General features: G+C 34.9%; 89 protein-coding genes (2 of these 89 running past the window's edge). 35 read left to right on the forward strand and 54 right to left on the reverse strand.

What is annotated here, in order from left to right:
- Both GQ45_RS18235 and GQ45_RS07820 read left to right on the forward strand, forming a co-directional pair.
- Positions 1 to 300, forward strand: the 3' portion of a protein-coding gene (locus GQ45_RS18235) for a putative quinol monooxygenase (protein ID WP_052188156.1). The gene continues 420 nt to the left of window position 1, outside the view; 300 of the gene's 720 nt are visible here — the last part of the coding sequence; the start codon falls outside the window, past its left edge; its stop codon occupies positions 298 to 300.
- Positions 301 to 375: 75 nt separating this feature from the next.
- Positions 376 to 1239, forward strand: a complete 864-nt coding sequence (locus tag GQ45_RS07820) for a helix-turn-helix domain-containing protein (RefSeq protein ID WP_047416503.1) — start codon at positions 376 to 378, stop codon at positions 1237 to 1239.
- Between the two features lie 706 nt (positions 1240 to 1945).
- On the opposite strand, the gene GQ45_RS07825 is transcribed toward GQ45_RS07820, so the two are convergent.
- From GQ45_RS07825 to GQ45_RS07895, 15 genes are all read right to left on the reverse strand, one after another.
- Positions 1946 to 2506, reverse strand: a complete 561-nt coding sequence (locus tag GQ45_RS07825; protein ID WP_156125304.1) for a hypothetical protein — start codon at positions 2504 to 2506, stop codon at positions 1946 to 1948.
- A gap of 255 nt (positions 2507 to 2761) precedes the next feature.
- Positions 2762 to 2926, reverse strand: coding sequence for a hypothetical protein (locus GQ45_RS18010; protein ID WP_156125377.1), 165 nt, complete (start codon positions 2924 to 2926; stop codon positions 2762 to 2764).
- Positions 2916 to 3332, reverse strand: a complete 417-nt coding sequence (locus tag GQ45_RS07830; protein ID WP_047416504.1) for a DUF4288 domain-containing protein — start codon at positions 3330 to 3332, stop codon at positions 2916 to 2918. Before GQ45_RS07830 ends, GQ45_RS18010 begins: the two co-directional genes overlap by 11 nt.
- 325 nt (positions 3333 to 3657) lie before the next feature.
- A complete protein-coding gene (locus GQ45_RS07835) occupies positions 3658 to 5265 on the reverse strand; it encodes a class I SAM-dependent methyltransferase (protein WP_047416506.1) in 1608 nt (535 codons plus the stop codon).
- On the reverse strand, positions 5265 to 5582 hold the full coding sequence (locus GQ45_RS07840) for a helix-turn-helix domain-containing protein (protein WP_047416508.1): 318 nt from the start codon (positions 5580 to 5582) through the stop codon (positions 5265 to 5267). The genes GQ45_RS07835 and GQ45_RS07840 overlap by 1 nt, the downstream gene beginning before the upstream one ends.
- Positions 5583 to 5651: 69 nt before the next feature.
- A complete protein-coding gene (locus GQ45_RS17545; RefSeq protein ID WP_052188157.1) occupies positions 5652 to 6836 on the reverse strand; it encodes a phospholipase D-like domain-containing protein in 1185 nt (394 codons plus the stop codon).
- The gene (locus GQ45_RS07850; RefSeq protein ID WP_047416509.1) at positions 6833 to 7063 is read right to left on the reverse strand and encodes a helix-turn-helix domain-containing protein; all 231 of its coding nucleotides are present in this window, start codon (positions 7061 to 7063) and stop codon (positions 6833 to 6835) included. Before GQ45_RS07850 ends, GQ45_RS17545 begins: the two co-directional genes overlap by 4 nt.
- 308 nt (positions 7064 to 7371) lie before the next feature.
- Positions 7372 to 8052 carry a hypothetical protein gene (locus GQ45_RS07855; RefSeq protein WP_052188158.1) on the reverse strand — a complete coding sequence of 227 codons (681 nt, stop codon included), beginning with the start codon at positions 8050 to 8052 and terminating at the stop codon, positions 7372 to 7374.
- A gap of 621 nt (positions 8053 to 8673) precedes the next feature.
- On the reverse strand, positions 8674 to 9273 hold the full coding sequence (locus GQ45_RS07860) for a hypothetical protein (protein ID WP_156125379.1): 600 nt from the start codon (positions 9271 to 9273) through the stop codon (positions 8674 to 8676).
- Positions 9274 to 9420: 147 nt separating this feature from the next.
- Complete coding sequence (locus GQ45_RS07865; RefSeq protein WP_047416512.1) at positions 9421 to 10119, reverse strand: hypothetical protein; 699 nt, start codon at positions 10117 to 10119, stop codon at positions 9421 to 9423.
- Between the two features lie 259 nt (positions 10120 to 10378).
- Positions 10379 to 10735 carry a type II toxin-antitoxin system HigA family antitoxin gene (locus GQ45_RS07875; RefSeq protein WP_047414143.1) on the reverse strand — a complete coding sequence of 119 codons (357 nt, stop codon included), beginning with the start codon at positions 10733 to 10735 and terminating at the stop codon, positions 10379 to 10381.
- 1 nt (position 10736) lies between these two features.
- A complete protein-coding gene (locus GQ45_RS07880) occupies positions 10737 to 11030 on the reverse strand; it encodes a type II toxin-antitoxin system HigB family toxin (protein ID WP_047414146.1) in 294 nt (97 codons plus the stop codon).
- Positions 11031 to 11783: 753 nt separating this feature from the next.
- The gene (locus tag GQ45_RS07885; protein WP_047416515.1) at positions 11784 to 12116 is read right to left on the reverse strand and encodes a helix-turn-helix domain-containing protein; all 333 of its coding nucleotides are present in this window, start codon (positions 12114 to 12116) and stop codon (positions 11784 to 11786) included.
- Positions 12117 to 12127: 11 nt separating this feature from the next.
- Positions 12128 to 12460, reverse strand: coding sequence for a type II toxin-antitoxin system RelE/ParE family toxin (locus GQ45_RS07890; protein WP_047416516.1), 333 nt, complete (start codon positions 12458 to 12460; stop codon positions 12128 to 12130).
- Between the two features lie 772 nt (positions 12461 to 13232).
- A complete protein-coding gene (locus GQ45_RS07895) occupies positions 13233 to 14411 on the reverse strand; it encodes a tyrosine-type recombinase/integrase (protein ID WP_047416518.1) in 1179 nt (392 codons plus the stop codon).
- A gap of 84 nt (positions 14412 to 14495) precedes the next feature.
- Here GQ45_RS07895 and GQ45_RS07900 point away from each other — a divergent pair, with 84 nt between their 5' ends.
- The gene (locus tag GQ45_RS07900; protein WP_052188159.1) at positions 14496 to 14903 is read left to right on the forward strand and encodes a hypothetical protein; all 408 of its coding nucleotides are present in this window, start codon (positions 14496 to 14498) and stop codon (positions 14901 to 14903) included.
- Between the two features lie 1286 nt (positions 14904 to 16189).
- Here GQ45_RS07900 and GQ45_RS18365 read toward each other — a convergent pair.
- The 4 genes from GQ45_RS18365 to GQ45_RS07915 form a co-directional block, all read right to left on the reverse strand.
- A complete protein-coding gene (locus GQ45_RS18365; protein WP_369798282.1) occupies positions 16190 to 16360 on the reverse strand; it encodes a DUF6747 family protein in 171 nt (56 codons plus the stop codon).
- A 253-nt stretch (positions 16361 to 16613) separates the two neighbouring features.
- A complete protein-coding gene (locus tag GQ45_RS07905) occupies positions 16614 to 17009 on the reverse strand; it encodes a two-component system response regulator (protein WP_047416520.1) in 396 nt (131 codons plus the stop codon).
- Positions 17010 to 18219: 1210 nt separating this feature from the next.
- The gene (locus tag GQ45_RS07910) at positions 18220 to 18570 is read right to left on the reverse strand and encodes a hypothetical protein (protein WP_156125381.1); all 351 of its coding nucleotides are present in this window, start codon (positions 18568 to 18570) and stop codon (positions 18220 to 18222) included.
- 12 nt (positions 18571 to 18582) lie between these two features.
- Positions 18583 to 19464 carry a hypothetical protein gene (locus GQ45_RS07915; RefSeq protein ID WP_156125383.1) on the reverse strand — a complete coding sequence of 294 codons (882 nt, stop codon included), beginning with the start codon at positions 19462 to 19464 and terminating at the stop codon, positions 18583 to 18585.
- 46 nt (positions 19465 to 19510) lie between these two features.
- Here GQ45_RS07915 and GQ45_RS07920 point away from each other — a divergent pair, with 46 nt between their 5' ends.
- Positions 19511 to 19783, forward strand: coding sequence for a helix-turn-helix domain-containing protein (locus tag GQ45_RS07920; RefSeq protein WP_231555170.1), 273 nt, complete (start codon positions 19511 to 19513; stop codon positions 19781 to 19783).
- Positions 19784 to 20144: 361 nt separating this feature from the next.
- Here the strand turns inward: GQ45_RS07920 and GQ45_RS07925 are convergent, their stop codons facing one another.
- Positions 20145 to 21479, reverse strand: coding sequence for a phage integrase SAM-like domain-containing protein (locus GQ45_RS07925; RefSeq protein ID WP_047416528.1), 1335 nt, complete (start codon positions 21477 to 21479; stop codon positions 20145 to 20147).
- 926 nt (positions 21480 to 22405) lie between these two features.
- On the opposite strand from GQ45_RS07925, the gene GQ45_RS07930 reads away from it, so the two are divergent.
- The 11 genes from GQ45_RS07930 to GQ45_RS07980 all read left to right on the forward strand — a co-directional run bounded on the left by GQ45_RS07930 (position 22406) and on the right by GQ45_RS07980 (position 37298).
- On the forward strand, positions 22406 to 22999 hold the full coding sequence (locus GQ45_RS07930) for a hypothetical protein (protein WP_047416531.1): 594 nt from the start codon (positions 22406 to 22408) through the stop codon (positions 22997 to 22999).
- Positions 23000 to 23297: 298 nt separating this feature from the next.
- Positions 23298 to 23717: a hypothetical protein gene (locus GQ45_RS07935; RefSeq protein ID WP_047416532.1), complete on the forward strand. Its 420-nt coding sequence runs from the start codon at positions 23298 to 23300 to the stop codon at positions 23715 to 23717.
- A gap of 119 nt (positions 23718 to 23836) precedes the next feature.
- Positions 23837 to 27625, forward strand: a complete 3789-nt coding sequence (locus GQ45_RS07940; protein WP_047416534.1) for an efflux RND transporter permease subunit — start codon at positions 23837 to 23839, stop codon at positions 27623 to 27625.
- Positions 27626 to 27628: 3 nt separating this feature from the next.
- On the forward strand, positions 27629 to 28861 hold the full coding sequence (locus tag GQ45_RS07945) for a TolC family protein (protein WP_047416535.1): 1233 nt from the start codon (positions 27629 to 27631) through the stop codon (positions 28859 to 28861).
- A gap of 11 nt (positions 28862 to 28872) precedes the next feature.
- Positions 28873 to 29136: a heavy metal-binding domain-containing protein gene (locus GQ45_RS07950; RefSeq protein WP_047416536.1), complete on the forward strand. Its 264-nt coding sequence runs from the start codon at positions 28873 to 28875 to the stop codon at positions 29134 to 29136.
- A 104-nt stretch (positions 29137 to 29240) separates the two neighbouring features.
- Positions 29241 to 29717, forward strand: coding sequence for a hypothetical protein (locus GQ45_RS17550; RefSeq protein WP_052188160.1), 477 nt, complete (start codon positions 29241 to 29243; stop codon positions 29715 to 29717).
- A gap of 274 nt (positions 29718 to 29991) precedes the next feature.
- On the forward strand, positions 29992 to 32520 hold the full coding sequence (locus GQ45_RS07960; protein WP_047416537.1) for a heavy metal translocating P-type ATPase: 2529 nt from the start codon (positions 29992 to 29994) through the stop codon (positions 32518 to 32520).
- 21 nt (positions 32521 to 32541) lie between these two features.
- Positions 32542 to 33030, forward strand: coding sequence for a DUF305 domain-containing protein (locus GQ45_RS07965; RefSeq protein WP_047416539.1), 489 nt, complete (start codon positions 32542 to 32544; stop codon positions 33028 to 33030).
- Between the two features lie 10 nt (positions 33031 to 33040).
- A complete protein-coding gene (locus tag GQ45_RS07970) occupies positions 33041 to 33832 on the forward strand; it encodes a cation transporter (RefSeq protein WP_047420190.1) in 792 nt (263 codons plus the stop codon).
- Between the two features lie 6 nt (positions 33833 to 33838).
- Positions 33839 to 35563, forward strand: a complete 1725-nt coding sequence (locus tag GQ45_RS07975; RefSeq protein WP_047416541.1) for an efflux RND transporter periplasmic adaptor subunit — start codon at positions 33839 to 33841, stop codon at positions 35561 to 35563.
- A 958-nt stretch (positions 35564 to 36521) separates the two neighbouring features.
- Positions 36522 to 37298 (forward strand): hypothetical protein, encoded by a 777-nt coding sequence (locus GQ45_RS07980; RefSeq protein ID WP_052188161.1) that lies wholly within the window; start codon positions 36522 to 36524, stop codon positions 37296 to 37298.
- A 770-nt stretch (positions 37299 to 38068) separates the two neighbouring features.
- Here GQ45_RS07980 and GQ45_RS07985 read toward each other — a convergent pair.
- The 10 genes from GQ45_RS07985 to GQ45_RS08030 all read right to left on the reverse strand — a co-directional run bounded on the left by GQ45_RS07985 (position 38069) and on the right by GQ45_RS08030 (position 52478).
- Positions 38069 to 41035 (reverse strand): type I restriction endonuclease subunit R, encoded by a 2967-nt coding sequence (locus GQ45_RS07985; protein WP_047416543.1) that lies wholly within the window; start codon positions 41033 to 41035, stop codon positions 38069 to 38071.
- Positions 41036 to 41722: a hypothetical protein gene (locus tag GQ45_RS07990; RefSeq protein WP_052188162.1), complete on the reverse strand. Its 687-nt coding sequence runs from the start codon at positions 41720 to 41722 to the stop codon at positions 41036 to 41038.
- Positions 41723 to 41762: 40 nt separating this feature from the next.
- Entirely contained in the window at positions 41763 to 42284 is a 522-nt protein-coding gene (locus GQ45_RS07995) for a hypothetical protein (protein WP_047416545.1), read from the reverse strand.
- Positions 42285 to 42382: 98 nt separating this feature from the next.
- Positions 42383 to 42745: a hypothetical protein gene (locus GQ45_RS17555; RefSeq protein ID WP_052188163.1), complete on the reverse strand. Its 363-nt coding sequence runs from the start codon at positions 42743 to 42745 to the stop codon at positions 42383 to 42385.
- 155 nt (positions 42746 to 42900) lie between these two features.
- Positions 42901 to 44859 carry a hypothetical protein gene (locus tag GQ45_RS08005; protein ID WP_047416547.1) on the reverse strand — a complete coding sequence of 653 codons (1959 nt, stop codon included), beginning with the start codon at positions 44857 to 44859 and terminating at the stop codon, positions 42901 to 42903.
- Positions 44856 to 46577, reverse strand: coding sequence for a hypothetical protein (locus GQ45_RS08010; protein WP_047416549.1), 1722 nt, complete (start codon positions 46575 to 46577; stop codon positions 44856 to 44858). Before GQ45_RS08010 ends, GQ45_RS08005 begins: the two co-directional genes overlap by 4 nt.
- Before the next feature lie 3 nt (positions 46578 to 46580).
- A complete protein-coding gene (locus GQ45_RS17560; protein WP_197056930.1) occupies positions 46581 to 47705 on the reverse strand; it encodes a restriction endonuclease subunit S in 1125 nt (374 codons plus the stop codon).
- A 9-nt stretch (positions 47706 to 47714) separates the two neighbouring features.
- Entirely contained in the window at positions 47715 to 49175 is a 1461-nt protein-coding gene (locus GQ45_RS08020; protein ID WP_047416551.1) for a class I SAM-dependent DNA methyltransferase, read from the reverse strand.
- Position 49176: 1 nt separating this feature from the next.
- Positions 49177 to 50997, reverse strand: coding sequence for a DUF262 domain-containing protein (locus GQ45_RS08025; protein ID WP_052188165.1), 1821 nt, complete (start codon positions 50995 to 50997; stop codon positions 49177 to 49179).
- Positions 50997 to 52478 carry a class I SAM-dependent DNA methyltransferase gene (locus tag GQ45_RS08030; RefSeq protein WP_047416553.1) on the reverse strand — a complete coding sequence of 494 codons (1482 nt, stop codon included), beginning with the start codon at positions 52476 to 52478 and terminating at the stop codon, positions 50997 to 50999. Before GQ45_RS08030 ends, GQ45_RS08025 begins: the two co-directional genes overlap by 1 nt.
- Positions 52479 to 52896: 418 nt before the next feature.
- Here GQ45_RS08030 and GQ45_RS08035 point away from each other — a divergent pair, with 418 nt between their 5' ends.
- Positions 52897 to 59337: a papain-like cysteine protease family protein gene (locus GQ45_RS08035; protein ID WP_047416555.1), complete on the forward strand. Its 6441-nt coding sequence runs from the start codon at positions 52897 to 52899 to the stop codon at positions 59335 to 59337.
- Positions 59338 to 60256: 919 nt separating this feature from the next.
- Positions 60257 to 60820, forward strand: a complete 564-nt coding sequence (locus GQ45_RS08040) for a DUF6642 family protein (RefSeq protein WP_047416558.1) — start codon at positions 60257 to 60259, stop codon at positions 60818 to 60820.
- 72 nt (positions 60821 to 60892) lie between these two features.
- Here GQ45_RS08040 and GQ45_RS08045 read toward each other — a convergent pair whose 3' ends face one another.
- The gene (locus GQ45_RS08045) at positions 60893 to 62344 is read right to left on the reverse strand and encodes a cryptochrome/deoxyribodipyrimidine photo-lyase family protein (RefSeq protein ID WP_047416560.1); all 1452 of its coding nucleotides are present in this window, start codon (positions 62342 to 62344) and stop codon (positions 60893 to 60895) included.
- Positions 62345 to 62793: 449 nt separating this feature from the next.
- On the opposite strand from GQ45_RS08045, the gene GQ45_RS08050 reads away from it, so the two are divergent.
- The 3 genes from GQ45_RS08050 to GQ45_RS08060 all read left to right on the forward strand — a co-directional run bounded on the left by GQ45_RS08050 (position 62794) and on the right by GQ45_RS08060 (position 66493).
- Entirely contained in the window at positions 62794 to 65142 is a 2349-nt protein-coding gene (locus GQ45_RS08050) for a PAS domain S-box protein (protein ID WP_081980906.1), read from the forward strand.
- A 5-nt stretch (positions 65143 to 65147) separates the two neighbouring features.
- Entirely contained in the window at positions 65148 to 65564 is a 417-nt protein-coding gene (locus GQ45_RS08055; RefSeq protein WP_047416564.1) for a response regulator, read from the forward strand.
- A gap of 512 nt (positions 65565 to 66076) precedes the next feature.
- Positions 66077 to 66493 carry a two-component system response regulator gene (locus tag GQ45_RS08060; RefSeq protein ID WP_047416566.1) on the forward strand — a complete coding sequence of 139 codons (417 nt, stop codon included), beginning with the start codon at positions 66077 to 66079 and terminating at the stop codon, positions 66491 to 66493.
- A 187-nt stretch (positions 66494 to 66680) separates the two neighbouring features.
- On the opposite strand, the gene GQ45_RS08065 is transcribed toward GQ45_RS08060, so the two are convergent.
- The 6 genes from GQ45_RS08065 to GQ45_RS08090 all read right to left on the reverse strand — a co-directional run bounded on the left by GQ45_RS08065 (position 66681) and on the right by GQ45_RS08090 (position 73643).
- Complete coding sequence (locus GQ45_RS08065; RefSeq protein WP_047416568.1) at positions 66681 to 67154, reverse strand: Dps family protein; 474 nt, start codon at positions 67152 to 67154, stop codon at positions 66681 to 66683.
- A 6-nt stretch (positions 67155 to 67160) separates the two neighbouring features.
- Entirely contained in the window at positions 67161 to 68489 is a 1329-nt protein-coding gene (locus tag GQ45_RS08070) for a rhodanese-like domain-containing protein (protein WP_047416571.1), read from the reverse strand.
- 67 nt (positions 68490 to 68556) lie between these two features.
- Positions 68557 to 69222, reverse strand: coding sequence for a peroxiredoxin (locus tag GQ45_RS08075; RefSeq protein ID WP_052188166.1), 666 nt, complete (start codon positions 69220 to 69222; stop codon positions 68557 to 68559).
- Positions 69223 to 69424: 202 nt separating this feature from the next.
- Entirely contained in the window at positions 69425 to 71770 is a 2346-nt protein-coding gene (locus GQ45_RS08080) for a DUF2309 domain-containing protein (protein ID WP_047416574.1), read from the reverse strand.
- On the reverse strand, positions 71770 to 73254 hold the full coding sequence (locus GQ45_RS08085; protein ID WP_047416576.1) for a proton-conducting transporter membrane subunit: 1485 nt from the start codon (positions 73252 to 73254) through the stop codon (positions 71770 to 71772). The genes GQ45_RS08080 and GQ45_RS08085 overlap by 1 nt, the downstream gene beginning before the upstream one ends.
- A gap of 83 nt (positions 73255 to 73337) precedes the next feature.
- A complete protein-coding gene (locus GQ45_RS08090; RefSeq protein ID WP_047416578.1) occupies positions 73338 to 73643 on the reverse strand; it encodes a hypothetical protein in 306 nt (101 codons plus the stop codon).
- Positions 73644 to 73737: 94 nt separating this feature from the next.
- Between GQ45_RS08090 and GQ45_RS08095 the strand changes: the two genes are divergently transcribed.
- Positions 73738 to 74664, forward strand: coding sequence for a LysR family transcriptional regulator (locus GQ45_RS08095; RefSeq protein WP_047416580.1), 927 nt, complete (start codon positions 73738 to 73740; stop codon positions 74662 to 74664).
- On the opposite strand, the gene GQ45_RS08100 is transcribed toward GQ45_RS08095, so the two are convergent.
- Positions 74655 to 77687 carry an aminotransferase class III-fold pyridoxal phosphate-dependent enzyme gene (locus GQ45_RS08100; protein ID WP_047416582.1) on the reverse strand — a complete coding sequence of 1011 codons (3033 nt, stop codon included), beginning with the start codon at positions 77685 to 77687 and terminating at the stop codon, positions 74655 to 74657. The genes GQ45_RS08095 and GQ45_RS08100 overlap by 10 nt on opposite strands.
- A gap of 221 nt (positions 77688 to 77908) precedes the next feature.
- Here GQ45_RS08100 and GQ45_RS08105 point away from each other — a divergent pair, with 221 nt between their 5' ends.
- The 6 genes from GQ45_RS08105 to GQ45_RS08125 all read left to right on the forward strand — a co-directional run bounded on the left by GQ45_RS08105 (position 77909) and on the right by GQ45_RS08125 (position 86769).
- Complete coding sequence (locus GQ45_RS08105) at positions 77909 to 78742, forward strand: universal stress protein (protein ID WP_047416585.1); 834 nt, start codon at positions 77909 to 77911, stop codon at positions 78740 to 78742.
- A gap of 329 nt (positions 78743 to 79071) precedes the next feature.
- Positions 79072 to 80529: an NAD(P)/FAD-dependent oxidoreductase gene (locus GQ45_RS08110; protein ID WP_047416587.1), complete on the forward strand. Its 1458-nt coding sequence runs from the start codon at positions 79072 to 79074 to the stop codon at positions 80527 to 80529.
- A 53-nt stretch (positions 80530 to 80582) separates the two neighbouring features.
- The gene (locus tag GQ45_RS18130) at positions 80583 to 80735 is read left to right on the forward strand and encodes a hypothetical protein (RefSeq protein ID WP_197056932.1); all 153 of its coding nucleotides are present in this window, start codon (positions 80583 to 80585) and stop codon (positions 80733 to 80735) included.
- A 66-nt stretch (positions 80736 to 80801) separates the two neighbouring features.
- Positions 80802 to 81206, forward strand: coding sequence for a hypothetical protein (locus GQ45_RS08115; protein ID WP_047416589.1), 405 nt, complete (start codon positions 80802 to 80804; stop codon positions 81204 to 81206).
- 78 nt (positions 81207 to 81284) lie between these two features.
- Positions 81285 to 85613, forward strand: a complete 4329-nt coding sequence (locus GQ45_RS08120) for a CusA/CzcA family heavy metal efflux RND transporter (RefSeq protein WP_047416591.1) — start codon at positions 81285 to 81287, stop codon at positions 85611 to 85613.
- 10 nt (positions 85614 to 85623) lie between these two features.
- Positions 85624 to 86769, forward strand: a complete 1146-nt coding sequence (locus GQ45_RS08125; RefSeq protein WP_047416593.1) for an efflux RND transporter periplasmic adaptor subunit — start codon at positions 85624 to 85626, stop codon at positions 86767 to 86769.
- 108 nt (positions 86770 to 86877) lie between these two features.
- On the opposite strand, the gene GQ45_RS08130 is transcribed toward GQ45_RS08125, so the two are convergent.
- The 7 genes from GQ45_RS08130 to GQ45_RS08160 all read right to left on the reverse strand — a co-directional run bounded on the left by GQ45_RS08130 (position 86878) and on the right by GQ45_RS08160 (position 97269).
- Entirely contained in the window at positions 86878 to 87060 is a 183-nt protein-coding gene (locus GQ45_RS08130) for a CPXCG motif-containing cysteine-rich protein (protein ID WP_047416595.1), read from the reverse strand.
- A 21-nt stretch (positions 87061 to 87081) separates the two neighbouring features.
- Positions 87082 to 88428, reverse strand: a complete 1347-nt coding sequence (locus GQ45_RS08135; protein ID WP_047416597.1) for a TolC family protein — start codon at positions 88426 to 88428, stop codon at positions 87082 to 87084.
- Complete coding sequence (locus tag GQ45_RS08140; RefSeq protein ID WP_047416599.1) at positions 88425 to 91652, reverse strand: efflux RND transporter permease subunit; 3228 nt, start codon at positions 91650 to 91652, stop codon at positions 88425 to 88427. The genes GQ45_RS08135 and GQ45_RS08140 overlap by 4 nt, the downstream gene beginning before the upstream one ends.
- A complete protein-coding gene (locus GQ45_RS08145; protein WP_047416601.1) occupies positions 91652 to 92782 on the reverse strand; it encodes an efflux RND transporter periplasmic adaptor subunit in 1131 nt (376 codons plus the stop codon). The genes GQ45_RS08140 and GQ45_RS08145 overlap by 1 nt, the downstream gene beginning before the upstream one ends.
- 571 nt (positions 92783 to 93353) lie before the next feature.
- The gene (locus GQ45_RS08150; RefSeq protein WP_231555171.1) at positions 93354 to 94277 is read right to left on the reverse strand and encodes a leucine-rich repeat domain-containing protein; all 924 of its coding nucleotides are present in this window, start codon (positions 94275 to 94277) and stop codon (positions 93354 to 93356) included.
- A complete protein-coding gene (locus GQ45_RS08155; protein WP_047416603.1) occupies positions 94270 to 95154 on the reverse strand; it encodes a hypothetical protein in 885 nt (294 codons plus the stop codon). Before GQ45_RS08155 ends, GQ45_RS08150 begins: the two co-directional genes overlap by 8 nt.
- 189 nt (positions 95155 to 95343) lie before the next feature.
- Positions 95344 to 97269: an ABC-F family ATP-binding cassette domain-containing protein gene (locus GQ45_RS08160; protein WP_047416604.1), complete on the reverse strand. Its 1926-nt coding sequence runs from the start codon at positions 97267 to 97269 to the stop codon at positions 95344 to 95346.
- A 219-nt stretch (positions 97270 to 97488) separates the two neighbouring features.
- On the opposite strand from GQ45_RS08160, the gene GQ45_RS08165 reads away from it, so the two are divergent.
- Positions 97489 to 97875, forward strand: coding sequence for a DUF983 domain-containing protein (locus GQ45_RS08165; protein WP_047420205.1), 387 nt, complete (start codon positions 97489 to 97491; stop codon positions 97873 to 97875).
- A gap of 137 nt (positions 97876 to 98012) precedes the next feature.
- Here GQ45_RS08165 and GQ45_RS08170 read toward each other — a convergent pair whose 3' ends face one another.
- From GQ45_RS08170 to GQ45_RS08210, 9 genes are all read right to left on the reverse strand, one after another.
- Positions 98013 to 99095, reverse strand: a complete 1083-nt coding sequence (locus tag GQ45_RS08170) for an FAD-binding oxidoreductase (protein ID WP_231555172.1) — start codon at positions 99093 to 99095, stop codon at positions 98013 to 98015.
- A gap of 62 nt (positions 99096 to 99157) precedes the next feature.
- On the reverse strand, positions 99158 to 100060 hold the full coding sequence (gldN, locus tag GQ45_RS08175) for a gliding motility protein GldN (RefSeq protein ID WP_047416607.1): 903 nt from the start codon (positions 100058 to 100060) through the stop codon (positions 99158 to 99160).
- 96 nt (positions 100061 to 100156) lie between these two features.
- Entirely contained in the window at positions 100157 to 101716 is a 1560-nt protein-coding gene (gene gldM / locus GQ45_RS08180; protein WP_047416609.1) for a gliding motility protein GldM, read from the reverse strand.
- Positions 101717 to 101771: 55 nt separating this feature from the next.
- Positions 101772 to 102422, reverse strand: a complete 651-nt coding sequence (gene gldL / locus GQ45_RS08185) for a gliding motility protein GldL (RefSeq protein ID WP_047416611.1) — start codon at positions 102420 to 102422, stop codon at positions 101772 to 101774.
- Between the two features lie 92 nt (positions 102423 to 102514).
- A complete protein-coding gene (gene gldK / locus GQ45_RS08190) occupies positions 102515 to 103876 on the reverse strand; it encodes a gliding motility lipoprotein GldK (RefSeq protein WP_047416613.1) in 1362 nt (453 codons plus the stop codon).
- Positions 103877 to 103995: 119 nt separating this feature from the next.
- Positions 103996 to 105153, reverse strand: a complete 1158-nt coding sequence (locus GQ45_RS08195) for a formimidoylglutamase (protein ID WP_047416614.1) — start codon at positions 105151 to 105153, stop codon at positions 103996 to 103998.
- A 137-nt stretch (positions 105154 to 105290) separates the two neighbouring features.
- Positions 105291 to 107795 carry a type I DNA topoisomerase gene (gene topA / locus GQ45_RS08200; RefSeq protein ID WP_047416616.1) on the reverse strand — a complete coding sequence of 835 codons (2505 nt, stop codon included), beginning with the start codon at positions 107793 to 107795 and terminating at the stop codon, positions 105291 to 105293.
- A 149-nt stretch (positions 107796 to 107944) separates the two neighbouring features.
- Positions 107945 to 109195 (reverse strand): LVIVD repeat-containing protein, encoded by a 1251-nt coding sequence (locus GQ45_RS08205; protein ID WP_047416617.1) that lies wholly within the window; start codon positions 109193 to 109195, stop codon positions 107945 to 107947.
- 63 nt (positions 109196 to 109258) lie between these two features.
- Positions 109259 to 109930: a class I SAM-dependent methyltransferase gene (locus GQ45_RS08210; RefSeq protein ID WP_047416619.1), complete on the reverse strand. Its 672-nt coding sequence runs from the start codon at positions 109928 to 109930 to the stop codon at positions 109259 to 109261.
- 160 nt (positions 109931 to 110090) lie between these two features.
- On the opposite strand from GQ45_RS08210, the gene miaB reads away from it, so the two are divergent.
- The 7 genes from miaB to GQ45_RS08245 all read left to right on the forward strand — a co-directional run.
- Complete coding sequence (gene miaB, locus GQ45_RS08215; RefSeq protein ID WP_047416621.1) at positions 110091 to 111545, forward strand: tRNA (N6-isopentenyl adenosine(37)-C2)-methylthiotransferase MiaB; 1455 nt, start codon at positions 110091 to 110093, stop codon at positions 111543 to 111545.
- A 111-nt stretch (positions 111546 to 111656) separates the two neighbouring features.
- On the forward strand, positions 111657 to 112931 hold the full coding sequence (locus tag GQ45_RS08220; protein ID WP_047416623.1) for a sigma-54-dependent Fis family transcriptional regulator: 1275 nt from the start codon (positions 111657 to 111659) through the stop codon (positions 112929 to 112931).
- Positions 112932 to 112957: 26 nt separating this feature from the next.
- Entirely contained in the window at positions 112958 to 113476 is a 519-nt protein-coding gene (locus tag GQ45_RS08225) for an LptE family protein (protein WP_047416625.1), read from the forward strand.
- Positions 113477 to 113485: 9 nt separating this feature from the next.
- A complete protein-coding gene (locus GQ45_RS08230; protein ID WP_047416627.1) occupies positions 113486 to 114400 on the forward strand; it encodes a hypothetical protein in 915 nt (304 codons plus the stop codon).
- Positions 114397 to 114753, forward strand: coding sequence for a preprotein translocase subunit SecG (secG, locus tag GQ45_RS08235; RefSeq protein ID WP_047416628.1), 357 nt, complete (start codon positions 114397 to 114399; stop codon positions 114751 to 114753). The genes GQ45_RS08230 and secG overlap by 4 nt, the downstream gene beginning before the upstream one ends.
- 144 nt (positions 114754 to 114897) lie before the next feature.
- On the forward strand, positions 114898 to 115176 hold the full coding sequence (gene groES / locus GQ45_RS08240) for a co-chaperone GroES (protein ID WP_047416630.1): 279 nt from the start codon (positions 114898 to 114900) through the stop codon (positions 115174 to 115176).
- 27 nt (positions 115177 to 115203) lie between these two features.
- Positions 115204 to 115343: the 5' portion of a four helix bundle protein gene (locus GQ45_RS08245; RefSeq protein ID WP_369798284.1), read on the forward strand. The gene runs 220 nt beyond the window's last position; the window shows 140 of its 360 coding nt (coding positions 1-140); the start codon lies at positions 115204 to 115206; its stop codon lies off the right edge, out of view.

A 115343-nucleotide genomic window follows, 5' to 3' on the forward strand; every position in this document is an offset into this window, starting at 1 on the left:
TTGCAAAACAAGGGTTTGCTTGTTATTATGAAATCTAAAGAAGCAAAGACAACAGATGTTGAAAACTTCCTTAATGTCGGCAAACAATTAGTTGGTGACGAGCCAAAAACTTTATCTTGGTATGCTATAAAAATAGATGCTACTACATATGCAATCTTTGATACTTTTGCAGATGATTCTGGTAGAGATACACATTTAACAGGGAAAGTTGCAGCAGCACTTATGGAAAATGCGCCTGTTCTTTTAGATGGTTTTGAAGCATCAGCAATTCAAAAAATAGACATCATAGCTTCGAAATAATTGTTATCTTTAGAAAGGAGTGTAACAAACACTCCTTTCTTTTAATACGTAACATTAAAGAAGAAATAGACTCTTATGGCTCAAATTATTATTGATAAGCAAAATGGTGAACTGGCATTTAGACTAGAAAGGTTTGAAAATCTTAATCAATTTGACCATTTACAGCGAAAAAATTATTATTCTATTATTTTACTAAAAGGAAACAATTACAAGTTAAAAGTAGATGTTTCTAATTATGAATTACAAGGCAACCAAATGATTTGCTTGTCACCTTATCAACCATTTATGATTTCTTCTGAAGAGTCTTGTTCAGGCTGGTTATTAAATTTTCACCCTGACTTTTTTTGCACATATCGACATCAAAATGAAATTGAAACAGAGGGCATTCTTTTTAACAACTTTCATGGATTACCACATTTTAAAATTTCTGAAGAAGCGTTGTTTTTTAACCTTATAGATCAAATTTCAAAAGAAATGGATAGAGATTCTATTGCTCAGCATGAGGTTCTTGTGGCTTTTTTAAAGGTGTTTTTAATAGAAGCTGTGAGACAAAAAAAACAATCCAATAAAGATATAGTGCCAAAATTTTCTGATGATCAATCTGAAATATTGCAAAATTTAGTAGATTCTATTGAGAAGAATTATTCTGAGTTACACTCTCCGAAAGATTATGCAGATGTTTTATGTGTTAGCACTAAAACATTGGCTGGAATTGTGAAAAAATATTTACAGCAAACACCTAGTTCGTTAATTTCTAATAGAATTATTATAGAGGCTAAACGCGAACTATATTTAACCTCAAAACCTTTGAAACAAATCGCAGCTAATCTTGGGTATGACGATGAATTTTATTTTAGTAGGTTTTTCAAGAAGAAAGTAGGTGTTTCTCCCGATAATTATAGAAAGACAGTAGGTTTTGCTAAACTAGAAAAATTATGATTGTCAGTATGTCTTAAGTTGCACATAACGTATGCAGATATGCGGCGTTTTAATGCCGTATATGTGCTGTTGTGTTTAGTATTTATTCATTAGTAAATATACATTTTTTAAATACGATGTCAGTCAGCCGCCACATTAAAAGCGCTCCATATATCTTTTGCTTTTTTTATTATGTGCTTTATCAACCCAGACTGATAAGGCATCGTCATCAAAAAACGGTCGCTATTATTTCCAAACTCCACTCACTCCAATTTTTATAATACCCTCAGGATCTGTAAATCACTTGACTATGTCAAAAATTTCCAGTACCTTCATCAAACTGATATACGTTCCCAACGTTTTGATAGTGAAACTCTCAACGATGTCAATCGAATCAGTTTGAAACGAAACTTTATTCAAAGTTCCATTCCTCAGTATTTTAAAAATTGTACTACTCTTAGCTTAATAGCGTCCGAAAAAGAGTATTTGGAACCCAAAAGGCTGATCTTATTAAATACAACGTTTGGGCTATGATTAGTGCGGGGCAGAAATCCGACGGATTTCCAACTAAGCACTAAGCAAAAGCAGTTTTTTTTGTTTTAATTTTTAGCTTTCAAAGCAAAATCAAACTGATTTTGCGCACTTTATAAATATACTCAAAGCACTGAACTAAACACCAAAGCCCGCATTAATTATAGCCGTTGTTGGGCACAGGTTTTTTATTTGTTTAGTGCAAATTCAATTGATTGTTCGCAGAGCGCTTAAATAGCATGCTCGATAAATAAAACAGAAAAGCAAAAAATCCGCTTAATAAAAAAACTCCAGGCACACTTGGTGACCATGAAATTTCTGATGGTGGCCAAATAATTATTGCTATCATTGGTACCATCATTTGAACAACAGATGCAACTAATAAAGTTTTTGACATTCCTTTGGCCTTAAATCGAGAAATCAGAGCACCTACCAGACCTACCAAAAAAACTGCACCAAACAAAAGATTGGCATCTTGGTTTTCACTGCCTATAATTCCCACAGCACCGTTCACCCAGAATAGCAAAAAGGCACCCAAAAGTCCTATTACAAAAGCCATTTTATAGGTGGTTTTTTTTGATTTTATCGAGACAATTTCATAGGCGATTCCTATTCCGATCAATACAATTCCCATTATTAAGAAATCGGTCAAGTCCCAGTTTATTTCATCAGTAAATCTCATTGCAATAAACGGAATTAGTAAAGTGCAAATCACAAAGACAATCCAACCAATAAGTCTTTTAGTATCTAAAATCATATTCTAATTTAATGATTTTAACTCATTTTTCATAAACTTTCCATTTTCAGTTTACTTGTGCCCAACGGTTTTGTATAAGATTAGTGTGGGAGGTAGACAATGATTAAATTGTCAGCCGAGCCACAAGCTTATACTTATTTTGTGTTTTTATCTTTGTCGGACTAAAAATAAATAAATAAGAATAAGCGACACAATAAAGAAACCAAAACTTTGGGTTAAACCATAAAAACCCACATTAATTTTATACGGTGTTGGCTACAGTTTTTTATTTCGTTCCGTTTTAAATTCTGTTAAATTTTCCTCAATCAATTTCTTTTCGGCAATACGTTCTCCTTTCCAGAAAAACCTTTTTCCAATTTTCCTCAAATGTTTGTGCCATTCAGAATCGGTTGTCAATTGACCTTTTCGTTTATTTCCCATTTTCAGTCAATTTTTGTTTCGGTTTTATTAATTCCATAAGTTCCTTTTTTTTATAAGGCATTCTCATAGTCCTCCGATTACTAATAAATCCGTAATCATTCCACATTAATTCTGCTCCATCTTCAATGTCCTCATAGATTGGAAGTAATTCTCCTATTCCGACAAAAATCGATTCCATTTCTTGTTGGTCAGAGTTAATGAATTTATAATTTTTCTCTTTTCCTAGTTTTACGGCTTTGTCAAATGCTTTTTCGGGTGAGTCCGCTTTAATAAGATGATGATTCCCCCAAGTTGTTACTCTCCGTAAATCTTGTTTTTCATTTCGGATAACGGGTTCGTATTTTTCGATAATCTCAACGATATACCAATTTCCATTTTCGTTCGATATTTTTTCTTGGGTTTTCATTTCTCAAATTGTAGCCAACGGTCTTGTGTATGAAACGTAGCGTATAAATAGACGCTAACTTTTCGGATTTAGCACGAGCTGAATTTTTTATTTTTATGTTTAATTTTCTTTTATAAATATAACCAAATAAAAAATTTGGCGTACTTTGTAAATATACAAAAACCTCTCGGAAAGCCTATAATAGCTATGTTTTATACACGTTGTTGTACACTGGCTTTTTCTTTCCGCAAACTTGCTAGCGTTGGCAAAGACATACTCTTTTGCAATTTTGGGCTTGTGTATTGGCTGAAGCGAATTGTAAATGTGTATGGCTTTTAGAGTTGGCTTATTTCCCTCTGTTCAATCTCCTATTTGATAGTTTTTTCCAGATACTATGAGCTAATTCAATTTCAGAGTCAGAAAGTCCGTAATTTTCTTTCAGTATTTTTTGATTCGTTATTTTTAAAATTTCCGAAATGTCTTTCTTCTCTCTTATCATTTTATCAATAAGAGGAAGTAAGTCAGAGTTATTTTCATTGTAAGGTAACAGAATTCTTTCTACTTCATTTGGCATTAATTCTAAAACACCTCCTCCGTGACTTCTTCCACAAATTTCTGTAAATGCTAATGATAAAGAATTATAATAACTAGCTGTCAAAGCCTTTAATTCAAATTTAGGTTTTATTGTAACACGATGCATTGTGTCTGTTGTAAACGCTTTAGCTTCGTTTATAATTAATTTTGGGTACTTGTTGTTTCTACGTATAAAAAGAGCTTCAGAGATTCTTTGTGATGGTACAATTTGCCATTCCTCTCTTATCCTGCATTTATATCCTTCATTAATTTTTTCGTCTTCTCCCCAATTAATGTAATCTCTTGCACCAATAGAACCATTTAAGTCTGCCATTTTTGGAAAAGATAGAAAATGCGTTCTAGCTTCTTTATCTCTATTTCTATTCCAATCTTTAGTTGTGAAGATTGCACTAGGAACTTGTACGCTTCTACCAACTAATGGTTTTGCATATTTTTCTAGATTATAGAATTGTACTGTTGAGAGTGGAACTGTAAAAAATGGATTCGAACCTGTTGTAATTCCTACTTCTACTTTTGCAAATTTCCCTAATTGATTGAATTTTTTGTCAGACTGAAGTCTCTCTAGAAAGTCAATTTCCTTTTGCTCAAGAAAGTAAAAAGTCCACTTGTTTGATTTGAAATCAATTTTCTTTTTAGGACTTTTTAATTTAGAAACATCTAAATTTTTAAGTTCTTCTGCATCTCTTAATTCTAGATGTTCAATTAAATGAGAATTAGAGTTATTTTTCTCGCAAAGTAATAAAACTACTTCTTGTTGAATATTAGGGAACACAAGTTTCTCAAAAGAAACAATGTTTATTTTGTTATAGAAATGTGCTAAAAATTCTCTCAAAGGTTGAGCGTAAGAAACTTGAAGAATTTCCGCTGGCAAAACGAAACCAATTTTACCTTCTTCTTTTAAAAGTAGAGATGAACCAACAACGAATGAAACCCAAGCGTTCGTTAATTTTGAATATTTTAAACTTGCCTTATTAAAAATATCTGCTGCATATTGTTGTTGTTCCTTATCGAAATATTGATATCTAATATATGGTGGATTTCCAATAATTAAATCAAATTTCCTCTCTGTATTAATACAATATTTATGAAAATCTTCATTAATTACAGACGATTTATTTAAACCAATAGCTTCTGATTTTTCAGCTTCAACTTCATCAAATTCAATTGCAGTAACTGAATTGTATTCGTAGTTTTCTTTTTGAATTTCTTTTAAAAAAACACCATCTCCACAACTTGGTTCTAAAATGTCTAATTCTTTATTTCCATTAAAAGCCCATTTTAAAATAAATGCTGCAATTGGTTCAGGTGTATAAAAACCACCTCTTAATTTTTCGTCTGATGCTTCTTTAATTAATTGCATTATTTGTTGGCTTTATTTTTATTGTAATAATTGATTTTCTCTTCTGCAACTTTTAAAACTTTAGTTGCTAATTCCTCTTCTAAAATTGAATATGCAACTGTATCACTTAAATGAGCTACAGTTAATAAATCTTCATCAATGCTAAATAAAATTGAAATATCCTTTATGAATTGTTTCGATGGATTTCGATTATTCTTTTCAATCTTTCCAAGCATTGAAGTATCAATTTTTAAATGTTCTGCAACTTCTCGTAATGTTAGATGATTTTCAGTGCGTAAATCTCTAATTGTTTCTCCGAATGATTTTTCTAATTGCATAATATTTTGGACAACTTCAGTCCAAATATACAAATGTCATTCGAACTAGCTATATTTTTTTTAGGTTTTTTATACAATATCAATTAAGAAGTCATTATTTACTTCATATAAGTTTAATGTCTTGCCAGAAAGACTGCTTTTTTGTAAAACAGGAATAACAGTTCGTCCCCAATGAAGCCAAGTTGGTGTATTACCTTGTCCTGCTACTCTAGAAGAATCGTGGCTTAATTTTAATGTGAATTTCCCAATTGGTTTTCCGGAAATTGAAATGTCAAATACACCAAATGTTTCCTCGTATGTTGCACTATGAGGTTTTGTTTTTACCCAATTTAGTTTATTAAATACTTGATTTCTAAAATAAGTCTTTTGGTCAATTACTGTTGTTCCTAACTTAAATCGAGCTTGTGCTAGTTTTAAATTTCCAGTAATTGCAGTTCCTGCTGGTACATCTTGAGCATCACTATTGCTTAACTTTAATTTTTTCCAAACTAAATTCTTACTTGTTGTAACAGTTGTTACTGGAACTGTTGCTGCAATTGGAACTACTGTTGCAGATTTAGATTTTTTGCTTTTACTCGGAAATATACTAGAAGGTACTTTTGGAACACTTCTTTTAGGAACTTTTGATTTATTTACCTTTTTTCCAGTAGAAGTAGAATTCCCTTTTGAGTAATTTCTTTTTCTTGTTGCTTCGTCTGGTACAATTCCATCAAGAAAAAAATTATTAATGACTTTGTTGTCTATTTTAAAAATATTTGGGTCAGTAAAATTTAAAAGAGACTTATAATATGTCTTTAATTCTGACAATAGAGCCAATCCATCTTTATCAGTTTGATTAAACTCTACAAGAAGTGAACTTTCTATATTTGTGAATAATCCAGTTCCAGTCAAGTTTGATGAACCTAGAATTATTTTTACGTCATTTGTTCCTTCGAATAAATAAAACTTTGGATGGAATATTGGGTTTTCCTTTTGATAGAAAATATAACTTTCAATATTTAAGCTTAAAATTTCTTCAAGAGCTTCTTTCGAGGTTCCGCCTTGGTCAATTCCAACAATAATGGTTAAATTTTTAAAGTTCTTTTTAGCAGAATTTATGTGACCTGATAAACCATATATTCCTGCTTCACTTGCAAAAGCAGAAAAACCAGTAAATGAGTTGAACTTTTTTTCTTTTAAATATTTAACTAATAAATTCCCAACAGCATTTTTTGATGTAGGTTCTATTCCTTGTCCTAAAAACGAAATTTTCATTGATGTATTTTATTTAATTTTTCAAAAATTAATTTCATAGATACATCAAGTCCTTTTGACAATTTCTCAATATTTTCAAGAGTAATATTTTTTTCTCCTCTTTCAATCATTCCAATATATGTTCGATGAAGATTGGATTGAAATCCTAATTCTTCTTGAGAAAGTTTTTTTTCTTTTCGAAGTTCTCTAATAATTTTACCGAAATTCTGTGATAATTCTGCGTTCATTGAGTATACTATAGTTAGCACAAAGTAAGTTTATACTTTTGTTCTTACTACATACTAAAGTTAGCATTTCAGCGTTGGGAAATTTTAGCTCTTTTGGTTTTTAGAGCGTTGGAATTATGTGGTGGGAAAAACCGAAAGTGCTAAAATATGCGGCTGCTTTCAGCTTGTGTACAACGGTTTGGCTATGGTTTCGTTGTGGAATTGTCCGCGAGGACCATTCCGCGATAACCAAGCGATGATTGAAAGATAGGAATTTTCAGTGGAAAATTCCGCCACAATGAATTATAGCCGTTGTTGTAGCCAGTTTTTTAATTAAACTTCCACCATTTTGGTTTTTTAGATTTTTTCCATTTTTTAAATCTTTTTTCAAAAACAGGTAAAAGTTTCTCGTAGTTTGCCCAATTATCTTGAACGTGATACAAAGTTGGCAAATCGGCAAGTAATATTTCAGAATAATCCTTTAAAAATTTGCCTTTTTCATAATAATTATAAGTGAATTCATTACCTAATTCCATTAAATCATCGTCCATTAATACTCCATCAAGATTCCGCTCAAAGAATTCAGCTCCTGTTGTTTCTCTTTTTCTGACTTTCTCAATTTCCGAATTTAAGAATTTGTCACCGTTCGTATCATACAGCCCTTTTTCAATAATCCAAGTTAGATAAAATCCAGTATGAACATATCCTTGAAAAATATCAAGTTCATCAGGAAACTCTCCTCTAAAATGCCACTTTGCTTTGTCAAAAACTCCATTAAAATCGTTCGGTCTTTGTTTTGACCTTACTTCAATATATTTTTTTTCAATAAATTCTTGTTTTATTTTATTCGCCTCAAGAATGGCATTTTCCTTTGTTCCACAATGCTTTCCCCAGGAAGGTCCGCCAGTTTTTTTTACTTTCCCTTGTCGAACATTCATAATTTCCTTATCAATTACAATTTCGACAAAATCTGTTGTTACTCTATTTTTCTTTTCTAGACGAATTCTCATTTCTCAAATTGGCTACAACGTATGCAGATATGCGGCGTTTTAATGCCGTATATGTGCTGTTGTGTTTAGTATTTATTCATTAGTAAATATACATTTTTTAAATACGATGTCAGTCAGCCGCCACATTAAAAGCGCTCCATATATCTTTTGCTTTTTTTATTATGTGCTTTATCAACCCAGACTGATAAGGCATCGTCATCAAAAAACGGTCGCTATTATTTCCAAACTCCACTCACTCCAATTTTTATAATACCCTCAGGATCTGTAAATCACTTGACTATGTCAAAAATTTCCAGTACCTTCATCAAACTGATATACGTTCCCAACGTTTTGATAGTGAAACTCTCAACGATGTCAATCGAATCAGTTTGAAACGAAACTTTATTCAAAGTTCCATTCCTCAGTATTTTAAAAATTGTACTACTCTTAGCTTAATAGCGTCCGAAAAAGAGTATTTGGAACCCAAAAGGCTGATCTTATTAAATACAACGTGTTTGTATATGGTTTGTTGCGTGGTTTAGCACGTAATTTAGCAAATAAAAACCGAATAGAAAATCCGAGAGGATTTTCGTAAGTAGGCTAGCTCTAGCAATAAATTATATACGGTGTTAGCATACGTATTTATTCAATTTTTTGATATTCTTCTCCGTTTTCGAAAATCAGATTATTAGTGTTTAATTCACGAATTGGTTCAAAATTTTGTCCAGCCATTCCAATAAAAAGAATTCCGAACTTTTTCTTATAAAAAATTAATTCAGGAATTGGTTGGCAACTAGTAATTTCAATAATGTCACTTTTTAGATATTTTTTTTCACTTGTGTAAAATCCATTTCCGTTTTTAAATTCATAAGTCGTTTCTGAATAATAATCCGCTTTTTTTCTTTTTCCGTTTGCTATTTCAAAAACGATTCCATTTTCCACGATAACTGTCGTCTTTTTGTTATTGCTAAAACTCACATATAACGTATCGCTCAAAATTCCGCCTTTTCTTTTTCCAAGATATTTCCACTTTCCACTTATTCTTTCTCCAATGTTCTGTATTGTGTCAGAATATTGAACTTGAAGTTTTGAGTCAAGTTTTATTTCTCCAAAATCTTGTGAATAAGATTGGATGAAAAATGAAGTGAATAATATTATCAAAAGTGTGTTTCTCATATGTATGCTAACGGTTGGGCTATGAACAGTACGGGAGCAAACTAGCGTTTGCTTTCCGCCACGCACATAGCGAAATCTTTTTGTTTTGTTTTTTCTTTTCCTTGTTTAAAGCAAAATCCTAAAGATTTTGCGGACTTCATAAATATACACAAACCTTTCGATTAAGCTCTAAGCCCGTATTGTTTATAGGTTGTGTTAGCAACAGGCTTTTTTTTAGGAGGATAAATATTCAATATTCCCAAAATTTTCATTTAACTCTCGAGCTTTTTCCAATTCAAGATATTCTAATTTATAATCGAAAATGAATTTCCTTCCATAAACATCTATAATCTTGAGTTTGATATCAGTTGATTTGTCGTCATTTTGTAAAGGACTAAAATTTCCCCAAGCTTTAACTTGTTCAAAATATGCCGTCCCTGTGATTGATTCACCAATACGTAAATAATCATTTGCGTTGTCAGTCGGAAAATTTTTGATTCTTAAAGATTGATAAATCAAGTCAGAGTCATTTTTCATTTTTGTTTTAAAAGGCGTAAATGAATGCCATTGAGCTAGCCAGATAAACTTTCTTCTTTCAAACAGACTAAATTTCTTATTCTTTTTATATCCGATGTAAATTTTATCTATTGCAGTTGGCATATTACCTACATTAGAAATTGAAGCATATATTACAAAGCCTGTTTTGTGAACATCATATATTTCTCCTTCTTTAGGTTCGTGTTTTTCATCTACATAGAAAGTACTGTAAAAACATACTTTAGAAATGAAGCGAACTTTTAGCTTAGGTTTTTTGATTAACGAGTTAAAAAGTCCGCTCAACCAACCAAATAGAATAGTTGCTGCAAATAATACTAGCGAAAGAAATCCACTATTTTCATTTGTCCAATCAATAATTTGATTAATGTATTCCAATATTCAGTTCTGAATTTATTTAAATATGATTTTTTTTAGCTTGTTGCTAACGTTGCGGCTATGGCAAGTAGGGCAGGTAATAAGTACTTATCTTTCCGCCAAGCCCGTAGCCAAAGCTTTTGCATTTTGTTTTTATTTTATCTATTCTAAAAGCCAAATCAAAAGATTTGGTGGACTTCGCGAACAGGTCCAAGCCAATGAATTCGAAGCTTACCGCCCTATTTGCTATAGGTATTGTTAGGCACAGGCTTTTTTTTCTTTAATAGTCTTGTATCAAAACTTCCGTTGGAATATGCAATGTCGTATTAATTTTTCTTATCATGTCCAAAGTCAGTTTGCGCTTTTTGCTCAAAATTTCGCTTACCCTGCTTTTAAATCCCACGACCTCTGCTAAGTCCTTTTGTTTCATTCCCATTTGTTCCATTCGGAATTTGATGGCCTCAATAGGATCTGGCATTCCTATGGGGAAGTTTTCATTTTCGTATCGGTCGATTAAAATCGATAGAATTTCGAGTTCGTCTCCATTTTCGCTGCCTTTTGTGGCATCGAAAATTAGTTCGAGTCGCTTTATTGCGCTCTGATAGTCTTTTTCGTTTCTAATAGGTGCTATTTTCATCTTAAATTTCGTTTGCGTTTATTTTGTCATATTCGGCATGCGTTCCAACAAAGCGAATCCAACAGATTTGATACTCGAAATTAAATTTTACGATTAAACGGTATCGGTTGCCTTTTATGTTGAAAACAATTCGATTGTCCTTTAATATGCTTGCGCTCGGATACTCGATTTTCAGCTCATTCAAGTTTTTAAATTCAGATTTTTCAGTTTCCCTGTACCAGGCGGTCAATTGTTGTTCACTATCCGCATGCTTTGTCCAGAAATCCCTTAAAGTCCGTTTCGCTATTACTCTCAAATCATGTAATTTATAACAAAAGTACAAAAAAAGTTACCATAACGGTAACTTAATTGATTTTTTTTTAGCTTGTGCCTAACGTATGCAGATATGCGGCGTTTTAATGCCGTATATGTGCTGTTGTGTTTAGTATTTATTCATTAGTAAATATACATTTTTTAAATACGATGTCAGTCAGCCGCCACATTAAAAGCGCTCCATATATCTTTTGCTTTTTTTATTATGTGCTTTATCAACCCAGACTGATAAGGCATCGTCATCAAAAAACGGTCGCTATTATTTCCAAACTCCACTCACTCCAATTTTTATAATACCCTCAGGATCTGTAAATCACTTGACTATGTCAAAAATTTCCAGTACCTTCATCAAACTGATATACGTTCCCAACGTTTTGATAGTGAAACTCTCAACGATGTCAATCGAATCAGTTTGAAACGAAACTTTATTCAAAGTTCCATTCCTCAGTATTTTAAAAATTGTACTACTCTTAGCTTAATAGCGTCCGAAAAAGAGTATTTGGAACCCAAAAGGCTGATCTTATTAAATACAACGTTGCGGCTATGGCACGTAGGGCAGGTGATAAGCACTTATCTTTCCGCCAAGCGCGTAGCCAAAGCTTTTGCATTTTGTTTTTATTTTATCTACTCTAAAAGCCAAATCAAAAGATTTGGGGGACATCGTAAACAAGACCAAGCCAATAGATTCAGCACTTAGCGCTCTATTTGCTATAGCCATTGTTATCTTTAGTGCTTTTTACGCAACCTTGAATTCCGAGTCATTCATTTGTACACTGAACTTTATATTTGCCTTTAGTGCGTTAAACACTTTTAAAATAGTTTCAATCGTTACGTTTTTTGCGCTTCGCTCCAGTTTAGAAATCTGTGACTTTTGAACTCCAATCAATTCACCAAGTTGTTCTTGGGTCAATTTCCGTTCTTTTCGCACAGACTTAATCATTTCGCCCAAAACCTCCATTCGCAAATCGAATTCATACTTGTCCCTATCCGCCGTTCCGATTTTTCCAATGTCCTTGTCCTTCATTTGTTCAAGGGTCATCATTTTCATCTTTTTATTCTTTGTTGCCATAACTTTATTTTTTATTGCTCGAAATATTCCGTCCGAATCTGCTTTGCTTTTTCGATTTCAGCTTTAGGAACCTTGTCCGTTTTTTTGACCATTCCATGCGTAGAAATCACAAGCGTTTCGGTTTTTCCAGTCCTGTCCCAAAATGCGAAAAGTCGGTATTGAAGTCCTCCATATTTTGTTCTAAACTCCCAAATGTCGTCCGTTAGTTTTTTGAACAATTTCGGGTCAAGTCCAAATGTGGCCTTGTCTAGATTATAGTAAATCTTCGCTTTTGCTTTCTTGTCGACCTTTGACATAAAATCAATAGCCTGTTCAAGAAAAACGACTTCAAATCTTTTCTCCATTCTGTTTATGTGCCCATTTATAAGACAAATATAAATAAAAAAGTTGAATTATATGGAAACTTTTATATTTTTGGTCAGCATTAAAGATAACGTATGCAGATATGCGGCGTTTTAATGCCGTATATGTGCTGTTGTGTTTAGTATTTATTCATTAGTAAATATACATTTTTTAAATACGATGTCAGTCAGCCGCCACATTAAAAGCGCTCCATATATCTTTTGCTTTTTTTATTATGTGCTTTATCAACCCAGACTGATAAGGCATCGTCATCAAAAAACGGTCGCTATTATTTCCAAACTCCACTCACTCCAATTTTTATAATACCCTCAGGATCTGTAAATCACTTGACTATGTCAAAAATTTCCAGTACCTTCATCAAACTGATATACGTTCCCAACGTTTTGATAGTGAAACTCTCAACGATGTCAATCGAATCAGTTTGAAACGAAACTTTATTCAAAGTTCCATTCCTCAGTATTTTAAAAATTGTACTACTCTTAGCTTAATAGCGTCCGAAAAAGAGTATTTGGAACCCAAAAGGCTGATCTTATTAAATACAACTAGTTATATCTCTATATAATATTCTGTTTATAGGTTTATGTTTCGGGATAAACGTAATAACCGTTAATGTTTAGAGATTATTGTATTTCAAAATTTAGCCTAAATATATGTTTTTAATTTATTATTTCAAATTCACTAGTTTAGCACAGATATAATTCTCTTAAAAATATTTTATCCTAAGTTTATATGAGGTAGATTTAATTGGAATATTTATAAATGGTGCTGTGAAAGTCTATTTTCATTTTCAATATTCTCAGCCTTAGTAATTTTTTTAATCGCTATGTCCAATGGACTTTCAATTCGCAATAAATCCTTTTTAGAAACATGGGTGTAAATCATTGTAGTTTCTGGTTTTGAATGCCCTAATAACTCCTGAATATATCGTAAATCTATACCGTTTTCTAATAAATGTGTGGCATAACTATGCCTGAGTGTGTGAGGAGTTACACTTTTAGTGATCTTCGCAATTTTACAGGAACGCTTTAAAAATGCTCTTACACTTTCTGCACTGTATTTTTCTGACGGCTTGCCCTCAGTAAAATACAAGTTTGGTTTATAAGTGTCTAGATAATTTAAAATTAAAGGGATGCAACTTTGAGCCAATATAACATTTCTGTCCTTTCTACCCTTACTGTCCTTTACCATAATTTGCCTTCTTTGAATATCAATATGATTCAATTTCAAATTCAAAAGTTCACTTATCCGTAATCCAGCTGAGTAAATCATAGCTATGATTGCACGATGTTTTAAGTTTTTTGTGCATCTAAGTATGGAAATAATCTCTTCGTTTGAAAGTATGGTAGGTAATAACCGTGATTTCTTGGGTCTATGAAGTATTAGATTATCTATTCTGATAACAGGATAAAAAACAACAAATAATTTTAGAGCGCTTATAAATTGCCTATGTGTACTTATACTATAATTCCGAGGTATAAATACCTTTTCTATAAACAATTCAACATCTCTATTGGAAAGTCTCTCTAAAGGTATAAGATTAACAAAATCAAAGAAATCAGCAATAAAAGTAAAGTAGGTTTTAATTGTGCTTTCGCTATAACGTTTTCCCCTCAAATAAGATACATACCCCCTAATAATTTCTTTATTCTCCTCTGATATAACCCGATTAATTTTTTTAACTGGTTGTTTAGAAGTTTGGTAAATAGATTGATCAATATTTATAATTGTGATAGCACCAAAAATTTGGTGTATTAAATCTACATTAGAATTAGAAAAAGGTAGATACCAACAGCGCTTTGAAACATTCCATCTAAACCTTTTTGTTTCTTTTATAACTGAAATTAAATCCTCATTATATTTAAAGGAAATAAAAATGAGGTCTTGATTTTTCAAGCCCTCTCTTTTAATGCTGATAACTGGTAAACCGCTCATGCCATAAAATTGACTAAAAAAATTAGTATATTTAGTTTTATAAGCGTCTATATACGTATATAAACGATTAAAAAACTATGATAAATGCGATATTGTCAAGCCTGTAATAAGGAATTAAAAGGTCGGTCAGATAAAAAGTTTTGCGACACGCAATGTAGAAGTACTTTTCACAATACGAATAAAGCACCCCATGAACTCGAAATTCAAACTATAAATAGTCTATTACGAAGTAATCGAAGTTTAATGGCTCATTTTTGTCCTAGTGGTAAAAGCACAGTAGATAAAGAAGTGTTGACTAAACTAGGATTCAAATTTGATTTATTCACCCACATTTTCCCATTTAGTACAGGTACTTATTTTTTTTGTTACGATTATGGCTATTTACCTATTTTAGATAAGGGTGTAAAAAAAGTTGTTATAGTTCAAAAACAAGCGTATATGCAAAATTTAAATTTCTGCCCTTGGAGTTTTAAACTTATCAAGAATCAATAGAATTTATAGTCTAAGCATATAAAGATCCATGATTTTGGTTCTATCAAATTATTTTAATTTAAGAATTCGACATTGATAACTTTTAAAGTTTTCCCAAAAGAAAAGATGTTTGGGCTTATTCATAATTTAGTATAACAAGAACAACATACTAACTAAAAAGATATATTAAGGAAAAAGCAAGAGGGTAACACGCTAAAGCGATGTTACGTTTTTTAATTTCCTGTTTTTCAGTAGTTTCACCCCTATAAATAAATTGAATACCAACCATATTTCACGGAAAAATGCTCGTAAGCCAATAAAATCAATCTATTTTTCCGTAAAAAGCTAGGCTGTTAATAAAGTTTGTTGAGTTTTAGGCTCTTTTGAAGATTAAGAAGTATTTAAGCAGATTTAAAAATCCGTTTTTTACTAATAAATACGCCTAGCCCAGTAAAATCAATCAATTTTTTACTAAAAAATTAAGTTTACACTCTTAATTTTCCAAAACGCTTCATAGTGCTAGCTCGGTAGATATTCTAAATTTAATGCTTTTATCACAGTATTTAATCGTTTGTCTATAGGAGTTTTTCTATAGCCTCCCAGCTTATCAATTGGGGATTAGATGTTGGCCTCTCATTTTTGTTGGCTTCCCTAAAAAACATGACAGCCATTAATTCTAATTTACGAATTTAAAATTTAGTTTAGTGCTCACCCCTATTTACTTACACTTCGTTTCAGCAAAATAAGGGTTCGTAAAAAGGTCTTGAACACAAGTCAAAAAGTAATTTGAGTTTAAATATTTTTTTTGGGAAATTTCTTTTTGACTTACGTTCGCTTAACCACCTTTTTAGTGGTAGATCTCGATGCTAACTTCAAAGAGGTTTGATTTATAATTAATTGGATGCCTTCCCTTTTTGATTATAAACGTATAGGATTTTAAATTAGCGGGCGCATAAAACGTTACACTATTTATAGCCCTTTCCTAATTCTAAATCCTTTATAGATAATCTATATCAAAAAGGGAATGCGATAGGCTCTGAAAGAAGTAAATGGAATCAAAACCCTTAAGCTTTTCAGTTTATCTTTTAGGATGCTTTCAATGAAGCTTAAAAAAGGGTGATGCTCTGGATAAAAAAAGTAAACCCCAAACTCTTAACTTAATTTACATGCGGTCTGATACGTTTGGAATATTTTTTAATCTAAACCGATAGTCATTAAAATTATGGTTATCAGCATGGAAAGAATAAACATACTACCTATTATAATTAACGCTCTATCCTCGTTACTTTCATTATTCATTTCTAATACTAGACAAAGGCGAAGCCCGTTAATAACCTATATAAAAATCCATAAAGAACAACTAGAAAAATACCCAAGGTGAACCAAGTAAGAACCTTTAAGGAGTGTTTAACTATATAACTGCCAAGATTTTTAAATCCTTCATAGTAAATTTCTTTAATAAGTAAAAGCGTCTTCATGTTTGCTGCATATATTTTCAGCAAATTTCTATTTATTATTTAAGCTTAGCTCAATGTTTCGACCAAAATTGGTAATCTTTGGTTAAGCAACATTGTCATTACCATTTAAAGAAAAAAATGGTCGTTCAAGGAGTCTATTTTCCACTTAAATTTCAATAATAGGGGAAATTGATGAGACAAAATTAGAATTTCTCAATTGAAAAACTTCAATTTGATATGATAACTAATGGAGACTAGCTAACAATATTCAAGTTTAAAAACTTGTTTTATTCTTCGTTACTATTTTGTTTGTTACCTCAATACTTAAAGGCTTGCTTATAAAGTCTATAACAAACTGTGGAAAAGTCTTAGCTAGGAATTTGTCTTCATTAGAAATAGAGGACGTAACGATAGCTACATCAATAGTGGTTGGTAAATTCTCAAGCACCATAAATTCTAAGAATTCGAAACCAGTCATCTCTGGCATATTGATATCTAACAAGACCAGTATAGACTCTGATTTGTTTTCATTAAAACGTAAATGATCTAAAGCTTCCTCTGGATTAGTAAAGCTAATTACCCTATCCCCTAGCCCCATTCTATTGAGTATCATGCGATGCATCATAATGAGTATATCCTCGTCATCAATAACATAAATTTTTGAGTACATAGTTGGTTGGTTTTAGATTCCTTGACAAAATATATTTTTTTTCAATATTTGGATTAAAATTGTTGTGAACATATGATAATTGTATGTCAAATCTTACAAAAATAAAATTACTACTAATTTTTAAGAAGAACCTTAAAGGTTAAGTATTTAAAGAATAAAGCCAATTATTACCTTAGAGTCTTTAAGTATGGCGTTTTTTAATTCAAAATTCAATCTCATACCTATCTTTATATGTAGGGTGATTTATCAATAACAAATTGATCTATGGCAATTTTTTGTTTCTCCTCTAATTAGTAACATAGATTAGTATTTTAATGAATGTGTTGGGATGTTTTAAGAAATTGATTTCCACTTAAATTAAGTGCTGATGAAGAAAAAAAGAATTTACAATTGTTTTTTTTAATGAGCTCTAAAGGACTATCTATAGAATATTGATGTACAGACAGGATAGATGATATAAACGCTTATACCTTGGCCTTATTCGAGCCATCTATTGATTTTTTTGCTTACCTTTAAAAAGGCCTAGCTACCTGGGAAGAACGGACCTAGAAACGAAACTTCTTTTTCTGTTGCTCTTCTCGAAAGTACTTAAGTTTTGTCGGCGTATTTTTGAAAAGATGTTTAGACTTTTTTACACTGTGATGCTATTGTTGATTTCTTATCCATATCTTATCATCTAACACCAATTTGTATCAACCTAATTTTTTGATGACAAAATGATGACAAAACGATGACGGCCTAAACCCCTATTTTTACTAGTCTTAACACTATATATCATCGTTTCATCAAAAAAAAGTATAATTAGTAAGGTGTTTTTTTCTTTTTCATTAGCATCTCTTTCAAGAATTGTTCAAAATCTTCCGAAACCCCATTAAATAATGGGATTTATGTGAAATCATTTTATCATCGTTTCATCGGTCTGAAATTGTGCCTCCAAAATGGTATTAGCAAATTTTGACATATCGGATGCATATTAATTCTTTCGGACAATTTGCTATCCAAGTAGGGACCATATTATTATAATAAACTTTAGCCAATGGTACGTACTTCTCTTAGATAAAACTGTACATCCTTATTCTCTGTATTTTGTAATTTCAAGGTTTACTATTTTGTAACGTACTGGGGCTCTCTTTTCTGTTAAATGTGCTTATTTTGTTTAAGTGTTTTTAAAATTTTCTTTTCGTTCATTTCTTTTGTTTTCAATACATTTCTATTCAAATTCTTTTTTCTTTTCATCAGCCAATATTTCTGTGAGCTTATCCATGCAAAACATTTGCTCATGCGGTAAGAGGTCTATCACTATTTCTAATACTTTAGTCACTGAAGTCATTTGAGTTTTGTTTTTGTGCTTGGGAGATACAAAACTACCGTTGCCATCCAAAGCATAATAACACACTTCCAAAAGTGCGGAAATACTATGGGTAATATCTTCATGATCTAACACTTCAAAACCAATCGTCTTTCTAGTCCCCTGGCGAAACAGTTCTGTTTGAACTCCTGAGAAATTTTCAATTAATTTTTTGGCTTGCTTTATTTTTTTGGCGTTTGTTTTCTTTATCATTTTTTTCATTTTTTAACTGGTAAGCTTGCTTCCTTTCACATCATTGGTTTTTAAAAGAAATTCTAGGTGCTGCTCCCCTTCTACCTTTGCTTGATAGTAAAAGTCGGTGCATCTTCTTAAAGCTTTTGCTGCGTCTAGAGCTGAGAACTCTTCACTATTTTTAAACCTTAAAAGGTTATGGGCATTACAAACCATATACTTTATTCGATGCAAACCATAAGTTTCTGTGGGAAATATGGTTTCTGGTAGAGTAGAAAAGTTACTACATAAGTGTAGTAAATAGGATAGCGAATAATGATGGGGTTTTAGCTCCCAAAAAACCCTTAAAAGTGCTAAACATACTTGTTCCATGCCATAATGCATCACTGCTATTTTTGATGTGTAATCTTCCTTAAATTCAACGACATCTATACAAGAAAAAAGGTAGCCAGCTCTTTTCATGCGAATCACCCACTCTTCTTTTATCTTTCTATAATAGATTGGATGAAGACACAACTCAAATTTATTGAATCTTTGAAGTGCCTCGTCTTCTTTATAGATACAGGGAGTTTGTGTGATTACTCTGGTTAAAAAATTATCTCCAAAATCTAGTTTCTCTAACACCTTGGATAGGTTGTAAAATATAGGATATACTTTAATTTTCTGCTTAGTTTTATTATAGATTTCTTCCATAAAATCTATAGGTTTTTTTGTTACGGTCTTGTAGCTAATAATAACCACAGTATAGGTGACTGAATTTTTTACTATTGAATCGCTATTGCTTAAATAACTTTCTTGTCTAATTTCTTGATCACTAAATCCAAGCACATATACTGAATGCAAGGAAATTATACTTTTAATAAGTTGTGATAATTCAATTTTGTGAGAGAGTTTTCTGTGTGATTTAGCCTTCATAACTTCCATTTTTGGGAACCAGATAAACCAAAGTTAACCAAAGGTTATGATATATCATAACCTTTGGTTGTGTTTTTTTATAGAAATTGAACTTTATATGGATGAAAAGGAAAAGAAATTTCTTAAAATGATTGGGCAAAATATTGCAAAAAATAGGAAGGCAATGGGATTCAGTCAATTGGATATTTGTTCCATAATTAGGATGGAAAAATCCAATCTATCAAGTATAGAAAATGGAAGACAGAATGTTACTTCACTTACCTTGCTGAAAATTTCAAAAGCTATTGGTGTTGAAGTGAGTTCTTTCTTTCAAGAATAAAAACTATTTTGATCTTATTCTATAAATAAATTCATAATAATAGATTAAGCATTGTGGGTATATCTTTCCATTAGTCCCTCCATGTCCTCACCGATTTTCTTATCCAAAACTTTAGCATAGTGCTGTGTCGTTTTAATTGAAGTGTGCCCTAACATTTTACTGACTTATTTTGTTATAACGCCATTTGATAGCGTAATATCAGTTCCTAATGAATGACGCACTAAGTTTGTAGCACCATTTTTAGTAATTCCTCTGCAATACAAGTTCAAACGATCGACAATTTTTTGTGTTTGTCAACTATTCTACAAATTCCTTCTCTATTCAGTCTAATCCAAATTTTAATTAGAAATTTATGTTTAAATTAAAAATTAATAACACTATCTAAAGCATCATCAGCATCCCTATGGATAAAGTTTGCCTGGTAATTCAGCGTAGTTTTTAAGTCGCTATGTCTATAAAGTTTTTGTAACATTAAAGGATGGATTTTATCCCCCGCAATATTACCAAAAGTATGACGCGCGATATGATTAGATAAGCTTTTGTCAATATTACATTGTTCCGCAATCCTACTTAAAAACTTATTAAATAGTTTAGTGGCATTTCGGGTTTTTGTAAAAAGATCTTCATCATCATCCGAACGCACATCCTTTAAAAACGGAAAAATATAGCCTCCATTATCTCTTCTGTTTATTTTATAAAAGTCTAGAATGGTTTTCCCTTTTTCGGGAACTTTAAGGCTTAAAGGCTTCTCGTTCTTATTCATAACGTAATAAAGTCTATTATCTTTGAAGTCAGACCATTTTAATTTTACCACATCCGAAATACGAATACCAGCAAAATAAAAAGATATCAACCAAACATTGTGCGTATGCCAGATTGAAGAATACGGTTCTAGCTTCAATGCTTCAATTCTTTCTACTTCTTCAATAGTCAGTCCTATCTTATTACTTGTTCCCAGCCTAATTTTTTCTTTGTCGCCTGCAAAGGGATAATATTTTGCAGAAACAACTCCATCTTTAATAGCAACATTAAAAAGCGTTCTGATAAAAATAAGTTGGTTTGAAATCGTTCGCGTTTTTTGATTTAGATAAGCAGAGCAAAAAGTTTTATAGCGCTCTATAAAAGCCTGATTAATATCTTGAAACTTCAAGTCTTTTTTCTTTTGAAAATGTTCAATACCGTCGATAAAAGAATATTCAGACTTTCTTGCCTTACTAACCCTATCACGTCTTCGTTTAGCAATACCTTCAATAACATCATTTTTTGTTAACGATATTCTCAGATTTAAAAACTCTTCGATATTGTATAAAATTGATAGTTCAGATTTAGCAACAGAAAAAACCTTACGATCATATTTTGTCTTTATTCTTTGAGCTGCAATCGCAAAAAAAGACTTAGAACCACCTGGTCCTTTTAATTTTTGCTTAACTTGTCTAGTAGTAATGTTTTCATCTTTATTGCTTAGATAAATGTCATTTGCTTCAGTTAACTTTTTGAGTAAAAAGTTGTTTAACATTTGGTAGTTTGGATGACTCCTTTTTGCTTGACCATTAATTTTATCCCAATCCTTTTCGAAAATATATTGACCAAGCCACTTATAATTAGTCTTATAGTTTGCGCTAATTCTTATGGCCAAAGGAATCGTTCCATCCTTTTTCATCATATTTTTGCGAAGAACAATCTTAATATTAGCCATAACAAACTTTTTTTGAATTATAAAGATACAAAAAACTAGTACAGAATAAGTACAGAATAATTTGATTTTAATTGAATTTAAATGATATTAAAAAATATTAAAAATTCATAAGTAATTGATTTCTAATGGTTTTAAATGGATTTGATTTGGTAAAAGACTAAGCTCATAACCCGAAGGTCACTGGTTCGAGTCCAGTTCCCGCTACTAAGAAAGCCGATTGCTAAGCAATCGGTTTTTTTGTTTCCTAAAATGCGTAGCATTTATTCTTAAGAATTTTAGGAAACAAAAAAACGTAATCGCGTGAAACGCGATGGCTTTTTTAGTAAAGCCACCCCAAGGCCCTTTCCGCAGTGCAACGAAGGAAAGAATCCAGTTCCCACTACTAAGAAAGCAGATTGCTATGCAATCGGCTTTTTTGTTTTAAAATATGCGTAGCATTTATGCTTAAGCATGTGATAAAACAAAAAAACGTAATCGCGTGAAACGCGATGGGCTTTTTTAGTAAAGCCCCCTACCTTGGATCAACGAGCAATAGCGAGTTAACCCAGTTCCCCCTACCCCTGGTTAAACGAGCGACAGCGAGTTAATCCAGTTCTCCTCAAAACTATTGAAACAAAAAAACGTAATCGCGTGAAACGCGATGGGCTTTTTTAGTAAAGCCATCCTACTCTGGATCAAGGAGCGACATACCGTTAACCCAGTTTCCGACACTAAAATAGACAAGCGTATATAGCAATGTGAGGCATTTTTTATGTTTTGGGCAGTACATGTCAAGATTGGGTGATGTAATACTGCTACTTTTATTTGATGAAAATAATAATGTATCATTGCGTTTATGCTCTTTTTAAAATAAGCTAAGCCTTATAAACCTTTGCTTTAACATAAATAATAGCTAATTTGCCCAAAGAAATAAAAAATCAAAATACATGTGGTGGCATTATTTATTAGTTTTCTTGGGTGCCTTGTTATTAGACATCACTCCATTACCATTAGCTCCCGCATTTACCATCATGGTTTTTCTTCAAATAGTTTTTAATTTAAATGTGTGGTGGGTCATTATCATTGGTGTAGCAGGATCTGTTTTAGGAAGGTATATTCTTCTTTTATATACCCCCTTGTTATCTGAAAAATACTTGAAGAAATCAAAAAATGAAGACATCAAGTATCTTGGAAACAAAATGAATGAGAACAAATGGAAAGGCTTTTTAGTAGTGCTTACCTATTCCTTATTGCCGCTTCCCACAACGCCACTCTTTATAGGAGCGGGTATTTCAAAAATAAAACCCATATATATTATCCCTGCATTTCTCATTGGCAAATTCACTAGTGATACTATCGCCATACATTTAGGTAAATATGCTGCCGAAAACGCTAGCAGCATCCTAGAAAATTTAGTGTCATGGCAATCTATTGCAAGCATTTCATTAGGATTGCTCATGATTTTTGGCCTTTTTTTTATCAACTGGCGAAAATTGGTGCAAACAAAGAAATTAGAATTAAATTTTAAAATTTTTAAATAAATTGTTCTCGCTTGCCTCTACTCTGGATCAACGAGCAACAGCAAGTGAATCCAATTAAAACTATTTGGAAACACGATGGCTTTTTTATACCTCGTGTACAACATTTTACTGTTTTGCTAATCAAAATAAAGATTATCCTTATTTGCCATTAAAAGCATTTAATTACTATTATTTGAGTATCGCTTTCATAGATTTTACGCTACAAATCGCAGATAATTAGCTTGTACACCGTTAATCTTCACGAATTAAAGTACTGTTAAATTCAATAAAAACTGTTAAATTTTCGTATTTTGCAATGATGAAAAAGGTATTTCATAAAATAATGTCAATTTCAATGGCTTTCGTAGTTTTATTTTCTACGATGTCATTCACTATTGATATGCATTATTGTGGAGATGCTATAATAGATTACTCTTTCTTTCACAAGGCTGAAAATTGTGGAATGGAAAAAGAGCAAGTTACATCAACTTGTGAAAATCCAGAAATGAAAAAGAAATCTTGTTGTTCCGATCAACAAATTATCATTGAAGGACAAGAAGATTTAAAAAATAACTTCACTACACTCACATTTGAGCAACAAGTTTTTGTTGCATCATTTGTTTATTCGTACATCAACCTTTTTGAAGGAACGGCATCTAAAGATGTTCCTTACAAAGAGTACCCACCACCGTTTGTCAAACGCGATATTCAAGTCTTGCACCAGACCTTCTTAATTTGATGTATTAAACATTCGTGATTCGCCCTTCAATACTTATTGACTTGGGCCAAATTTGTTGTATTTGCTTTTCTGTACTTCAGGATTTCAAATCATTCATAAATGTTTAATTATCATAGCACATGCTTAATAAAGCTATCAAATTTCTTATTGAGAACAAGCTCGTTACAGTTCTAATGTTAACTCTGTTTGTCGGTTGGGGTATTGTAAATGCACCCTTTGGATGGGATACGGGTTTTCTACCCTCAAATCCTGTAGCGGTTGACGCTATTCCAGATATTGGCGAGAACCAACAAATTGTGTTTACCAAATGGCAAGGTCGATCTCCTCAAGATATTGAAGACCAAATTACCTATCCACTAACCACTTCCTTATTAGGTATTCCTGGTGTTAAAACCATTCGTAGTTCCTCTATGTTCGGGTTTTCGAGCATTTATATTATTTTTGAAGAGGAGGTCGAATTCTATTGGTCACGGAGTCGTATTCTTGAAAAACTAAACTCTCTTTCTGCTAATTTGTTACCGCAAGGGGTAAACCCTACATTGGGTCCTGATGCTACGGGATTAGGACAAATATATTGGTACACCTTAGAAGGTCGTGATGAAAAAGGGAATGTTACTGGTGGTTGGGATTTACAAGAATTACGTAGTATTCAAGATTACTATGTGAAATATGCCTTGTCCGGTGCAAGTGGTGTTTCGGAAGTAGCTTCTATTGGTGGTTATGTTCAAGAATATCAGGTGGATGTTGACCCAGAAAAAATGCGTCAGTACAATATCAATCTAGAGCAGGTAGTACAAGCTGTAAAAGAAAGTAATCAGGATATTGGTGCACAGACCTTAGAAATCAATCAAGCTGAATATTTGGTTCGTGGTTTGGGGTATGTGAAATCCATATCAGATTTAGAAAATGCGGTAGTTTCTTCTGAAAATTTTACATCCCTACGGATAAAGGATATAGCGAATGTTACACTTGGGCCAGCAACGAGACGTGGTATTTTAGACAAAGAAGGTGCCGAAGTTGTAGGCGGTGTGGTCGTAGCTCGTTATGGTGCAAACCCTATGGAAGTTATTACTAATGTAAAGGAACAGATTGCAGAACTTTCGTCGGGTTTACCCAGCAAAGTTTTGACAGACGGTCGCACTTCACAAGTAACCATTGTTCCTTTTTATGACCGCACAGAGCTTATACAAGAAACGCTGCATACCCTAAACGAAGCCCTTACCCTTGAAATTCTGATTACCATTTTGGTCATCATCGTTATGGTGTTCAATCTACGAGCATCCATTCTAATTTCCGGATTATTACCTGTTGCCGTGTTAATGGTATTCATCACTATGAAGCTCTTTAATGTCGATGCTAATATTGTGGCACTTTCCGGTATTGCTATAGCCATAGGGACTATGGTCGATGTTGGGGTTATCCTCGCTGAAAATATGATACGGCATATAGAGGATGAAAAGTTACGATTTAAGGCAGATGGAATTGAATACACTACAAACGAAATTGTCTATAATGCTACTGCCGAAGTTTCGGGAGCTATTTTAACCGCCGTTCTAACGACCATCATAAGTTTTATACCTGTATTTACGCTAATTGGCGCCGAAGGAAAATTATTCAGACCCTTGGCATTTACCAAAACCATGGCGCTCACGGCTGCATTAGTCATTGCACTTTTCTTGATACCACCATTTGCTGCTTATTTGTTCAGAAAAACAAATATTCGAGAACGTTCTAAATACCTTCTAAACGGTTTGCTAATCCTACTCGGGATTACGGCGATGGTATATGGCTATTGGTTAGGAATGGTATTAATAGCTTTTGGAACGGTTGCGCTATTAAGTGTAAGAAAAATTATAACGGCAAAAAGAGCGAACCTAATTCATATTATTATTTCGTGTATAGCCATCGTATTTCTGCTTGCCGAATACTGGCGACCGCTTGGTTTTGATCGAAGTATTCTAATGAATCTGATTTTTGTAGCGATTATCTGCTTTGGATTACTGGGTGTGTTTTCAATTTTTCAACGGTATTATGACAACATCCTGCGCTGGGCACTTCAAAACCGATTATTGTTTTTAATTATCCCTACTACGGTTCTGATTTTAGGAGTGGTTATCATGCGCAATACTGGAAAAGAATTTATGCCAGCGCTCAATGAAGGTTCTTTCTTATTAATGCCTACCTCTCTACCGCACTCAGGAGTTGAAGAAAATAAGCGGGTATTACAACAGTTGGATATGGCGGTAGCCACTATTCCCGAAATAGAAACGGTGGTAGGTAAAGCAGGACGCACAGAATCAGCACTAGATCCTGCGCCGCTATCGATGTATGAAAATATGATTCAGTATAAGTCCGAATATATGCGGAACGATGCAGGAGAGCGACAACGCTATCAAATGAACGATGATGGCTTATTTGTACTGAAAAACGGAAAATTCATCATCAACCCCAATAATGAAATTAATGATGATGCAAACTATGATGTTTCACAACTTAAAACTACAGCAACCAATAACCATTTAATTCCTGATACTGATGGCGAATACTACCGCAACTGGCGACCAGAAATAAAAAATCCTGATGATATCTGGAATGAAATTGTGAAGGTCACCAAATTTCCAGGAGTAACTTCCGCGCCCAAACTTCAACCTATAGAAACACGTCTTGTTATGCTACAGACGGGCATGCGAGCACCTATGGGAATTAAGGTAAAAGGGCCCGACTTAAAAACCATAGAAGCCTTTGGTTTGCAATTGGAGGAACTATTAAAAAAATCCAAAGGTGTAAAAGAACAAGCCGTATTTGCCGACCGAATCGTGGGTAAACCTTATTTGTTAATTGATATCAAGCGTGAACAATTAGCCCGATATGGCATATCGATTATGGATGTGCAAGAAGTGCTTCAAGTAGCTGTTGGCGGTATGCAACTTACCCAAACCGTGGAAGGGCGGGAACGGTATGGAGTGCGTGTACGGTATCCTAGAGAATTACGTGCCAATCCAGACGACCTTAAAAATATTTACGTGCCTGTAGAAAAAGGCAGTCCTGTTCCTTTGGGTGAGCTCGTGGATATTCGTTACGAACAAGGACCGCAAGTGATTAAAAGTGAGGACACTTTCCTAGTAGGCTACGTGCTGTTTGATAAGCTAGACGGTTTTGCCGAGGTCGATGTCGTAGAAAGTGCCCAAGCCTTAATCAAACAAAATATAGCAAACGGCGATTTAATAGTGCCTAAAGGAATAAGCTATCGTTTTACAGGTACGTATGAAAATCAATTACGGGCAGAAAAAACACTTTCTGTGGTAATTCCGATGGCACTTGCCATAATATTCTTGATTTTATATTTCCAGTTTAAATCGGTCAGCACTTCGCTTATGGTATTTTCAGGAATTACCATCGCTTTTGCTGGAGGATTTATTATGATTTGGCTGTATGGCCAAGATTGGTTTTTTAATTTTAATCTTCTCGGGGAGAATATGCGAGACCTTTTTAATATGAAAACTATCAATTTAAGTGTAGCGGTTTGGGTCGGTTTCATTGCCCTATTTGGTATTGCTACCGATGATGGCGTGGTGATGGCCACCTATCTCACACAGACTTTTGACAGAGAAAAGCCTACCGATAAAAAGGAAATCCGATTGGCAACCCTTGAAGCCGCTGGTAAGCGAATACGACCTTGCCTAATGACTACCGTTACGACAATTCTCGCATTGCTGCCCATACTTACCTCTACTGGGAAAGGAAGTGATATTATGATTCCGATGGCGATTCCCATTTTTGGAGGGATGATTATAGATGTTACGTCTTACTTCCTATTGCCCGTGCTATATAGTTGGCGGGAAGAGTTTTTGCTTTCGCAAAAGCAAAACAAGAATCAAGAATCAGAAAACAAGACCTTAACTGCATAAATTATGAATAGAATATCAACATATATCGTCCTGTCTCTTGTCTCTTGTTTCTTGAGTCAATTTACAAATGCACAACAATTACAATCCTATATTCAGGAAGCAGAAAAGAATAGCCCAGAGATACAGGCCTATAATCTTCGCCATACTATTGCTGAAGAGAAAGTAAACGAAGCTGATTGGTTGCCTAATACGCTTATGAGTGCTGGCTATTTTGTAAGCGAACCAGAAACGAGAACAGGTGCACAACGTGCGCGCTTTTCGGTATCGCAAATGTTACCTTGGTTTGGTACCATCACAGCTAGAGAAAATTATGCGAGTTCAATAGCCGATGCCGAATATGTAGAAATCGTAATTGCCAAGCGTAAACTAGCGCTTTCCGTCTCTCAATTGTACTACAGCTTATATGCCATTACAGCAAAACAAAAAATACTTGACGAGAATATCGAGTTGTTAAAAACCTATGAAAAATTGGCCCTTACTTCCGTAGAAGTGGGTAAAGCTTCCGCAGTAGATGTGTTGCGATTACAGATTAGACAAAATGAATTGCAGCAACAAAAAGAGGTGCTCGAAGAAACCTATTTAGGAGAGCAAACCGCTTTTAATAAGTTACTGAATCGAGATGGAAATACAAGCGTAACCATACTTGAAGCATTGGTGTTGCCTAGTGAAGATATTTTTTACGATGACAATAACCTATCACTTAATCCAGAGTTGCTTAAATATGACAAACTCTATGAATCCATAGCGCAATCAGAAGAATTGAATCAAGCTGAAAGCAATCCTATGATTGGTTTTGGACTGGATTATTTACCTGTTTCAGACCGTCCTGCTATGAATTTTAGTGATAATGGGAAAGATATTCTAATGCCCATGGTTTCGGTCTCTATCCCCATTTTCAATAAGCAATACGATTCTAGAAGCAAGCAAAACGAACTGAAACAGTTAGAAATTAACGCTCAAAAAAAGAATCGATTGAATGTGTTGGAGTCCTCTTTCGCGAAAGCCTTATCGCAACGCAATCAGGCTAAAATTATATACAATACCCAAGAGAAAAACTTGAAGCAGGCAAATGATGCCGAAGAAATTCTTATTAAGAATTATGAAACTGGAACGATCGATTTTAATGATGTGCTGGACATACAAGAATTGCAGTTGAAGTTTCAAATCAACCAAATATTTGCAATAACCACATACTATTCGCAAAGCGCGATAGTCAATTATTTAATAACTCAATAATCTAAACAACAATGAACAATTTAAAATTAATTTTAGTGCTACTAGCAATGGTGGCAAGTGTAACAGTGATGTCTTGTAAAGATGGAAAAACAGAAACAACTACAGAGACGAAAACCGAAACGACCGAAACACAAGGTGTAGAATATACTTCAGCATACGTCTGTCCTATGCATTGTGAAGGAAGTGGCAGCGACATGGAAGGAAAATGTCCAAGCTGTGGAATGACTTATGTAAAAAATGAAGATCACAAAGCAAACGGACATATGCACGACTAATTTTTTCAGAAGTAAATCAGAATGAGATTAATCACCAAAAGTATGGGGATAGGGCTTTGATGAAGTGGACAATAAGCTTTTTGAATGCTATAATTAGTATAATAATGAGAAATAAAAAATACACATTTTATTATTTGGTAGGAGTGATACTGTTCAGTTTTTGTGCTTTTTCTTGCGTTGATTCTAACGATGTTCAAGTAAGGTATTCAGGGGCATTGCGAACAATGATGTCTGGTAATTTAGAGGCAACTTCTTCTTTAGACTCACTTTCTAAAAAATCGCATTTATATGCTTTGGGTGCGTTTGAAAACTTGAAGGGCGAAATCCAGATTTTTGATGGTAAAGCACTTAACTCAAGCGTACAATCTAACAAACTCTTTTTAGATACCACTTTCAATAAGAAAGCAGCATTACTAGTTTATGCTGAAGTTTTCAATTGGCAAGATGTTAAAATTCCGAATGAAGTTAATTCATTAAACAAATTGGAAGAATTCATTGAAGAACTGGCAAAGCAAATTGGCTTGAATATTGAAGAACCAGTGCCATTTTTAATTGTAGGAAACATCAAATCATTGAACTAGCATATCATTGATTGGAAGGATGGCGACACCGTTCATACACATCAGAAGCATAAAGAATCTGGCCTAAATGGTGTTGAAGAAAGTAAGGAAATAGAAATTATTGGTTTCTTTTCTAAATCGCATAAAGCGGTGTTTACACACCATTCAACATTTCTTCATATGCATTTCAAAACTAAAGATGAAAAATTAGCAGGACACGTTGACGAATTAAAATTGGGAAATAGTATGATACTAAAATTACCTACATCATATTAAGAACAAAAAAAATAAGCAAATGAAACACACCTATCACATACATGGAATGACCTGCAACGGTTGTCGCAATCACGTAGAGCAAACACTTTCTAAAGTAAAAGGCGTGACAACGGCATCGGTGGATTTAGAAAAAGCAGAAGCCACGATTGAAATGACATCACATATTCCTATTGAAATGTTTCAGAAAGCGATGCAGGATGATGGCGGCTCTTACAGTATTCACAAAAAGAAGCCCCACCCAGCCTCCCCGAAGGGGAGGAGCTCTGACGTAAAAAACGATAAGAGTGAGAAAAGCCCCCTTCGGGGGTTGGGGGCTACATTTTACTGCCCGATGCATTGCGAAGGCGACAAAACCTATGATCAACCTGGCGATTGCCCTGTATGCGGTATGGATTTGGTGGAAGAAGTAGATCTATCTGCAACGACTAAAGAACAATGGACGTGTCCAATGCATCCAGAGGTAGTCAAAGACGGGCCTGGAGCTTGCCCTATTTGTGGGATGGATTTAGTGCCAATGGAAGCAGATAGTTCCGCAGAAGAAAAGACGTATAAAAAGCTCTTGAAAAAATTCTGGATAGCTGTCGCTTTTACCTTGCCCATTTTCTTAATTGCCATGAGCGAGATGATTCCTGACAATCCTTTATACGATGTAATAGAACAAAAATCGTGGAACTGGATTCAGTTGGCATTGTCCATTCCCGTAGTGTTTTATGCTACGTGGATGTTTTTTGAACGTGCGTATCGCAGTATCAAAACATGGAATCTTAATATGTTCACGCTTATTGGCATCGGTTCTGGTGTGGCCTGGTTATTTAGCGTATTCGGGATGTTGTTTCCAGACTTTTTTCCTGAGCAGTTTAAAACTGAAAATGGTGCAGTCCACGTGTACTTTGAAGCAGCAACGGTCATACTCACCCTAGTACTAATGGGTCAGGTTTTAGAAGCTAGAGCACATAGTAAAACCAATTCAGCAGTAAAGGAATTATTAAAGCTTGCACCCAATAAAGCGGTACGTTTGGTCGATGGAAAAGAAGAAGAAGTTTCTATCGATACCATTGAAAAAGGAGATGTTCTACGGGTAAAGCCAGGCGATAAAATTCCTGTGGATGGTAGCATTACAGAGGGCAAAACAACGGTAGACGAATCCATGATTTCGGGAGAGCCGATACCTGTCGATAAAGTTGAGCATGACAAAGTTAGTAGCGGCACTATTAATGGGAATCAGTCTTTTTTAATGAAAGCCGAAAAAGTAGGTAGCGATACCTTACTTTCTCAAATCGTCCATATGGTAAACGATGCTAGTCGTAGTCGTGCGCCTATTCAAAAATTGGCAGATACGGTTTCGGGCTACTTTGTACCTGTGGTGGTCATTATTTCATTAATCACTTTTGCGGTTTGGGCACTTTGGGGTCCAGAACCCACTTATGTATATGCACTAGTAAATGCTATTGCGGTGTTAATAATTGCTTGTCCCTGTGCTCTAGGATTGGCTACGCCGATGTCCGTAATGGTAGGTGTTGGTAAGGGAGCGCAAAACGGGGTATTGATTAAAAATGCCGAAGCGTTGGAGAAAATGGACAAGGTAGATACCTTGATTGTGGATAAGACAGGTACTATAACCGAAGGAAAACCAACGGTAGAAAAAATTGGAGTTTTTAGAGAACGCTTTCGTGAAAGCGAGATAACGCACTTTATAACTTCCTTGAACAGTTCTAGCGAGCATCCTCTTGCCGAAGCTACCGTAAAGTATGGTAAGGAACGGAACATTGAAATATCAAAAACCGAAAATTTTAGTGCGGTATCAGGAAAGGGTGTAGAAGGAACTGTCGATGGTAAAAAGTTAGCCTTAGGGAATGCCAAAATGATGGAATTTGCCAAGGCCACCATTTCCTCAGAAATGCAAACCGAGGCTCAATCCTACCAAAAACAAGGAAAAACCGTTTCCTATCTGGCCGCGGATGGCGAAGTGTCAGGCTATGTAGTAATAGGCGATAAAATCAAACAAACAAGTTCCCAAGCAATAAAAGAATTGCAAGATAAAGGCATCGCTGTGATAATGTTAACAGGCGATAATCACGATACTGCCAAAGCCGTAGCGAGCGAACTCAATCTTGCTGATTTTAAAGCAGGTATGTTGCCAGAAGACAAACTCAAAGAAGTAACAAAATTGCAGGAACAAGGAAAAGTAGTTGCAATGGCTGGCGATGGCATCAACGACGCACCTGCACTTGCCAAAAGTGATGTAGGTATCGCCATGGGAACAGGAACTGATGTGGCTATCGAAAGTGCTATGATTACCCTAGTCAAAGGAGATTTACACGGCATTGTAAAAGCAAAAAATTTGAGTCATGCCGTCATGAAGAATATCAAGCAAAATCTATTTTTTGCATTGATTTATAATACGCTCGGAGTTCCTATAGCGGCAGGAGTTTTATTCCCATTTTTTGGAATATTATTATCCCCTATGATTGCGGCTTTGGCCATGAGCTTTAGTTCGGTATCGGTCATAGCAAATGCCTTAAGGCTCAGAACAAAATCAATAAATTGATAACTTTTAAAACGAGTAAAAATGAATTCAGAAAGCAACAAAGACCAGATAAATGGAAAGAACAACTATACAAAATTTGTTGGAATGCTAGTAGCATCGTTCATTGCCATGTATAGTACCATGTACCTGAACACCTACGTCATAGACCATGTTTATTTTAGCTTAACAAGGTTCTATATGAGCTGTTTAGGCATCGCAACAATGGCGATTATAATGTTTGTGGCGATGCGAAATATGTATCAGAATAAAAAGAAAAACATAGCGATAGTCTTTGGGAGTATTGTACTGTTTGTAGGGGCATTGGGACTTGTTCGTGACCAAAAATCTACGGTGGGTGATTTACTATGGATGAAGGCTATGATACCGCACCACTCTATTGCCATTTTAACTAGTGAACGTGCTGATATCAAAGACCCCGAAGTGAAACGACTCGCTGAGGATATCATCGAGGCACAACGCAAGGAAATTGCCGAAATGAAAGAAATGATTGAACGATTGGAAAGCGAATAGAAATTACCTTATGGATAAGTCAATTTTTAAAATAGCCAAAATGGACTGCCCTTCAGAAGAAGCAATGATTCGGATGAAGTTAGATTCTTATGTGCAAATCGAAAAGTTAGATTTTGATATTCCCAATCGAAAACTAACGGTTTTTCACAATGGTAATTTAAACAGTATTCAAGCTGCCATTGCCGAATTGAAGTTTAAAGATGAATTGGTTTCTTCTGAACCCACCAATGAAGTCGTTGTCGATGAGGCGACCAGTCAGCGTAAAATGCTATGGGCTGTTTTACTTATAAACTTTGTCTTTTTTGGGCTTGAAATGACAACAGGAATAATTTCTAGGTCTATGGGGCTTATTGCCGACAGTCTTGATATGCTTGCTGATTCATTTGTTTATGCATTAAGTCTTTTGGCAGTAGGCGGCTCGCCGATACGAAAGAAGAATATCGCAAAGACTGCAGGGTATTTTCAGATGGTACTTGCCATAATTGGATTTATTGAGGTAATTAGGCGGTTTACAAATATATCTGAAATCCCCAATTTCAATACAATGATTATAGTATCGATTCTAGCCCTAATAGCAAATGGGTTGTGTCTGTATCTATTACAAAAATCCAAAAGCAAGGAAGCCCATATGCAAGCAAGTATGATTTTTACATCAAATGATGTAATCATCAATTCAGGTGTAATAGTAGCTGGCGTATTGGTACTTTGGACAAATTCAAGAATACCTGACTTGATTATTGGGGCAATGGTTTTTGTCGTTGTAATTAGAGGTTCAATTAAAATTTTAAAATTAGGAAAATAAAACAATATGAAAAAAAACATTCTATACATTGGTATTGCAGCTCTTATAGGGCTACTAGGTGGTTGGCTAATATTTGGGAATTCAACCAACAATAAGACTGAGACAACCGAAATACACGAACATTCTGACAAAAGCACTGAACAAATGTGGACCTGTTCGATGCATCCACAAATAATGCAGCCAGAGCCTGGCGATTGCCCTATTTGCGGGATGGATTTGATTCCTGCCGAGACTGGTGCTGAAGGCCTTGCCTTCAATGAAATTAAATTGACAGAGAACGCCATGGCGCTTGCAAATATTCAAACGACCATCGTGGGTAGCGCCAAAGCATCTTATGGAGATGGAATGATATCCCTATCTGGAAAAATTACCGAAAATGAAGAAAATAATGCTGTTCAAGCAAGCTATTTTGATGGACGCATCGAAAAACTGAACGTGAATTATGAAGGTCAGAAAGTAAATAAAGGGCAATTGTTAGCCACTATGTACGCACCAAATCTTGTCGCGGCGCAACAGGAATTAATTACAACTGCCTCTTTAAAAGAGTCGCAACCAGCCTTGTACAGAGCCGTTCGTAACAAATTGAAAAACTGGAAACTATCGAACAAGCAAATCGAAGCTATTGAAGCATCAGGAAGTGTGCAAGATAATTTTCCAATCTATGCTACCGTTTCTGGAACTGTAGCTGAAGTTATCGCCAAAGAAGGCGATTACGTAAAGCAAGGTCAGCCTATACTGAGGGTAAGTAATCTGAATTCGGTTTGGGCAGCATTTGATGCCTATGAAAATCAGATTTCAAATGTAAAGGAAGGGCAAAACATCAAAATAGTAACCAATGCTTACCCTAACAAAGAGTTCGATGCTCAGGTTTCATTCATTGATCCTTTAGTAAACAATGCCACAAGAACCGTTACGGTAAGAGCAACACTAAAAAATACAGAAGGCTTATTAAAGCCAGGAATGTTTGTAAATGGAAAACTTAAAGGATTATCCGAATCGAATAGCGAGCTCATTGCTATCCCTGCAACTGCCGTACTATGGACGGGAGAACGCTCGTTAATCTATGTAAAAACAAATCCGAACGAACCCATTTTTGAAATGCGTGAAATAGTGATAGCAAATCGCAGTGAAAAAAATTATACCATAAAAGAAGGAATAGAAAATGGAGACGAAATTGTAACCAATGGCACGTTCTCAGTCGATGCTGCTGCACAATTGCAAGGGAAAAAATCAATGATGAACAAGGGCAAAAAGGAAACATCTGCCATGCCATTGTCTCAAATGAAAATTGAATTACCAGCAAGTTTTCAGAGGGACTTTAAAAAGGTCCTTAAAACTTACGCTAAGATGAAAGATGCATTTGTTTCAAGCGATGTCATCCAAGTTTCCACTTTTGCGAAAGAGCTATCTAAGTCCTTACAGTCGATAGCTATTAGCAGTTTAGGAAAGATGGAGCAAGCCCATATTACTAAAACCATAGAAATGCTTGACGCCATTATAGAAAATGACAATCTTGAAAATCAAAGAGCATATTTCGTAATCCTGAATGAAAACATAGTACCCATTGCCATGAATATAGAGGATTCCGAAGGTATATTATATGTTCAAAAATGTCCTATGGCAAATAATAATAAAGGAGCGGTATGGTTAAGTACACATAAAGATATTCGCAACCCCTACTATGGCGATGCAATGTTGACTTGTGGCAGTGTTATTGAGGAAATTAAATAGTCCTAAAATTCAGTCTAAATAAACTAGGGTAGGTAAAAAGGGTTGTCATTTAAAGGTCAACTCTTTTTAATTTCTAATCGTAATCATCTATGAACTATGCAAAATAGTCCTCTCAGCACATTCCCTAACAAAGAACTTTAAGCCAATCCCGTATTTTAACTTTGCGTGTCATGTGTTCTTTTTGATTTGCCAGAAAGCAACATTCTATTCTTATATAAAAATCCGTAATCAAGTTCGTTAATCCAGGCTACGGCTATCATTTAGCCACCACAAAGATTTCAAATTTAGCCTGGGACGGACGGCATAAATGCTCGCAAGCTCTCTTTTATAAGTCCTTATTCAACCAAAATATTAAATATGGCGACCAAAAAGGAAAAAGCTTGGGAACTAGAAGGAGTACATATTAAAATAGAATAACTGTAACAGAGCGGCTTCCCCTTACCCTCTTGCGATTCCATCCCTTTATTTTATTTCAGAGTTGTCATACTTTTGTCTTTCGTAAATAAGCATATCTTAATTGAACTAATTCAGCAAAAACTTCGATAAATTACCCCTAAAGTAACGCCATATAATGTGATGTTTATTGGTGTCAATTAATTAATAAAATGCCATTTAAGCCTATACTTATGATATCTCGAAGGTTTTCCTTTTCATTAGTTTAGATGGTATAAGAAGTATTTTATGGCATCATATTGATAAGGAAACAGGGCACACTGTGTTATAGGTTCAAATACTTCCTGTAGAGCCATCCCTGTTCCCTTTGCGCATCTTATCGGCATCGACAAAACTTACTACTTGTGTTACATTGATAGGTCTACATCAAACAAAAACTGAAGCGATTGCAGTACATAAAGGAGGTTTAATGGCTTCAAAATAATTAAAGCCCAATAATTTCGTTTGTAGGTAGGGTATTTCAGTTTTGAGTTGTTATACTAACAAATATTAAACCTTAAATTTTATGAAAAACTTTGCAAGTTTGTTAAAAAATGGTTTCTGGGCCATTGTTGCCCTTATGACAATAAATAGTTGTTCCAAGGAAAGTACAAATGCCGGAATGGGCCAATTAAATATTGGCGCCAAAAGTATAGCTTCATCTACATCTACGTCAGGCAAAATAGCCATGGGCGAAGCAACATTGAATTCCGATGTTACCATTACCGATTTTAGAATGAATTTAAAGGAATTTGAATTGGAAATGGATAATGAATATGAAGACGATGACGATGACAATGACAATGAACAATGGGACGATGATGGGTACTTTGACTTTGAAGACGAAATAGAACTTGAAGGTCCTTTTGAACTAGATCTTCTATCTGGTCAGATTTCTTTTATTTCCATAGAGGTTCCTAATGGCGTTTATGAAGAATTAGAGTTTAAATTTGACGAAAGCACCGATGCTAACAGTGATCTTTTCGGAAAGTCAGTACTGATAGAAGGTACTGTAAAAGGTACTCCGTTTATCTTCTGGCATAATTTTGAAGATGAAGTGGAAGTTGATTTCGAGGATCCACTATTTGACATTACAGTCGAAAATAATGCAAATGGCCTTGTAATTTATTTTGATTTATCCTTGATTTTTAACACAACTTCAGGCGTTGATCTTTCACAAGCCACCGATGGTAATGCTGATGGTGTTATTGAAATAAGCCCTATGGATGAAGATGGTAACAATGCCCTAGCACAATCGATTCGCAATAGCATTAAGGCTGCTACAGACCTATTAGACGATTAATAAATCGAACAACTGTAATCGGAGAAGGTCCGCTTTTTAGGAGCCCAGGAAATTAATATTTTTTCGAATATATTTTCTGCACGAAATCAAACAAATAAACCCACAACGCAAGTTGTGGGTTTATTCGTTGTGCTTTTTTTGGGTTTGGTACTCTCCCGCAACTGGGAAACGCGAAGCGCTTTTCTAGTAAAGCCACCCCCAATCCCCTTTCCGTCGTGAAACTAAGTAAAGAATCCAGTTTCCGCCACTAAAAAAGATAAGATTACACAGCAATGTGAGGCATTTTTTTTATGGGGTTTGTGGAGCAAGTTTTCTTGCTTTAGCATACAACATGAATAAAAAGCAAGGCTTTAAACTTGTAGGAGTTTGTAGTTTAAATTTTAATAATGATTGCATGCAAACCTTGCCTTTGAATTATTTTGTTTGAAAGGTTTCTGTAATATATGCTATGTGCTGTTGTCAATTTGTCCCTGTTAAATTAAGGTCATTTCCTCATCACTAGATATTGATTAATGAATGTTTTAAATTCAAATCTATACTTTCTAGTGTAGAAAATTTATTAGCGGCATATATCATTTTAACCTGTAGCCCTAATAAAAGACAAGGCTATTTTACTACGTGTTTAATTTAATACCTATATAAGCTTTTGGTGACAGCAAAGACAAAAAATAGCCTTTTTTAATGCTCTTTTTTTAGAGAATTGAATGCTTTCCTAGTTATGCATGGTGAGTAAAGTGAGCCGTATAAAAAAGTGATTTTAAAAACAAGAATTAATAATACTCCTTTATATAACCATAGGCCCTATCAAACAAAATCTGATCTTTATGCAGTTTATATTTTAACAAGGATTTACGCAATGATTTTTGAACTTCTCGTTCACCTGAACTTGTTTTTTGCCAACCTGGAAAGCGCACTACCCTAACGATGGCATCTATATCTTCAACAATGCGTTCAACTACTGCTGGAGTTTCGGTGTTTTTTAATTCTAAAAACAATTCTGTTAAGGCTGCTTTGGGTGTTTTTTCAATTAAAAACTCTTCAATTTCTTTTTCCGCAACAATTGTTTCCTTTGCTAGTTTACAGAGTTCTTTTACAAATTCAATTGAAGTGATTAATCCTTGTTCTGCTTGATCTCTTAATGCCTCTAAACGCTCACTTAACGATTTGAATTTAGGATTTCCTGCATGTTTCTTAAAACGTTTAATTAATATCTTTTCAAGTTTTTTAGCGTTTTTTGGGTCTGGATTATTAAAAATTTCTTCAATAACATCTGCATCTAAAATAAACTCTTCTAAATGATGTACTTCACCAACATGTGTGTTTTCATGCATCAATTTTGTTGTTTGAGCACCTAAAGAAAACCAAAGTAATTTACCAACATTATCAGCCGCAGGTCTAACTGATTCAAAAACTTGGGATAACCACTTATAATCTTCCTGGTAAAGATTTAAAATAGTATCCGGAGATAATGATTCCCATATTTTGGATAGGTATTTATAATCTTTAGCAAAAGCATCTTTCTTTTCATTATTGCCTATAGCGTTCTGAGCTGCCTCTAATCCTTCAAAACCATCAACAGTTCTATCAATACCTTCAAAATGTGATAAGGCTTCAATTACTGCTTTAGGAAGTTTATCTGTAAGGTCAGATAAATTAGAGATCACCGTTTTTATACTTTCCTCATCAAACTGTAAAGCTTTTGCCGCATCATCAAAAACACCAAAATAATCTACGATACGTCCAAAAAATTTATTTGGAAACAACCTATTGGTTCTACAAATAGCTTGCAGTAGCGTATGATCTTTTATGGATTTATCCAAATACATGGTTTGCAAAATTGGTGCATCAAAACCAGTAAGTAGTTTTGCTGTAACAATAATGAATTGCAAATCTGAAAGGCCATCATTAAATTCATCTACTATTTTTTCTTGCTGACTTTTATCAATTCCCCACTTTTGTTTAAACTCAAAATCGTCATTTGCCGATGTAGAAAAAACTACACGACTTGCTTCTTCTGGAAAATATTTATCTAACTCTTCTTTATATTGCACGCAAGCATATCTGTCAGGAGTAACTATCATCGCTTTAAAGCCATGTGGCTGAACTTTCTCTTTGAAATGAATTGATATATCCTCCACTATTTTTGCCACACGTTCTGGAGATTTTAGGAAGGCGGCCATTTTTGCAGATTTTTTATTTAAAGCATCTGCTTCTTCATCTGTTAGCGCGGTACTCTCTTTAAATTCTTCAAAAGCTTTATCAATACTTTCTTTATCAACATGTACATCTACTAAACGAGGTTCAAAATGTAATGGTAAAGTTGCATTGTCTCTAATGGAATCTTGGAATGTATAGCGTGACATATACCCACCTTTATCTTCTTCCGCTCCAAAAGCCCAAAAGGTGTTTTTATCTGCTTTGTTTACGGGCGTTCCTGTTAGTCCAAATAGAAAAGCATTTGGTAAGGCTGCACGCATTTGTCGTCCTAAATCACCTTCCTGGGTTCTATGTGCTTCATCAACCAACACAATAATATTATCGCGCGTATTCATATTAGGTTTAGCATCTCTAAACTTAAAGATCATAGAAATGATAATCTTTCTCGTGTCGTTCTCTAAAAGCTTTTGAAGTTGACTTATATTATCTGTAGTCTCTACATTAGAGATATCTGCAGCATTAAAGGTTCCTGTTATTTGGGTGTCTAGATCGGTTCTATCCACCAAGACAATAACAGTTGGACTTTTTAATTCTTTTTCTCTTCTTAATTTCTGGGCTGCAAAAACCATTAAGAGTGATTTACCTGAACCCTGAAAATGCCAGATTAGTCCTTTTTTAATTTTACCTTCTTTAACACGTTCCACAATTTTATTAGCACCTTCATATTGTTGAAATCTAGGAATAACCTTAATACGTTGTTTCTTTTTATTGGTTGTGAATAAAGAAAAGTTTTGCAAAATGTCTAACAAACGTTGTGGATGCAACAAGTCAGTAAGTTCTTTTCCAACATCCCCAAGGCCTAATCGTTTGGCTAGGGCATCTTCATCATTTTCTATTCGCCAAGGAGCCCAAAATTCTAAGGGTGTTCTAATAGCGCCGTAATACAATTCCTTACCTTCTGTAGCAAAGGATAAAATATTAGGTACAAATAATTGTGAAACTGAATTTTCATAAATATCATGTACTTCATGTGCGCCGTCTAACCAGCTAATGGAAGGCCGAATTGGTGTTTTGGCTTCGCCAATTACCATTGGAATACCATTTATGAATAGAACAATATCTGGTATTTTTGTTTCTCTATGATGTATTCTAAACTGTGTAGTTGCTATAAAACTATTATTCTGTAAATCATCAAAATCTATAATCCGAACAGGAACATGCCGATTATTTTCTCCAAAAGGCATGGTTTTATCCCCTTGTAACCATTGAAAAAACTCTTCATTAGCGCGAACTAACCCAACTTGATGCACTGAAATTAAAATAGCACGTAACTTGTAAATGACTTCGTCTGCTAATTCTGGGTTTTGTTTTATTTCTGGATTTAAACGAACAAGCGCTTCTTTTAAATTTGCTTCTAGCAATACTTCGTTTACGCTGCGTTGTAACTCCTGTGCAGATTTATAGTGCCAGAAACCATTGTAAAGTGTAGTATCTTCTGAAATTCTGTTGGTGTTTAAGTTAACACCAGTAAGCTGTTTTATAATGTAATTTTCTACACTGTTTAGTTCGTTGAAGCCCATTTAGTGGTTGATTATATTTTCAATCTTGTCAATTAATATTGGTAGCCTATCCTCCAAAATAAGGGGATGAATATGACACGAAATTATTTCTAAAAATGAAGCATTTTTAAATACCTTATTTATTTCTTCTTTCAAGAACTGCTGTATACTTTCGGTCTCTTCTAATATTTCTTCTACTATCGTAGTTCTATTATCTAAAACATAAATTATATCTTCAATATCATGACTAGTTCTATAATCTTTGCCTCTATCTTTAAACGCCTCAAATTTTGTTGCTAAAAAACAAGGAGGAGAAAGAATGCTGATAGCTACCCCTTCAATCTCCTCGGTCCATAAATTTTGAAATCCTTCTTTATACCATCTATTGGCTGGACCAATAGGACCATCTTCGGAAGGCATAATATCTACCGAAATATTATTATATAAGTAACTACAAATGGCATGGCCATTAGGGTCAGGACTAAACCCTAGTTCCGCAAGCCTTTCTTGCATTTGAGACCAAGATGAATAATTTATTAGATTAATTGCTAAATCTACATCAGCTGTTGGCCTTATTTCATCTGCGGATGGATCATCAGTATATAAACTTACAACCGCACCACCAACGAAAATCATTTTATCTTTTAATTCCTTTAGCGCTGTTGCAACTTCTGCAACGGTTGCAATATTTATAATCTTATTTTTCATCTAATACTTTTTATAGCAGCAACAATCTATTATCAGCATTCTAGTCGTTATTTAATAGTCTATCTTTTAACTCTTTAACCGCCAATTCTTTTTCTCTTGCCCTACCTACTCTTATGGCGTCTACTAGTGCTAAAAGTTCATGTAATTTGTCATCTTTTTGTACCGCATCAATTACTGATGGATATAATGGAGTAATTGCTTGTCCTCTCATGGTGCCTTTGCCTGATGGCCAGACATAATTATCATTACTTACAATAACATCATTTAGTGGCGCTGCTGAATGGGCGGTGGGTATACCTCGAACCAAGGCTCCTGGTTTTTCTGGATAAACATATCGTAAACCAAATTCTAAAAAATCTAATAAAGATAACTTCATTACGTTTTTTTTATCTGGGGCTAACAAACCTGCAATAACTGACCTATTAATGCTTTCACTTATTTCACTGGCGCTTATGTTAAGCTCTGAACTTAAATCTTTCATGTACCACTGTTTTTTTTCCTTAGCCGCTATTTTTAATAAAACCACAATATCATGTGGTCGCATACCGCTGTGCTTTTTCATGCTTAAATCGCTTAATTCCAAACAAATATATATAAAATATCTCAATTCGCGAATCGCGAATTGCAAATTCATCAAGTGCTAAACCATAGGTCAGTGAATTAATAAACTATCTTCTCCTTAACAAACCCCTTAAAATCAAACCCAGTACCTCCTGATTTTATATCCTGTAAATACTTAAAATTTTTATCTGCTGAAAGCTCTAGATCTACCGAATTTCTATCTTGGCGTATTTTAAAAGACTTCTCTAAATTTTCTACAAACCCTTTTGGCAGATGGAGTAATAAGGTATAAGTAGTTGCTTGAAATAACAAATAAACATCCTCTTGAAATTTGGCAACTGGTATAGTAGTCCACCAAACTTCTTTTGCCTTATTGATGTTTGAAAAACTGGTATTGAGATTATTTAATGACATACCGTATGAATTATTTATAAACTCTATCAATTCTTTTTTAGTTTTCATAGCCTACGCTTTTGGTTTTCCTCTCGCTATTTACTTATAGTTATTTATTAAAACCCTTACACTATTAATACTGTCTGGATTACCTGTATTTAATAAAACTTTTTGTATGGCTTCGTGTAATGTCATTTGGTAATTCCTTATGCAAATATTTATTATTAAATGCCTAAATTATAATTTTGCTCTGTATTCCTCTCGCGTTCAATTAATAAATCAAATTTCGCAGTCATTTGAGAAGAGAAATATTTTACCTCTTCTATTGGGTGCGCACTTAATATTCCTATTAACTCTTTCCTTTTTAAATAAAGATTTTCCGCACTAATTGAGTTAATAGAATAAGATGTTAATTTACTTTCTAGTCTATCCAACATTTTTTGATTATGACCATATTTATCAATTAATTCTATAATCTCTGGTTGAAATTCTGGCTTGCCTTTTACGATACTTTCTTTGACAAAAAGTTGCATGAATCTCATTGCAACTTCTGCACGTGATTCGGGTTCTTCTTCAACCCACTTTAAGAGTTCAGAATTATCATAAGGGAAAGAAGATAAAAGATAACTTAGTCCATGTGGAATATGTTGCATTTCCGTAATATGTTTTCCCAATAAAGGCCATGATTTATCCCAATAATTTTCAAGAAAGAAATACACTAAATAATTTAACAAGGTCTCATTATGAAAGTGAAAATCTTTATAACATTCGATTATTTCTTTTAGAATAAATTCAATCTTTTCTGGAGCTGGATCACTCTTTATTGAGCGTTTAATTAATTGTTCTATATGTACGGAACTGTTTATGAAATTAGAAATTTCTAATACCCCTTTAGTAAATAAGTGTGGATTAACATGCTCTTCAAAAGCCATCCAACGTTCCGGTTGTTTTCTTATAATATTTTCAATAATTTCTAATGAAAACGAAAGATTAATATCCTTTAACCATAAGAATAATTCAATCATTTCTTTATCTTCTAGGTGCACGAGATCCATATACTCCAATAACCTTAAATAATTAGGCTCTTGAATTAAGTATGGTCTAATTCTATTAAGGTCTTCTAGTAAAATAGGCTTGAGAAATCGTGTTTGATGTACTCCAATACTAATAGTATTTTTATGACTTAAAGAATGAACTATTACATTTCTTGTAAAATCATTTTTATCAACCCCATAAACAAGACCATTAATAAATAAATAGTTATGTCTATCAATCTCTATTGACTTATAAAATTTAATAGCTTTTTGAAGCAATTCTTTATGGGGGTACCTAGATTGTCCAATCTTTTCAGCAAAATGAAATGTTTGTTTTTGTTGGTCTATTAGCAAACTAGGCAAATAAGATTCCCAATCCGTTTTTTCTTTTATATATCTCTCTGCTAGATTTTGGGCTCTTTCTTTTGCAATATCATGATATTCACCTTGAACATTTCGTTCACTAAGGTATGGTGCATTAATAAGAACAGTATCTAGTTCGTCTGATACATTTTTTATAGTATAGTCTTCTAGAAATTTTTCTATCGCACTCTTTTTATCGTCACTTAAACGATTGGATGAAACTAATAAACTATCCAATCTGCCCCTTAATTTTACAGGTAACTTCTTTTCTCTTACGGCTATTGCGTTTACAATATGTAAAATAGATTCTGATTCTCCTTGTATAAACTGCTCTTGTAGTCTTTCAATGATTTTTTCTTTTACTAATTCGTAAAGTAAAGTTTCATCAATTTCTAGTGCTGATGTAAGACTTTCAAAAGCATAATCGTAATAAAGTTTTAGCTCATCCTCATTTACAATATTATAATCTTGATAATTATCTTCGCCAAGTTCATTTGAAATGGAACCATAAAATTTATCAGCCTTTAACATTGATCCATAAATATGAATTAAAGGCACTGTTATTCCGTATTCTTTTTTAAATGAAACCAATAAATCAATACGCTTTTCTGCATTTAATGCATTATTAGAAAAATAAGCAAAAAACATATTTCTTAAACTAATGATTGCATCATCCTTTAAGTCAATATCTGAAATAGCCAAACGATACAAGTATGTAATTGCTTTATCAGCTGTTAACTTATATCTACATAATTTATTGAGTATTGCAATTATGTCATCGTTCATTTTAATATATATTTCACTATTTCTTCAGAGAGCTCTAAAACCTTTTCAGGAAAAACTGGAACTAAATTATTAAGAAATCTTTGTCCTTGGTGCGTTAAGTAATAATCACCTTTTCGAAAAAATTTAGCAGGACCAAAAAGATTATTTTCAAGGTTTGGTATAGGAATATTTTTATGCGCCCTTATTAATTGTTTGGAAAACTTATCAAGTAAACTTTTATTGTCAAGAATATGTATAGCATCTATTTTAACACTATCTAAATTTTTCCACCAATCATAAATTAACTCCTCATTATCAACAACTACTTCTATAAAATCACCTCTCCTAACCACCAAATTGTGTTTGATCAGAATTTCTATTATTTCATAAATTTCATCTAATCGAGAACCAGGATAAAAAGCATCTATAAAACAGCAAATTTCATGATTGAACATACTTTGAGCTCCCAAAAACTTAAATAATGATATATTCGTTAATAGTTCCATTCCACCATTTTTAACATTGCCTTCTCCTAACTCTTGTTTAATCAATTCTAAAGAGGAGGTTTGACCTTCAAGAGATACATTGTTACTAAGATTTTGGATAACTTTTCTTATGTCCCCTCCAAGTTCATTTGCTAATTCTTCAGCTTTGTTATACCCAAATTTAGTTAGCAGAATTTCTTTAGAAATTTCAATGGTATCATCTTTAGAAATTTCATATTCATTGTACACTTGCTGAGAGGTATTGCTTAAAGTAATTAGTTTAATATTCGTTTCATTAAAATGATCTTCAAAAGCTTGTATATTATTATTAGGACAATTATCAAGAATTAGTATTTTAGACTGATCCAGAGATCTTAATAGGTGTATTTGCTTAGATATATCACCTCCCGTTGCACCATCAAAATTATGATAAATAATTCGGTTTAATTGTTCTGGCATTGCATCTAAACTACCATTTTTTCGAAAAATTTCGAACAATATTCTAGATTTTCCACTCTTAAGTGGGCCGACAATTCGAAGTGGTTTATTATCCTGAATAACTCGAGCCCTAATTTCAGAGAGTATTATTTCAGTTTTTTTTGTAAGTATAAATAATATTCGTGATTCCCTTTCCCATTCATAATAGGGTTGTAATGGGCTTAAAATATTTTTTTGATGCTCAATAGTTGAGTTTATAGCTGTTCTTATCGCCCCTTCCAAAGCTTTAGTAAGAACTTTCAATTCTTCTACTTTAATATGTGATTGGCTGAAACGTTTTTCTGATAAATTATAAGAAATTGGATATCTTAGCCCCTTCATATCTACTGGCAATAGGGATGGATCACCAAATGCCGTATTCATTACTAAAATTGTTCTCTCAAAATTTTTGATACCCCAAGAGTAACCAGTTTCAATAAGTACATTTGGATTAGGTGCTGGTTTTAATTCTATTGTTTTATCAATTTCAATAAAATATTGCTTGCCATCTTCAAAAAAACTAACACCTTTCGATTGCCAAATTTTTGAAGATGTATAAGTAATATCCCCAATAAAGACATCCGCTTTCGCTGATTGCTTTAACATAGTTTCTAGCAGTGGTGCATTGCCACCAACTCCTCTAAAACCCTCAAGCAATGGATCAATATCAAATTCTTTGATATTCTTTATCGCTTTTTCTATTGCTTTTCTTATGAAGCCTAGATTAAGCTTAGAATCAGTATCTGTTTGAAAAGAATAAAATATCTTGTACCCCATAACCTAAAACACCTGATTAATTAAACTCTTTTGTAAGGCTTTGGAACTTGAGATTTTGGATTCTAATTCTATTATTGAATTATATATTTTATCATATTTAAAAGCAAGTTCTTCCTGTGCATCTAAAATAAAGGAAGGAATAAAATAATTTAAAACATCGTCATCTGATATAGTTGGATATGTTGAACCAGTAGCAAGCCTTGACATCAAACTCAAAAAATATTGATTCCAAGCAAGACAATGAAATAAATAATTGGGGGCCACTTTTGTGCAATCGGGTAACAAAATTGAAAATCCATTAGAGACTACTTGCTCTTCATTTAATATAGTTATTGCACCTCTATTAGGTCTAACTTTAGATACTAAAACTGAATTTTTACTAGCAATTACAGAACCTTTTACAGATTCTTTATCTTTAAATTCAATAGTTTTGTTTGCCAAATTTATATCGCCAATTTCAATATAGGGTATAATACCTACCTCACTTTTTTTAGGTCTATTTTTTAAAATTAAATGTTTAATCTGAATTTTATTTTTCGACTTTTCAAATAATGATTTAATCTCACTTGATAAAGTAATTCGTAATTTATCGACAAATTCCTTCTCACTCTCAATCACGTCATCCATAGCCCAAAGTAATTCAGCAAATTTAGCTTGTTGGTCTTTTGGTGGTAGCAGAAATTCTTGCTGTTTTAAATCACCCCAATTTATGGTTGGTGACAATCCACCTACTGAAATATCTACCATGCGGTGCATAAATTGGTCTGAATGTAAAAAGAACGGAAATAGTTTTGGATCTATAATTTCAGGATTTGCTCTAAACACAAAAGCATGTGCAGAACAAATACCATCAAAATCTACAATAGCTGCTTTACGCTGATAAGCACGACGTTTTCCAAAAATAACATCTCCTGGATAACATCTTAACTTTCCGCCTTTAACATCGTTTGGTGTTCCAAATCTTCTAATATGAATATCATCGGCATCAAGGTGCTCTAAACCAACATAAGTTTCTAAATCTGTTTTGTTGGGGTTGACGGTTTCTGAAATTTTTTGAGCAATGTCTTCAAAATTAAAAATTTCCCAAGTAGACTTATCTAAATTATTTAAATCTATTTTTTGTGTCATTGTTTCCATTTAATCTAAGATTTCAAATAATTCATTCATACTTTTTTCAAGTGTTTTAGATTGTTTTTTCCAATCAGAAATCGCGTCGTTAACAGATAAAACAGGATTGCTCGTATCCACATTACTTAAAAACTGAGCAATGTTTAAACTTCCTTTATTTTCTAAAATGTCTTCAATAGAAACAATTTTAGCAAAGTCGTCTATGTTCTTAAATTCTTTATAAGCTTTGAAAATTCTATCAATATGTTTTTGTTCCAAAAACCCTATATTCTTTTCTTGTTTTACCTCTTTTAAAGCATTAATAATTAAAACCTTTCCTTGTTTCTCTTTGCTCTTATTGGTTTTAGTAATTAACAAACATGCTTCCATTGGCGAGTTGTAAAACAAATTAGGCCCTAAACCAATAACACATTCTACCAAATCTTCTTCAATCATTTTCTTTCGCATTTCAGCTTCACTATCACGAAATAAAATTCCGTGAGGCCATAACGAAATAGAACGTCCGTTTTTGGCATCTAAACTTTTTTGTATATGTTGCTGGAATGCATAATCTGCACAGCCTTGTGGTGGTGTTCCCCAAATATTACGTCCAAAAGGATCGTTTGTAAATGCTTTTTGGTCCCACGCTTTTATAGAGTATGGTGGGTTGGCAAGTATAACATTAAAGGTTTTTAGAGTATCATTTTCTAAAAAGGCAGGTTGTGCCAAGGTATCGCCACGTACTATGCTAAACTCTTCTATACCATGCATAAACATATTCATACGTGCTATGGCAGAAGTAATCAGGTTTATTTCTTGTCCGTATAATTTTAGCGTTCTGTATTCTTTCCCTTCATCACGTAAATGCAAGGCACAGTTTAATAGTAAACCACCAGAGCCACAGGTTGGGTCATACACAGATTCTCCCGGTTGTGGGTCCATAATCATGGTCATAAGTTTTACAACGGTACGGTTGGTGTAAAACTCTGCTGCTGTATGGCCAGAATCGTCTGCAAACTCTTTAATTAAATACTCGTAAGCGTTACCTAATTGGTCGTCTGGGACGTTTTCTAAATTAAGTTTGTGTTGCGAGTAGTGCTCTACTAGGTTGGTAAGTGTTTCATCACTTAACCTATTTTTATTGGTCCACGATGCATCACCAAAAATACCGTAAAGTGTTTCTGGATTTGCTTTTTCAATGTCACGCATAGCGTCTTGTATGGCAATACCAACATTTACAGTGGTTTCACGAACTTTGTTCCAATGGGCGTTTTCTGGCACTATAAAATGATGGTTTTCGGCAAAGGCTGCGTATTCTAAATCGCCATCACTTTCTTCGAGAGCTTTGGTAAATTCTTCATCGTACACATCGCAAATACGCTTAAAAAACAATAACGGAAATATATATTGTTTATAATCGCCTGCATCTATGGTACCACGTAAAGCGGTTGCTGCTCCCCATAGGTATTTTTCTAGGTTTTGTTGGGTCATGTTATGTTAATTCTTCTTCTACAATTTCAAATTCTGCTTCTACTTGATCTTGCTTTTTACTCACATTTAAAATTTGAAGTAATTTAGCTTTTAATGTTGCTCTGCGAGCTGTATAAAATTCTAGAAATTCGTTCATAGATAAGTCATTGTCCAAAGGAATAAAATGCATGTTTTTATAATTAATCAGTTCATCGTTTTTATAATTCGTATGTAACCAATCTGAAAAAGGGGTTGCGTTTTTTTCTAAATTTTCTGTTTCTTGAATTAATTGCAAATTACCAATAGCATTGTATGAATTTAGATATTGTTCTCTAACATTGCTATCTTCAATTCCTAATTTTTGCAATTCTCTATGGTTGAAATATTTTTTTGGATGAATATGATCTTGATGGAATTTATAATTGTGATTTAATGGATATAGCAAACTCAACACCATGTATGCAAACGCACTTCCGTACTGCGTATTGAGTAAATTTTCTAACGTTTCTTCATCAAAACTTAAAGACTTATTGGTGCCTTTGTATTTATCAATTAATTGTGGCAATGGAAATTGTCCTAAATTTTCACAAATAATAGTTCTGTACGTTGGATATAAATTATCTGGAGTACCACCAAATACTTTTTTCAATAAAGCACGAACTAACCATTCTTTTATTAACTTTCTGTTTTCAAGCTGACTACTACTGTGCAGCAATTCATCTCCTAGTTCATTTTTCTTAATAAAATAAGCAATTGGGATAATGGCATTATAAGCTGTTAATGTTTTGTCATTAAACCCAAAAGAAGCGATCAATTGAATAGAAAGGTTTAAAGCCTTGGCGATGTTATCCCAATCAGATTCAATTAATGCCATATTTTCTGTTGAAAAATTGTCCACTTTAAATTTAATATCCTTTAAATCTGTTAAAACCAAACACGATTTTAGAACTAAATCTTTGCTAACATTAAATCCTGGATCAATCGCATTAATCTGATCTACGAATTTGTGTATTATTTCGCGTGCAGCTTTATCTTTCCATTGAGCAGTTGCAATAGACAATAATAAATCGGAATAACTTAGTTTGGTTCCACCACTATTAACACGAATGAATATATGAAGTACTTTATCTAATTCATTCGCTTTTTCTAAATAAAAATTGATAATCTCTTTTTGACTTATATATTGAAATAATTTTGATAAAGTTTCTGATGCGAATTTTGTTTGATCCAGACTATACTTAGATGTATCCATCAAAGAATGTTCTGCTATATATTTAAAAATATCGGGGAAATCGGTAAAATCTAATATTTTTCCAACCTTGAACCAGTGATAATCGTTGGGATATAAATCATTAAATTTTTGAATATCCTCATCTGATAAAAATCTAAAATCATACAATAAATCCGCATCCTTTGATTGGTTTAAAAGATTTATATATAAGTGCTTTTTAGGATAAGCATGATCGCTTTTCATTTTGTAATAAGACAATTTATAAGCGTAACTACCTTTCAATCCTAAATAAAGTGAAGTTAGGCGCTGCTGTCCATCTAAAATCGCATATCTGTCTTTATCTCCTGATAATTCTGCTGGATCGTTGTGTGTCTTGTCGCGTTGATGATAGGAAGAAAGGAATCTGTAGAATTTAAATTTGTTTATATTTTCAGCTTTCACTTTCCAAAATAAAAATGTACTAATGGGATAATCCCTCATTATGGAATCAAACAATAATTCTATTTGTTTTGTGTTCCAAACAAATTCTCGCTGTATTGCAGGCAGAATGTATTCTTGATTCTGAATACAAGTTATTGCTTCTTTAATTGAAATTGGTTTTTCGTAGGCCATTATATAAAATCCTTTAAAATCATTTTAAATTTTTCTTCTGCTTTTTGGCTTTCAAGCCAGGCTGTTTTTAAATCTGATAATGCCTCTTTTACACTTGGCAAATTATCTTCAATGATTTTTTCGACATATAGAGGAATGTTTAAGTTGAAATCGTTTTCTTTAATATCTTTTATGGAAGCAACTTTTACGTAATTTTCAACATCTTTATTATCATTGTACCAATCAAATAATTGGTTAATATGCTCCGATTCTAAATAGTTTTGAGCACGTCCCACACGAACTTGGTCGGAACCATCAATAAACAATACTTTGTCCTTTTTAGAAACTTCTTTGTTTTGTTTAAATACCATGACACAGGCCGCTAACTGGGTACCGTAAAAGATATTTGGCCCTAAACCAATCACGGCTTCTAATAAATCGTCTTTCAATAATTTTTCACGAATTTTACCTTCAGCTCCTTTTCTGAACAGTGCACCATGTGGTAAAACTACGGTCATTCGGCCGGTGCTATTCATACTTTTAATCATATGCTGCACCCAAGCCATATCGCCGTTGCCTTGGGGTGGTACACCAGCAATGTTTCTACCAAAAGGGTCATTTGCCCAATTTTCGGCACCCCATTCTTTTAATGAAAATGGTGGATTCGCAATCACGCAATCAAAGGTTTTTAAACCATCAGCAGCAAAGAAGGCTGGCTGTCTCAAGGTATCGCCACGTGCAATTTGAAAATCTTCAATACCATGTAAAAACATGTTCATTCTAGCAATGGAGCTAGAAGTCAGGTTTTTTTCTTGTCCAAATAATTTAAGTGTACGGTAATCTTCATTGTTTTCTTTTAAATGATCTACACACTCCAACAACATACCACCTGTTCCACATGCCGGATCATAAATGGTTTGTCCTTCATGCGGATCTAAGATTAACCCAAGGAAATGCACCACAGAACGCGGGGTATAAAATTCTCCAGCTTTCTTATTGGTTAAATCAGCAAAGTGTTTGATTAAATATTCATAAGCATTACCGAGAATGTCTGGTTCTACTAAAGAGTTAGAAAGAATATATTGTGAGAAGTGTTCTATTAAATCTATTAATAATCGGTCAGAAAGTTTGTTTTTATTACTCCATTGGGCATCCCCAAAAATACCGTATAGTGATTCCTGATTAGCCTGTTCAATTCCTCGCAAAGCTTTTTCTATTGCTAACCCTACATTCGTAGTGGTTTCCCTTACATCTTTCCAATGACAACCTGCGGGTATTTCAAATCTGTGAAATTCTGGAAGTGATGCGTACTCGATATCACCTTCAGATTCAACTAAGGCTATTTCGTATTCTTCATCGTAAACATCGGATAGACGTTTAAAAAATAGTAATGGAAATATATATACTTTAAAATCGGATGCATCAACAGGGCCTTTCAAAATCCATGCAGCTTTCGATAAATACTGCTCTAATTGAGAAAGGGTAAGCTTATTATTAGTCATATATTACAATAAAATATCTTGATTAATTACAAATTTCGGGGAGAGTTTGTCACTTCAAAGTGACTAATTTAAATGATTTTTTTGACTGTAAGAAAGTTCTATCAGTTTAGTATTCGTCAACCCGCTGAAAAATTTTATAATCATATGACAATCAATAGCTAAGATAAAAAAAGTCAATTACACATTATTTTACTACAAGCATACAGAATTTTAATTTTATTCGATAGTATTTTTTAATTTGTAGTAAAATAATTACTTAAATTATAATACTACTTCGCACTCCTGTATTAATTCTCCCCCAAAAAAGTGCGCTCCCCAAATGCTAGTACTAAAATTAAGACCCAATTTAAACGAGAATATATTTCGGTATAAAAACAAGCCTTCTAAAACGAGTTTAAGCTTACTAAATCTAGTTGTCATGGCATCAATACAAAACACTTTTACCTACGAAAACACTTCAGGTCAGACAGAATTTGAACAAGTTACTATTGAAGTGGTACTACCTAAATTTTCATTTCGGCTCTCAGACCAAGAGATAAAAAGATATATTAGTGGTAACGAGATTTTTAAAACAACACACAGGCTACAAACTAATAATTATAAAGTAAATCTGCCTTTAAATAAACTCGTTGAAACCGACATCAAAGATATATACGGTTTTTTTCTATATCATTTTATTGAAGTAATCAATGTTGAAAAGAATATTAATGACTTTTCCTTTCAATTTACTGTTAATTTAAAAGATGAACAAGGCCAAGAATTTGCCTCAGAAGTATTTGAGGGTATTTATTATCAAAAAGAGGCTTCCTCTTCTGATTATGACCTCAGAAATTACAGAAAGGAATTTTTAAATTTTGAACAAACCTACGGCCCTTTAGATAATTTAAATGCTAAGGGATTGGCAAAGCTTCCTAAAACAAAGGATAAAAATGTTTTTATAATTAATAAACAAGCTTACGAATTGTTTAAATACATTTTCAGCACAATCAACTCAGATCAAGTGCCTGTATCTGATGTATTTGTGCTAGATTTTATTCAAATACTCACCGATTTATCCGATAAACTACCCAAATTAATAACGACCAAAGCTGTAATTAGCTATACACAACTAGCCGATTTTTTTAAGAATAAAGGATATAACATATCAAAGGAATTATATGATTATGTCATTACCAATTTTGCAAAGCTTTTTGATTTTCCTTTATCACTCCCTGATATTCAACCCCTACATATTTTGGGAACCGTTGAAATTATTACTGAGAAAGAACTTACAATGTCGGACTTAGATTTTTATGATTTTACGGTGGAGTACTCTCAAAATAATGGCACCCCTAAAATTTTAAGATACAATTGGTCGGAGTATGATGACAATATAGTTGCCAATAAAATTAATTTTGGTTTTGGACAAAATGAAACTATTCTAGCTCACAGTATCACTGAATATATAACCGTAAAAATTAAAAGTTACGAAGGAGCCATATTATGGGAAAAAAAATATAGTTCAAATGACAATGAATTAAGGAACTTAGAAATTGTTATAAACGAATATCAACCGGGTAAAAACACTATTGATTCTTCAACAGGCAAACCAAAAAGTATAAAACGTATTAGAGGTAAGGTGCTTCAAAATGCAGATAAATATAAATTAGATGGCCTCACCATAATCATTCAGGCAAAAAAGGAAGGGGATGATTTATTTAGAATTGCTTCCGCCACGAAAACAGATAAATCGGGTAACTTTTCTTTAGATTATCCTTATGGTGATTATTTGGAAGCTCAAGCCTTAGTATCTCTCATGCCAAATAGTCCAGTAGATTTAGCTATTAACGAGGAGACCCCTAATGAAACCATATCTGATGACTTTATATATTTACTATTAACTGACGCTCATGTCATAGAAAACGAAGAAGTTGAGAACCCAGAGGACGATTGTGATTGTCACACCCCGAAAAATAAAGCCAAACGACTTCCAGATCAAGCAGATTTAATAGAATCTGATGAATATACACAAGATATTGGAGGCACTTGTTTGAACCTATCTACTCCAAATAGAACCCTTAAGGAATATAGCTATAATGCCATTGTCCGCATATCAGATCCAGATATATCTAATTATATCCTTCAGAAAAAAATTTCTAATGATAAGATCCAATACGATTTAGTACGCCAAGGTGGAAAAGTTTCAAGAAACGTAGTTGACTTAGATAACCCCATCCTCTGGGAGGATGCACCAGACGCAAAAGAAAACCTCTCCCTATATCAAGCAGTAACTGTTGCAACAGGACATATATTATACTATAAATCCGTATTTAAAGCCGATGGGTATTCTTTAGGCGATTTAGTATACTCATTACCGCTTGCCCCTGGGCAAAAAAAACAAATTGTTGTGTTTGAAACTTCTCATTCCTTAATAGGTGCAGAATCGCAATCACTATCACAAGCCGAAAGCTTATCGGCGGGCCTTTTAAGTGACCGTTTTATTACTGATGAAATAACTGCTGGAATTGGTGAGAATTTGAGTGGAAAAAGTAAAGCGCATACATCTGGTATGTCAGCTGGCTTAGGCGCTTCAGCATCTTACGGGGGTATTGGAGCTTCACTAGGAATAGCTGGAGGATTTTCAAATTCTAACTCTTCGGCAACACAAAATAGCTCTAGGAATATTTCACAATTTTTTGGAGAAAAATTACGACAATCACTTATGCAAAACGCGGAGAGCTACAGAGAACTTAATGCATCTGTTGTTACCACTGTTACAGAAGATCAAAATTATGGGGTTACAACAGAAGTAGTAGCGAATCACAATCACTGTCATTCATTAACAATGATGTACTTTGAAGTGTTGAGACATTACGCTATTTACCAAGAAATCGCCCATGTAGAGGAGTGTGTGTTTGTCCCATTATTAATGACCCATTTTACAACGGAAAACATTCATAAATGGAAAGATGTCATTGCTCCGAAATTACGTCCAATACCTTCGAATACATATTTACAACCTTTTTCATATTTTTTAAAGAGAAAGCAACATCCTTTACTGAAAGCTTTTGATGCTAATGAAAGGATTAAAACCAATTATACGAAAGTTGAATTTCCGCCAGAAAACACCACTTATGCCGATGGTACTATAAATCAGATTACTGGTAGTTTTACTATGAATGTAGATATTCCTAGACCTAAAAGTAAATATGACCGTATTAAATCATTACCAAAACCGTTTCCACGAAGTGAAGTGGATCCAATGAAAACTGCGAAAAAAGGCTTTTTTGACGGCTTTTTAGCAGTTATGTCTGGAGGATTATCCACTCTTGTAACTGGGCCTCCTGGATCAGATGTGCAATATACTGGTATCGCAGAAGAAGTGCTTGTAAAAGAGGCCTTAGCTGATGAATTTATCACTATAGATGCAAATTTTCAATCTGTACCTCCAAACAAAACTATAAGAGTTAAAACTTTTCAGCCGCGATCTATAAGTTTGAATATACTTTCACATCGATTCGACATGGAATACACTGGTGAAGAATTTTTTGAAGATGGAATAATTGATAAAAAATTATGGACCACTTACGCAAAAATATTGGGTTACGGATCTGGTAATGGAGTTTATGATATGCTAGATTACTACTTTGCAGGTAGGTTAATTTATGAATGGGATGAAATATTCTACCAAGATTTATTACCATTAGTCTTTGCTAAAATAGTAGATACCTTAGAGTTACATTGGGGCAGTATAACGGTCACAACTGTTGGCGGAGTCGAAAGACTTAGACATTCTGGAGATGGTTTTAATTTAGATTTTTCAACGAATTCTAAGTATACAGGTGGAGACAAAAAAATAGTAGTAAATTTTAATTCTACTGGTATAGTAGGAAAAATAAGATCTGAATTACCAATGTATTTAAGCGTTTCTACGTCGAATACAAATGCCTTAGAATTGAAAAATCATGTAAAATTAAATTTAGGAAAAGTTAGTATAGACTATACAACAGACTTTTTTACAGGTTCACTATATAGAGGTTATGTAAATGATGATTTATTAGATGGTTCAAATTTATATATTCCACAAAACTCTAGAGATAAAACAGACCCTAGAAGAGAGGATGAATATCTTGTTAATGAATTAATTGAACATTTGAACAGCAATATTGAATATTATAATAAACTACTTTGGCGAAACCTAGATCCAGATAGAAGATATATGCTATTAGATGGTTTTAATATTCAAACATATACTTCTTCAGGTCACAAATCAGTTATGAGAAGCTTAGCTTCAGTAGTAAAAAACGAACTTATTACCATAACAGGAAATTCTTTAGTATTTCCTGTTTCTGATGGATTTAGAGTTGGTCGAGATTCTATTTTGGAAGAAATAGGTGATGGAGTTGTACAGGAAATTTCATTATTAGATCATTATAAACCTCTAACACCTGTTCCACCCTATCGAATAAGTGTACCCACAAGAGGAGTATTTATGGAAGCAGTACAAGGATCTTGTGATGCTTGTGAAATGGTTAAAGAAAATTCTTCGCAAGATTGGGATAAATTCAGAACCGATGAACCAACATCTATTGCTACAGTAATTACCCCTACACCAACCGTGACTGATTACAAACCTCAGTATAAAGATTTTGCTCAACCTCTCGTTAATATTCAAAATGCACCCGATGCACCTGCACCCGCGGCTGGCTTGTCACAATTAAGTGAGTTATTAGGTAAAGCAGGGGTATTTAATGATATAACAGGTTTGGCTGGTAATCAAGATAACGTTATCCGTACCTATCTATCTAACCAAGAAAACGCTAAGGCTTTTGCCGAAATGTCAAAAAGCTTGGCGACCCAGCAGCATAACACAACGAATAGAGATGGTATTTCTGAGGATATTACGCGCGCGCGCAGAGCTGGTACAATAACTGATGAAGATGCACAAGCGTTAACAAGACAACACTTGCAACAACAAATTGATGGTGGTGAAAGCCTAAGAGAAACAGCCCAATTTGACAGAGAATCAAGTAGACCTTCATTAGCTGAAGTAGCTGCCGCTGCTGCGAGTAGTGGGCGATCAGTTCAAGCTGAAAGAACAGACTCTGATGGTACTCATGAATCAATTGAGGTTAGCGGCGAGAGAAATGAAGGAACCATTTCTGTTATGCATAATATTGACCCAATACAGCAACCATCTTCCATGAGTTGTTGGGCAACTGCTGCGACAATGATGATAAACTGGAAAAATGGTCGATCATCACGTATTGATGATGTATTAATAGATGCTGGAAATAATCTTAATCCTCCCGACGAAAATTATTATTTAAATATGTATAATGCTAATATTGGACTTCAAGCAAATGAAAAAGACCGTTTTATTTCGTCTTTAAACATGGTGGGTTCAGAACCTGCTAATTACCCATTGAGTCAATACATTGAGTGGTTAAGGAATTACGGACCAATTTGGGTTACCACAGATGCGAATGAAGGAGAAGATTTTTCACCACATGCAAGGATTCTTTATGGCATAGAAGAAAGTCAACTTCATTTTGTAAATCCAGCCAATGGCAATCAAGAACAACAGTCGTTCACAGAATTTATAAATGACTTTGAACAAATGGTTATTGACAATCCAGCAAGGAATCCGTTGTTTATTCAAGTTGTCCGCTTTACAGAAAGAATTTTGACAACGGCAGAGGGAGGCGGAGATGCAAGAGAGTTATACAGGAATACAACAATCGGAAGACGATTAATTTCAGGTGATGCAATACAAGGTCATACCGTAAACGTAGGTACAAATAGTGTTAGAGTTGGCGGTATAAATTATCGTTTAAGAAACGGTTCACAATGGGGAATTATTTATGGTGGTAGAAATATAGCAATATTTAGGGATGCACTAAACGATTTGGCAGCTACTTATCGCGCCGAAGGAAATATGGATAGTGATTTTAAAGCTCTTGCTACACTAGGGTTTGAGCTTGTAAGTGAGCACGAAGGAAAGGTTACCGCTATTAACACTTGGGATAGTATGGATTTTACATGGGGCGCTGGATTTGCAGATGCACGATTAAATAACTTCTTGCGATTTCTTCCTAATACTGGAGATCTTGCAAATCTTTTAAACCAAGTTCCTTGGCTAAGAGGGAATCGATTTAATAGAGAGTTATTCCGTAGAGGTCCAGAACATTTAAATCTTGATAATTTTCATTTATTGACTCAGAGTATTGAAACAAATAACACTTTTTTTTCACAATTGACAAGTGCCCAGGCACGTCAATTTGTAGAAAATGAGGTAATGGCAAATGCAAATACGCCAGCTAGACAAACGATGATGAATTTTATAGGTTCAAATACTGTTGCTCCTGTAGTAGGAATTGCAGGATATTTAAATCATGGCAGGCCAGCGTATGCCGGGATTCCTGTTGAAATGATTAATGCGGCGATTATTGAAGTCGGCGATAATTATACGAAACAAGTAACCGCATTATTCCGCATTTATATTCAAACGGTTAATAGAGCAGCTTTAAGATTAAATCGTGAAGATCGCTTAGAACTTATATACAATACTTTGGCAACTAGAGTTCCTAATAAAATAAAAGTATTTAATCAAGGAATGAGAAATAACGGTTTCCCTGATTACGAATTTAGTTTTGCCGAAGCCAATGAGGTACTTCCATGTATAAATCCTGAATTTAATATGACTTTATTAGATGGTCCCGATGGCGTACGTATATCACCATTACTAATGTGGTTACATAATGATTCTGAATACTCAAGCCCCAATATATCTATGAATTATGATACCACAAATCCAAGTGTTAGAAGATATAGAGGATATTATAATCTAGGCGCATCGCTTAGTGTTCCAGAACCTTAATATATAATAGGCCAAATTGAACAAAACCAAGTACAGGCAGATTCCATAAAAATTGAGGCTACTTGTACTTTTACATAAATTAACAAAAAACCGATTATAGTTTTAAAGTAGTTATACGTTTACTTACCACTAAAATGGTTTGATATTATCAATCTGGTAATTACAACGAAATATCTCAACTATTTTTTGGGTATTTTAACAGAAACGTTTTAAATAAAAATGTGTATTGCCAATTTCAAATCGATTTTGAATTTAGTAGAAATTTTTCAAACAAACTTATTTAGCTCTTTATTCTTGATTGCGGATTTCGAATAAAACATTAAAAAATTAACTAAAAATATTTAAAAGTAAATCAATGTCGTAGACCAATAATTCATTAGAAAATTTTTAGTGAACCTATATAAAAATGGTTATTTTAAAGGGTAAATTACGAGTGAAAAAACTTTATACTTTTTTTAAAACTACAAAATGCCAACTTCTGCGTTACTTCAGCAACTTTTTTACCTCATCTTTTATTTAGCACATAAATAAACTTCTGTGTTGGGTAGCAGACAGGTAAACTAATAAGCATATTATTTGGGTCAAAATTAATTCAATCCTAATAGTAATTTATAATTAAGCCATTGAAAACATGTGTTGAAGTTACAGTTACTTTCAGATTCTAATAAGGTTCCTGGCATATGTCCTGCACATAGCTTCAAAGCTTCCGATTTCTATTCCACATGGTTTATTATTCCTTAAAAAGTGGACAGCGGGTAAGCTCCATTTCAAACTTCAGCTTTATCGTCTGATCTGCTTTAGATACAGCTCCACTAGAAAAATTTAGCGGAGCGCCTATTAATGTTTTACTAATTTACTTGTAAAACACTGTTGAATTGAAGAATTTTGTGCTGCCTATAAAAATTGAAAGCAGCCCTTTATGGAGATTGAAAAGTTTATTTTTTGTCTTGAAGCCATTCCAGATGTAGAGATTGAGCAGACTACCGAAGTGATGAACATCTTAGAGGATATGGCCTTACAACAAGATATTAGCAGTATTTACAAAGCTTGTGACACCATCGAAGGCTTGGAGGAAAGCTTAAATACCTTGCTGTACGACGATCACCATTTTAAAGATTACGAAATTATTTATCTGGTGGTACCCGGAGCGGCAAATAACATACTGCTGAATGAATATTACTACAGCATTGAAGAGATTGCAGAACTATTTGAAGGAAAAATGAAAGGAAAAGTGATTCATTTTGCAAACCAAAAAATCTTAGATCTAACGGACGAAGAGTCCCAGTACTTTTTAGATGTCACTGGCGCACGTGCTATTTCGGGCTATGGCACTACCCACACTGAAATTTCGAGTAGCAGTACCATTGATCGTGTGTTTTTTAGTCTTTACCAAGAAAACGATGATTTTAAAGAGGTGGTAGAGCTGATGTTTCAAAAACATTATAACCTCTGCAAGTTACTGGACTTTAGATTGTATTATTAGCGGGTTTTTTATAGTAAAGTGAGCTCAAGTCTAAAAGATATACCCGATAAACTTTAGATAAAAATGTTTGTACTATCGCGCATTTACATGGGTTTGCAACAAACGTTTTTTATCTTTTTCTACCGCAGGGTGTTTTCGATGTGCCCAAATTTTATCTCTAGCGATTCGCGCACTTTCTTGTAAATCTACAATGGGCAAAGGATAGGCCTCCCCGATTAGCACCCCACAAAAATTCTGTTCTAGGAGCGTCATTTTCCAAGGTTCGTGAATGTGGGTTACGGGTACATTAGCCAGCTCTGGTAGCCATTTTTTGATAAACCTTCCTTCTGGATCGTGCTCTTGTGAATTTTTTACCGGATTATATAAGCGCACCGTATTGATCCCTGTGGTACCGGCCTGCATTTGAAACTGCGGATAATGAATGCCTGGTTCATAGTCTAAAAACTGCCGTGCTAAATGATAGGTACCTTCGCGCCAATCTTGGTCTAAATTAAGGGTCAAAAATGACACCACCATGGCACGTATTCTAAAATTAATCCAGCCTGTTTGTTCCACTGCCCGCATACAGGCATCAATTAAAGGAAAGCCTGTGGTACCTGTTTTCCAAGCTTTAATAAAGTCTTCATTTTTAGCATGGGCTAAAAGCTCGTAGCCTGTATTGATACACTGCGTTTCATAGCGGCATTCTACCTCGAACTTTTGAATAAAATGGCAGTGCCAATGCAACCTGGTGAGCATGGCCGAAAAAGCCCTGCTATTTTTTGTGCCGTTGGGGTGGGTACCAATATACTGAAAAACTTGTTTTACACTGATATTCCCCCACGCTAAATAGGGAGATAGCCTGCTGCAGGCTGTTCTACTTTCTGCAGGTTTTGAAATGTGCTTTTGATAGTTAAAACCTCGTTGCTGAACAAAGGATTTTAAATAACGCCATGCGTTTTGTTCGCCGGCAGGTTGGTACTGTTGAGGATATACTTTGAGGAGCGCAAGTAATTTATCGGGTATTAAAAAAGGATGTTCTAGCGGTACTTGGTTTGAAACGGTATAGGTATTTTGTAGCACTGGCGTATGCATGTTTACATGCCATTGTTTGCTCCAATCTACTCTGTTTTTTATGCCCCTTAAAATGCCATCGCGCTGCGATTCTTGCCAGGTAATCTGCTCTTGTTTGCAAAAAAAATTTACTTTTTTATCGCGTTGCCAGGTTATTTGAGTGCCACTCTCGCGGTAACTAAAGATTGTTTTTATCGTGAAAATTGTGGATAAGTATTCAAAAACCTCAAGCGCTTCCCCATAAAACACCTCCACCTGTCTATGAAAGGGGGCTAAAACTTTATTTAAAGCTAGAATTGCATGGTAGTTAAATTGCAAATGCCTTAGGCTCGTATCTGGGTGTGCTATTAGAGAAGGCTCAAAGATATAGATGATCCGGTAGGGTATGCCAGCCTTTTCTGCCTTGAACAGTGGTTCGTGGTCCTGAGAACGAATATCACGCTTTAACCAAACAATATGTGTTGCTTGCATTTTCAATGCCCTAGTTTTTTTTTAATCCTAAAATTACTTCCTTTTTCAATAAACACGGCACATACCCACTGCCATACCCATGTAGGATAGCAGCATACTATGGCTGGCAAAGATACTAAAGTAGACAAGATACTTAGGCTCTAAAGATTGCATTTGTTGTTAACTGTGACCTCAACCTTACATATCGCATCGCAGTACCCCTAAAGCTTTTTTTAAGAGGTCTACTAAGGATAACTGATGCTTTAAACTGACCTGCACTATACTTCAAGCCAGAGCACTGTAGATGGCGTTGATTTATGTTGGCTATTTTCTTACTTTTACAGGAAATACACTATTTAGAAAAAAGAGTTTAACACTTAAGAAATAGTGTGCATGTCAAGCACTGGGTTCCAGGCATAGCGATATGACGTATAGAACTTTGTGATGATCCCTATAACGAGCAGTAACCAATGATGACATTCCTAAAAAAATTACGCGATAGCGTTCGGACCAAAAACAAACTCAAGGCTGCCTTATTGGAGTTAGAAAAACTCAAGGCTGAGGTAGATTCGAAAGATCCGTATACTAAAATTTTTATTGAACAGGCGCCAACCGCAATTGCCATGCTCGATAAAAACATGCACTATATCGCCGTTTCTAAGCAGTGGATTTCCGACTTTAAAATGGAAGGTAAAGAAATCATTGGCCAGTGTCATTACGATACGTTTCCAGAAATAGGTGACGAATGGAAAGCCAACCATAAAAAATGCCTAGAGGGCGCTATTGACACGAATGATGGTGCTCCTTTTGTTCGCGCTGATGGTAGTGTGCAATGGATTTATTGGGATGTTCGGCCTTGGTATATTTCTGAGGGCAATGTTGGCGGATTGATCATGCATACTGGCGATATCACCCACCTCAAAGAAAAAGAGGAGGAACAAATTTTTATTGAAAAAATACTCGACAAAACCAACGAAGTGGCCCGTATTGGTACTTGGGATATAGACCTTATAAAAAATACGCTTTTCTGGAGTAAAATGGTTTGCAAGATTCATGAGGTACCTGAAAACTATGTGCCAGATTTAGAAGCTGCCATTGATTTTTTTAAGGAAGGAGAAAGTAGAGATACCATACGCAATGCGGTCAATGAAGCGATAGAAAAGGGTATTGCCTATGACGTTGAAGTAGAGCTGGTCACTGCCAAGAACAACATAAAGTGGGCCCGTGCCATTGGGCAGGCAGAATTTGTAAATGGTAAATGTGTTCGCCTCTTTGGCGTTTTTCAGGATGTAAATGAGATAAAACTTTCGCAATTAGCTTTAAATAAAGCGCATACCGAATTAAAAGCCATATTTAATTCTAGAGCGGTAGCTATTGTAGCTATAGATATGGATGGTATCATAAGTCAGTTTAATCGGGGGGCAGAAATTTTAACGGGCTATACGGCTGAAGAAATGATTGGCTTGCAAAGTCCCAAGTTTTTTCATTTTCAAGAAGAGTTAGACAAGTTTAGAATTGATGTTGCAAAGCGATACAATAAAAACCCAATAGGTTTTAGTGCCCAATTAGAAATGTCTAAACACAATGCTTATGATACCCGTGAATGGAATTATAAGAGAAAAGATGGCTCTTCATTGCCTGTGCTATTAACCTTAACCTCTATGAAAGATGAGCAGGATAAACTCATAGGCTTTTTAGGTATTTCAACGGATATTTCTGAATTAAAAAAAGCGGAAAATGAACTCATTAAAAAAAATCAGTTATTAAGTTTTGCCGAAAAAATAACCATGATGGGCAATTGGCAATGGAACACCCTCACCAATAACGTAAAGTGGTCTGCTAACCTCTATACTATTTTTGGTGTTGAAGAAAACACCGCCATCACCTATGATACCTATTTTAGTTTTGTTCACCCTGAAGATAAAGAAACAGTAACGCAACACGTAGCGCGCATCTTTAAAGAAAAAAAATATATTGACTTAATGCATCGCATTATTCTAAGCAATGGAACGGTTAAAACAGTACAACTTTTGGCTGAGGTAATTACCGATGATTTCGATAATGTGATTGAAGTCATTGGCACCTGCCAAGATGTGACAGAACAAAAAATAGCAGAAAATAAATTACAAAGTTTAGCTCAAAAGCTGACCAGTCAAAATAATCAACTAGCCGATTTTGCGCATATTACTTCTCATAATTTAAGAGCCCCCGTTAGCAATCTCAACTCGCTTTTAGATTTTTACAATACTGCCGAAAGTGAACAGGAAAAAAAGAGTTTATTTGAAAAGTTTGAAAAAGTAATTCACCACCTTACCCTTACCTTAAATACATTGGTAGAATCTTTAAGAACAAAAAATGTAAGCCTAGAGGATTTAGAAGAGGTGTCGTTTGAAGAAGTGCTCCACAAAACAAAAGAAATACTGAGTGGTGAAATAATAAATACGTCGGCAATCATTACATGCGATTTTTCTAAAATGGAAAAAATTGTGTATAATAAGTTATATTTAGAAAGTATTTTTCTTAATTTGTTAAGTAATTCTATGAAATACAAGTCAGCGTCTCGTGATCCTGAAATATTTATTGAATCTGATGTAAAAGATGGAAAAGTAACATTACAATTTAAGGATAATGGTTTAGGGATTGATTTGGAAAAGCATGGTCACAAACTATTTGGATTAAATAAAACATTTCACAGACACAAAGAAGCCAAGGGTGTTGGCTTATTTATGACCAAAACACAAATCGAAGCCATGGGAGGTGTTATATCAGCCTCTAGTGTGGTTCATGAAGGGACAACCTTTCATATAAATCTCAATTAAGGCCTATGCAAAAGAATCCTATTAATATCTGTATTGTTGACGATGACGATATTTACCAATTTACTTTAATTAAAACGCTACAGTCTTTTAAGCTACCCAAAAACATCATCGCTTTTGCCGATGGTGAAGAGGCCTTAAATTTTATGTTAGACCATCTTGGCGATGAGCATAAACTTCCGGATATTATCTTTTTAGATATTAATATGCCGATCATGGATGGGTTTCAATTCATGGATGAATATGTTAAAATAAAACCTAAGGTAGGTAAGCTGATCACCATATACATGGTATCTTCATCTGTAGATGCTGTAGATGTAGAACGTGCAAGAAACATTAGCGCTGTTTCTGATTATATCATAAAACCCATACAACAAGGCGAATTAAAATCTATTATTGATAAATTAGTAGGTGATTTAGACTAAATAGTTGATCGCTTGTCTGGGAAATAAGAATAGGATCGCTCCCTGGCTGTTGCTAGGGCCGAATCCGCTGCCAACTAAGGCCTAAATGCATATACCCTCTCCTCAAAACGATATAAAGTACTGCGCACCATTCAGTCCTTATAAGCACAATACACTAGCGAGTACCTTAATACGCTTTTGCTTTAATGCATCATTTGCGTAAGCTATTGCTGTAACAAAAAACCTTTCGGATAGCGGCTCAACAGCTCAATTAGCTCGCGTTACAAGCTAAAAATAGACTACAAGGCCCACGATCTAAGTTATGGCCTACGGGAGCAGGCTTGGCAAAATCAACTGATTTTTTCTTATGATTCCTATATTGCTTGCTTTTTTGTAGGATTTTTATTACTTTTATACCTAAAAAGACCCAAAGTTAATGACTAAAATTTAACGGGGATACTTGCCCTACCAAAGCAAAGCGAAGTGCTTTCCCCAAAAACCTACAAATTTATTCCTCTAGACTTTATTAGCTTATGAAAATTGAAACCGTGTGTATCATTGATGACGACCCGATTTTTGTCTATGGAACAAAAATTTTATTGAACCATAATAGCTGGTTTGGTTCTTCTGTACTTGTATATGAAAATGGCCAAGAGGCTTTAGATGATTTAACTGCCTTAGTCAAAAGTGAAGAAAAACTGCCTGACGTTATTTTTTTAGACTTAAATATGCCTACCATGGATGGCTGGGAGTTTTTAGATGAATTCGTAAAATTACCCATTAAAAATAGGCCCAAGGTCTTTATCGTAAGTTCTTCTATAGATCAAAAAGATATTCAAAAAGCCCTTAGTTATGCGATCGTAGAAGATTTTATAGCAAAACCATTGTCGAACACACTCATGGCCAATATATTCAAGGCCATTTCAGAAAAGGATGAACCTGCGCTATAATTTTTTATAAAAATACCTTAAAAACCAGAGCAGGCTTAATTAAAAAAAACATGCTATGGCTATAGGAACCTTTTTCTTGTAAACCAGTCCTGTTTAAAAGGACTACCCATTTCTCAACCCTAAAGTACTTTTTCAGAAAGAATACCATCTAAAGTAAGTGCTATTTAAAAATAAGCATCTATTTATGCTAATCTTGATAAGCAGACAACATCCAGACTAATTTTTCTTGCTGCACGATATAATCGCTCATAAGCGCCACCGTACCTTCGTCATTAGCCTCGGAGGCCATAGAAAGGATTAGTCTTTCTTTTTGCAATAAAATCTTTAAAGCATCGAGAATAGCATCAATAGCTTTCTCGCCATCGGTTACGTTCTCAGCTGCTTTAATTTTACTCGTTTCTAAGTATTTTGAAAAAGAATGCAATGGCGTTGCGCTTAAGGTGAGTACCCGTTCGGCAATTTCATCTACTTTCAGCAGCGCATCGTTATACAGCTCTTCAAATTTAAGATGTAATTCAAAGAATTTTTTTCCTTTTATATTCCAATGAAAGCCTCTGAGATTCATATAAAAAAGTTGGTAATCTGACAGTAACTCATTTAAGTGTGCTGCGGTGCTTAGTGATACTTTATCATCTAAACCAATGTTATTTGTATTTTTCATATTGTATTATTTAAAATTGTTAATGGCTTCACTTAAATCAAATATTGGGGTGTTCTTGAGTTGTCGTTCTAAAATACTACTTCCAGCAGCGCTTCTATACCCTCCAGCGCAATGAACCACAATGGGTTTATCCGTAGGAATATTTTTGGCACTATTTCTTAAGTCATTTAACGGGTGCACTATAGCATTTTCAAAAAACTTCCCGTCCGCTATTTCACTTTCATTTCGAATATCAACTATCGTGTACTTTTCAGGGTTTTGTTTAAAATCATGCAGATCTAATTCTTTACTTTTCAATAGCTGTTCATTTTCAAGAGTTATGACCTCCTTTACTTGCGTTTCATAGCCTATTTTAGAAACCCTATTTAATACATACGCTGCATTTTCTTCTTCGGCTACTACCAAGGTAAATGCTTCATTAGGCGCTACAATAGCTCCCAACCAGGTTTCGAATTTGTCAGTTTCAGATAATCCTTGAATATTGATACTGCCTAAAAGATGCCCTTTTTTAAAATTAGCAGCATCACGTATATCTACAATTAAACCAGTGGCACTTTCCTCTTTTCTGAAGGGAACGCGCTGTAAAGCTGGAGTTAAACTTTCTGCTCCTTTTTTGTTGATGTCTACATTAAAGCCAAAGTACAAGGGTATAAAAGGTTGTCCGTCAAGTATTGTAGCCATAAATTCTTGCTTGGATTGTTCTTTAAAAGCCCAATTACTTTTTCGCTCCTCACCTAGCGTGCTACTTGCAGCATCGCTTAAGTTTTTACCGCATAATGAACCTGCGCCGTGCGCCGGGTATACGATGGCATCATCGGGAAGCTTATTATATTTAGTTTGCATCGTCGTATACATCATCTCGGCAAGTGCTTCACGTTTTGCTTTCATATTGCCCGCTTTTTCCCGTAGATCTGGTCGACCAACATCACCTATAAATAAAGTATCACCCGTAAATAGGGCTGTTTTAGTGCCATCAGTAGCTACGATGCTAATACTATCCGGTGAATGCCCTGGCGTGTTTAGTGCGTTTAAGCTGATATCTCCTAAGGAAATAGAAACGCCTTCATCAAAGGATTTGTGCGGATAATCAGCGCCTAGTTTTTCACTGTTATAAATGGTAGCGCCCGTTTCTTTATGAATTTGTAAATGCGAACTCACAAAATCGGCATGTGGGTGGGTTTCTATGACAGCGGTAATTTTAGCCTTATGGGCTTTCGCAAATTCGTAATAGGCTTTAGGATCTCGTTCTGGATCAATGAGCGCCATTTCGCCATTACTTATAATGGCATAAGAATAGTGGGCTAATGGTTTATATTCAAATTGTTTTATAATCATAGTTTAGGTCATCTTTGAATTAAAAAAAGGACTCCTGTAAATATACATAAAGTCCTTTATTTTTATTTTAAATATCTTTTTTAGCTAAGTACCACGTTATTTTTTCAACAGAATCATCTGCCAATCTTTCGTTCAGTGCATCTAAAGATTTTGGTGGTGGACAAATGGCTTTATCACCTCGTTTCCAATCTAAAGGCATGGCTACTTTATGCTTGTCCGACATTTGTAAAGCGTCTAAGGCGCGTAAAATCTCATCCATATTTCTACCTACATTAAGTGGGTAGTACATAATTAAACGAATTTTCTTAGCGGGATCAATAAAAAATACGGCTCTAACGGCAGCAGTCTCACTTTCGTTAGGCTGTAGCATTCCATATAGTTTAGATACTTTCATATCGATATCTGCAATAATAGGAAAATCAAAATAAACTCCTGTATTTTCTCTTACGTTTTGTACCCAGCCCAAGTGTGCATGAATGCTATCGATACTTAAGCCCAAAAGCTCCGTATTCAAGGCATCAAACTCAGGTTTACGAATGGCAAACCCACTCATTTCGGTGGTACAAACGGGTGTAAAATCTGCGGGATGCGAAAACATGACAATCCATTTATCTTTCGCAAAATCTGACATTTTAATGTTTCCCTTAGTCGTTACCGCCTCGAAATCGGGTGCTATGTCGCCTATTCTTGGCATGGGATGTATTTTCTCTGGAGATACGTTTTCGTTATTCATGATAGTTTTTGTTTATTGTTATTGTTAATTTTGATAAAATTAAACTATAGTGATAACACCTACCGTAACCTAGGTTACACAGCATCAGTTTTAACATTTTTTAACTAAGGTTAGACAAGACTATTTTGAAATAAACCTAAAAAAAAATAGCTTGGGTAGTTCCCAAGCTATTTTTTAACGCGAAGCGATATAGTGATTTCAACTAGACCATTTCAGCAAAAACCTCTACCTTTTCAGGAGCTTTCCATACCATATGTTCCTCATACAAGCTAACCTCGTTTTGTTCTGTTGGATCCATGACCATAAGGTAGATCCATTCATTGTCTAATAAGGCTTTGAGATGTGGAAATTTTTCTAAAATGGCTTGAACACGTTCTTTGGGTGCTTGAATTAAGACCGATAAGCGCAAAGGTCTGTGGTACATTTTGTCATCTGTTTCATTTACGGATTGTAACGGAAGTCCCGCTTTTAAATCACTCCCGTTGCCTTGAACCACACCAAATTTTCCGGTAATATTATGGGCTATTTTTGAGCCCCCGCCATACTGATGGTTATCTACCGTTGCAAAATAATAATGATTATTAATCCATTGGGTAACGACCATGGGGCCTTGCATAATTGCTTCTAAAGCTGCTGCCTCTATGTCTAATTCCCAATCGTAGGAGTGCAGAAAACAATGCCCGCCTAAGTTCATGTTTTTGGTAAGTTCTCGCGAACCAATCACAAAACCTGCATTTTTCGCCAGTCCCCATTCTGGTCTTGTTTCTGACCAGTTATTGGTTTTAACATGTGCGGCGGCGATGCTCTTAGTTTGCACCCCTAAGCGTTCTTGTGTCGCTGTTTCTTGCGTTTTTAAAAGAGCCACTTTTAATTCGCTTAAACGCTTCGCATGTGTTGGTGGTACCTCAGCATCAAACAATACAATTTCGTCGGTTGTAGTATTGTGTTCTGCACCGATGAATACGGTATCCTCTGGGATTCGTATATCATGATTTTCTCGCAAGGCTTTTCGAACTTCTGAAAGATTCGCTAGTTTAGCCAGCATACGTGCATTATGGCGGCCGGGACTTGCTGCACAGGCCCCACAATCTAAACTAGAACCAAAAGGGTTATTTGCAGAATGACTACCGTGACCTGCAAAAACAACTACAGGAGCAAAAGTACGCCAGCCTGTTAAATCAAAGGCCGTCTTTACAATGGCTACTTTTTCTTCTAAAGGAATATCTATGCTGGTTTCTTTGGTATGGGTATGCCCTATTTGTGGGGTACAACTATTTTCAAAGGACCCTTCATTTTTGCGCTGTGGCTGGTATAATGATCCTGGAAATAAAGTTCTGATCAGTAATGACATCCCATAAAAAATACCAGAACCTTCTACATAACCGAATGCTGAAGGCAGCATATTTTTCATTCGCACTAAAAAATATGAAGTAAACTTAGCTCTCTTAACGCTCTTTTTATAGTTTTTTAGATCTGCTGTTTTATGTTCTTGTGCCGTCTCAGAAACCTGATAGGCAGAGCCTAAAATTGGCGGACATGATTTTCTTGAAATACCATCCTCTAATTGTGTATAATCCATGGCTATTCCAAAAAAACCGGCATATCCAAAGGTTTCATAATTCCCTTTAGATTCTATGTTTCTTCGTATTAATTCTGATCGTGTATCAATACAGAACACAAATTGTGCATCGGGTACATTTTTATGGGTAGGCTTCGAAATAGTGTTGGGTGATTTTATATTGGTCACAAACTGCTGCTGCCAACTTTTTTCCCAAGCCTTTAACCAAACATACTGTAATTGTAACATGGTCTCTAATTCTCCGTTGGTGCTTTTAGGGGGTACTATAGAAGCTTTCAAAGCTTTAGATACCCACAGACGAACGGCAAGATAATCGGTTAGTGTAATACTGTATTTTTGCTCCCAAAGCGAATTCGTTTCCGCTCTAAACTTAATATAGCCTGTCCAACCCGGCAAAGCTGCCAAATGATATTCGAAAATAGCTTGTTGCTCTTGCTCTGAATAGGCATTTAAAAGCTTTTCTAAGGCTTCGGTATTTGTTTTTGGAAGTTGAACATCAAGTGCTTTTCCTATTTCTTTGTCATAGCTTGCTAAAATACTCCAAGCTTTATAAAAACCTTTTTCTTTGTTAGGCATTTGCCATTCCGCTAGGCCTTCATCCATAAAAACAGACAGCCATTTTACCATTATTTTATCAACGCGATGGTTTGGATTTTCGATTTCATCATACTTTATAGCTTCCAATTGGTCCAAATAGTAGGCCGGAGATTCGGTCATTCCATTTTCGATCAAAAGAGCGTTCAATACCGTAGCATCTATTTCCCCTAACTCCCAGGCTTGTTTAAACATCCCTACATCAGGAAATACACGACTCCCTGTTAATCCCTGTGCTTTTTTAACGGCATTTATAAAATGGGTGTTTTCATATCCTGATAAGGGATTTGAAGTTACAAAGGAATATAAAGGCCATGTTTTACCGACCACATCTGCTGCTTTTTCAATCGTGTTCAAAAGAATATATGTACTCATTATTTTACGCTTTTATATTTAAGAATAGTATTGTTATCAGGTTGAGACAGGTTTAAAAGCTTTACGTAAAGCCAAGGCACTTTTCGATAAACACCTAATTTCATGATAAAAAATCCCAATAAGAAAATAAGGCCAAATACCACTTGGATAACCGATAAGGTTTGTGGTACGTCGCTCATCGGCATGGCTACCATTAAGGCTGTCACACCATTATAGAGTAGGGCGTATAAGCTAATTCCAGTTATAAACAAGAGGATAGGCACTACGGTTTTCTGCACGGCCGTAAGACTCTTTTCTTTTACAATATTATACGTCGCTTGACCTACCGTAATGGCTACAATAAGGGTTAAAAATATACTGCTATCTACCATATTTGTTTTGCCGGTTAGAAGCGCAAATAATAGCGCTCCTGCGATACCAAATAGTAAAACGATAACGGCTTGTAAGGGTTTAATTTTTATTTTTAATTGCTTCTTAGGGGCACTATGTGCAATTTCTTCTCCAGACGATAAAAACAGATAAGCCTTATAAAAGCCATGCAAGATTAGGTGGGCTATGGCTGCATTAAAAAAACCTAAACCACATTGCATAATCATAAAACCCATTTGAGCAATGGTAGAACAGGCTAGTTTTTGCTTTACATTGACTTGCAACAGTTTTGTGAATTGTGCGATAACCGCCGTAAACCCGCCGATAATAAACAGCAAGGTTAATGAATTTGAAGCCACTAAAACCGCGGAAACCAAGGCCAGTAAAATACCTGAGCCATTTACAAAGCCTGCATGCATTAAGGCAGATGCTGGTGTAGGTGCTGTCATGGCCGAAAGTAACCATCTATGAAAAGGATAAATAGCCGATTGTATGATGGCGGCTACGATAATCAATAATGAAGCTATAACTAACATAAAATCAGGAATTGCCTGTAAATTATCAAGGATACCCGATAAGGTATAATGGTCTGTTTGGTAGGCCAATAGTAATAGGCCAAAGCTTAACACTAGGGTTCCAGTCAAAAAGAATTTTTGAGCCAATTTGGAAGCTTCTCTGGCTTCGCCCCATTTTGCATCAACACCGATTAAGCGTGCCATAAAAACACCCATGAAAAGCCATGAAATAAGTAAGGCAGCGATGTGATTCGACATCACAAATAGCATCACAGATAGCGTAAAACCTAAGGATAAAAAGGTAAAACGCTGATGGTATCGAAAGCCATTGAGGTAATTTTTTGCGTAGGTACTCACAAGGGCACTAAAAAAAGTAACGGTGCTCCAAAGTAATAATGTAAAACCATTTATGATGAAGATGTTGTTCCAATTCCATTGTGGTGCGTACATCAAAAAATAAACAAGTACTGCGATCGTACCTAGATGTAAGGTCCAAAGTAAGGGACTTGCCACTTTTGAAATAATAGGACTATCGCCATTTGTTTTAATTTGCGCCGTATTTTGGGCAAAATTGTTGTTTGGATTGCTGTTCAAAATCATTTTTTTTACTATTTATTTTAGGGTAAGTAAAGTGATACCTTTAGGTATTTGTTGCATTAGAAAATAGTTATTCAAAGACAGTTTTAATCGCAGCTGCTCATTTGAAGGGTTCCCTTTATCTGAATCTCTTTTCCTTCTGCTCTCATTTTTGAGATAAACTTTGTGACATTTTGCTTTTCAGCTTCCAGTTCTTTAATTCGTTTGAAAATAGGTTCTTGATCATTTTTGTGATTTTTTTCCCAAAGTTGAATCCCTTCTATTTTATGGTAATTTATTTTTTGATCCAATAAGGCCATCATCACTTCCGAAGCCTGTTCTGGCGTAAATTTGCCTTTTACCAATTGAATGTTCTGTGTTGTGGTCTCGTTTTTTAATGTTTCGTTTTCCATTTTTTTTAAGGATTTATTAATTTCGCCACAAAGGTTATAAATTTTAATTGATAATTTTTATTTATATTTGTAATCTAAAGCATTAAATATTTTTATGAATTATACACTACACCAATTACAGCTCTTTTTAAAAATGTCTCAAAACCAGAGTATTACTAAGACAGCAGAAGAAATGAATCTAACGCAACCTGCCGTATCGATTCAGTTAAAAAATTTTCAGGATCAATTTTCAATTCCACTAACAGAGGTGGTGGGCAGAAAACTTTTTGTAACAGATTTCGGAAAAGAAATCGCAGAAGCTGCTGAAAAAATTATTGATGAAGTGAATGCCATGAATTATAAAACCTTGGCCTACCAAGGAGAGTTATTTGGCAAGCTTAAAATATCGGTAGCTTCAACGGGTAAATATGTGATGCCTTATTTTTTAGCAGATTTTTTTAAGCTGCACAAAGGGGTTGATCTTATCATAGACGTTACCAATAAAACCAAGGTGGTTAGGAGCATGGAGAAGAACGAAGTAGATTTTGCATTGGTTTCTGTTTTACCCAAAAAATTGAAGGTAAACCAAATTGAATTGATGAAAAATCAACTTTATTTTGTGGGTGGCAAACACTTAAAATTTGATGAAAAACCCATTAGTAGCGATGTTTTTCAAGAACTTCCTTTAATTTATAGAGAAGAAGGTTCTGCCACCAGAAATGAAATGGAAAAATTTATAACAAAGAATAATGTACCGGTTCATAAAAAAATTGAACTTACCTCAAACGAAGCTGTAAAACAAGCGGTCATAGCAGGTTTAGGATGCTCTATAATGCCTTTAATTGGTATTAAAAACCAATTACAAAATAAAGAATTGCAAATTATTCCTGTAGAAGGCTTACCGATTAGCACCACATGGCGATTAATTTGGCTGAAGACAAAAAAATTATCTCCAGCCGCTGTGGCCTATCTTGAATTTTTAAATGTCCATAAAGAACAGATCATAAAAGATAACTTTAGTTGGAAACAACCTTATTCGTAGCCTTTTAAAAAATCTTCGTTTAGAATTTTCTTAAAATAAAAAAGTAATTCGTCCGCATCTGCTTTTGAAAAAACTAGAGGTGGTTTAATCTTAAGAATGTTATGGTCAGGCCCGTCAGTACTCATTAAAATAGCATGGTCTTTCATTCTATTGGCGAGGTACGCTGTTTGCGCGGCTAAAGGATTTCTTTGAGCATCGACGAACTCTACCCCTAAAAACAAGCCTTGACCTCGAACATCGCCGATAATAGGAAATTCTTGGGCTATTTTTTTTAACTCGGTTTTTAAATAGTTTCCTACTACTAAAGCATGTTCTTGTAAGTGCTCTCGTTTAACGGTTTGTAATACCGTAAATCCAATAGCACAGGAAACTGGGTTTCCCCCAAAGGTGTTAAAAAACTCCATGCCGTTGGCAAACTTTTCGGCCACTTCTGGCGTACACACCACCGCTGCTAAAGGGTGTCCGTTGCCTAAGGGCTTTCCAATCGTGACAATATCAGGAACCACCTGATGCAGTTGAAAACCCCAAAAGGCCTTTCCTGTTCTCCCGCAACCCACTTGTACTTCATCAGAAATACACAGTCCGCCTGCCAATCGCACCGCTGTATAGGCCTTTGAAAGAAATCCTTCAGGGAGCTCTATTTGTCCTCCGCAACTAATAATTGGCTCGATAATAAAAGCAGCTACTCCCCTATTTTTGCGATGCACGGCATCAATTTGTCCTTGAACTTCCTGTGCATATAAATCTCCTGTATGTTCGCCTCTATATATTCCTCTAAAGGCATCTGGTAAAGGAAAAACATGAGTGTGTTCAGGCGCGCCACCACCACCTTTGCCATCAAACTTATACGAGCTTATGCCCACACAGGTATTTGTATTGCCGTGATACCCCACTTCCGAAGCAAGGATGTCTTTTTCTCCTGTGGCCGTAGTTGCCATTCGTATCGCAAGTTCATTGGCCTCACTACCAGAGTTTACAAAATGAACTACACTTAATTCTGGGGGTAAGGTCTCTAAAAGCGCTTTTGCTAATTGGTTAATATTTTCATGCAGGTAGCGCGAATTGGTATTCAAAACAGCCATTTGCGCTTGGCCAGCCTTGACTACCTCATAGTTTTCATGCCCCACATGGGCTACATTATTCACCGTATCTAAATATTTTCTCCCAAACTGGTCCATTAAATACTGTTCCGAACCACGTACCATTTTAATAGGCGTGTTATACTGCAGGCTCATCCCTTTTCCTAAATGCTGCTTGCGATAGCTCATTATTGCTTCATTGCTCACCTTGTCCTTGGCCGCTAATACCTGAGACTTAAAAAACATATTTGGATCAGGACAGATACTTTTCCATACCCTAATTTGATTAAAATACGCCACGCCTGGAAAATCATTTTTATAGTCTAAAAGTGATAGCATCATTTGAAAATGCAAGTGTGGTGCCCAATTACCATTTTCATGTGCGTTGCCTAAAAAGCCAATACAATCTCCTTTCTTTAGGTTTTGCCCTAGCTGTTTCTCCGCTATACTTTTCTGACTTAAATGGCCGTATAAAGTGTAGAATTCTAAATCAGGTGTTCTATGTTTTAAAATAATTAAACCGCCATAAGCTTTGTTCCCCTTCTCATGTACGGCAACCACGACCTCGCCGTCTAAGATAGCATGAACAGGAGTTCCAGCGGCTAACCAAAAGTCGACGCCTAAATGAATGGTTCTACTTTCACGACCATAATTTCCTATTTTATCGTAGGCATTAGAGGTATAAAGACTTCGTGCTTCTAAGTATCCCCCAGCGATTACCTTATCCGGATGTTGCTTTTGAAGCTGATCTAATTTAAACTGGAAAAAATCAAGATTATTCATATCTTGAATATGTGAAACCCAAATACTTTCAACGCTTAGATCTAATTTCTCTAGCTTATTTGTACCCACAGTTGGAAATAAATCAGTGACCTGAAAATCATGACTATGGGCCCACTCGTTAAACTTTTCTTCCTTCGGGTGCGCTGCCAATCCACAAGCCTCTCGAAAACTAAAATACGCAAATTCTGGACTAATTTTTTGCCACTTTTTAAGTAGTTCCCAAGCTGGTTTTTCACTTATTTGCAAATATTCATTTTCTGGTTCCGTAATTTTATTGCTAGCAGATTTGGTAACAGAAATCACCAATCGCATGGCAATAGCGCCATACAAATGTGCTAGTTCAGCGCTCTGTAAAGGAAAGGAGCTGTGATAGCCTTTTACGATGGGCAAGGCTGCTTCCAAAGGATCCTCATGATTCATAATGGCATAGGAACAACTTATAGCTACATCATTAATGACCTGCGTATACATGGCATCACCATAATCAATAATGGCCTTTACCCTTGGATGTATTAAGTCTGCGGAAACAATGACATTATGATCGTTAGCATCGTTATGTACTACTGATTTTCTTAAGCCTTGGTAGGTAGCTTGCTGCTTTTCAAAAATAGCTTGAAAATACTGAACCAGCTCTTTTTCTTCGGGATCAAAAAGATGTACATGAGCTTTGGTCCAAAGCGATTGCGCTACGTCCCAGGCAAAATTTCTGTGTGCGTTTTCATGATCAAAACCTACTAGGCCTTGTGTAAGTTTTCCACATTCCGCTCCCAAACTTTGGCCTAACTCATTTAATTGGGGACTAACACTGCTCCAGGTCCTTCCTGAAATCCAGGTTAATAAGCGCACATACCTATGCTGTCCTTTTTCGTCAATAAAAGAGGAGATAGCCTTACCCTTTTTATCTAAAATAACTTTTGGAATCCTAAGTTCAGGACTCTTTTCTTCCAGATAAGCTACTAGTTTTTGCTGAAAATCTAAATACGAAATAGCTTCATCAGGACGTGATATTTTTAAGATATAACTTTCTTGATCATTGGCGTCAATTCTAAAATTAAAATCTATTTCACCGGGTAGGGCTATAACTTTACCTGTAATCGTATAAAATTCCGAAGCTATATTTTCAGCTATTTGTATGGTTATTTTAGGGGTATCCTGCATCATCGTTACAAAAAATTAAACAAACTAAAACGAGTTTAAAGATAAGCTGTTCTGCACGTGTAATCGTAAGCCTCTTTAACTTTTTTCTGAATTTTAAGGCTATTTTCTATGCGCATTTAAAGAGGTACAAGCACACAGCACCTTACCTACCCCCGGTATGACAAAAATCATATTTTAAGGCCAGCATAGGTGCTAAATTTGAAAAACACTAAATAAGCCCCAGCATGAAACACAACATATTACTACCTACCGATTTTTCTGACAATGCATTCAATGCCTTACTTTATGCTTTAAAGTTATATGAAAAAGAATCCTGTACGTTCTACTTCTTAAACGTTACCTATTTATTAAGTTCCACCACGAGAACCTATATTACCACAAAATTTGTAGACGAATTACAAAAAGAGTCTTTAAGAAAGTTAAACGAATTAAAGCAACAAACCGAAATTGCCAACGACAATGTACATCATAGTTTTGAAATTATTTCAAGTGAAGAAGACTTAAAATTTGCCATTCCAAAAGCAGTTAAGGCACATGGCATTACCAGTATAGTGATGGGTACAAAAGGAGCTAGTAATGCCGTTGATATTTTTATGGGAAGTAATACGGTTGATGTTCTTAAAAAGGTTAAAAATTGCCCCATCCTAGTCGTTCCTGATGACCTTGAATTTGTTGCACCTAGCGCATTATTATTTCCGACAGATTATAATCGACCTTATAAAAATAAAGAATTAGAAGCTATACGAGCCTTGGCAACTTTGTTCAATACTACCATTAAAATTTTACATATTACTGTTGAAAAAGAACTCTCTGCCACCCAAGAGCTTCATAAAAAAATGCTAAGTGATTATTTTGAAAACCATCCGCACAGTTTTCATTGGGAAGCAGATTATACAAAAAAGTCAACGATCATTGCCACTTTTATTGAAGAAAACAAAATAGACCTCTTAGCCATGGTCAACTATAAACATAGTCTCTTAGAAGGCATCTTAAGGGAACCTGTAATCAAAAAAATAGCTTTTCATCCTACCGTTCCTGTATTGATTATTCCGGAATAGGTGAAAGGTAAAAAAGTTTCAAGTTTATGGTTTCAGGTTTAAAGTTTTTTGAGCTTGTACTTGTCTTGGGTCCTGGGTCTTGGGTTTTGGGTTTTGGGTTTTGGGTTTTGGGTTTTGGGTTTTGGGTAAAATTTACTTTTTTTATCCACTAAATAGCAACACGTATAAAAAAATAGCCCAATTTAAAATTTTTAACTGTGTAACAAAAGTTACTGTGTGCCTCTTGAAAATTAACAACATTTGTGTGAACATCAAGTCTGATTTACAATAGGTTACTCTAATTTTTTTTCCAAGTCACCGCTGCAATCAAGCTTATAAATAGATAGAAAATGTCCAAAATAGTGATTTTAGGAGCGGGTATTTCAGGCCATGTGGCTGCTGCACACTTACGTAGAAAGCTTTCAAAAGAACATGACGTTGTCGTGGTATCACCCAATGGTAATTATCAATGGATTCCGTCGAACATTTGGGTGGGTATCGGAAGAATGAAATCAAAGCAAATTTTATTTCCGCTGGCCCCATTATATAAAAAAAAGGGAATTGGTTTTAAACAAGCTAAAGCGATGTCATTCTTCCCAGAAGGAGACGCCACCGAAGAAAAACCTTATGTATTAGTGGAGCATGTGGTGGGCGAAAATAAAGGAAAAGAAGAAAAAGTTAGCTACGATTATTTGATCAATGCCACAGGGCCAAAACTCAATTTTGAAGCTACGGAAGGTTTAATTCCCGGTCAGAACAAAACCTATTCGGTTTGTACCTATACCCATGCAGATCATGCTTGGGAAGGTTTGCATGCTTTGATTGGAGAAATGAAAAAAGGCAAAAAAGTTAAAATTTTAATAGGCACAGGTCATGCCAAGGCTACCTGTCAAGGTGCTGCCTTTGAATATATTTTAAATGTAGAACAAGAACTACGCAAACACAAGGTGCGCGATATGGCTGAAATTACATGGATATCGAACGAATACCAATTAGGTGATTTTGGTATGGACGGCATGCTGCTTAGTTATGGCAGCCTAACCATGAAATCAAATGAAATGGTTGAAATGATTTTTGAAGACCGAGAAATTAAATGGATTTTAGGCGCCGGAGTGCAAAAAATAGAAGACGGTACTGCACATTATGAAAATTTAGCAGGTGAAAAAAAGTCAGAAACCTATGATTTCGCCATGCTTATTCCTTCGTTTTCTGGCCACGGTTTTAAAGCGTATGACAAAACTAATACAGATATTACCGATAAACTATTTAAAGGTTTTATGCTGGTTGATGCCGATTATACGGCTAAACCTTACGAAGAATGGTCCGTTCAAGATTGGCCAGAAACCTATCAAAACCCTAGCTATAAAAATATATTTGCACCCGGAATTGCCTTTGCCCCGCCGCACAGCATTTCCAAACCTAGAAAAAGCCCCAATGGAACAGAAATATTTCCTGCGCCACCGAGAACAGGAATGCCTTCTGGAATTACTGCAAAATTAGTGGCAGATAATATTATTGACAGCATTCAAAACGGGAAAGAATCGCTAGCACATAAAGGTTCTTTAGGAAATATGGGTGCCGCCTGTATTGCCTCTGCTGGTTATGGTTTAACGAGCGGCAGTGGAGTAAGCATCACAACCTTCCCCATTGTACCCGATTATCATAAATACCCAAAAACACAAGGGCGACAACTAGGAAAAACCTTTGGAGAAATAGGATTGGCAGGGCATTGGCTAAAACTAGCCTTACATTATGCCTTTATCTATAAAGCTAAAATGAAACCTTTTTGGTGGTTGATACCAGAATAATAATGGGCTCGTGCCTTAACAGCATTTTGAAAAAATAACTAAATAACATTAAAATGACACAAAGAATATCAAAGTACCAGCGTTTTAAAATGATGAATCCTGTTTTACAGTTTTTCAAATTCATTTATTTAAGTATAAAAATTATGATTGTTGTAGCAGGTGGCCACGGTGGTACCAAAGGAAAAAAACAACTTCCAGTGATGTAATTTATCTTTGAGTTGCTGATTATCATTTTTTTATGATTTATACTACATATTTTTTATCTTAGCCTTGTGAAGTTATTTATTTCCATAACACTATCGTTTACCATACTTCTTCAAAGTATGGGGTTTCAGTTTACTGATATCGCCCAGTTTGATGAGTTCATTGAGCACGCTAAATTTCACAGCGAAGAACATGGGGACAATATACTTGTGTTTATTTCAAAACATTATGGGGAATTAAAAGCCGAACATCAAAAAAATCACCAAGAAGAAGAAAAGGATCATGAGAAATTACCTTTTAATCATTCTTCTGGCTCTAACGCCGTCAATACCATTGCTTTTTTTATGGACTCATTTAAAAGTGATTTCCAAATTCCCGATTTTACGGCAACTGCAGAGTCTAATTTTTATTACCAAGTTCCTGTTTCTAACTTACATGAAAAAGGACTTTTTCAACCTCCTCGCAATTCATAAATACGATCGTTTTAAACTTTTAATAGCCTTAGCAATCCATGTTGCTACTTAGCTTAACGTATTTTATTTTATGAAAAAATGCTGTCAAAAATCATTTATTTAAGTATCAATAATAAATTTATTGTACTCCTCTTTACTGTTTTTTTAGTGGGTTTCGGAATCTACTCGCTATCACAAATTCCTATTGGTGCTGTACCCGATGTAACTAATAACCAAGTACAAGTAATTACCACATCGAGCAACCTATCTACCCAAGATATGGAGCAGTTTATTACCTATCCTGTAGAACTAGAAATGGTAAATTTGCCCGGGGTAAAGGAAATCAGATCTGTTTCAAAATTTGGATTATCCGTAGTGACTATCGTCTTTGAAGACGATATGGGTACTTTTTTACCACGGCAATTAATATCCGAAAAAATAAAAAGTGCTACAGAAAAAATTCCCGATGGCTTTGGTGCTCCTGAAATGGGACCTATAACCACTGGTTTAGGAGAAATTTACCAATATATTTTAGATGTTGAACCTGAGTACAAGGACCTGTATTCCGCAGAAGATTTACGAACCCTACAAGATTGGGTCGTAAAAAGACAATTATCTGGGATTCCGGGTGTGGTTGAGGTGAACACTTGGGGCGGTTTTTTAAAACAATATGAAATCGCTATCAATACCGAAAACCTAAACGCGATGCAAATTACCGCACAAGAGGTATTTCAGGCATTAGAAAAAAACAATACCATTGCTGGTGGCGGTTATATTGAAAAAGTAAATCAGGCTTTCTTTATTCGTGGCGAAGGATTAATAACTTCGATAGACGACATTAAAAATACGGTGATTAAAAACGATAATAACTTTCCCATTTATATCAAAGATGTTGCAAAAGTTGGCTTTGGAAGTGCCAATAGATTTGGTGCCATAACGGGTAATGGGGAAGGTGAAAAAGTTTTAGGTCAAGTCATGATGCTAAAAGACGCCAACTCAAAAAAAGTAATTGATGCGGTTCAAGAAAGAGTTGCTGAAATAGGGAAAACCTTACCTAAGGGTGTGTTTATCAATGGCTTCTTAGACCGTAGTGAGTTAATTGCAAAAACCACGTTTACCGTGGCCGAAAATTTAATTTTAGGCTTTTTAATTGTCTTTTTTATTGTGGTTTTACTCTTAGGAAATTTAAGATCGGGCTTAGTCGTGGCTTCCGTAATTCCTTTATGTTTGCTATTTGCCTTGTCGCTTATGTACCTCTTTGGTGTAGATGCCAATTTAATGAGTCTAGGCGCTATTGATTTCGGTATTATTATCGATGGTGCCGTAATTATTGTAGAATTTATTGCCTTTAAAATTACCCAAAACAGAACTGAAATCTTAGCACTATCCTCAGCAAAGCAACAAGTATTAAAAGATAAAATTACTTTTGACGGTTCCTTAAAAATGATGAATTCTGCTATTTTTGGACAGATAATTATTTTAATTGTATTTATTCCTATTCTATCTTTATCAGGCGTTGAAGGAAAAATGTTCAAACCCATGGCATTGACCTTTAGTTTTGCTTTACTAGGGGCCATGCTCTTGTGTTTTACATACGTTCCCGTAGTCGCCTCTTTATTTTTAAAACCCTCGCAGCCATCAAAAAAGAATATTTCCGTGCGTTTAATGCGCTGGTTAAATGAAAAATACAGTCCAATTCTTGATTGGGCAATACACAAAAAGGAGTTGGTTTTAGGAGTTTCTGGTGTTCTTTTAGCTATTTCTATCTATATTTTTAGCACTATGGGTGGCGAATTTGTACCTACTTTAGATGAAGGTGATTTTGTCATTCAACCCATACTTAAAACAGGTACCTCATTGAGTAATACTGTTGAAATTACCACTGAAATCGAGAAGATATTACTAGCCCAATTTCCTGAAGTAAAACAAGTTGTTACCCGTATTGGTGCTGCAGAAGTGCCCACAGATCCCATGTCTATGGAGGAAAGTGATGTGATTATTACCTTAAAACCTAAGAAAGAATGGGTTTCTGCCGAGAGCAAGGATGAACTGGCCGCTAAATTTAAAGAAGCTTTAGCCATTATTCCTGGTATGGAAGTAGAGTTTACCCAACCTATTGAAATGCGATTTAATGAATTAATTACAGGTGTCAGAGCCGATATTGCCATTAAAATTTTTGGAGAAGACTTAGCTGTTCTTGCTAAAAAAGGAAGTGAAATTGGCAAACTCATTCAAAATGTTCCTGGGGCTGCCGATATTTCCGTAGAAAAAATTGAAGGTTTACCAGAAATGAATGTGAAGTTCAATCGTCAAAAAATAGCCCGTTATGGCTTAAATATTCAAGATGTGAATGATATGATTTCTATGGCCTTTGCTGGTAAAACTGCGGGTAGTATTTTTGAAGGTGAAAAACGTTTTGATTTGGTAGTTCGTCTAGACCAAAGGCAACGAAAAGATATTGATAACCTACAAAATTTGTTTATAGACACTCCAAACAGCGGTAAAATTCCATTGTCAGAATTAGCAGAAATTAGCTATAAAAAAGGAGCTGCAAAAATTTCTCGTGACGATGCAAAACGTAGAATTGTGGTAGGTATTAATGTTCGTGATCGCGATTTACAATCGGTGGTAGATGATGTTCAGGTATTGATAAATGAACATATTAAACTTCCTGTAGGATACACCATTACCTACGGCGGGCAGTTTGAAAATTTAGAATCTGCTAAAAACAGACTACTTGTCGCAGTCCCTATTGCATTAATTTTGATATTTGTTTTACTTTACTTCGCCTTTAACTCCGTAAAGGAAGCCCTTATGATCTACTCCGCAATTCCATTATCAGCGGTTGGCGGTATTTGGTTGTTATGGTTGCGAGATATGCCTTTTAGTATTTCTGCAGGTGTTGGTTTTATCGCTTTATTCGGGATTGCTGTTTTAAACGGAATTGTACTGATAGAACATTTTAAGGAACTTAAGAAAGAAAAATTTGATACGATTGAAGCATTGGTAAAAGAAGGAGCTAAAGATAGGTTAAGAGCTGTTTTGTTAACCGCTTCGGCAGCGGCTTTAGGTTTTTTACCCATGGCTATATCCACAAACGCAGGTGCTGAAGTACAAAGGCCTTTGGCGACCGTCGTTATTGGTGGTTTAATAACTTCAACCCTCTTAACTTTAGTAGTGTTACCGGCGTTGTATATTATTTTTAACTCGGTAAAGAAAGTTAAACTTCCTAAGCATGGCATAGGTGCCCTACTCTTTATGATGAGTTTGTTGGCCACAGCCCATACAAGTGCACAAGAAAAACCACTACAATTAGAAGACCTTCTTTCTTTAGCTTTAGAAAATAACAATGCATTAAACGCTTCTGAATTAGGCTTAGACGAATCGGAAGCCCTTATTAGCAATGCTTTTTCTTTTGACAAGACCCAAGTCTATTACCATTTTGATGAAAATAACTTGGCTTTTAATAATGAACCTTTACGTGTGTTTGGGGTGCAACAAGATTTTAAATTTCCTACCCTTTATTTTACGGCAAAGAACCTAAATAAAGCAAATTTTGAGCTTGCTTCTAGTGCTTATGGCATTCAAAGAAAAGCCTTAGAACGTCGCTTAACTACAGGCTATTATGACTACCAAATTGCGCGACAGCAAGAAAAAGTATATAAAACCTTGGATAGTTTGTATGCCAATTTTGCTTCAATGGCCTCCAGAAGGTTTGAACTAGGGGAAACCAATTACCTTGAAAAGATCACGGCAGCCTCAAAACAAAAACAAATTGAACTAAAATTTATTGCAGCAAAAGATGCGGTTGTTCTTGCCTATAGGCAACTCAGCGAAATAATACAATCTAAAGATACCCTTAGTATTGAAATAGATGAAAATTTAAAGGCTGGGCTACAGCTAAAAAATATCGAAACTAGTGCTGAGCTTCAATTTTATCAAAATAGAATTTTAGTTACCGAAAAAGAGCGCAGTTTAGAAAAACAACAGCTTTTACCTGATATTAGTCTACAGTATTTTCAAGGGACAAATTCAGGGATTTCTAATAGTTTGTATGGCTACCAATTAGGTTTAAAAATTCCAATATTTTTCAGTGGACAAGCCTCAAAAATAAAAGCCTCAGGCTTCGCGAAAGAAATGGCGGAAGCTGAGTATAAAGACTATGAAATTAGACTGGGAACCAAGTTTCAAACGCTACAAACACAAAAAGATCAGTTAACAAATGCCTTAACATATTATGAACATGAAGGGGCACACTTGGCTGAAGAATTATTAAAAACAGCTACTGGAAGTTTTAAAAATGGCGAAATTAATTTTTACCAATACCTACAAAGTTTAGAGAGTTCTTATGAAATTACTTTAGACTATTTAAATAAACTTCAGCAATACAACCGTATTGTCATTGAATTAAATTACTTAACCTTATAATTAGAATACCATGCGACACCTAAACTATAAAATTGTTTTATTCATAGCTTTACTTCTACTAACCGCTTGTGGTTCAAAAGATGCAAAAAACACTATTTCTGAACCCGAAGGGACCATCACTACCGATGACAGAATCTATGTGACAAAAGCGCAATTTGAACATAACAAAATGACTCTTGGAGCCCTAGAAGAAAAAGCGTTTCCCAAGGTGGTAAAAACCACAGGAATGATTGATGTGCCACCCGAAAACAAATCTATCATTAATGCTATGATGGGAGGCTACATTAAAACAACCCCATTATTGATTGGTGATAAAGTAAAAAAAGGGCAACAACTCGTGACTCTTGAAAATCCAGAATTTATTACGCTGCAGCAAAATTACTTAGAGACCAAAGAGCAACTTAGTTATTTGAAAGCGGAGTACGATCGGCAAAAAACTATGGTAGAAGAAAAAATAACCTCTCAAAAAAATTATTTAAAAGCAGAAAGTGACTATTATACGGCTATGGCCCGATATAACGGATTGCGCAAACAATTATCCCTATTAAATATTTCTATTTCACAGGTAGAAAAAGGAAATATCACATCGATAGTTGCTATTTACTCCCCAATTGCCGGAAGTATTACCAAGGTTAATGTAGCCAGAGGAACTTTTGTTTCGCCTGCTACACCGATCATGGAAATTATTGATCATGATCATGTGCATATTGAGTTATCGGTTTTTGAAAAAGATATTATGCAACTAAAAAAAGGACAAGAGATTCAATTTACCATTCCTGAAGCCTCTGAAGAACAGTATGAAGCCGAAATATACTTAATTGGGACTGTTATTGAAGATAACCGAACAGTAAAGGTTCATGGCCATTTAAAAGACGAAACTAAAGCTAATTTTTTGGTAGGCATGTTTGTACAAGCAGACATTATAACTTCTTCTGTAACAAAAAAAGCCTTACCTGAAGCTGCAGTCATAGATTTAGATGGTGTTTATACCATTTTACAATTAGACTCAACAGATGACAAGGGATATTACTTTAAAGCGACTGAAATTGAATCTGACTATAATTATAATGGGTTTTCAGCGGTTACTGATTCCGAAAATTTGAAGGATTCTAAATTTTTAACGAATGGCGCTTTTAAACTTTTGAGTGGAGACTAATTAAAAATTGCTAAAAGAAAGATGGTGCTATTCAGAGGAACTCCTAGGTGTTCTCTAGCAAGGATCGGTAAAGATTGCTGTTCCATAATTACGAAAAATCAATGCTGTTTACTGCTCTACATCTAGGGCATCAAAACCAATAAGTTCTTGGTCTTGGAACTCGGGCGTAATTTCTATGGGATTACAACACACTTCACAGTCCTCAATGTAGGTTTGTTTTCGGATGGAGGTATCTAACAACATTGAAATTTCTTCCCAACAATAAGGACATTGAAAAAAGTGTTCGTACATGCCTATTTGCTATTTTTTGAACTAGAACTCAACATTTAATAACTGCCCCGTTAATTGCAATAATTGTAATTCTGCCAACTTAGCATCATACTTTGCTAAATTTTTATTGGTGCTAGCATTTAATAAATTTATTTGGGCCTGGCGAAATTCAATAGAGCTAATTCTTCCTAATTGAAATTGCTCTTTAGAACGCTCAAAATTATTTTGATTGGTAATGACATTTTGCTCCTGAATCTGAAATATCGTTAGTCTATTTTCGTAAATAGCCTTCGCATTTTGGATATCCCTATCGACCTCTAGCTCAATTTGTTGTTTCACTAATTCTTGATTTTCGTAGGCTATTTTTGAATTTTTAACGCGGACTGTAGTGCTGCCCCCGTCGAATAAATTCCATGTTAAATTGGCACTTAATCCTATATTATTTGTTGTGTTATTCGTGCCAGGAAAGAAGGCCGAAGCAGGACTTTGATTTAAATTCCACCCATACGAGCCATTTAAAGCCAGCCTTGGTAGGTAACCAGATTTGTTCACCTTTATATCATATTCATTGATTTTTAAGGTTTTTTCGGTTTGCAATACAGCAACGTTATTTTGTTTTGCCTCAGACATATATTCGCTTAATTGCAAATCAGGAATAAAAGCAATTAAAGTATCTACCTCGAAGTTGTTATTCAAATTTTCATTTAAGACAACATTTAAATCTCTTTTAGCATTGGCTAACTGTTGTTTCACATTTAATAAGGCAATGCTATCATTGGTAATATCTACCTGTGCATTTAGAATGTCTAATTTTGTACTTTGCCCGTATTCGAAAGCATATTCTGACCTTAGAAACCTATCTTTTGAGATGGTTAATACATTTTGAAGCACTTTCGAATTTTCGGTTAATCGTGCCACTTGAAAATAAACACTAAACAACTGTAATAAAGTGTTCTCTATGGTTTCTCTAGCTTGCAATTCACTAAGCTCATAGGTTTCTTTTAATCGTTTGTAGTTGTACATACGACCCATGCCATCGAATAAGACATAGTTTAAGTTCACACTTGAGTTATAGCGTTGTGCTTCGGCCTTATTAAGGTTGATGTCTGGTCTTGGAGCGCCATTGTCAAGTAGCTGTCCAGGGAATTCCACAGTAGTATCGTCACGATTATATGAGGCATTGGCCGAACCTGTTAAGGTTGGCAAGTACCCAGAGTTTAAAATTCCCTGATTATTATCTGAAATTTCCACTTGGTTTTTTGCCACCTTAATACCAAAATTATTCTCTAATGCCAGTGTTATCGCATCGTCTTTAGTCAACAGCTTATCTTGAGCAAAAACTACGGAGCTACAGCTAAAAAATAGCCCTATTAAATAAATTATTTTCATTCCTCTTTGTGCTTCAGTTCTCCTTGTAAATGTAATTCTTCGTCTTTTTCTTTGATGGCGCGCTCTACCTCTTCTTTGCTAATGGTATTTCCTGTGGCCAACCATTTTGTAGTTACTTTAAACCTATTGCTAAAAGCTATAAATAAAGGGAGCATCAATAGGGTTAAAATGGTCGCAAAACCAATTCCGTAGGCAATAGAAATAGCCATTGGTTTTAAAAATTGCGCCTGTCTACTTTTTTCTAATAATAAAGGTGCTAAACCTGCTATTGTAGTGATTGAAGTTAAAAAGATAGCCCTAAACCGAGATTTTCCCGCATCGAACATAGCTTCATCAAATTGCATTCCTGCTCGTAAATTGCCATTAAATTTACCGATAAGTACCAATCCGTCGTTTACCATAATACCTATTAAGGCAATGATTCCTAACATCGACAAAATATTTACAGGAAAATTGTGAATCCAATGCCCCCAAGCCACAGCGGTTAAACTAAAAGGAATCAATAATAACAACATCAAAGGTTGACTAAAACTGCGAAATGTAAAGGCTATAGTCAAGTAAATTAAGCCTAAAACCGATAGGCCTACATAGGTTAAAGAATCAAATAATTTATTTCGTTCTCTATTTTGACCCTCGTAAGATGCCGTAACTGTTGGGTATTGCGACTGTATTTCGGGCATGATGTTATTTTCAATATCGAACATGATATCAATGGGGCTCGTTTCTTTACTGTCCTTTAAATCGGCCGTAATTTGAATTTCTCTTAAACCCTCTAAATGGTTTATCGCTACATCGCCTCTTTCAATGGTATAGGTTGCAATTTCTTTTAAGGGCACTTTAGCTCCAGAAGGAGTGGTGATGCGCATTTCATCTAAATCTTGAATAGATGATCTATTTTCTCTATCGTATCGCACCCAAACCCTAATTTCATCTTGTCCACGCTGAAAACGCTGTGCCTGAGCTCCAAAAAATCCTGCGCGCACTTGGTTCATAATGGTTCGTAAATCAAGCCCTAACAGGTACGCATTTTCTTTTAACTGCAGTCGTATTTCTTTAATCCCCGCTGGATCATTATCAGCCACATCTTTTAACAAGGCATTATTTTCTAAAGCGCTTTTTAATTCTTTTTTAGCAGCTTTCAGCTCTTCAATGTTGTTGCCTAATAAAGATACCGCAACAGGGCTGCCTCCAAAATTGCCTCCAGATCCAAAGATTAAACTTTCTACACCTAATACTGGACCCACCAATTCTCGTAATCTATTCGTTACTAACTCAGACGAGATTTCGTCTGGGCGCTCTTCACCGGGTAAAAGATTAATGGTTAATGAGGCCGAGGAAGATCCGGGGCCTAAGTTTCTAATCATGTTATCAAAAAGCACCTGATCTGTACCTTTCAAATATTTTTCGGTGAGCTCTTTATTGACAATGGCTGCCTTTTCTTCAATAAAACTAATAATCGAATCTGTTACCTTTTCATTGGTGCCGTTAGGCATTTCTAAGGATATAGAAACACGATCACTCGCAATGTTTGGAAAAAAAGCAGTTTTAATGATACCTCCACCCACCGAACCATAGGTGAGTATTAAGGCCAAAGCAAAAAATGAAAAAGTTAGCATTTTGTACTTTAAGGTAAATTTAAGTAAAGGGGCGTATAGCGTATCACGCATATAATTCATAAAGCGATCTCCTGCTTGATTTATGACTCTTAACTTAGCAAATGCCTGAGCCATTTTCGACTTTGGCTTATCGCTTATTGGCTGCAAGGCTTTGGAGTGTGCCAAGTGTGCTGGAAGAATAATTAAAGCCTCAACCAGCGAAACTGCCAATGTTAAAATTACTATGACCGATACTTCCCCAAAAATTTCTCCAATACGGCCATCTAAAAATAGAAAAATAGAAAAGGCTAAAATCGTCGTAATAATGGCAGACACAATAGGTGGAATTACCTCCATGGTGCCATCTATTGCTGCTTGAATGGGTGACTTTCCCTTCTCGTAATGTTGGTAAATATTTTCTGCGATAACAATACCGTCATCCACTAAAATACCAATTACGATAATCATTCCGAAAAGCGATAATACATTGATAGTCACATCAAAAAAGCCTGCAAAAACAAACATTCCAAGAAACGAAATGGGCAAACCAAAGGCCACCCAAAATGCTAATCGTGTATTTAAAAAAAGCGATAAAAAGATGAGTACTAAAATCATCCCCATGATGGCGTTTTCCGTTAACAGTTCGGTCCGCTGTACTAGGGTTGTGGATTGGTCGTTGACAACGTTTATTTCAACATTATTGTACTTTTGGTTAAAGTCTTCAATATACTCTTTTATATTCTCCGCGGAGGTAATTAAATCTTCCGTGTTGGTACTTGTAATCGTAATATTGATTGATAAATTTCCATTGAAATAAGAGGCATTAGGACTTTCCGCGAAGCGATCACGAATACTAGCCACATCTTTAAGGCGAACGGTTTGTCCAGAGGGCGTTGCTCTTACGATTAAATTAGATATCTCATCTCCGTAGTACGCTCTGTTGTTAGCCCGAATAAGGTACTCTTCAGTGCTTGTTTTAATATTTCCACCTGTCACTAAAATATTAGCATTCGCAACGGCTGCAGCTACTTCTTCAAAGGATATATTATAGGCTAATAGATTATTTTCGTTAACAGCAATTTCAATTTCTTCTTGTGGGTATCCTGAAATTTGTATTTGTGAAATTCCCTTAATGGCTCTAACATCATTCTCTACCTGCCTACCGATCTGCTTTAAGGTGGCTAAGGGAATATCTTGACCGCTAATGGCAAAACTTATGGTCTGCCTTACAGCTTCTTGCTTGGCCACAATTAAAGGTTCCATGCCTGTTGGAAAAGAAGGCACTCTATCTACCGCATTTTTTACTTCTAGCAGCATAAAGTCAATGTCTTGACCTTTTTCTATCTCCACGTTTATAGATCCACTGTTTTCTCTTGAAGTAGAGGTTACGCGATCAACACCTTGTAAGCCCTTTAAGTTGTCTTCAATTTTAAGCACTACCCCTTCTTCAATCTCTTGAGGGGAAGCACCTGGATATGTTACCGCAATACTAATGTTTTTTGAATCCGTTAAGGGAAAGAAAGACGACTTAAGGGATAATGCTCCGGCAATACCAAATACCGTGATGGCTAGTATAAAAACACTGACTGCAACGTGGTATTTTATAAAATACGTTATGATACTGCGCATTAGTTTGTTGTGTTTTCTTTGGTTTCTTCTAATACTTTAACTAACATACCTGCATAGGCACCTACTACAGGTCTAGAGATCATTACAGTACCTTCTGGAATGTTTTTTAAAACTACTTTCTTATCTGAAAAATATACAGGAGTTACCTCTAAAAGATCTAAAATGCTGTCTCGAACTATGAATATTTGATTGTTTTCTAATAACAAGCCCCTATTAATTTCAATGGCATTCGTTTCCTGTTTTGCATTTAGTTTTGCTTCTAAATACATCCCTTCCTTTAAACGTTTATCTTTTACTTCAATAAAAGCCCTTATTGTTTGAGAAGCTTGGTCAACACTACCGTTTATTCTACTGACGGTACCTTCAAATTCTTGATTTTGTTCTAAATTAGTCAAGCTAACGCTTTCTCCAATTTTGAGTAAATCACTGTATGCTTTACTAACGGATACTTCTAATTCATAAACGTCGGTATTTATAAACTCCCCTAATTTTTGACCTGATCTAATTAAGGTACCTTCTGTGACCAAAGCTTCTGTCACTATACCATCAAAAGGAGCGCTAATTCGGAACTTCCCTAAGCGTTGCTCTAAGTTTTTAACCGTGTAGTAACTGGTTAAAATTCCTCTTCCTGATATAAAATATTTTTCTTTTTCTGAGGTCATTTCAGGCAGCGAAGGCGTGGCATTATTCATATCAAAATTAGTTAGATATTTTTGCCATTTTTCAAAAATAGTAGGATAATCTAAACGTAAATCTGGCATGATAGAGGTAAGTAAATTGTATAAATTACTTTTTGCTGATTGCACGCTTGCTGCGTATTCAGTAGCATCTATGCGAATAATTGTTTCTCCTTGCTTGTAGGTTTCACCTGGCTTAAATAATTTACTTCCTTTATTGAAAACTCCCTGAACCTCAGCATAGAGTTCCACTCTTCTTTTAGCCACGACAGTTCCATTGGCCGGAACAATAATAGCAATAGTCCCATTTTTTACTTTTTCTGTGATAACCGTTTTTACAACTTTATCTAGTTTGGGTTTTAGAGCAGTTTTACTTTCTATCAATGCATTTGCACCAAAAATAGAGAGTATAATTAGGGCGATACCCAAAATAGTTAATATTATTTTTCTCATAATAGCTTACTGGTAGTTACTTTACTAAAGTCAACAAAAATATTATTAGTTTACAGGGGTTTAGTTAAACATATCTTAAAAATTGAAATATGTTTTGATTTAATAGTTCAAGAACAAATTTTAAAACAAAAGAAAGATGAAAAACCTTCCGATTTATGTACTAATTTTTGAAGGAAAATGTTCTTCATATGCCATGCGTATGAGCCTATTAATTTTTTACATCAAGATTCCAATAGGTATCATTGGTACTAAAAAAGAAATATACCTGTTCAAAAGTTATCCATAAAATAAATTCAGAACTGTTTAGTAACCAAAGTTTTTTTGGAGCGCTGTTCACCGAACCCTACTTCTTTATAAGGGTAGTGTGCCGAACAAACCTAAGGGATATTAGGACAAATGGCCTCAGGTAGGTGTAAAAAAATCTTAACGGATCATAACAATAACGACTTATACTTAAAGGCTTAAGATGCCCTACGAAGTAAAAATTTTAAGCTCAGCTATTCCCTAAAAAAGGCATAAAAAAAAGGGTGTTATTCACACCCTTTTTAATTCAACACTTCAACCTAATTAACTAATTTTCGTTTTCGTCCTCAAATTTAGTATCTGCCATTCTGGTATTGATGGTATTAATATCTTTAAATTTGGGTAGGGTACTTATTTTATGTTTGTCAAAATCGAACACCAAAATATTATTTGATTTTAGACTATTGATATCTTCGAAAGAATCGAAACCATTATTTTGAATTTGAAATATTTCTAAACTTGCTAATTGCCCCACCTCTTTAGGTATTGAACCCTTAAGTTGGTTATTCGCCAATACCAATTCTTTTAATTTAATTAGCCTACCTAATTGCGATGGCATGCTACCTTCTAAGCTATTTTCAAATAAGCCTAAAGACTCTAAGTTGCTTAATTCTCCGATAGAACTGGGAATCTGCCCTTTAAAATTGTTACTGGATAAGTTCAGTATTTTTAGGTTTTTTAAATTACCAATGCTTAGAGGAATAGCTCCAGACATAAAATTATTAAAAATGCTTAATTCTTGTAATTGAATCATGCGGCCTAAATCTTCCGGTAGGCTTCCTTTAAGCCTATTCATTTCTAACTTAAGAATGGTTAATTTTTCTAAGTTGCTAATTTGTTGAGGCAATTCGCCGGTTAACTGATTAAAAGCTAAATTTAATTCTGTTAAATTTTTTAAACTTCCAATACTATTGGGTAAAACCCCTGATAAATTATTATGAAACAAATTTATCTTTATAACGCTATTATTCGCTATCGTTACTCCATACCAATTAGCCACTGGTTCTTCTAAATTCCATTTATTTTCCCAATGCAAACCATCAGTGTTTTCATAAATTTCAATTAGTATTTGTTTTTCCTCTTCAGAAATATCTGCAAAGGTTTTTATACTCGACATCAAAATCAACAACGTCAATGTTATTTTCATGTGCGAAAACCATTGTACTGAAACTATATTCTTTAATTTATTCATAATCTTCAAATTTAGTTTTTGCGGTTCTTGTTTCTTTATTTGGAAAAATGGACTTAAAATCTCTTTCAAGCAAAAGTGTATTACTACGGTCAAAATCAAACACGAATACCTTCGATTCCGTTCGTGCAATAGTTTCTAAATTAGCAATATCAAAGTTATTCCTTTGAATTTGCAGAAGTTCTAGATTTGGCATGGCAAGGATGCTTTTAGGAAACTTATGCGAGAAGCTATTTTCTGCAATAACCAAAGACTTGAGTGTTGAAATAGTAGCGATGGTATTCGGAAATTCACCTTTTAAATTATTATTCGCAAGTTCTAAGCGCTCTAACTTTTTAAGATTACTTAAGCTTGCTGGAAGCTCACCTTCAAATTTATTATCAGAGAATGATAGTACTCTCAGCTCCTTTAAACTGCCTATACTGGCGGGTATTTCACCTGAAAATTTATTGTCAAAAAGATCTAAAAATGAAAGATGTAGTAATCCTTCTATAGTACTAGGGATAGCACCACTCAAATTATTTTTTCCTAGTCTTAGGATAGTTAAATTTTCGAGGGTATAAAGGTCCTCCGGAATTTGTCCGTTTAAAGAATTAAAAGCCAAATTCAATACTTTTAATTTTTTAAATGTCCCTATAGACGCTGGAATAGTACCTCTCAAATTATTATTAAAAAGAGAAATACCAACTACGTGATTATTTTCAATTAGAACACCTTCCCAAGTACTAATAGGAGCTGTTAATTGCCAGCTTGTAATCCATTTGGAGCCGTTTGTGCTATGATATAAATCTAGCAATGCATTCTTTTCTTCCTTTGGAATCGCGAATACGGCACTATTGGCCAAAAAAGCTAGGATTAAAAAATATTTACATTTTAGCATAACGCGCTAGGTATAAGACGATCCATACTTAGAAGTTTTAAATTATTTAAAACAGAATATAAGAATTGTCCTACAAATGTAATCGATTATTCAGATTTAGTTTTAGATATTCGATGAAATACCTTACAAGCGTGTATTTTTGTTGTGAAAGTGCTTTAAATTGATGTTTAGCGTGAAAAAAACAGCTGGCTATTTTAATACCTCAGCTAGGGCTTCTAGCTTCAGGGTCAATTCTTCCCACTCTTCCATGTGGTTCTTAAGTGTTTTTTTCTTTTTTTCATAGCTCTCAAAAAAGTGAGGTCTTGCTATGGTTTGATCGTAATTCGCTAATAAATCTTTATCGATTTCCGCTATTTGTTTTTCTAATTGTGCAATATTACTTTCTACGTTGCTCAATTTGTTATTTAAGGACTTTAACTTTTTTTGATCTTCATAAGAAACTTCAGAAACAACTTTTTTGGTTTTTGGATTTGCCTCTGGCTGTTTTTTTTCAATCTCTCTAAAATCATCGACTTTACGTTGGTCTAAATAAAAATTTATATCGCCTAAATACTCTTTAATATCACCATCCTTAAAGTCATATACTTTATCGGTAAGTCCTTGTAAAAAGTCACGATCATGCGACACTAAAATAAGGGTACCTTCGAAACTTTGTAGTGCTTGCTTTAAAACATTTTTAGACTTTATATCTAAGTGGTTGGTAGGCTCATCCATGACCAAAACGTTAAATGGTTGTAATAACATTTTGGCTAATGCTAAGCGGTTTCTTTCCCCACCAGACAAAACCTTTACATATTTGTCTACCTCATCGCCTCTGAATAAAAAAGAACCTAAAATATCCCGAACTTTACTTCTGTTCTTTTCATTGGCAGCATCAATCATCGTATTTAGAATAGTTTTATTACCATCTAAATACTCGGCTTGGTTTTGTGCAAAATATCCTATTTGAACATTATGCCCAAGCTTTAATTTTCCTTGATGCTCTAACTCTCCCACGATTATTTTAGCAAGAGTAGATTTTCCTTGGCCGTTTTGCCCAACAAATGCTGTTTTACTATCGCGCTCTATCAATAGATTAATATAATTGAGTACTTCTTTTTTTCCATAATGCTTCGAAAGATCTTCAATCTCAACGACCACTTTCCCTGGTGTAATCGAAACAGGAAAACGCAAATTCATGACACTCGTATCATCTTCATCCACTTCGATCCGATCTAACTTATCTAATTTTTTAATTAAAGATTGCGCCATAGATGCCTTACTCGCTTTGGCTCTGAACTTTTCGATTAACTTTTCGGTTTGTTGTATTTGCTTTTCTTGATTTTTTTGAGCGCTTAATTGTTGCTCCTGAATCTCTTTTCGAAGTACTAAAAATTCTGTATAAGGTTTGGCATAGTCATAAATGCGACCTAAAGAAATTTCTATGGTTCTGTTGGTCACATTGTCTAAAAACATTCTATCATGCGATACAATAGCGACTGCACTATTGCTAGTTCTTAAAAACTGTTCTAACCAAATGATCGATTCAATATCTAAGTGGTTGGTAGGTTCATCTAAGAGCAACACATCGTTATTTTGAAGTAACAATTTGGCTAATTCAATTCGCATACGCCAACCTCCTGAAAAGGTATCTGTATATTTATTAAAATCTTCACGCTTAAACCCTAAGCCTTGTAATATCTTTTCCGTTTCACCTTGGTAATTGTAACCCCCGAGAATTTCATAGCGGTGCGATACATCACTTAAATCATCAATAAGCTTACTATACGACTCACTTTCATAATCGGTACGTTCAGCGAGTTGCTTGTTGATACTGTCTAATTGCAACTCTAAGGATTTAATTTCTTCAAATGCTTGATAGGCTTCTTCTAAAACCGTTCGGCCTTGTTCAAAGTCTAAATCTTGCTTTAAAAAACCAATCTGTACTTCTTTATCCGAAGCAATAACACCACTATCCGCTTGCATTTCTTTGGAAAGCAATTTTAGCAAGGTAGATTTTCCTGCCCCGTTTTTACCAATTAGGCCTACTCTGTCGCCAGCATTTAAACGGAATGATATTTCTTCAAATAAATACTCTCCATTAAAAGAAACAGAAAGGTTATGGATGTTTAGCATATGAATTGTACGTTGATATTTTTATGGTCAAAAAGTCGAAGGCGAATGTCAAATGTTTATTTTCATGTATGGGCTTGGCTATACCCTCAACTTAATGTTATTTTTTTTGACTTTTCACTTTCGACCTTAGACTTTTAGACTTATTTATTGAAAAAGATTTGTGACTTAGGTTACACTTTAAATCTTGCTAAAAACTTACTTTTGTCAAAACTTTTGCAAATGTTAAAAAAAGGAAACAAACTATACAGCATTTTAACAGGAACTTGTCCTAAATGTCAAGAAGAAAGTATGTATTTGAATAAAAACCCTTATTATTTAGGGCAAATTTACAAAATGCATGAGCGTTGTTCGCATTGTAATGTGAAATATAAAATAGAACCTTCCTTTTTTTATGGTGCCATGTATGTAAGTTATGGTCTAGGTGTTGGTATTGCCGTTGCTGCCTTTATTATTTCATTTGTTTTTATAGGCTTAAGTTTAGTGGTTAGCTTTGCAGCTATCATTGGAACTTTAATTCTTTTAATGCCCATGATCATGCGCTTATCCAGAAATATTTGGATTAATTTTTTTATCAGTTACGATTCCCATGCGGTTTCAAATAAATGAGTTAGTGGGTAGTGGGTAGTGGGTAGTGGGTAGTGGGTAGTGGAAAATAAAAAATAGACTACCAGAACTTATTTTCAAATCAACAAACCCTCAAATTAACATCACCATTTCATTGTGGCATTGGTACATACCTCAAATCATTCTCCTTTAAAATACTTCTTTGTAAACCGAGCAATATCCATTTCTGGGTGTAGCGGCTTTTGATGTTCAATGGCCCCAAATAATTGTTGGGCAGCCATGGGTGCGATCATCACACCACGAGAACCAAATCCGTTTAAAGCATACAAATTAGCATGCTTTGGGTGTCTCCCCACCAATGGGCGACGATCTGCGACTGTTGGGCGTATTCCCGCCACATGATCTACCACGGTATAATCACATTTTAAAAAACTATCTAATTTTTCTAAAAGTTCATCCTTCGATTCTTGGGTTGGGAGGTTTGTTTTATCTTTCCATTTATAGGTAGCACCAATACGGTACAAATCAGCTCCTAAAGGAATGATAAATACAGATGATTTAATCACATTAGGCTCCTTTAATTCAGGGGCTTTTATCGTTAAAAGTTCTCCTTTTGTACCGTTTAAAGGCAAATAAGAAAAATACGGATTTTGATGTAGCCCAAAACCTGTCGCAAAGACAATTTGTTTTGCTTTTATACCTTCGTATTCCACAAAATCATCGGCCATCTTTAGCTTTTCAAAATTGAAGCTAGCATTTGTGTATTGGGCTTTTTTCAACAGATGTTCCTTATAGCACTTTAATAACAACTTAGTATCTAACCAGCCTGTGTATAAAACTTCACCATAACCAAAATCTGCATGAAGATGTTGATTTTTGTTTTTGAGTATTTTAGGGGATAAAAAATAATTTAATTGTGGTTTATCTGCAGCTTCAAACCACATGTTCTGTTCCTCGATAGATGCAAAACGTCTTAAAACAGGAATTTTAAAATCGATTTTAATATTGAGTCTTTCTTCGATTTTTTGATAAAAAGGCATGGCTAATTCCAGTTGTTCTTTGGCATTCCATGCAAGGGTAAATCGCTTTAAAATCACAGGGTTATAGAGCCCTCCTGCTACTACGGAAGAGGTTTGTGAAGCATCAGAAAAAACTTGGAACGATTTCCTATTTGCCTCTAATTGCTCACAAAAAGCGATCCCCGCTAATCCTAAACCTACTACAATATAATCTACCATCGTGCAAAGGTAAATGATTCGCATAAAAAAAGTCCTAACCAAAATGGCTAGGACTTAAATTTATTTTGAATTGGAAGTTCTGGCGCTTAATAGCTCCACATGTCTTGTTCTTTGTCTCGAATAGTTTCTTTGATTCTTTTCGATTCTAACAATTGAAATAATGAGTTGTCAGAAATATAATCTTTGATGGCACGATCTCCGTATACGTTATCTTCTTTATAGATTACGGCATCAAAACGTCGAGCGTTTAATAGCATATCGAATGAGATGGGTTGTGCTGAATTTCTTTGATTAAATACCTTAGCTTCATGAAGTACTTGACGTGCTGCAGGGTACCATACCCAAAACAAAGCCACTTTATTCTCTTCTTGATCCATAGATTCATCATCAATAAAATTCACATCTGGAGCTCTAGGAGCAATACCTAATAATCGGTATTTTAATTCTCCTTGACGCTTATCAAAATACCACATTCCTTTAATTAGGTATTCTTCTATGTCTGCTGCCGTTAAATCTCTTTTATTGATGTACTCAGGAGAAATTTGCTCACCAGCATTGTATTGCTCGTAACCAAATTCAGTGGTATCAATTTTTTGCATGGTTGCTTTTAACGCAGCAAATTCTCTTTTTTCAGTAAAATAAGAATCTGCATAAATATCTTTAATTTTTCCGTTCTTGATATTTCTAATCAATACGTCATATAAAGATCTTCTATCTGACCCAATATCAACCGTATCTATAGGGTAATATAAGGGAAAGTTAACACGTTCGTCTAAATCAATTACTTCCCATACGGTTTTAGACCATAAAACATCTCTATCATCTACATACCCGTAATTTAATGGACCATCATTGTCCATTTCAATCTGAGCTTCGGTTTTTTTCCCGATGTCACTTGGCGTCTTGGCATTTAATACGTTTGCCTGAGCCAACATAGAAAAGGGTAACAACGTTACTGCTCCGATTACTAAAACATTTTTCCAATTCATTTTTAAAAATTTATTTTGTTTTTACACCTTTATCGAAATTTGCCACAAATCTTTTACATTTAAAAGATTTGTGACTCCTTCCTATAAATTTTACTTCTAGTTGGTAAGCTCAACCACTACTGGCGATACTTTCTTTAACTTGTACGTTTTGTTATTTGTAATATACGCTTCGATATCAAAAATCTGCACTGCATCTCCACGACCAGCTCTTTTTAAAGCCGATATAGCAGCAGCATTTAATTTGTTACCATTTACCACAACTGTTGGTTGTCCAGGAACTTTAAATTTAAAGCCACCTACTGCAAGATTTAAATCGAAATCAAAATCTTCTAAAATAGCACCTACTGTAGATATTTCTAAGTTAGATTTTGGCATTTTAGCGGTATTGGTTTCTCCTCTAATAGATCCGTTTGGTCTTGGAATATCTTTAATTCTAAATTCAGATTTTGAAGATACCACTTGACCGTCAGGTAATTTACCAGAAGCGGTAATCGTCACTGTTCTACCCGTTTGAGGATTTAATACGTACTTACTTCCACTCACCGAATTTAGTCCAGGTGCTGAAGCACTTACTTTGTTATCCGGTATTCCTGGGATAGAAATAGACATTGGGTTAGCAACGCCACGGTATACTACATTCATTTTATCAGCTGCTATTAATGCCGCACTTGGTTTCGATATGGTGGCGAAAGAATTATTCACTACCACTGGAATTTCAACGCCATCTTGCATAAAGTACAATGTTCCTGCAACTACGTGATCTCCCGGGTTACCAGCACCTATTAGCATTTTAACGCCTCCAGCTTCAATCTTATAATCTGTTCCAGCTACTAACTTTCTACCATCAAGCGTTAATTCTGCTTTTACTGGTGTTGAAGTGTTGTCTGTTTTACTTATGATAATTTTACCATCGTATTTTTCTCCAGAATAAAAAGCTGATTTAGAACCGAAAAGTGATGTTTGAAAGTTCTTTAAAGAAACTTGATTCGTTAAGTTACCTTCTAACATTGACTTAAGCGCATCTTCTTCTGTAGATTTAATATCGGCTTGTAAAGCTGTAATTTTGGTTAAAGAAGCAATCAATGGAAAACCTTCATAATGATAATTAATCCAATCTTGCTTTGTTTTATCCTTTTTCTCAACTTTACCATTAGCATCACCAGTTTCAAATCTAGCAATTACTGATGCCTTTAATCTTGAAGGCACTAATTCTGAAACTTTTGAACGGTAATCTTGAATTCTTTTCATGAATTCTTTACCACCTTCTGCTAAGTTATCTCCACTAAAGAATTTTTGATCTAAATAGTCTGATTTATCCATCACTTGATAATCTGTTGGGTCTTCAACACCCATCATCATTTCTTTTTTGATAGCTTCTAGATAATCAAAATACTCTTGAGATAATTTTTGAACTTCTTGACCTTTTTTATAGTCATCAGCATATTTAGCCGCATCTTCATTAGCCTTTGTTTCAAGACCATTTAAAAAGGCTAAGTTATTATCTGCTGTCTTCGCGTTAGAAACTTCTAACTTTTCGTTCATAAGACCGAAAGCTGCTAGAACTTCTTTACTCATATTTAGGGCAAGCATACAAATGAAAACTAGATACATTAAGTTTACCATCTTCTGCCTTGGGGATTGTTTTCCTGACGCCATTTTTTTCTAATTAGTTTAAATTAATTTGATTTGGGTTTGTAAATAGTACTACTAATTAGTTTCTATTCATAGCTGATAACATACCACCGTATACTCCATTTAAAGAAGATAAATTAGTAGATAATGATGCCATCTGATCTTTTAAAGCCGTAGAGTTTTGAACTACTTCTTCGTTAATTGAAGCTTGTCTGCTAGCACTTTCTAATTGTACTTTGTAAAGGCTATTTAAGGATTCCATCTGCGCTGCAGCGTTCACCATTTCTTCAGAATACTTCTTCGTAGACTGCATAGCATCTACTGTAGGAGCGATACCTTTAGCAGCACCTTCAAAGTTTCTGATGCTTGTACCTAAGCTTTCCATTAAGCTTGCATCTACACCTGCTTCTTTTAATAAATCATCTAATTTTTTAGATAAAGAAGCTTCTGATTCCTGAATATCAGCTTGCGAATTTGATCTCGCCATGCCTTCTCCACCTGATAATTCAGGATATACTAAAGACCAATCGTATTCGTCTTCTAAAGGTTCAAATGCACTAATAGCAAAAATAAGTGCTTCTGTGATCAAACCAATTGCAAGAAGTACGCCTCCGTTTAATGGACCTAACTCCCAGTGTAAAATTTTGAATAATGCACCAATAATTACGATCGATGCTCCAAGCCCATAGGCCATGTTAAATAATTTTTTTGTTGCTTTTGACTGTGCCATAATGTTAATTTAATTTTAGGTTAATGTGAATAAAAATAAGGATTTGGTTTTAATTTAATTTGACTTTATTTAATTTGTTGTTTACTTGATATTTAAGGTCTGTTTAAAGGCTTGTTTTCTTCAACGCCCATATAATCTTGAACGGTTCTAAAACCTACATAACTACGTGCGGAATCTTGGTATTCATAATCTCTTGTACTCACTTGTAAAAAGTAAGCTACATCTTTCCATGAACCACCACGAATTACTTTTCTTGCATTTTGACCTGAACCTGCATTTGGATTCATTGTGGATACATACTCGTAAGAGTTAGGATCATAGCTAGAGTCTGTCCATTCTGATACGTTCCCCGCCATGTTGTATAAGTTGTAATCATTAGGCTCGAACGATTTTGCTTCTACAGTATATAGCGCTGTATCTGCGGCATAATCTCCACGTTGTGGTTTAAAGTTTGCCATAAAGCAACCCGTATCACTTATAACGTAAGGACCACCCCAAGGGTAACTTCCTCCTTCAATACCACCTCTTGCAGCATATTCCCATTCTGCCTCAGTAGGTAATCTAAACTGATTTACGAATTGTTTTCCTGCCGATTTTTGGTCGTCATTTTTAAATTTCGTTCTCCAGTTACAAAAGGCTTTAGCTTGTTTCCAAGTCACGCCAACTACTGGATAATCACTATAGGCATCATGCCAGAAATAATCATTATGCATGGGTTCGTTATACGAGTATGCAAAATCTCTAATCCAAACTGTGGTATCAGGATAAATCTCTAATTCTTCTTGTTTGATAAAATCTTTTCTACTGCCTTTGCCTTTCGCACGAGCAGCAGCTTCAATATCCATCCAAGAATATTTGTATTTTAATTGTGTAACATCGATAGTACGTTGCCCATTATAAGACTCTTCTTCAGGGATGTATAATTTATCCATCACCTCAACATAGTACTCATCTGGGTATTCTGAGGTTTCCCAGATTAGATCTTCATCTAAGTTAAGCGCACGACCTTCATAATCCAGTCCTGCATAATTATCCGCCATATACTTTTCATACGCCGATAAATTTTCTTCGTCAGCATCTTTAAATGCATATTCTCCAATACCCCCATCAGCCGGTCCTAAACCTAGTTCGTCAGCTAAAATTGCAAGTTTGGTTCTTACGATAGAATCACGTACCCATTCTACAAATTGTCGGTACTCACTGTTCGTAATTTCAGTATCGTCCATATAAAAGGAGCGTACGGTAACTGTTTTGGTTGGCGCATTGAGAATTTGAGCTTGATCTTCTTCACTCTTACCCATAATATAGGATCCCTGAGGAATTAGCTCCATACCATAAGGCTTTTCTGGATACCATTTTTTTCCCTGAGCTCCAACTAATTCTCCTTTTGTTTTTGACCCACAACTGCTGAGTAAAAACGCAAACGCTATAGATGATAACAATAGCTTCTTCATACTTTCGGTTAAATTTCGATTAAGACTGTAATTTGATAAACACATTTGTTACTCTCTAAAACTATGTTTTGATTGTTTTATTGTGTTTAATTGTATTATACTTCAAAAAATATTTTTAATTAATTAAATCCTTTTTTATAGGCTTTAAACCATCGTTCAGGAATTATTTGATTACAAGCATCGTAATAATCCTGTTCCATGCAAGGTAATAACGCAGAGGAGTTTGATTTATTATGTGAAGTTAAAATAGTTGGTACTTCTACCCACCAACGACTTGTGAGATTACTTTTGTAGTAGATTAAATCTTCATCGTCTGTTGGTACTATAAATTTGGTGAAGTCTTCCGAGTTAATAAAAGGAGATTCTAGTACTCTATAGTTGTGCCCTTCTATGAAATACCATAGTATTTGAGCAATTAATTGGTATGCTTGTGGGGTGTTGTCGGACTCATAGACCCCAAAAACATTTACTTTATCGCTAATACCTGCATATCTTGCAATAGCGCAAATTTCTTTTCCAGTAAATCCGTTGGGTGAAAAATTTTCAGACATGGAAATTTCGCTGGCCTTTACCGCTCTAAGGTCAATGCTTACAATATTTGCATCTCTAAGCACAGGTTCTGCTAGGCCGATATCCGAAGAAATTTCACCTAATCGATAGGCGTCAAAAAACAAACGCTCCATTAAATCGATCTCTTCTTGGGCACAAAAATAACTTTGATAGCCTAAATTAGAAAAATTAAAAAGGTTCGTAGGCTTGTCTGTTATAATTTTACTCATGTACGAGTGTGAAGAAATAAGATCATCTTCAGCACCAAAATCAAATCGGCTATCTACAGCCACCAGGTTGACCATATTTCGCAAACCATCAAAAGCCCTATAGGTCGGGTAGGTAATATCTTGTGTGGCACCGATAACAATAGCGACAATATTTTCCTCTAAAAGTTCGGCAATTATTTCTTTTACTACGAAATAGGTGTCATTTACTTCTTCCCCTTCTTCTATATCGCCCAAATCCACAATGGTTCCGTTCCAGTTTCCCATCATCAACTTGTACAACTGAAGCCTTATTGCAGATAAATTTAAGCCCTCCGTTTTTTTTTCGAAAGCGTTTCTTGATTCATTTACACCAATGATAGCAAAGGAAGCGTTGGCGAGTACTGGTAAGCCTTTACGCTCCGTATGTTTATGAATTTTATTCCCTAAGGCTTGTAAAGGTAATAATTCGCAATGCGCCAATAGTTTATCATGAACTGGAACTAAAAAATCAAATGCCATTCTTTATGGGGTGTTGGGTAAACATGTTTAAGGTTAGTGGTTCATTCATTAAGAATAAAAACTCCTATCCATTTCAATTTTGCCTAATTGGTATTTCAAATTTAGTATTTTTTGAACTTGCGCTTGAATTTTAAAATTTATTTTTTCTTCGCTTTGGCTTTTGGTTTGGCTTTTGTTGATGCTTTCTTTTTGGGTGTCTTAGCCTCAATCATTTTTTGAGCTTGTTCTAAGGTGATTTTTGTGGCATCCACATCTTTGGATAATTCTATCTTAATTTTACCCTTTAAAATAGTATGTCTACCCCATCGTGCTTTTTCAACACGAATACCTTCTTCTTCCCAATTATGGATGACCTTATCTATTTCTTTTTGCTTTTTAGTTTCAATAAGTTCTTTGATATCTTCTTTTGACAGCGTATCAAAGTCGTACTTTTTACTTACATTGATAAACATCCCATCCCACTTGATAAAAGGTCCAAAACGCCCTGTTCCTTTGGTTACTTCTTTATTTTCATAGGTGGCTATAGGTGCGTCTGCTTTTTCTTTGGCTACAATAAGTGCAATAGCCTCATCAATTTCTATGTCAAATGCGCTATCTCCTTTTTCAAGAGAAACAAATTTATCGCCGTATTTCACATAGGGTCCAAAGCGACCAACATTCGCCAGTATTTCTTCTCCTTTATAAGTACCTAGGGTTCTAGGTAATTTAAAAAGCTCCATCGCTTCTTCAAAAGTGATGTTATTCAAGGATTGGTCTGGCAGCAAACTCGCAAAAACAGGTTTTTCTTCTTCTTCCGCCGTTCCTATTTGTACCATGGGTCCAAACCTACCCAAACGAACTAATACTTGCCTTCCTGATTTTGGATCTGTACCTAAAATACGCTCCCCACTTGCCCTGTCGGCATTCTCCTCTACATCTAATACCTTTGGATGAAAATCTTTGTAAAAATTTTTCATCACTTTTTGCCAATCTTCTTTACCCTCGGCTATATCATCAAAATCTTCTTCGACTTTAGCCGTAAAGTTGTATTCCATAATACCTGAAAAATGACTCACTAAAAAGTCTGTAACAATCATCCCAATATCCGTAGGCACCAATTTTCCTTTGTCAGAGCCTACATTTTCAGTTAAATTATTCGTTTTTATAGCATTATTTTCCAGGACTAACTGAGTGTATTTGCGCTCAACGCCCTCAATAGTTCCTTTTTCCACATAGCCTCTATTTTGTACGGTAGAAATAGTGGGTGCATAGGTCGATGGTCGCCCAATTCCCAATTCTTCTAATTTTTTTACTAAGGAGGCTTCTGTAAACCTATAAGGCGGTCTTGAAAACCGTTCTGTCGCTGTGATATAATTATTAATTAGCGCTTCACCTTCTTTCATCGCTGGCAGCATTCCTTCCTGTTCTTCTGACAGATCTTCATCATCTAGATCTTCCATATAAACCTTTAGGAAGCCATCGAATTTAATCACCTCACCATTGGCAGAAAATTCTTCTTGATGTCCTGAACAGCTTATTTTTACATTGGTTCGTTCCAGTTCAGCATCACTCATTTGAGAAGCTAAGGTACGCTTCCATATAAGTTCGTATAATTTTTCTTGATCGCGCTCAAGAGAAACGTTTTGCAGTTTCATGTCTGTTGGACGGATCGCTTCGTGCGCTTCTTGTGCGCCCTTGCTTTTACCTTTAAAATTACGCGTATTGCTATACTTCTTGCCATAATTTTCCACAATGGCTTCTTTGGCAGCGTCTAAAGCTTCTTTTGATAAGTTAACACTATCGGTTCTCATATAGGTGATAAGCCCTGCCTCGTACAAACGCTGTGCTACTTGCATGGTGCGGCCTACTGAAAAGTATAATTTTCGCGAAGCTTCTTGTTGTAAGGTGGACGTGGTAAAGGGGGCTGCGGGTGATTTTTTTGCAGGTTTCTTGTCTAAGTTGGCGACCACAAAATCAGCCTTCATATTTTGCTTTAAAAAAGCTTCTGCTTCTTTTTGCGAAGAAAATGTTTTGTTCAATTTGGCTGAAAATACACTGCCTTCAATAGTTTTAAATTGAGCCGTTATTTTATAGGATGCTTCTGTTTTAAAACTATCAATGTCTCGTTCTCGTTCCACAATTAAGCGAACAGCTACAGATTGTACCCTACCCGCAGATAAGCCTGGTTTTATTTTTTTCCATAATACGGGCGAAAGCTCATAGCCTACCAACCTATCCAGTACACGCCTTGCCTGTTGTGCATTTACTAAATCGTAATTTATTTCTCGAGGGTTTTCTATAGCCTTTAAAATAGCCGCTTTGGTAATACTATTAAATACAATACGCTTGGTTTTCGATTTTTCTAATCCCAACTCTTGTTCTAAATGCCAAGAAATGGCTTCACCCTCGCGATCCTCATCACTCGCTAACCATATTGTATCTGCCTTTTTTGCTAAATCTTTTAATTTTTTTACTAAGGGCGCTTTATCTTTACTGACAATATATTTTGCACTAAAATTATTGTCCACATCTACTCCAAGTTCTTTCGAAGGTAAATCAGCAATGTGCCCGAAACTAGATTCGACCTTAAAGTCTTTTCCTAAAAATTTTTCGATTGTTTTTGCTTTTGCTGGTGACTCTACGATAACTAAATTCTTTGCCATTAAGTAATTTTTGGTTTTACAAAAGTATATGAATTTTTTTATTTAATGGGCTACCCTAAGCATATAGCTTTAAAATCGATTTCATAGAGCATAAAAAAACACGCTTAAAATCAGCGTGTTTTAGGTTTTGATCAGCCAATTTTATAGTACTATTTTAAAGACAAGGTACTTAATAGTGTAATTTTATTTTCTAAATATTCATATTGATATAACATTTCATCACCAACCATTAACAAACCATGCTCTAAAGGAATGACATCAAAGGCTTTTAGGTCTTTGAAATGATTTAGCGACTTTAAATTCATTACATCAGTTTTATCGTATACTTTCAAGCCCGAATCACCGTCACAAACAAAAATTTTATTTTCTTTTATACCCAATCCGTAAGGGCCATCCATGGCATAAGATTTCAATAAGGTTGGATGACTTAGATCTTTGATATCAATGATTAACAAGGCGCTCTCAGCTGCTCCGCAGGCATTACCGCCTCTCAAGGTTACATAGGCATAATTTTCATCAGCAACTACAGGGTCGCAAGCGGTACCATGAGTAAATTCTGAGACTAAAGCAGGTGTTGCAGGGTTGCTTATCGCATAAATGTACATCCCTATTCTACTTCCTAAAAATAAATTTTCTCCTAAATTAAATATGGTTTCAATTTGAAATCCCGCAAATACCGGTTCTAAAGCTTGAGGGTTTTTGGGATCTTGAATATTAAAAATATTAATGTTATTCTGATCAACGGCATATAAATAATCAGCAACAATTTTAAAACGAGCTAAGGAGCCACCTTGCCCCACAGTTCCCGCTTCACTGCTATTCATGGTATTTACGAGTGCAAAGTCCCAACCTCCAAAACGATTTTGTGTTTCTGATATTAATCTACGCTCCGTGACGGTTTGCCAACCAATCAATATTTCTGTATCATAATCATAGTTCGTATTTTCAAATACATCCACTTCTGTAGGCCAATTTACATAGCCATTTAAAACATTTTCTAAGCGATTGATTACTTTAATAGCTTCCATATTAGAAATGTCAATCACCACCAAATCAGTTAAGCTATCGGCATACAGCAGATCGTTTTTTACGGATATATCAACATTCCCTGGAATTTTAATATAGGCGATTTTTCTAGGTGATTTAGGATTGCTATTATTAATGATATGTATTCCTTGATATTTATCGTTAATAAAAATTAGATTCTTATACACGTAAATTTTACCTGACTCCTCAATAAATTTTGGAGGCAAAATTTGTACACTATTTTTAAATTCTTCTTTAGAAATCGTTAAAGGTTTTGCTACAAGGTAATCTGCATACAGGCTATCATCTTCATCGGTACAAGAAACTAAACTTATCGTAAGCATACTTAAAAATAAGAGCATACACTTTTTCATGTCGATTTTTATTTAATTGGTTATTTCTTAGATGCTTAAAGTTTAATTAGGTTGCGCTAGATTTCAAAAGTTTTGATAAAGTATCGTTTTAAGAACACTTTTAGTATCGATGGGTAGTTCTAAGAGCGTTTCTTGTCGTAAAGGCTTAAAATTAAAAGGCTTTTCGGTGAGCACCACACCACTTTTAAGTTTTAAACGGTTTCCTTGTCCTGTAACCAAGTCCAAATTAGGCGTAAAAGCAAATGACGGTATATGTTCTGTGATGATGAAGTATGTATAGCCTCGCAATTTTGATGTGACTTCTAAAATTTCAGCATTAGAGAGGTGTTGCAGTACTTGCCTAACGATGGCAACATCGGCCTTTGGTAGATCATCTTTACAAACATCTAAGGTTTTAAAAGTCAGATTTTGATCTTTATAAACCAACTTGTTTCGTTCAATTAAATCGTCGACAATATCAATGGCAAAATATTCTTTAGCAAAGCTCACCAATTGATGCCCCACATTAAAATCACCACAACCCAAATCGCATACGGTGATAGGGGCTTCAAAGCCTTTTAAAAAATTTTTTACAACTTCAACATAAGGGTTTACAAGGGCTAGGCTATGAGAACCATCGCCAGAATAAAAATCAAACTCCGCGCCTCCCCACATACTTTTTTCATAAATCTGATGCATTACCGCTTGAGTAGGCCATCTTTTTTTAGATTTTTGAGTTTTTCTTTGAGGGCTCATAAAAGTCACTTAGAGGTTATCGTAGTTGCGTTCTGTGCAAAAATCAACATTTAAAGTTAGAACACAAATTTCACTAATTTTTAACTGCCACTTTGACAGAACACCGTTAAAAATAGTATCTTTGACCCTTTACAAATTTTTTGATTGTTATTCGTATTCCATGGCCGAGAAAATTATAGATGAAGCACTACAAGGGCAATCGCTTGTATTAGACAAAACTTTAGGCAATAACCGTAAGCTTTACATTGAAAGTTATGGTTGTGCTATGAATTTTTCAGATAGTGAAATTGTCGCCTCCATACTTGCAAAAGAGGGTTTTGATACAACGCAAGAATTAGAGGAGGCAGATCTAGTTCTGGTGAATACCTGTTCGATTCGAGAAAAAGCCGAATTAACAGTTCGTAAGCGTTTACAAAAATTTAATGCCATCAAAAAAACACGCCCGCATTTAAAAGTTGGCGTTTTGGGATGTATGGCCGAGCGTTTAAAAAGTAAGTTTTTAGAAGAAGAAAAAATTGTGGATATGGTGGTGGGGCCTGATGCCTACAAAGATTTACCCAATTTAATTCAAGAGATTGATCAGGGCCGTGATGCTGTCAATGTAATTTTATCTAAAGAAGAAACCTACGGCGACATTAGTCCGGTTCGTTTAAATACAAATGGTGTTAGTGCCTTTGTTTCGATTACGCGTGGTTGCGATAATATGTGTACTTTTTGTGTCGTACCTTTTACTAGAGGTAGAGAACGTAGCCGTGAACCACACTCTATTTTACAAGAAATTCAAGATCTTTCCGATAAAAATTTTAAAGAAATTACCTTATTAGGTCAAAATGTAGATAGCTATTTATGGTATGGTGGCGGACTCAAAAAAGAGTTTGTCAATGCTACAGAAATGCAAAAAGCAACGGCCGTAAATTTTTCTAGCTTATTGGAAATGGTAGCCAAGGCGTTTCCTAAAATGCGGATACGTTTTTCTACCTCTAATCCTCAAGATATGACCCTTGATGTCATTAAAACCATGGCGAAATTTGATAATATTTGTAATCATATTCACTTACCCGTGCAAAGTGGCAGTAATCGTATTTTGAAGGAAATGAACCGATTACACACCATTGAGGAGTACCTAACTTTGATTGAAAATATTCGCAAAATTATTCCTGATTGTGCCATATCTCAAGATATGATTGCTGGTTTCCCTACCGAAACTGAAGAGGACCACCAAGCCACGCTCGAAGTGTTAAGAAAGGTGAAGTACGATTTTGGATATATGTACGCCTATTCTGAAAGACCAGGCACCATGGCCGGCAGAAAGCTCGAAGATGATGTACCTGAAGCAACTAAAAAAAGAAGATTGGCAGAAATTATTGCCGTACAACGCGAAAGTGGCCATTTTAGAACCAAACAACATGTAGGTAAAATTGAAGAGGTTTTAATAGAAGGACATTCAAAAAAATCGGATGCAGATTGGATGGGAAGAAATTCTCAAAATGCGGTTGTGGTATTTCCAAAAGGATCCTATACTGTAGGTGATTTTGTGCAGGTAGAAATTATCGATTGTACTAGCGCTACATTATTAGGACGCCCAGTCCTTCGAACTCCCAAGGGGGAACTTTAAAACATTATGTAAAATGACGAATAATAATACGGTTACAATTAAAAAATCAAGTTTTTCGTGCCTAGCACAAAAAATTTATAATTCCCCCTTTGGGGGCTAGGGGCTCTGCTTATGGAATCAATACAAGCAATAAAACAACGGTTTGAAATTATTGGCAACGATTTAAAACTAAATCGCGCCATCGAAAAGGCTATTCAAGTAGCTCCTACTGATATTTCGGTCTTAGTTACGGGCGAAAGTGGTGTTGGAAAAGAAGCTATCCCCAAGATAATTCATGCTTTATCCCATAGAAAACATGCCAAATATATTGCCGTAAACTGCGGTGCAATTCCTGAGGGAACTATTGACAGTGAATTATTTGGCCATGAAAAAGGAGCTTTTACAGGAGCAACCACCACCCGTAGTGGTTATTTTGAAGTGGCAGATGGCGGTACTATTTTTTTAGATGAAGTAGGCGAATTGCCCTTAACCACTCAAGTGCGTTTATTACGTGTTTTAGAAAATGGAGAGTTTTTAAAAGTAGGATCTTCTCAAGTGCAAAAAACAAATGTGCGCATCGTAGCCGCCACAAATGTGAATATGTTTGAAGCGATTAAAAAAGAGAAGTTTAGAGAGGACTTGTATTATAGATTAAGTACCGTCGAAATTAATATTCCTCCTTTAAGAGAAAGAAAAGAAGATATTCATTTGTTATTCCGAAAGTTTGCCTCCGATTTTAGTCAAAAATACAAAATGCCGACCATTCGTTTAGATGATGATGCAATTCATATATTATTAAAATACAGGTGGCCTGGAAATATTCGCCAATTGCGAAATATTGCCGAACAAGTATCGGTTTTAGAAGAAAAGAGAACTATTTCGATTGCAACGTTGTCAAGTTACTTACCCAATGCTAGCGATTCTAATTTACCCGCCGTTATTGGCAAACAAAAAAGTGAAGGCGATTTTAGCAACGAACGTGAAATTTTATATAAGGTTTTGTTTGATATGAAAGCCGATTTAAACGATGTTAAAAAATTAACGCTAGAATTACTTAAAAATAATGATACCGGGAAAGTACAAGAAGAAAACCAGAAATTAATTCGCAAAATATACGGTAATCAAGACGCAGAAGAAGAATTTACCCAAGAGGAAGAAGCCGCCAATGAATTACTGCAATTACCCAACACATCAACAGAAAATACCTTTCATAAAGCTGCTGCGGAAGATAAGTATCATTTTGCAGAAGAAATTGAAATAGAAGAAACCCTATCTTTACAAGAAAAAGAGATCGAATTGATTACAAAATCGCTGGAGCGTAATAAAGGAAAGCGAAAAGCTGCTGCTGCAGAATTAGGGATTTCAGAGCGCACCTTGTATCGAAAAATTAAACAGTACGATTTATAAGTTGTTCGTTTTTAAAAAATATAGTCTTGAAAAAAATAAAAAAAATAGTACCGATTTTACTCATCGCAGTTAGCTTCTCTAGTTGCTGGATGTATAAATTTAATGATGGTGATGTAGGCACGGCAAAAAACTTTGAAGTGAGGTTATTTCAAAACTATGCGACCCAAAGCCCTGGCTCTACCTTTGAACCTGGGCTTGAAAGAGATTTTACGCAAGCCCTACAAAATTTAATTTTAGACCAAACGAGTCTATCGCTAACTTCAAGTAATGGCGATTTACTCTACGAAGGAGAAATTACCGAATTTCGAATTTCGCCCATGACCGCTACCGCAAACCAAACCGCTGCACAAAATAGATTATCTATGCGCGTAAATGTGCGTTTTTTTAACACGACCAAGGAAGACGAAGATTTTGAAAAGCCTTTTTCATTCTTTTATGATTATCCTGCAAATGCCTCTTTTAATAGTATAAAATCTGCAGCTTTAGAGGAAATATTTGAACGTATCACACAAGATATTTTTAACGAATCACTAGCTAATTGGTAACAAAAGGTTATGAATGTATCTGATTTTACTTATTTATTACAACATCCTGAAAAGGTTGTCTCTCCTGTACAAACCAATCAGCTTGATGATATTTTAGATGAGTTTCCTTATTTTCAAGCGGCAAGAGCCGTTCAATTAAAAGGCCTAAAAAACCTAAATAGCTTTAAGTACAATAGTGCTTTAAAGACGACCGCGGCTTACACCGCAGATAGAGATGTTTTATTCGACCTCATTACTTCAAAACAATTTTTACAAAACACCATTGCGAATAGTATTTCTGGTACATCGCTAAGCTTAAAAGAGCAAGAGATTGCTTTTGAAACTATTGTACCTAACGAAAAAAAAGAAAGTCTTTTAGAAGAACACGTTAAAGATAAAGCCCTACCCCAGAATGTAAAAGACGCAGAGCAGATTTTAGATCCAGCCCTGTTTACATCTAAAGATCCACAAATAGACAAAGAAATTGCGTTTAAAAAGGAACAAGAAACTAGCCTTGAATTAGGAAGCCCTTTGGCCTTTACCAAAAAAGAAAAACACTCGTTTCAAGAATGGATGCAATTAGCCGCCAAAAAACCAATTGATCGTTCCAATAACCAACAAGTTGAACCTGAAAAGCCCACGCAAACGACGAAAAAACAAAAAGAATCTAAAAAGAAAAAATTTGATCTTATTGATCAGTTTATAGAAAATAATCCAAAAATAGTACCTAAAGAAAATACCACTGTAATCGCCGTTCAAGACGCTTTGAAAATGGATAAAACAGAGTTAATGACAGAGACTTTAGCCAAGGTATATCTCGAGCAAAAAAAATACAAAAAAGCGATTCAAGCTTTCAAAATTTTAAGTTTGAAATATCCAGAAAAAAGTAGTTTCTTTGCATCCCAAATAAAATTAGTACAGAAAATACAAAAAGAAAATAAATGAGCACATTTACAATATTTTTAATCCTAATCATCATCGTGAGTTTATTATTAATGCTAGTGATAATGGTGCAGAACCCAAAAGGGGGCGGATTATCTTCACAATTTGGTGGAGGCGGAACTCAAATAGCTGGTGGTGTTAAAAAAACTGGAGACTTTTTAGATAAAAGCACATGGACCTTGGCTACCCTATTAATTGTTTTAATTTTGTTGTCTAACATTTCATTAAAAGACAACTACACTCAAACAGAATCTAAATTATTAGATGGTAATAACATGGAGAATACACTTCCTGATGCATTACCTGAATCACTTCCTGAACCAACAGAAGGAACACCTATTCCGGATTCAGAATAAAATTTACAAAATAGTTCACAAAAAATGCCAGCTTGAATGACAAGCTGGCATTTTTGTTTTCACAAAGTGTCAGTATAAGTGCAATGGCATAATTTCTGCCATACCATTAGAAACAATTTGTAAATCACAATAAAAATAAATTATATGGCTAAAGTTACAATTAAACCATTGGCAGATCGAGTACTTATTGAACCAATGGCAGCTGAAACAAAAACTGCTTCTGGACTTTATATTCCAGACACTGCAAAAGAAAAACCACAAAAAGGTAAAGTTGTTGCGGTAGGTCCAGGTACCAAAGATGAAAAAATTACTGTAAAAGTAGGAGATACTGTACTCTATGGCAAATACGCTGGCACAGAACTAAAATTAGACGGTACGGACTACCTAATGATGCGTGAAAGTGATATTTTGGCGATCATATAAAGCTAAACGCTGTAGGCTTTAAGCTATATGCTTCTTATGAGAGATTTTAAAAAATATGGTGTCTGGGAAATCAGTCATAAATTTACTTTACAGATTTATGCACTTACAAATAATTTTCCTTCTCAAGAAACATACGGACTTAGCTCACAGTTAAGAAGAGCTAGTAC

The organism is Cellulophaga sp. Hel_I_12, assembly GCF_000799565.1.
Taxonomy (GTDB): domain Bacteria; phylum Bacteroidota; class Bacteroidia; order Flavobacteriales; family Flavobacteriaceae; genus Cellulophaga.

Bases quoted from the DNA above. Each gene is read 5' to 3' on its own strand.
- GQ45_RS07895 (WP_047416518.1), bottom strand. From the start codon at position 14,411: ATGAGCGGTTTACCAGTTATCAGCATTAAAAGAGAGGGCTTGAAAAAT.
- GQ45_RS08080 (WP_047416574.1), bottom strand. From the start codon at position 71,770: ATGAGTACATATATTCTTTTGAACACGATTGAAAAAGCAGCAGATGTG.
- GQ45_RS07905 (WP_047416520.1), bottom strand. From the start codon at position 17,009: ATGTACTCAAAAATTTATGTTATTGATGACGAGGATATACTCATTATG.
- GQ45_RS18010 (WP_156125377.1), bottom strand. From the start codon at position 2,926: ATGGGAAATAAACGAAAAGGTCAATTGACAACCGATTCTGAATGGCAC.
- GQ45_RS08040 (WP_047416558.1), top strand. From the start codon at position 60,257: ATGGAGATTGAAAAGTTTATTTTTTGTCTTGAAGCCATTCCAGATGTA.
- GQ45_RS07915 (WP_156125383.1), bottom strand. From the start codon at position 19,464: ATGAAGGCTAAATCACACAGAAAACTCTCTCACAAAATTGAATTATCA.
- GQ45_RS08105 (WP_047416585.1), top strand. From the start codon at position 77,909: ATGAAACACAACATATTACTACCTACCGATTTTTCTGACAATGCATTC.
- GQ45_RS08150 (WP_231555171.1), bottom strand. From the start codon at position 94,277: ATGAATAAATTAAAGAATATAGTTTCAGTACAATGGTTTTCGCACATG.
- gldM (WP_047416609.1), bottom strand. From the start codon at position 101,716: ATGGCGTCAGGAAAACAATCCCCAAGGCAGAAGATGGTAAACTTAATG.
- GQ45_RS07925 (WP_047416528.1), bottom strand. From the start codon at position 21,479: ATGGCTAATATTAAGATTGTTCTTCGCAAAAATATGATGAAAAAGGAT.
- GQ45_RS07885 (WP_047416515.1), bottom strand. From the start codon at position 12,116: ATGGCAACAAAGAATAAAAAGATGAAAATGATGACCCTTGAACAAATG.
- GQ45_RS08140 (WP_047416599.1), bottom strand. From the start codon at position 91,652: ATGCGCAGTATCATAACGTATTTTATAAAATACCACGTTGCAGTCAGT.
- GQ45_RS07935 (WP_047416532.1), top strand. From the start codon at position 23,298: ATGAAAAAGGTATTTCATAAAATAATGTCAATTTCAATGGCTTTCGTA.
- GQ45_RS08125 (WP_047416593.1), top strand. From the start codon at position 85,624: ATGCGACACCTAAACTATAAAATTGTTTTATTCATAGCTTTACTTCTA.
- GQ45_RS07965 (WP_047416539.1), top strand. From the start codon at position 32,542: ATGAATTCAGAAAGCAACAAAGACCAGATAAATGGAAAGAACAACTAT.
- GQ45_RS08050 (WP_081980906.1), top strand. From the start codon at position 62,794: ATGATGACATTCCTAAAAAAATTACGCGATAGCGTTCGGACCAAAAAC.
- GQ45_RS08055 (WP_047416564.1), top strand. From the start codon at position 65,148: ATGCAAAAGAATCCTATTAATATCTGTATTGTTGACGATGACGATATT.
- GQ45_RS08045 (WP_047416560.1), bottom strand. From the start codon at position 62,344: ATGCAAGCAACACATATTGTTTGGTTAAAGCGTGATATTCGTTCTCAG.
- GQ45_RS08085 (WP_047416576.1), bottom strand. From the start codon at position 73,254: ATGATTTTGAACAGCAATCCAAACAACAATTTTGCCCAAAATACGGCG.
- GQ45_RS07825 (WP_156125304.1), bottom strand. From the start codon at position 2,506: ATGATTTTAGATACTAAAAGACTTATTGGTTGGATTGTCTTTGTGATT.
- GQ45_RS17550 (WP_052188160.1), top strand. From the start codon at position 29,241: ATGAGAAATAAAAAATACACATTTTATTATTTGGTAGGAGTGATACTG.
- GQ45_RS08135 (WP_047416597.1), bottom strand. From the start codon at position 88,428: ATGAAAATAATTTATTTAATAGGGCTATTTTTTAGCTGTAGCTCCGTA.
- GQ45_RS08110 (WP_047416587.1), top strand. From the start codon at position 79,072: ATGTCCAAAATAGTGATTTTAGGAGCGGGTATTTCAGGCCATGTGGCT.
- GQ45_RS07910 (WP_156125381.1), bottom strand. From the start codon at position 18,570: ATGATAAAGAAAACAAACGCCAAAAAAATAAAGCAAGCCAAAAAATTA.
- GQ45_RS08220 (WP_047416623.1), top strand. From the start codon at position 111,657: ATGGAATCAATACAAGCAATAAAACAACGGTTTGAAATTATTGGCAAC.
- GQ45_RS18365 (WP_369798282.1), bottom strand. From the start codon at position 16,360: ATGAAGACGCTTTTACTTATTAAAGAAATTTACTATGAAGGATTTAAA.
- GQ45_RS08060 (WP_047416566.1), top strand. From the start codon at position 66,077: ATGAAAATTGAAACCGTGTGTATCATTGATGACGACCCGATTTTTGTC.
- GQ45_RS07995 (WP_047416545.1), bottom strand. From the start codon at position 42,284: ATGAAAAAGCACAGCGGTATGCGACCACATGATATTGTGGTTTTATTA.
- GQ45_RS17545 (WP_052188157.1), bottom strand. From the start codon at position 6,836: ATGAAAATTTCGTTTTTAGGACAAGGAATAGAACCTACATCAAAAAAT.
- GQ45_RS07900 (WP_052188159.1), top strand. From the start codon at position 14,496: ATGCGATATTGTCAAGCCTGTAATAAGGAATTAAAAGGTCGGTCAGAT.
- GQ45_RS08005 (WP_047416547.1), bottom strand. From the start codon at position 44,859: ATGAACGATGACATAATTGCAATACTCAATAAATTATGTAGATATAAG.
- GQ45_RS07820 (WP_047416503.1), top strand. From the start codon at position 376: ATGGCTCAAATTATTATTGATAAGCAAAATGGTGAACTGGCATTTAGA.
- GQ45_RS07940 (WP_047416534.1), top strand. From the start codon at position 23,837: ATGCTTAATAAAGCTATCAAATTTCTTATTGAGAACAAGCTCGTTACA.
- gldL (WP_047416611.1), bottom strand. From the start codon at position 102,422: ATGGCACAGTCAAAAGCAACAAAAAAATTATTTAACATGGCCTATGGG.
- GQ45_RS07950 (WP_047416536.1), top strand. From the start codon at position 28,873: ATGAACAATTTAAAATTAATTTTAGTGCTACTAGCAATGGTGGCAAGT.
- GQ45_RS08130 (WP_047416595.1), bottom strand. From the start codon at position 87,060: ATGTACGAACACTTTTTTCAATGTCCTTATTGTTGGGAAGAAATTTCA.
- GQ45_RS18130 (WP_197056932.1), top strand. From the start codon at position 80,583: ATGACACAAAGAATATCAAAGTACCAGCGTTTTAAAATGATGAATCCT.
- GQ45_RS08155 (WP_047416603.1), bottom strand. From the start codon at position 95,154: ATGCTAAAATGTAAATATTTTTTAATCCTAGCTTTTTTGGCCAATAGT.
- GQ45_RS17555 (WP_052188163.1), bottom strand. From the start codon at position 42,745: ATGAAAACTAAAAAAGAATTGATAGAGTTTATAAATAATTCATACGGT.
- GQ45_RS08010 (WP_047416549.1), bottom strand. From the start codon at position 46,577: ATGGGGTACAAGATATTTTATTCTTTTCAAACAGATACTGATTCTAAG.
- GQ45_RS08065 (WP_047416568.1), bottom strand. From the start codon at position 67,154: ATGAAAAATACAAATAACATTGGTTTAGATGATAAAGTATCACTAAGC.
- GQ45_RS08095 (WP_047416580.1), top strand. From the start codon at position 73,738: ATGAATTATACACTACACCAATTACAGCTCTTTTTAAAAATGTCTCAA.
- GQ45_RS08145 (WP_047416601.1), bottom strand. From the start codon at position 92,782: ATGAGAAAAATAATATTAACTATTTTGGGTATCGCCCTAATTATACTC.
- GQ45_RS08230 (WP_047416627.1), top strand. From the start codon at position 113,486: ATGAATGTATCTGATTTTACTTATTTATTACAACATCCTGAAAAGGTT.
- gldN (WP_047416607.1), bottom strand. From the start codon at position 100,060: ATGAATTGGAAAAATGTTTTAGTAATCGGAGCAGTAACGTTGTTACCC.
- miaB (WP_047416621.1), top strand. From the start codon at position 110,091: ATGGCCGAGAAAATTATAGATGAAGCACTACAAGGGCAATCGCTTGTA.
- GQ45_RS08210 (WP_047416619.1), bottom strand. From the start codon at position 109,930: ATGAGCCCTCAAAGAAAAACTCAAAAATCTAAAAAAAGATGGCCTACT.
- GQ45_RS08030 (WP_047416553.1), bottom strand. From the start codon at position 52,478: ATGACTAATAATAAGCTTACCCTTTCTCAATTAGAGCAGTATTTATCG.
- GQ45_RS07975 (WP_047416541.1), top strand. From the start codon at position 33,839: ATGAAAAAAAACATTCTATACATTGGTATTGCAGCTCTTATAGGGCTA.
- GQ45_RS08120 (WP_047416591.1), top strand. From the start codon at position 81,285: ATGCTGTCAAAAATCATTTATTTAAGTATCAATAATAAATTTATTGTA.
- GQ45_RS08100 (WP_047416582.1), bottom strand. From the start codon at position 77,687: ATGATGCAGGATACCCCTAAAATAACCATACAAATAGCTGAAAATATA.
- GQ45_RS07930 (WP_047416531.1), top strand. From the start codon at position 22,406: ATGTGGTGGCATTATTTATTAGTTTTCTTGGGTGCCTTGTTATTAGAC.
- gldK (WP_047416613.1), bottom strand. From the start codon at position 103,876: ATGAAGAAGCTATTGTTATCATCTATAGCGTTTGCGTTTTTACTCAGC.
- GQ45_RS07980 (WP_052188161.1), top strand. From the start codon at position 36,522: ATGAAAAACTTTGCAAGTTTGTTAAAAAATGGTTTCTGGGCCATTGTT.
- topA (WP_047416616.1), bottom strand. From the start codon at position 107,795: ATGGCAAAGAATTTAGTTATCGTAGAGTCACCAGCAAAAGCAAAAACA.
- GQ45_RS08205 (WP_047416617.1), bottom strand. From the start codon at position 109,195: ATGAAAAAGTGTATGCTCTTATTTTTAAGTATGCTTACGATAAGTTTA.
- GQ45_RS07830 (WP_047416504.1), bottom strand. From the start codon at position 3,332: ATGAAAACCCAAGAAAAAATATCGAACGAAAATGGAAATTGGTATATC.
- GQ45_RS08160 (WP_047416604.1), bottom strand. From the start codon at position 97,269: ATGCTAAACATCCATAACCTTTCTGTTTCTTTTAATGGAGAGTATTTA.
- GQ45_RS07990 (WP_052188162.1), bottom strand. From the start codon at position 41,722: ATGAAAAATAAGATTATAAATATTGCAACCGTTGCAGAAGTTGCAACA.
- GQ45_RS08070 (WP_047416571.1), bottom strand. From the start codon at position 68,489: ATGATTATAAAACAATTTGAATATAAACCATTAGCCCACTATTCTTAT.
- GQ45_RS07945 (WP_047416535.1), top strand. From the start codon at position 27,629: ATGAATAGAATATCAACATATATCGTCCTGTCTCTTGTCTCTTGTTTC.
- GQ45_RS08035 (WP_047416555.1), top strand. From the start codon at position 52,897: ATGGCATCAATACAAAACACTTTTACCTACGAAAACACTTCAGGTCAG.
- groES (WP_047416630.1), top strand. From the start codon at position 114,898: ATGGCTAAAGTTACAATTAAACCATTGGCAGATCGAGTACTTATTGAA.
- secG (WP_047416628.1), top strand. From the start codon at position 114,397: ATGAGCACATTTACAATATTTTTAATCCTAATCATCATCGTGAGTTTA.
- GQ45_RS08020 (WP_047416551.1), bottom strand. From the start codon at position 49,175: ATGACCCAACAAAACCTAGAAAAATACCTATGGGGAGCAGCAACCGCT.
- GQ45_RS07855 (WP_052188158.1), bottom strand. From the start codon at position 8,052: ATGAGAATTCGTCTAGAAAAGAAAAATAGAGTAACAACAGATTTTGTC.
- GQ45_RS07960 (WP_047416537.1), top strand. From the start codon at position 29,992: ATGAAACACACCTATCACATACATGGAATGACCTGCAACGGTTGTCGC.
- GQ45_RS08195 (WP_047416614.1), bottom strand. From the start codon at position 105,153: ATGGCATTTGATTTTTTAGTTCCAGTTCATGATAAACTATTGGCGCAT.
- GQ45_RS08170 (WP_231555172.1), bottom strand. From the start codon at position 99,095: ATGCGAATCATTTACCTTTGCACGATGGTAGATTATATTGTAGTAGGT.
- GQ45_RS07850 (WP_047416509.1), bottom strand. From the start codon at position 7,063: ATGAACGCAGAATTATCACAGAATTTCGGTAAAATTATTAGAGAACTT.
- GQ45_RS07890 (WP_047416516.1), bottom strand. From the start codon at position 12,460: ATGGAGAAAAGATTTGAAGTCGTTTTTCTTGAACAGGCTATTGATTTT.
- GQ45_RS08025 (WP_052188165.1), bottom strand. From the start codon at position 50,997: ATGGCCTACGAAAAACCAATTTCAATTAAAGAAGCAATAACTTGTATT.
- GQ45_RS07920 (WP_231555170.1), top strand. From the start codon at position 19,511: ATGATATATCATAACCTTTGGTTGTGTTTTTTTATAGAAATTGAACTT.
- GQ45_RS07875 (WP_047414143.1), bottom strand. From the start codon at position 10,735: ATGAAAATAGCACCTATTAGAAACGAAAAAGACTATCAGAGCGCAATA.
- GQ45_RS07970 (WP_047420190.1), top strand. From the start codon at position 33,041: ATGGATAAGTCAATTTTTAAAATAGCCAAAATGGACTGCCCTTCAGAA.
- GQ45_RS07985 (WP_047416543.1), bottom strand. From the start codon at position 41,035: ATGGGCTTCAACGAACTAAACAGTGTAGAAAATTACATTATAAAACAG.
- GQ45_RS07835 (WP_047416506.1), bottom strand. From the start codon at position 5,265: ATGCAATTAATTAAAGAAGCATCAGACGAAAAATTAAGAGGTGGTTTT.
- GQ45_RS17560 (WP_197056930.1), bottom strand. From the start codon at position 47,705: ATGACACAAAAAATAGATTTAAATAATTTAGATAAGTCTACTTGGGAA.
- GQ45_RS08075 (WP_052188166.1), bottom strand. From the start codon at position 69,222: ATGAATAACGAAAACGTATCTCCAGAGAAAATACATCCCATGCCAAGA.
- GQ45_RS08165 (WP_047420205.1), top strand. From the start codon at position 97,489: ATGTTAAAAAAAGGAAACAAACTATACAGCATTTTAACAGGAACTTGT.
- GQ45_RS07840 (WP_047416508.1), bottom strand. From the start codon at position 5,582: ATGCAATTAGAAAAATCATTCGGAGAAACAATTAGAGATTTACGCACT.
- GQ45_RS08090 (WP_047416578.1), bottom strand. From the start codon at position 73,643: ATGGAAAACGAAACATTAAAAAACGAGACCACAACACAGAACATTCAA.